103 protein-coding genes, 3 rRNA genes and 3 pseudogenes (2 of these 109 running past the window's edge) are annotated in these 111,657 nt (G+C 65.0%); 61 read left to right on the forward strand and 48 right to left on the reverse strand.

Annotated elements, in window-relative coordinates; all coding sequences use genetic code 11:
* The 3 genes from ACZK13_RS01505 to rrf (ACZK13_RS01515) form a co-directional block, all read left to right on the forward strand.
* Positions 1-2,864: ribosomal RNA gene (locus tag ACZK13_RS01505) — 23S ribosomal RNA — on the forward strand (it extends 16 nt beyond the left edge of the window).
* A 127-nt stretch (positions 2,865-2,991) separates the two neighbouring features.
* Positions 2,992-3,106 (forward strand): 5S ribosomal RNA (gene rrf, locus ACZK13_RS01510).
* Positions 3,107-3,239: 133 nt separating this feature from the next.
* Positions 3,240-3,354: ribosomal RNA gene (gene rrf, locus ACZK13_RS01515) — 5S ribosomal RNA — on the forward strand.
* 501 nt (positions 3,355-3,855) lie between these two features.
* On the opposite strand, the gene ACZK13_RS01520 is transcribed toward rrf (ACZK13_RS01515), so the two are convergent.
* Both ACZK13_RS01520 and ACZK13_RS01525 read right to left on the reverse strand, forming a co-directional pair.
* Positions 3,856-5,571, reverse strand: coding sequence for a M28 family metallopeptidase (locus ACZK13_RS01520; protein ID WP_049421206.1), 1,716 nt, complete (start codon positions 5,569-5,571; stop codon positions 3,856-3,858).
* Positions 5,572-5,657: 86 nt separating this feature from the next.
* A complete protein-coding gene (locus tag ACZK13_RS01525; RefSeq protein WP_478482174.1) occupies positions 5,658-6,212 on the reverse strand; it encodes a DUF4097 family beta strand repeat-containing protein in 555 nt (184 codons plus the stop codon).
* A gap of 95 nt (positions 6,213-6,307) precedes the next feature.
* Here ACZK13_RS01525 and ACZK13_RS01530 point away from each other — a divergent pair, with 95 nt between their 5' ends.
* Together ACZK13_RS01530 and ACZK13_RS01535 are read left to right on the forward strand one after the other, a co-directional pair.
* Positions 6,308-7,606: a murein hydrolase activator EnvC family protein gene (locus ACZK13_RS01530; RefSeq protein ID WP_010484243.1), complete on the forward strand. Its 1,299-nt coding sequence runs from the start codon at positions 6,308-6,310 to the stop codon at positions 7,604-7,606.
* A gap of 108 nt (positions 7,607-7,714) precedes the next feature.
* On the forward strand, positions 7,715-9,175 hold the full coding sequence (locus tag ACZK13_RS01535; RefSeq protein WP_253144983.1) for a S41 family peptidase: 1,461 nt from the start codon (positions 7,715-7,717) through the stop codon (positions 9,173-9,175).
* 83 nt (positions 9,176-9,258) lie between these two features.
* Here the strand turns inward: ACZK13_RS01535 and ACZK13_RS01540 are convergent, their stop codons facing one another.
* Positions 9,259-9,951 (reverse strand): rhomboid family intramembrane serine protease, encoded by a 693-nt coding sequence (locus ACZK13_RS01540; RefSeq protein ID WP_019662230.1) that lies wholly within the window; start codon positions 9,949-9,951, stop codon positions 9,259-9,261.
* Between the two features lie 226 nt (positions 9,952-10,177).
* Between ACZK13_RS01540 and ACZK13_RS01545 the strand changes: the two genes are divergently transcribed.
* Complete coding sequence (locus ACZK13_RS01545; RefSeq protein WP_253144981.1) at positions 10,178-11,527, forward strand: outer membrane protein transport protein; 1,350 nt, start codon at positions 10,178-10,180, stop codon at positions 11,525-11,527.
* Positions 11,528-11,668: 141 nt separating this feature from the next.
* Complete coding sequence (gene pnuC, locus ACZK13_RS01550) at positions 11,669-12,241, forward strand: nicotinamide riboside transporter PnuC (protein ID WP_032129718.1); 573 nt, start codon at positions 11,669-11,671, stop codon at positions 12,239-12,241.
* Positions 12,242-12,359: 118 nt separating this feature from the next.
* On the opposite strand, the gene putA is transcribed toward pnuC, so the two are convergent.
* Entirely contained in the window at positions 12,360-15,578 is a 3,219-nt protein-coding gene (putA, locus tag ACZK13_RS01555; protein ID WP_107432928.1) for a bifunctional proline dehydrogenase/L-glutamate gamma-semialdehyde dehydrogenase PutA, read from the reverse strand.
* Between the two features lie 274 nt (positions 15,579-15,852).
* On the opposite strand from putA, the gene ACZK13_RS01560 reads away from it, so the two are divergent.
* The 6 genes from ACZK13_RS01560 to ACZK13_RS01585 are packed head-to-tail and all read left to right on the forward strand — an operon-like array spanning position 15,853 to position 20,689.
* A complete protein-coding gene (locus ACZK13_RS01560) occupies positions 15,853-16,329 on the forward strand; it encodes a DUF2244 domain-containing protein (protein WP_004153894.1) in 477 nt (158 codons plus the stop codon).
* Positions 16,330-16,340: 11 nt separating this feature from the next.
* On the forward strand, positions 16,341-17,303 hold the full coding sequence (coxB, locus tag ACZK13_RS01565; RefSeq protein WP_125895785.1) for a cytochrome c oxidase subunit II: 963 nt from the start codon (positions 16,341-16,343) through the stop codon (positions 17,301-17,303).
* A gap of 59 nt (positions 17,304-17,362) precedes the next feature.
* Positions 17,363-18,970 (forward strand): cytochrome c oxidase subunit I, encoded by a 1,608-nt coding sequence (ctaD, locus tag ACZK13_RS01570; RefSeq protein WP_004153896.1) that lies wholly within the window; start codon positions 17,363-17,365, stop codon positions 18,968-18,970.
* A gap of 8 nt (positions 18,971-18,978) precedes the next feature.
* A complete protein-coding gene (locus ACZK13_RS01575; protein ID WP_253144979.1) occupies positions 18,979-19,212 on the forward strand; it encodes a hypothetical protein in 234 nt (77 codons plus the stop codon).
* Positions 19,209-19,799: a cytochrome c oxidase assembly protein gene (locus tag ACZK13_RS01580; RefSeq protein WP_107432934.1), complete on the forward strand. Its 591-nt coding sequence runs from the start codon at positions 19,209-19,211 to the stop codon at positions 19,797-19,799. Before ACZK13_RS01575 ends, ACZK13_RS01580 begins: the two co-directional genes overlap by 4 nt.
* A 14-nt stretch (positions 19,800-19,813) precedes the next feature.
* Positions 19,814-20,689, forward strand: a complete 876-nt coding sequence (locus ACZK13_RS01585; protein WP_005412024.1) for a cytochrome c oxidase subunit 3 — start codon at positions 19,814-19,816, stop codon at positions 20,687-20,689.
* Between the two features lie 20 nt (positions 20,690-20,709).
* Here the strand turns inward: ACZK13_RS01585 and ACZK13_RS01590 are convergent, their stop codons facing one another.
* Complete coding sequence (locus ACZK13_RS01590) at positions 20,710-20,928, reverse strand: twin transmembrane helix small protein (protein ID WP_005412025.1); 219 nt, start codon at positions 20,926-20,928, stop codon at positions 20,710-20,712.
* A gap of 57 nt (positions 20,929-20,985) precedes the next feature.
* On the opposite strand from ACZK13_RS01590, the gene ACZK13_RS01595 reads away from it, so the two are divergent.
* The 6 genes from ACZK13_RS01595 (at position 20,986) to ACZK13_RS01620 (ending at position 26,826) form a co-directional block, all read left to right on the forward strand.
* Positions 20,986-21,702 (forward strand): SURF1 family protein, encoded by a 717-nt coding sequence (locus tag ACZK13_RS01595; RefSeq protein WP_253144978.1) that lies wholly within the window; start codon positions 20,986-20,988, stop codon positions 21,700-21,702.
* Between the two features lie 109 nt (positions 21,703-21,811).
* Positions 21,812-22,381 (forward strand): hypothetical protein, encoded by a 570-nt coding sequence (locus tag ACZK13_RS01600; protein ID WP_032129724.1) that lies wholly within the window; start codon positions 21,812-21,814, stop codon positions 22,379-22,381.
* A gap of 10 nt (positions 22,382-22,391) precedes the next feature.
* Entirely contained in the window at positions 22,392-23,555 is a 1,164-nt protein-coding gene (locus ACZK13_RS01605; protein ID WP_049421194.1) for a COX15/CtaA family protein, read from the forward strand.
* Positions 23,556-23,559: 4 nt separating this feature from the next.
* Complete coding sequence (gene cyoE, locus ACZK13_RS01610; RefSeq protein ID WP_010484229.1) at positions 23,560-24,453, forward strand: heme o synthase; 894 nt, start codon at positions 23,560-23,562, stop codon at positions 24,451-24,453.
* 152 nt (positions 24,454-24,605) lie between these two features.
* Positions 24,606-25,412 (forward strand): calcium-binding protein, encoded by an 807-nt coding sequence (locus ACZK13_RS01615; RefSeq protein ID WP_253144977.1) that lies wholly within the window; start codon positions 24,606-24,608, stop codon positions 25,410-25,412.
* A 793-nt stretch (positions 25,413-26,205) separates the two neighbouring features.
* Complete coding sequence (locus ACZK13_RS01620; RefSeq protein WP_180838560.1) at positions 26,206-26,826, forward strand: hypothetical protein; 621 nt, start codon at positions 26,206-26,208, stop codon at positions 26,824-26,826.
* 64 nt (positions 26,827-26,890) lie between these two features.
* Here the strand turns inward: ACZK13_RS01620 and ACZK13_RS01625 are convergent, their stop codons facing one another.
* The 6 genes from ACZK13_RS01625 to rpsU form a co-directional block, all read right to left on the reverse strand.
* Complete coding sequence (locus tag ACZK13_RS01625; RefSeq protein WP_049421191.1) at positions 26,891-27,862, reverse strand: bile acid:sodium symporter family protein; 972 nt, start codon at positions 27,860-27,862, stop codon at positions 26,891-26,893.
* A 31-nt stretch (positions 27,863-27,893) separates the two neighbouring features.
* Positions 27,894-28,394 (reverse strand): protein tyrosine phosphatase family protein, encoded by a 501-nt coding sequence (locus ACZK13_RS01630; protein WP_180838561.1) that lies wholly within the window; start codon positions 28,392-28,394, stop codon positions 27,894-27,896.
* 28 nt (positions 28,395-28,422) lie between these two features.
* Positions 28,423-30,162 carry a DNA primase gene (gene dnaG / locus ACZK13_RS01635; protein ID WP_253144972.1) on the reverse strand — a complete coding sequence of 580 codons (1,740 nt, stop codon included), beginning with the start codon at positions 30,160-30,162 and terminating at the stop codon, positions 28,423-28,425.
* Positions 30,163-30,221: 59 nt separating this feature from the next.
* Positions 30,222-31,166 (reverse strand): YihY/virulence factor BrkB family protein, encoded by a 945-nt coding sequence (locus ACZK13_RS01640; RefSeq protein WP_125895677.1) that lies wholly within the window; start codon positions 31,164-31,166, stop codon positions 30,222-30,224.
* Between the two features lie 103 nt (positions 31,167-31,269).
* The gene (locus ACZK13_RS01645; RefSeq protein WP_004153909.1) at positions 31,270-31,713 is read right to left on the reverse strand and encodes a GatB/YqeY domain-containing protein; all 444 of its coding nucleotides are present in this window, start codon (positions 31,711-31,713) and stop codon (positions 31,270-31,272) included.
* A 133-nt stretch (positions 31,714-31,846) separates the two neighbouring features.
* Positions 31,847-32,062 (reverse strand): 30S ribosomal protein S21, encoded by a 216-nt coding sequence (gene rpsU / locus ACZK13_RS01650; RefSeq protein ID WP_002808376.1) that lies wholly within the window; start codon positions 32,060-32,062, stop codon positions 31,847-31,849.
* 166 nt (positions 32,063-32,228) lie between these two features.
* On the opposite strand from rpsU, the gene tsaD reads away from it, so the two are divergent.
* Entirely contained in the window at positions 32,229-33,254 is a 1,026-nt protein-coding gene (gene tsaD, locus ACZK13_RS01655; protein ID WP_180838564.1) for a tRNA (adenosine(37)-N6)-threonylcarbamoyltransferase complex transferase subunit TsaD, read from the forward strand.
* A 41-nt stretch (positions 33,255-33,295) separates the two neighbouring features.
* Here the strand turns inward: tsaD and ACZK13_RS01660 are convergent, their stop codons facing one another.
* Positions 33,296-33,949 (reverse strand): hypothetical protein, encoded by a 654-nt coding sequence (locus tag ACZK13_RS01660; protein WP_032130383.1) that lies wholly within the window; start codon positions 33,947-33,949, stop codon positions 33,296-33,298.
* Positions 33,950-34,464: 515 nt separating this feature from the next.
* Between ACZK13_RS01660 and folB the strand changes: the two genes are divergently transcribed.
* The 4 genes from folB (at position 34,465) to ACZK13_RS01680 (ending at position 39,119) form a co-directional block, all read left to right on the forward strand.
* Entirely contained in the window at positions 34,465-34,818 is a 354-nt protein-coding gene (folB, locus tag ACZK13_RS01665) for a dihydroneopterin aldolase (protein ID WP_046983887.1), read from the forward strand.
* 58 nt (positions 34,819-34,876) lie between these two features.
* Positions 34,877-36,148: a mechanosensitive ion channel family protein gene (locus ACZK13_RS01670; RefSeq protein ID WP_253144969.1), complete on the forward strand. Its 1,272-nt coding sequence runs from the start codon at positions 34,877-34,879 to the stop codon at positions 36,146-36,148.
* Positions 36,149-36,276: 128 nt separating this feature from the next.
* Positions 36,277-38,451, forward strand: coding sequence for a glycoside hydrolase family 3 N-terminal domain-containing protein (locus tag ACZK13_RS01675; RefSeq protein ID WP_253144966.1), 2,175 nt, complete (start codon positions 36,277-36,279; stop codon positions 38,449-38,451).
* 131 nt (positions 38,452-38,582) lie between these two features.
* On the forward strand, positions 38,583-39,119 hold the full coding sequence (locus ACZK13_RS01680) for a hypothetical protein (RefSeq protein WP_253144963.1): 537 nt from the start codon (positions 38,583-38,585) through the stop codon (positions 39,117-39,119).
* Between the two features lie 70 nt (positions 39,120-39,189).
* Here the strand turns inward: ACZK13_RS01680 and ACZK13_RS01685 are convergent, their stop codons facing one another.
* Positions 39,190-40,356: a PQQ-dependent sugar dehydrogenase gene (locus tag ACZK13_RS01685; RefSeq protein ID WP_253144962.1), complete on the reverse strand. Its 1,167-nt coding sequence runs from the start codon at positions 40,354-40,356 to the stop codon at positions 39,190-39,192.
* A 170-nt stretch (positions 40,357-40,526) separates the two neighbouring features.
* On the opposite strand from ACZK13_RS01685, the gene yiaA reads away from it, so the two are divergent.
* Positions 40,527-40,979 (forward strand): inner membrane protein YiaA, encoded by a 453-nt coding sequence (gene yiaA / locus ACZK13_RS01690; RefSeq protein WP_180838570.1) that lies wholly within the window; start codon positions 40,527-40,529, stop codon positions 40,977-40,979.
* Positions 40,980-41,031: 52 nt separating this feature from the next.
* Here the strand turns inward: yiaA and ACZK13_RS01695 are convergent, their stop codons facing one another.
* From ACZK13_RS01695 to ACZK13_RS01720, 6 genes are all read right to left on the reverse strand, one after another.
* Entirely contained in the window at positions 41,032-41,361 is a 330-nt protein-coding gene (locus ACZK13_RS01695) for a hypothetical protein (RefSeq protein WP_032130379.1), read from the reverse strand.
* Between the two features lie 110 nt (positions 41,362-41,471).
* Entirely contained in the window at positions 41,472-42,773 is a 1,302-nt protein-coding gene (locus tag ACZK13_RS01700) for an APC family permease (RefSeq protein WP_478482177.1), read from the reverse strand.
* Positions 42,770-43,531, reverse strand: coding sequence for a L,D-transpeptidase family protein (locus tag ACZK13_RS01705; protein WP_293796620.1), 762 nt, complete (start codon positions 43,529-43,531; stop codon positions 42,770-42,772). The genes ACZK13_RS01700 and ACZK13_RS01705 overlap by 4 nt, the downstream gene beginning before the upstream one ends.
* Positions 43,532-43,546: 15 nt before the next feature.
* Positions 43,547-44,395, reverse strand: coding sequence for a MurR/RpiR family transcriptional regulator (locus ACZK13_RS01710; protein ID WP_180838749.1), 849 nt, complete (start codon positions 44,393-44,395; stop codon positions 43,547-43,549).
* Positions 44,396-44,579: 184 nt separating this feature from the next.
* Complete coding sequence (locus tag ACZK13_RS01715; protein ID WP_253144942.1) at positions 44,580-45,674, reverse strand: dipeptide epimerase; 1,095 nt, start codon at positions 45,672-45,674, stop codon at positions 44,580-44,582.
* Complete coding sequence (locus tag ACZK13_RS01720) at positions 45,675-47,111, reverse strand: C40 family peptidase (RefSeq protein ID WP_180838751.1); 1,437 nt, start codon at positions 47,109-47,111, stop codon at positions 45,675-45,677. It abuts the gene before it with no gap.
* 132 nt (positions 47,112-47,243) lie between these two features.
* Here ACZK13_RS01720 and ACZK13_RS01725 point away from each other — a divergent pair, with 132 nt between their 5' ends.
* The 9 genes from ACZK13_RS01725 (at position 47,244) to hglS (ending at position 58,191) form a co-directional block, all read left to right on the forward strand.
* Positions 47,244-48,734: a transglutaminase-like domain-containing protein gene (locus tag ACZK13_RS01725; RefSeq protein ID WP_478482178.1), complete on the forward strand. Its 1,491-nt coding sequence runs from the start codon at positions 47,244-47,246 to the stop codon at positions 48,732-48,734.
* A gap of 51 nt (positions 48,735-48,785) precedes the next feature.
* The gene (locus tag ACZK13_RS01730) at positions 48,786-51,809 is read left to right on the forward strand and encodes a TonB-dependent receptor (RefSeq protein WP_478482180.1); all 3,024 of its coding nucleotides are present in this window, start codon (positions 48,786-48,788) and stop codon (positions 51,807-51,809) included.
* Between the two features lie 55 nt (positions 51,810-51,864).
* Positions 51,865-53,421 carry a serine hydrolase domain-containing protein gene (locus ACZK13_RS01735; protein WP_478482181.1) on the forward strand — a complete coding sequence of 519 codons (1,557 nt, stop codon included), beginning with the start codon at positions 51,865-51,867 and terminating at the stop codon, positions 53,419-53,421.
* Positions 53,354-54,067, forward strand: a complete 714-nt coding sequence (locus tag ACZK13_RS01740) for a M15 family metallopeptidase (RefSeq protein ID WP_478482183.1) — start codon at positions 53,354-53,356, stop codon at positions 54,065-54,067. The genes ACZK13_RS01735 and ACZK13_RS01740 overlap by 68 nt, the downstream gene beginning before the upstream one ends.
* Before the next feature lie 211 nt (positions 54,068-54,278).
* On the forward strand, positions 54,279-54,650 hold the full coding sequence (locus ACZK13_RS01745; protein ID WP_032968343.1) for a hypothetical protein: 372 nt from the start codon (positions 54,279-54,281) through the stop codon (positions 54,648-54,650).
* Between the two features lie 232 nt (positions 54,651-54,882).
* Complete coding sequence (locus tag ACZK13_RS01750) at positions 54,883-55,293, forward strand: EF-hand domain-containing protein (protein ID WP_004139214.1); 411 nt, start codon at positions 54,883-54,885, stop codon at positions 55,291-55,293.
* Between the two features lie 95 nt (positions 55,294-55,388).
* Positions 55,389-56,141: an HAD family hydrolase gene (locus ACZK13_RS01755; RefSeq protein ID WP_032130030.1), complete on the forward strand. Its 753-nt coding sequence runs from the start codon at positions 55,389-55,391 to the stop codon at positions 56,139-56,141.
* A 31-nt stretch (positions 56,142-56,172) separates the two neighbouring features.
* Positions 56,173-56,661 carry a hypothetical protein gene (locus ACZK13_RS01760; RefSeq protein WP_049400073.1) on the forward strand — a complete coding sequence of 163 codons (489 nt, stop codon included), beginning with the start codon at positions 56,173-56,175 and terminating at the stop codon, positions 56,659-56,661.
* 165 nt (positions 56,662-56,826) lie between these two features.
* Positions 56,827-58,191 carry a 2-oxoadipate dioxygenase/decarboxylase HglS gene (gene hglS, locus ACZK13_RS01765; protein WP_478482184.1) on the forward strand — a complete coding sequence of 455 codons (1,365 nt, stop codon included), beginning with the start codon at positions 56,827-56,829 and terminating at the stop codon, positions 58,189-58,191.
* Between the two features lie 162 nt (positions 58,192-58,353).
* Here hglS and ACZK13_RS01770 read toward each other — a convergent pair whose 3' ends face one another.
* Positions 58,354-59,868 (reverse strand): acetyl-CoA hydrolase/transferase family protein, encoded by a 1,515-nt coding sequence (locus tag ACZK13_RS01770; RefSeq protein WP_478482186.1) that lies wholly within the window; start codon positions 59,866-59,868, stop codon positions 58,354-58,356.
* A gap of 384 nt (positions 59,869-60,252) precedes the next feature.
* On the opposite strand from ACZK13_RS01770, the pseudogene glnE reads away from it, so the two are divergent.
* Positions 60,253-63,052 (forward strand): annotated as a pseudogene (gene glnE / locus ACZK13_RS01775) (bifunctional [glutamate--ammonia ligase]-adenylyl-L-tyrosine phosphorylase/[glutamate--ammonia-ligase] adenylyltransferase).
* A 351-nt stretch (positions 63,053-63,403) separates the two neighbouring features.
* Here glnE and ACZK13_RS01780 read toward each other — a convergent pair.
* From ACZK13_RS01780 to ACZK13_RS01805, 6 genes and pseudogenes are all read right to left on the reverse strand, one after another.
* On the reverse strand, positions 63,404-63,964 hold the full coding sequence (locus ACZK13_RS01780; protein WP_478482188.1) for a queuosine precursor transporter: 561 nt from the start codon (positions 63,962-63,964) through the stop codon (positions 63,404-63,406).
* Positions 63,965-64,039: 75 nt separating this feature from the next.
* Positions 64,040-64,555 carry a hypothetical protein gene (locus ACZK13_RS01785; RefSeq protein ID WP_004139500.1) on the reverse strand — a complete coding sequence of 172 codons (516 nt, stop codon included), beginning with the start codon at positions 64,553-64,555 and terminating at the stop codon, positions 64,040-64,042.
* A 32-nt stretch (positions 64,556-64,587) separates the two neighbouring features.
* On the reverse strand, positions 64,588-65,091 hold the full coding sequence (locus tag ACZK13_RS01790; protein ID WP_004139502.1) for a hypothetical protein: 504 nt from the start codon (positions 65,089-65,091) through the stop codon (positions 64,588-64,590).
* Positions 65,092-65,110: 19 nt separating this feature from the next.
* Positions 65,111-65,962, reverse strand: a complete 852-nt coding sequence (locus ACZK13_RS01795) for a DUF2145 domain-containing protein (protein WP_049400079.1) — start codon at positions 65,960-65,962, stop codon at positions 65,111-65,113.
* Between the two features lie 48 nt (positions 65,963-66,010).
* Positions 66,011-66,238, reverse strand: a complete 228-nt coding sequence (locus tag ACZK13_RS01800) for a hypothetical protein (RefSeq protein WP_180838266.1) — start codon at positions 66,236-66,238, stop codon at positions 66,011-66,013.
* A 199-nt stretch (positions 66,239-66,437) separates the two neighbouring features.
* A pseudogene (locus ACZK13_RS01805) lies at positions 66,438-67,404 on the reverse strand (mitochondrial fission ELM1 family protein).
* Between the two features lie 120 nt (positions 67,405-67,524).
* Here ACZK13_RS01805 and ACZK13_RS01810 point away from each other — a divergent pair.
* Together ACZK13_RS01810 and ACZK13_RS01815 are read left to right on the forward strand one after the other, a co-directional pair.
* A complete protein-coding gene (locus ACZK13_RS01810) occupies positions 67,525-68,115 on the forward strand; it encodes a malonic semialdehyde reductase (protein WP_004139510.1) in 591 nt (196 codons plus the stop codon).
* A gap of 86 nt (positions 68,116-68,201) precedes the next feature.
* Positions 68,202-68,909, forward strand: coding sequence for a YceI family protein (locus ACZK13_RS01815; RefSeq protein WP_080291836.1), 708 nt, complete (start codon positions 68,202-68,204; stop codon positions 68,907-68,909).
* 875 nt (positions 68,910-69,784) lie between these two features.
* Here ACZK13_RS01815 and ACZK13_RS01820 read toward each other — a convergent pair.
* Positions 69,785-70,186, reverse strand: coding sequence for a hypothetical protein (locus ACZK13_RS01820; RefSeq protein ID WP_478482190.1), 402 nt, complete (start codon positions 70,184-70,186; stop codon positions 69,785-69,787).
* 203 nt (positions 70,187-70,389) lie between these two features.
* Between ACZK13_RS01820 and ACZK13_RS01825 the strand changes: the two genes are divergently transcribed.
* From ACZK13_RS01825 to ACZK13_RS01835, 3 genes are all read left to right on the forward strand, one after another.
* Positions 70,390-71,223 (forward strand): hypothetical protein, encoded by an 834-nt coding sequence (locus ACZK13_RS01825; RefSeq protein ID WP_478482191.1) that lies wholly within the window; start codon positions 70,390-70,392, stop codon positions 71,221-71,223.
* 91 nt (positions 71,224-71,314) lie between these two features.
* On the forward strand, positions 71,315-71,443 hold the full coding sequence (locus tag ACZK13_RS01830) for a hypothetical protein (RefSeq protein WP_478482192.1): 129 nt from the start codon (positions 71,315-71,317) through the stop codon (positions 71,441-71,443).
* A gap of 46 nt (positions 71,444-71,489) precedes the next feature.
* Positions 71,490-71,663, forward strand: a complete 174-nt coding sequence (locus ACZK13_RS01835) for a hypothetical protein (protein ID WP_478482194.1) — start codon at positions 71,490-71,492, stop codon at positions 71,661-71,663.
* 94 nt (positions 71,664-71,757) lie between these two features.
* Here ACZK13_RS01835 and ACZK13_RS01840 read toward each other — a convergent pair whose 3' ends face one another.
* On the reverse strand, positions 71,758-72,555 hold the full coding sequence (locus ACZK13_RS01840) for a siderophore-interacting protein (protein ID WP_004139602.1): 798 nt from the start codon (positions 72,553-72,555) through the stop codon (positions 71,758-71,760).
* A gap of 59 nt (positions 72,556-72,614) precedes the next feature.
* Entirely contained in the window at positions 72,615-73,175 is a 561-nt protein-coding gene (locus ACZK13_RS01845) for a PadR family transcriptional regulator (RefSeq protein ID WP_100438301.1), read from the reverse strand.
* Between the two features lie 568 nt (positions 73,176-73,743).
* Between ACZK13_RS01845 and aceE the strand changes: the two genes are divergently transcribed.
* The 4 genes from aceE (at position 73,744) to ACZK13_RS01865 (ending at position 78,630) form a co-directional block, all read left to right on the forward strand.
* Positions 73,744-76,431 (forward strand): pyruvate dehydrogenase (acetyl-transferring), homodimeric type, encoded by a 2,688-nt coding sequence (gene aceE, locus ACZK13_RS01850; protein WP_014035776.1) that lies wholly within the window; start codon positions 73,744-73,746, stop codon positions 76,429-76,431.
* Between the two features lie 134 nt (positions 76,432-76,565).
* Positions 76,566-77,024, forward strand: coding sequence for a hypothetical protein (locus ACZK13_RS01855; RefSeq protein ID WP_164688840.1), 459 nt, complete (start codon positions 76,566-76,568; stop codon positions 77,022-77,024).
* A gap of 11 nt (positions 77,025-77,035) precedes the next feature.
* A complete protein-coding gene (locus ACZK13_RS01860; protein WP_164688841.1) occupies positions 77,036-77,527 on the forward strand; it encodes an ImmA/IrrE family metallo-endopeptidase in 492 nt (163 codons plus the stop codon).
* Between the two features lie 41 nt (positions 77,528-77,568).
* The gene (locus tag ACZK13_RS01865) at positions 77,569-78,630 is read left to right on the forward strand and encodes a beta family protein (protein WP_478482196.1); all 1,062 of its coding nucleotides are present in this window, start codon (positions 77,569-77,571) and stop codon (positions 78,628-78,630) included.
* Here ACZK13_RS01865 and ACZK13_RS01870 read toward each other — a convergent pair.
* The 5 genes from ACZK13_RS01870 to ACZK13_RS01890 all read right to left on the reverse strand — a co-directional run bounded on the left by ACZK13_RS01870 (position 78,627) and on the right by ACZK13_RS01890 (position 82,756).
* Positions 78,627-79,220 carry a sce7726 family protein gene (locus ACZK13_RS01870; protein WP_478482197.1) on the reverse strand — a complete coding sequence of 198 codons (594 nt, stop codon included), beginning with the start codon at positions 79,218-79,220 and terminating at the stop codon, positions 78,627-78,629. The two genes, ACZK13_RS01865 and ACZK13_RS01870, sit on opposite strands and share 4 nt — an antisense overlap.
* 482 nt (positions 79,221-79,702) lie before the next feature.
* On the reverse strand, positions 79,703-80,584 hold the full coding sequence (locus ACZK13_RS01875; RefSeq protein WP_478482199.1) for an HNH endonuclease: 882 nt from the start codon (positions 80,582-80,584) through the stop codon (positions 79,703-79,705).
* 625 nt (positions 80,585-81,209) lie between these two features.
* Entirely contained in the window at positions 81,210-81,578 is a 369-nt protein-coding gene (locus ACZK13_RS01880) for a hypothetical protein (RefSeq protein WP_478482201.1), read from the reverse strand.
* A 451-nt stretch (positions 81,579-82,029) separates the two neighbouring features.
* Positions 82,030-82,455 carry a TonB family protein gene (locus ACZK13_RS01885; protein ID WP_478482203.1) on the reverse strand — a complete coding sequence of 142 codons (426 nt, stop codon included), beginning with the start codon at positions 82,453-82,455 and terminating at the stop codon, positions 82,030-82,032.
* 91 nt (positions 82,456-82,546) lie between these two features.
* Positions 82,547-82,756: a hypothetical protein gene (locus tag ACZK13_RS01890; protein WP_478482204.1), complete on the reverse strand. Its 210-nt coding sequence runs from the start codon at positions 82,754-82,756 to the stop codon at positions 82,547-82,549.
* A gap of 195 nt (positions 82,757-82,951) precedes the next feature.
* Here ACZK13_RS01890 and ACZK13_RS01895 point away from each other — a divergent pair, with 195 nt between their 5' ends.
* The 9 genes from ACZK13_RS01895 (at position 82,952) to ACZK13_RS01935 (ending at position 93,485) form a co-directional block, all read left to right on the forward strand.
* Positions 82,952-83,593, forward strand: a complete 642-nt coding sequence (locus tag ACZK13_RS01895; protein WP_478482206.1) for a DUF1629 domain-containing protein — start codon at positions 82,952-82,954, stop codon at positions 83,591-83,593.
* 210 nt (positions 83,594-83,803) lie between these two features.
* Entirely contained in the window at positions 83,804-84,445 is a 642-nt protein-coding gene (locus ACZK13_RS01900) for a DUF1629 domain-containing protein (protein ID WP_478482505.1), read from the forward strand.
* A 270-nt stretch (positions 84,446-84,715) separates the two neighbouring features.
* On the forward strand, positions 84,716-85,360 hold the full coding sequence (locus ACZK13_RS01905) for a DUF1629 domain-containing protein (RefSeq protein WP_478482208.1): 645 nt from the start codon (positions 84,716-84,718) through the stop codon (positions 85,358-85,360).
* Between the two features lie 34 nt (positions 85,361-85,394).
* Positions 85,395-88,742: an XVIPCD domain-containing protein gene (locus ACZK13_RS01910; RefSeq protein WP_478482210.1), complete on the forward strand. Its 3,348-nt coding sequence runs from the start codon at positions 85,395-85,397 to the stop codon at positions 88,740-88,742.
* Between the two features lie 217 nt (positions 88,743-88,959).
* A complete protein-coding gene (locus ACZK13_RS01915; RefSeq protein WP_478482212.1) occupies positions 88,960-89,427 on the forward strand; it encodes a hypothetical protein in 468 nt (155 codons plus the stop codon).
* Positions 89,428-89,578: 151 nt separating this feature from the next.
* Complete coding sequence (locus tag ACZK13_RS01920) at positions 89,579-90,505, forward strand: XVIPCD domain-containing protein (RefSeq protein ID WP_180838286.1); 927 nt, start codon at positions 89,579-89,581, stop codon at positions 90,503-90,505.
* Positions 90,502-91,137, forward strand: a complete 636-nt coding sequence (locus tag ACZK13_RS01925) for a hypothetical protein (RefSeq protein ID WP_180838287.1) — start codon at positions 90,502-90,504, stop codon at positions 91,135-91,137. The genes ACZK13_RS01920 and ACZK13_RS01925 overlap by 4 nt, the downstream gene beginning before the upstream one ends.
* Positions 91,138-91,139: 2 nt before the next feature.
* The gene (locus ACZK13_RS01930; protein WP_180838288.1) at positions 91,140-92,153 is read left to right on the forward strand and encodes an XVIPCD domain-containing protein; all 1,014 of its coding nucleotides are present in this window, start codon (positions 91,140-91,142) and stop codon (positions 92,151-92,153) included.
* Between the two features lie 186 nt (positions 92,154-92,339).
* The gene (locus ACZK13_RS01935; protein WP_180838289.1) at positions 92,340-93,485 is read left to right on the forward strand and encodes a YncE family protein; all 1,146 of its coding nucleotides are present in this window, start codon (positions 92,340-92,342) and stop codon (positions 93,483-93,485) included.
* 50 nt (positions 93,486-93,535) lie between these two features.
* Here ACZK13_RS01935 and ACZK13_RS01940 read toward each other — a convergent pair whose 3' ends face one another.
* The 3 genes from ACZK13_RS01940 to ACZK13_RS01950 all read right to left on the reverse strand — a co-directional run bounded on the left by ACZK13_RS01940 (position 93,536) and on the right by ACZK13_RS01950 (position 95,840).
* Complete coding sequence (locus ACZK13_RS01940) at positions 93,536-94,597, reverse strand: MrcB family domain-containing protein (protein WP_180838290.1); 1,062 nt, start codon at positions 94,595-94,597, stop codon at positions 93,536-93,538.
* A 294-nt stretch (positions 94,598-94,891) separates the two neighbouring features.
* Positions 94,892-95,284, reverse strand: a complete 393-nt coding sequence (locus ACZK13_RS01945) for an XVIPCD domain-containing protein (protein ID WP_180838291.1) — start codon at positions 95,282-95,284, stop codon at positions 94,892-94,894.
* A gap of 76 nt (positions 95,285-95,360) precedes the next feature.
* Positions 95,361-95,840 (reverse strand): YybH family protein, encoded by a 480-nt coding sequence (locus ACZK13_RS01950; protein WP_005407862.1) that lies wholly within the window; start codon positions 95,838-95,840, stop codon positions 95,361-95,363.
* A 227-nt stretch (positions 95,841-96,067) separates the two neighbouring features.
* On the opposite strand from ACZK13_RS01950, the gene ACZK13_RS01955 reads away from it, so the two are divergent.
* Both ACZK13_RS01955 and ACZK13_RS01960 read left to right on the forward strand, forming a co-directional pair.
* The gene (locus ACZK13_RS01955) at positions 96,068-96,880 is read left to right on the forward strand and encodes an alpha/beta fold hydrolase (protein ID WP_180838292.1); all 813 of its coding nucleotides are present in this window, start codon (positions 96,068-96,070) and stop codon (positions 96,878-96,880) included.
* A gap of 9 nt (positions 96,881-96,889) precedes the next feature.
* Positions 96,890-97,063 carry a hypothetical protein gene (locus ACZK13_RS01960; RefSeq protein WP_097048477.1) on the forward strand — a complete coding sequence of 58 codons (174 nt, stop codon included), beginning with the start codon at positions 96,890-96,892 and terminating at the stop codon, positions 97,061-97,063.
* A gap of 91 nt (positions 97,064-97,154) precedes the next feature.
* On the opposite strand, the gene ACZK13_RS01965 is transcribed toward ACZK13_RS01960, so the two are convergent.
* The gene (locus ACZK13_RS01965; RefSeq protein WP_180838293.1) at positions 97,155-97,835 is read right to left on the reverse strand and encodes a hypothetical protein; all 681 of its coding nucleotides are present in this window, start codon (positions 97,833-97,835) and stop codon (positions 97,155-97,157) included.
* 133 nt (positions 97,836-97,968) lie between these two features.
* On the opposite strand from ACZK13_RS01965, the gene ACZK13_RS01970 reads away from it, so the two are divergent.
* Both ACZK13_RS01970 and ACZK13_RS01975 read left to right on the forward strand, forming a co-directional pair.
* Positions 97,969-98,628: a hypothetical protein gene (locus ACZK13_RS01970; RefSeq protein ID WP_478445376.1), complete on the forward strand. Its 660-nt coding sequence runs from the start codon at positions 97,969-97,971 to the stop codon at positions 98,626-98,628.
* A 70-nt stretch (positions 98,629-98,698) separates the two neighbouring features.
* Positions 98,699-99,667, forward strand: coding sequence for a polysaccharide deacetylase family protein (locus tag ACZK13_RS01975; RefSeq protein WP_478482216.1), 969 nt, complete (start codon positions 98,699-98,701; stop codon positions 99,665-99,667).
* 3 nt (positions 99,668-99,670) lie between these two features.
* On the opposite strand, the gene ACZK13_RS01980 is transcribed toward ACZK13_RS01975, so the two are convergent.
* The 4 genes from ACZK13_RS01980 to ACZK13_RS01995 all read right to left on the reverse strand — a co-directional run bounded on the left by ACZK13_RS01980 (position 99,671) and on the right by ACZK13_RS01995 (position 102,311).
* Positions 99,671-100,603, reverse strand: a complete 933-nt coding sequence (locus ACZK13_RS01980) for a class I SAM-dependent methyltransferase (RefSeq protein ID WP_478482217.1) — start codon at positions 100,601-100,603, stop codon at positions 99,671-99,673.
* A 41-nt stretch (positions 100,604-100,644) separates the two neighbouring features.
* The gene (locus ACZK13_RS01985) at positions 100,645-100,992 is read right to left on the reverse strand and encodes a hypothetical protein (protein ID WP_253145566.1); all 348 of its coding nucleotides are present in this window, start codon (positions 100,990-100,992) and stop codon (positions 100,645-100,647) included.
* Between the two features lie 88 nt (positions 100,993-101,080).
* A complete protein-coding gene (locus ACZK13_RS01990) occupies positions 101,081-101,749 on the reverse strand; it encodes a hypothetical protein (protein WP_125895019.1) in 669 nt (222 codons plus the stop codon).
* 145 nt (positions 101,750-101,894) lie between these two features.
* A complete protein-coding gene (locus ACZK13_RS01995; protein WP_478482219.1) occupies positions 101,895-102,311 on the reverse strand; it encodes a hypothetical protein in 417 nt (138 codons plus the stop codon).
* 90 nt (positions 102,312-102,401) lie between these two features.
* Between ACZK13_RS01995 and ACZK13_RS02000 the strand changes: the two genes are divergently transcribed.
* Positions 102,402-102,686: a hypothetical protein gene (locus ACZK13_RS02000; RefSeq protein ID WP_478482220.1), complete on the forward strand. Its 285-nt coding sequence runs from the start codon at positions 102,402-102,404 to the stop codon at positions 102,684-102,686.
* 28 nt (positions 102,687-102,714) lie between these two features.
* On the opposite strand, the gene ACZK13_RS02005 is transcribed toward ACZK13_RS02000, so the two are convergent.
* Together ACZK13_RS02005 and dmeF are read right to left on the reverse strand one after the other, a co-directional pair.
* Positions 102,715-103,677: an IS110 family transposase gene (locus tag ACZK13_RS02005; protein WP_478450965.1), complete on the reverse strand. Its 963-nt coding sequence runs from the start codon at positions 103,675-103,677 to the stop codon at positions 102,715-102,717.
* Between the two features lie 332 nt (positions 103,678-104,009).
* Complete coding sequence (gene dmeF / locus ACZK13_RS02010; RefSeq protein ID WP_478482222.1) at positions 104,010-104,981, reverse strand: CDF family Co(II)/Ni(II) efflux transporter DmeF; 972 nt, start codon at positions 104,979-104,981, stop codon at positions 104,010-104,012.
* 48 nt (positions 104,982-105,029) lie between these two features.
* Between dmeF and ACZK13_RS02015 the strand changes: the two genes are divergently transcribed.
* A complete protein-coding gene (locus tag ACZK13_RS02015; RefSeq protein WP_478482224.1) occupies positions 105,030-105,314 on the forward strand; it encodes a metal-sensing transcriptional repressor in 285 nt (94 codons plus the stop codon).
* A 77-nt stretch (positions 105,315-105,391) separates the two neighbouring features.
* Here ACZK13_RS02015 and ACZK13_RS02020 read toward each other — a convergent pair.
* Positions 105,392-105,640, reverse strand: a pseudogene (locus ACZK13_RS02020) (MerC domain-containing protein); the annotation flags it as partial.
* Positions 105,595-106,011, reverse strand: coding sequence for a MerC domain-containing protein (locus ACZK13_RS02025; protein WP_478482225.1), 417 nt, complete (start codon positions 106,009-106,011; stop codon positions 105,595-105,597). The gene ACZK13_RS02025 and the pseudogene ACZK13_RS02020, both read right to left, overlap by 46 nt.
* Before the next feature lie 69 nt (positions 106,012-106,080).
* Between ACZK13_RS02025 and ACZK13_RS02030 the strand changes: the two genes are divergently transcribed.
* The gene (locus tag ACZK13_RS02030) at positions 106,081-107,406 is read left to right on the forward strand and encodes a GTP-binding protein (protein ID WP_478482227.1); all 1,326 of its coding nucleotides are present in this window, start codon (positions 106,081-106,083) and stop codon (positions 107,404-107,406) included.
* Between the two features lie 136 nt (positions 107,407-107,542).
* Here the strand turns inward: ACZK13_RS02030 and ACZK13_RS02035 are convergent, their stop codons facing one another.
* Both ACZK13_RS02035 and ACZK13_RS02040 read right to left on the reverse strand, forming a co-directional pair.
* Positions 107,543-109,150 (reverse strand): ABC-F family ATP-binding cassette domain-containing protein, encoded by a 1,608-nt coding sequence (locus tag ACZK13_RS02035; protein ID WP_478482228.1) that lies wholly within the window; start codon positions 109,148-109,150, stop codon positions 107,543-107,545.
* A 306-nt stretch (positions 109,151-109,456) separates the two neighbouring features.
* Positions 109,457-110,356 (reverse strand): LysR family transcriptional regulator, encoded by a 900-nt coding sequence (locus tag ACZK13_RS02040; RefSeq protein ID WP_478482230.1) that lies wholly within the window; start codon positions 110,354-110,356, stop codon positions 109,457-109,459.
* Positions 110,357-110,584: 228 nt separating this feature from the next.
* On the opposite strand from ACZK13_RS02040, the gene ACZK13_RS02045 reads away from it, so the two are divergent.
* Positions 110,585-111,657 carry the 5' portion of a serine hydrolase domain-containing protein gene (locus tag ACZK13_RS02045; RefSeq protein ID WP_253145598.1) on the forward strand. It continues 106 nt past the right edge of the window, so 1,073 of the gene's 1,179 nt are visible here — the first part of the coding sequence; the start codon lies at positions 110,585-110,587; its stop codon lies off the right edge, out of view.

Genomic DNA, 111,657 nt, shown 5'->3' on the forward strand with positions numbered 1-111,657 from the left:
GCACACGGTGGATGCCTTGGCGGTCAGAGGCGATGAAGGACGTGGCAGCCTGCGAAAAGTATCGGGGAGCTGGCAACAAGCTTTGATCCGGTAATGTCCGAATGGGGAAACCCACCCGCTTGCGGGTATCCTGCAGTGAATACATAGCTGCTGGAAGCGAACCTGGTGAACTGAAATATCTAAGTAACCAGAGGAAAAGAAATCAACCGAGATTCCGTAAGTAGCGACGAGCGAACGCGGACTAGCCCTTAAGCTGATTTGGTTCTAGGAAAACACTCTGGAAAGAGTGGCCATAGAAGGTGATAGCCCTGTATCTGAAAGGGCCATTTCAGTGAAGACGAGTAGGGCGGGGCACGTGAAACCCTGTCTGAACATGGGGGGACCATCCTCCAAGGCTAAATACTACTGACCGACCGATAGTGAACCAGTACCGTGAGGGAAAGGCGAAAAGAACCCCGGAGAGGGGAGTGAAATAGAACCTGAAACCGTGTGCGTACAAGCAGTAGGAGCTCCGCAAGGAGTGACTGCGTACCTTTTGTATAATGGGTCAGCGACTTACTGTTCGTGGCAAGCTTAACCGTATAGGGGAGGCGAAGGGAAACCGAGTCTGATAAGGGCGCATAGTCGCGGGCAGTAGACCCGAAACCGGGTGATCTAGTCATGCCCAGGGTGAAGGTGCGGTAACACGCACTGGAGGCCCGAACCCACTCCCGTTGCAAAGGTAGGGGATGAGGTGTGATTAGGAGTGAAAAGCTAATCGAACCCGGAGATAGCTGGTTCTCCTCGAAAGCTATTTAGGTAGCGCCTCATATGTATCCTCTCGGGGGTAGAGCACTGTTATGGCTAGGGGGTCATCGCGACTTACCAAACCATTGCAAACTCCGAATACCGAGACGGACTGTATGGGAGACACACGGCGGGTGCTAACGTCCGTCGTGAAAAGGGAAACAACCCAGACCCACAGCTAAGGTCCCAAATTCACTGCTAAGTGGAAAACCATGTGGAAAGGCATAGACAGCCAGGAGGTTGGCTTAGAAGCAGCCACCCTTTAAAGAAAGCGTAATAGCTCACTGGTCGAGTCGGTCTGCGGGGAAGATTTAACGGGGCTAAGCAGTGAACCGAAGCTTGGGGTGCATAACTTTGTTATGCGCGGTAGAGGAGCGTTCCGTAAGCCGTTGAAGGTGGATTGAGAAGTCTGCTGGAGGTATCGGAAGTGCGAATGCTGACATGAGTAACGATAATGCGGGTGAAAAACCCGCACGCCGAAAGCCCAAGGTTTCCTTGCGCAACGTTAATCGGCGCAGGGTGAGTCGGCCCCTAAGGCGAGGACGAAAGTCGTAGTCGATGGGAAGCAGGTTAATATTCCTGCACCTCGCGTAAGTGCGATGGAGGGACGGAGAAGGTTAGGTGTACCAGGCGTTGGTTGTCCTGGGGAAAGGCGGTAGGTTTGGATCTTTGGCAAATCCGGGATCCTTCAAGACCGAGCACCGAGACGAGTCTTTAAGACGAAGTCACTGATACCACGCTTCCAGGAAAAGCTCCTAAGCTTCAGCTTACGCAGACCGTACCGTAAACCGACACAGGTGGGTAGGATGAGAATTCTCAGGCGCTTGAGAGAACTCGGGTGAAGGAACTAGGCAACATGGCACCGTAACTTCGGGAGAAGGTGCACCCTTTTTGGTGGCTCGTGCGAGCTATAGCTGAAGAGGGTCGCAGTAACCAGGCCGCTGCGACTGTTTATCAAAAACACAGCACTCTGCAAACACGAAAGTGGACGTATAGGGTGTGACGCCTGCCCGGTGCTGGAAGGTTAATTGATGGGGTCAGCCGCAAGGCGAAGCTCTTGATCGAAGCCCCAGTAAACGGCGGCCGTAACTATAACGGTCCTAAGGTAGCGAAATTCCTTGTCGGGTAAGTTCCGACCTGCACGAATGGCGTAACGACAGCGGCGCTGTCTCCACCCGAGACTCAGTGAAATTGAAATCGCTGTGAAGATGCAGCGTTCCCGTGGCAAGACGGAAAGACCCCGTGAACCTTTACTATAGCTTTACACTGAACGTTGAGTTCGTCTGTGTAGGATAGGTGGGAGGCTATGAAACTGTGGCGCTAGCTGCAGTGGAGCCATCCTTGAAATACCACCCTGTCGTGCTTGACGTTCTAACCTGGGCCCATTATCTGGGTCGGGGACCGTGTATGGTGGGTAGTTTGACTGGGGCGGTCTCCTCCTAAAGAGTAACGGAGGAGCTCGAAGGTACGCTCAGCGCGGTCGGACATCGCGCACTGTGTGCAAAGGCATAAGCGTGCTTGACTGCAAGATCGACGGATCAAGCAGGTAGGAAACTAGGACTTAGTGATCCGGTGGTTCTGTATGGAAGGGCCATCGCTCAACGGATAAAAGGTACTCCGGGGATAACAGGCTGATACCGCCCAAGAGTTCATATCGACGGCGGTGTTTGGCACCTCGATGTCGGCTCATCACATCCTGGGGCTGTAGTCGGTCCCAAGGGTATGGCTGTTCGCCATTTAAAGTGGTACGCGAGCTGGGTTCAGAACGTCGTGAGACAGTTCGGTCCCTATCTGCCATGGGCGTTGGAGATTTGAGAGGGGCTGCTCCTAGTACGAGAGGACCGGAGTGGACGAACCTCTGGTGTTCCGGTTGTCACGCCAGTGGCATTGCCGGGTAGCTATGTTCGGAAGCGATAACCGCTGAAAGCATCTAAGCGGGAAGCGCGCCTCAAGATGAGATCTCCCGGGGCACAAGCCCCCTGAAGGAACCATGTAGACTACGTGGTTGATAGGTCAGGTGTGTAAGTACAGCAATGTATTGAGCTAACTGATACTAATGATCCGAGAGGCTTGACCATATAACCTCAAGTTGCCTTGGCTTTACGACAGCGTCGTAAGAGCATCCAAGTGCACGCTACGTCACAAGAACTACGAGAGGCAGGCGCCTTATCCAGCTGTATCGGATGGCGACGCTCCAACCGCCTCCCTGGTGAAATTAGCGCTGTGGAACCACCCGATCCCATCCCGAACTCGGAAGTGAAACGCAGCTGCGCCGATGGTAGTGTGGCTCAAGCCATGCGAGAGTAGGTCATCGCCAGGGTTTACACCCAAAACCCCGCTGCTTACGCAGCGGGGTTTTTCTTATTAAGTGAAGGCACTGCATTTTCCGGGTACCTTCCGCCCCAAGGGCAAGACCGCGAAGCTGGCGCTGCAAGCGCTGCTGCAACCGTCTCCCTGGTGAAATTAGCGCTGTGGAACCACCCGATCCCATCCCGAACTCGGAAGTGAAACGCAGCTGCGCCGATGGTAGTGTGGCTCAAGCCATGCGAGAGTAGGTCATCGCCAGGGTTTACACCCAAAACCCCGCTGCTCACGCAGCGGGGTTTTTCTTTATGCGCGCGAAATGCGGGTAGTGCCGGCCGCTGGCCGGCAACCCGACGGCGTTGCATCGCCCGGTAGATCCACGCCATGCGTGGATGCCCTCCGTGAGGAACCACGGCGCCAACCAAGGTTGGCGGCTACCAACAGCAGGCCCACACAGCGATCGTTTGCCGGCCAGCGGCCGGCACTACCGGTAGATCCACGCCATGCGTGGATGCCCTCCGTGAGGAACCACGGCGCCAACCAAGGTTGGCAGCTACCAACAGCTGGCCCACACAGCGATCGTTTGCCGGCCAGCGGCCGGCACTACAAGTAGATCCAGGCCATGCGTGGATGCTCTCTGCACGGAACCACGGCGCCAACCAAGGTTGGCATCTAAAACTGCAGGGCGCGATCACACACAAAAAAGCGGCGCCCTTGCGGGCGCCGCCTTGGCTTGCTTCAGTACTCAGTCGAGCAAGCTCGACGCTACTTCGCCGCAGCCGGGGCCTTGTCCTTCATCATCGCGTCGCGGGCTGCCTTGAACGGGTTGCCTTCGTACCAGTTCGGCCAACGATCGCCACCGGCCAGTTCCTTGCCGACGCCGTACATCAGCTGCAGGTCTTCGACGGTGCCGTCCAGCTTCCAGGTGGCCGCATCGAACTCGTCCTTCGGGCCGTGGTAGCGGTTGGCGCCGTAGTCGGCTGCAGCCTTGCGGCCCGCGTCCACGCCACCCTCGCGCAGGTCTTCGCCGCCATCGGCGTACAGGGCCGGCACACCGGCCTTGGCGAAGTTGAAGTGATCGGAACGGAAGTAGAAGCCACTCTGTACCGAGGTCTCGCCGTGCAGGGTACGGTCCTGGGCCGCGGCCAGCGGCTTGAGGATGTCTTCCAGCTCCGAGCTGCCGAAGCCGGTGACGGTCACGTCCTTGGCACGGCCAGCCACCGACATCGCATCGATGTTGATCACGCCGGCGATCTTGTCCAGCGGGAAGGTCGGATGGGCAACGTAGTACTTCGAACCCAGCAGGCCGGATTCTTCCAGGGTCACCGCCAGGAACACCACCGAGCGCTCCGGCTTCGGCTCCTGGTGGGCCATGGCTTCAGCCACCTCGAGGATGCCGGCCACGCCGGTCGCGTTGTCGACCGCGCCGTTGTAGATGTTGTCGCCGGTCTCGCCCTCGTGCTTGCCCAGGTGATCCCAGTGCGCCATGTACAGCACGGCCTCGTCGGCACGCTTGCTGCCCGGCAGTACGCCCACCACGTTGCGCGATTGCTTCTGCGCGATCTGGCTCTTCAGATCGACCGCAGCGGTGGCCTTCAGCGGCACCGGCTTGAAGCCGCGCTTGCTGGCGTCCTTGTAGGCCTGCGCCAGGTCCAGGCCGGCACCGGCGAACAGCGCCTTGGCAGCGTCGGCACTCAGCCAGCCCTGCACCGGAATGCGGGCTTCCGGGTCATCCTTGGCCGGCAGGTCGTACTGCGGGCCTGCCCAGGAGTTCTTCACCACATCCCAGCCGTAGGAAGCGCCGGCGGTGTCGTGCACGATCAGCGCGGCAGCGGCGCCCTTTCGCGCAGCCTCCTCGAACTTGTAGGTCCAGCGCCCGTAATAGGTCATGCGCTTGCCGTCGAACAGCTTCGCGTCATCGACATGGAAGCCCGGGTCGTTGACGAACATGACGACCGTTTTGCCCTTCCAGTCCTGGCCGGCGTAGTCGTTCCACTTCTGCTCCGGCGCGTCGACGCCGTAGCCGACGAACACCAGGTCGCTGGCATCGACCTTCACCTCGGCCTGGCCGGTACGGGTACCCACCACCATGTCGGTGCCGAACTTCAGCTCGGTGGTCTTGCCGCCCTGGGTGATCTTCAGCACGGTCGATTCGTCGGCCGTGGTCTCGGTCATCGGCACATCCTGGAACCAGCTGTCGCCGTTGCCGGGCTGCAGGCCGATGCGCTGCATCTGGTCGCGGATGTAGTTGACCGTCAGTTCCTCGCCCTTGCTGCCCGGGGCGCGGCCTTCGAATTCATCCGAAGCCAGCGTCTTGACCATCTCGGCGAAGTCGCCGGCGTTGATCTCCGGCGAGAACGCATGGGCCGCCGGCTTGGCAGCGGCGGTGTCGGTGGCCGGCGCGGGCGCCGGAGTGTCTTCGCCTTTGCAGGCACTGAGCGCGGCCGCAGCGGCCAGGCACAGGAGGAGTTTGCGGGGCATCGTCGATTCCTGGAAAACAAAGGGCGGCCGCACCACGTGTACGACCGGTAACAGCGAGTATCACCGAACCGATGGGCGCGGTGTGCTCAGTCCGCCGGAGCGGTTTCGGTGTCGAACGGGATCGGCTCGGCGCCGGTGACCGGGCCGATGCGGGCCGTGCGGTGCACGTACAGCACCACCTCGCGTTCGAACTGCAACGGGCCGTCCACCACGGCATTCGGACCGATGATCACGCGTGGCTTGCGGCTGGCGGTCAGCGAGACGCTGAAGTTTGGCTTGCGCACGTGCACACCGCCCTTGACCTGCGAACCGATGCCCACGGTGATGTCACCGTTGACGGTTTCCACGTCGTTGCCGACGCGGCTTTCGACCAGCCCGATGCCACCGTTCACGGTTTCAACGCCGCCTTCGATCTGGCTGCCGCGATCGCTGAAGATGCTGCCGTTGACAGTGTCGTGTATGCTGCCGGTCTCGACGCCTTCGCCGACGCGGATGCCGCCGTTGACGGTGTCCAGCTTGCCGTAGCGCTGGCCGGGTTCGGCGCTGATGCTGCCGTTGACCTTGCTGATGTTTTCCTGCGCTGCCACTGGCCCGGTGACCAGCAGTACGCCCAACAGCAGCGGAATGGAGAGAGCTTTCATGGGGACCTCGATGGATGTGCGGCTGGCAGGCCGCGTGCGGAGATGTCACCATTCCCCGGTACCCCCTGCAACTGCCTGAAGTCACTGGAAAGCCCTTGCGCAACAACGCCTTCCCATCACGCCGACATCACATCGCCGCTGCTCGCGGCGGGCGCTGCCTGCTGTTGGGGCTGGCTTTGGCACTGGCGTTGCCGCTGCCGGGCGCCGCGCAGACCACGCGCGAGACCGAGCGCAAGCTGCAGAAGCTGCGCAGTGAGCTGAAGGGCGTGGCGCAGGAGCGTCGGCAGATCGAGGGCCAGCGCGGCCAGGCCTCACAGCAGCTGCGTGAGGCAGATGAAAAGGTGGCCCGCACCGGCCGTGCGCTTGCGCAGACCGAAACCGCGCTGCGCGAGCAGGGAAGGGCCCTGGCCGAGGCCGAACAGCGCCGCAGCACGTTGCAGGCCAACCTCGCCCAGCAGCACCGCGAGCTGGCCGGCCTGCTGCGCGCGGCCTACCAGCTGGGCAACCATGCACCGTTGAAACTGCTGTTGTCGCAGGACACGGTGGCCGATGCCAACCGTGCCCTGGCCTACCACCGCTACCTGCAGCGTGAGCGGGCCCAGCGCATCACCACGCTGACCGCCGACCTGAAGGAACTGGAAGCGCTGCAGGCGCAGATTGCCGAGCGCAAGCAGAAGCTGCAGGGGGCGCAGCAGGACCAGAAGCAGCAGGCAGCGGCGCTGGAAGCCGACCGCCGCGATCGTGCAAAGACCGTGGCCTCGCTGGACGAGCGCTTCAAGGACCAGCGCGAGAAGGAACAGGCGCTGGGCCAGGACGCCAAGGCGCTGGAAACACTGCTGGCCAATCTGCGTGCGGCCGCCGCCCGTGCCGAGGCCGAGCGTCGCGCGGCTGCGCGCCGTGCGGCAGCGGAGAAGGCCGCTGCCGAACGTGCCGCACGCCAGGCCGCGGCACAGGGACGGCCGCCACCGCCCACCAAGGTTCCGCCGGCGGTGGCTTCCGCACCGGCCCCGAAGGTGGGGGGCCTGGGTTGGCCGTTGTCCGGCAACCTGCTGGCCCGCTACGGCGGCAAGCTGCCTGACGGGCGCACCAGCAGCGGCGTGCTGATCGGCGCACCGGCCGGCAGCACCGTCACCGCTGTGGCCGACGGTACCGTGGTGTTCTCCGACTGGATGACCGGCTACGGCATGATCCTGATCGTCGACCACGGCAATGGCTACATGAGCCTGTACGCCCACAACGACACCCTGCTCAAGGACGCCGGTGCACGGGTCAGCCGTGGCGATGCGGTGGCCAAGGTCGGCAACTCGGGGGGCCAAGGGGTCACCGCGCTGTACTTCGAGCTGCGTCGTGGCGGGCAACCGGTGAATCCGGACAGCTGGCTGCAGCGGCGCTGAATCCCCGCTCGCCAGGTGCGGGCTGGATTCAACGGGAATTTAGCTGTGCTTCGCGCATAATCGGTGCATGTGCCTTGGGCACCATGCCACCGTCGACAGGAGTGATCCATGCGCGCAGCCCGTACCGCCACCCTCTTGCTGGCCCTGTTGCCAGCGCTGTCCTGGGCGCAGCAGACCGCGCCCGCCCCGAGCCAGGAAACCGGCGGGCAGGCAGCGAGCAGCGAGGAGGCGGTGACCTCGAAGGTGCCGCTGGAGGACATCCGCCGCTTCGTGGCCGTCTACAACGCAGTGCGGGCCGCCTACGTCGATCCGGTCGATGACAAGAAGCTGATGCAGGCAGCGGTGCGTGGCCTGCTGCTCGACCTCGACCCGCACAGCACCTACTTCAACAAGGAAGACGCGCAGGCCTTCGACGAACAGGCCAGCGGCGCCTACGAAGGCATCGGCGTTGAGCTGCAGCAGCAGCCAGACAACGCCAGCATGAAGGTGATCTCGCCGATCGACGACACGCCGGCGGCCAAGGCCGGCATCCTCGCCGGTGACCTGATCATCGCCATCGACGGCAAGCCGATCAGCGCGATCGATGCCAGCGAACCGCTGCGCGGCCCGGCCGGCAGCAAGGTGGTGCTGACCATCGTGCGCGAAGGCAAGCCCAAGCCGTTCGATGTCAGCCTCACCCGCCAGACCATCCGCGTGACCAGCGTGCGCAGCCGCCTGCTGGAACCGGGCTATGGCTACATCCGCCTGAGCACCTTCCAGGCCGACACCGGTTCGGACTTCCAGAAGCACGTGCAGCAGCTGCAGAAGCAGTCCGGTGGCCAGCTCAAGGGCCTGGTGCTGGATCTGCGCAGCAACCCGGGTGGCCTGCTGACTGCTGCCGTGCAGGTGGCCGACGACCTGCTCGACAAGGGCAACATCGTCAGTACCCGCGGCCGCATCAGCATCAGTGATGCACGTTTCGATGCAACGCCGGGCGATCTGTTGAAGGGCGCACCGGTGGTGGTGCTGGTCGACGCCGGTTCGGCCAGTGCCTCGGAAGTGCTGGCCGGCGCACTGCGCGACAACAAGCGCGCCCGCGTGGTTGGCAGCCGCACCTTCGGCAAGGGCTCGGTGCAGACCGTGCTGCCGCTGGACAACGGTGACTCGGTGAAGCTGACCACCGCGCGTTATTACACGCCCAGCGGCAAGTCGATCCAGGCCACGGGCATCGTGCCGGAGGTCGAACTGAAGCCGGCCGCTACGCCGGCCGAGGATGCACTGCCGGCCAGCCTGAGCGATTACAGCGAAGCGACCCTGCCGGGCCATCTGCGCGGTGATGACGAGGGCACCGAGGGCTATCACGCCGGTGCGGTACTGCCGGGCGATGGCCCGATCAACGACGCGCTGGCCGAGCTGAAGAACCCGGGTTCGGTGGCTGCACGCTTGAAGGCCGAAGCGGCAAAAGCGGATGCGGCCAAGGCTGCGAAGGCCGCTGCCGCGAAGCCGGAGGCGAAGGGAGAAGCGAAGCCGGAAGCGAAGCCGGAAGCGAAGCCGGAAGCGAAGCCCGCACCCGTCCCGGCCAAGCCCTGATTCTGTAGAGTCGAGCCGTGCTCGACTGATCCAAGAACGAGCGGGTGCGCGTGGAGCCGGCCAGCGGCCGGCACTACCAGGGGTCAGAAGCCGTGGCGCTTGCGCAGGCGGCGGGCGATGGCCGCCCGCACGTAGACCCCGTACACCACGCCGAACACGAAGCCGCCGATGTGCGCCCACCAGGCGACCATGCCGAAGCTTGGGCCGATATGGGCGAACACCACCTGCAGGGCGGCCCAGACGCCGATCAGCAGGTAGGCCGGGGCGCGCACGAACTCCAGGAACAGGCCGAGCGGAATGACCACGCCCAGCCGTGCACCCGGGAACAGCGCCAGATAGGCGCCGATCAGTGCGGACACCGCGCCGCTGGCGCCGATGATGATCTGGTCTGGGCTGCCCATGGTGTAGATCGCCACCAGATTGGAAACGGCACCGCCGACCAGGAACAGCAGCAGCAGCCGCCACGGGCCCAGCACCCGCTCAGCAGGCAGGCCGAAGATCAGCAGGAACACCAGGTTGCCCAGCAGGTGTGACCAGTCCGCGTGCAGGAACAGGGCCGTGAACAGCCGCAGCACGCTGCCGTCCTGCAGGGTCGCCCACCAGTCCAGCGGGTGGGTCAGGCCGGTGGACAGGGCGCCCCAGTCCAGCCAGAGGCTGCCCCGGGCGTCGTCCGGACGCGAGATCGACCACAGGAACGCCAGCCACAGTGCCGCAAACAGCACGGGCGTGGCCCAGCGCAGGGCCGCCTTCTTGCGCGACGGGAGGGAGACGAACATGGGCAATAGCCTAGCGTGCGGGCGCTTACGGCGGGGATTGTCCTGTTCAGCTTCTGGGACGAAAAAAGCGCCTGCGCTGTTATTGTTTCATTAACAGCTCTGGGTAATACTCGCATACGGCGTCGTATGTCGGGAGGGGAATCCGGCGCGCTCCGAAGGGCCCCAAGGCCTGCCGGGCGCAGGCGCACTCAGAGCACCATCACCGCTTACCGGAGAGAGAACTACGATGCAAACCGCTTCCACCATTGCCCGTCTGACCCTGCTGGCCGTCGGCGTTGCCGGTGCGCTGGCCGCCGCCGATGCCAACGCTGCCGCCTTCCAGCTGAAGGAAAACAGCGCCAAGGGCCTCGGCCGCGCGTTCGCCGGTTCCGGCAGCGCCGAAGGCGACGCCTCCATCATCGCCGTCAACCCGGCCGGCATGCGCCAGCTGGAAGGCACCCTGGTCCAGGGCGACCTGAGCGCCATCAGCTTCAAGGCCGAGTTCAAGGGCCAGGGCCGCAATGCGGCAGGCCGCCCGCAGACCGGTGGTGACGGCGGCGACGCCGGCATGATCGCTCCGGTCCCGGCTGCGTACTTCCACATGCCGATCGGCGAGAAGGCCCACTTCGGTGTGTCGCTGACCGCACCGTTCGGCTTCAAGACCGAATACGACAACGGTTGGGTCGGTCGTTACAGCGGCCTGAAGACCGATCTGAAGGCCATCGACCTTGGCTTCGCCGCGTCGTATGACGTCAACCCGTACGTGTCGTTCGGCGCGTCGGTGTTCGTCGAGCACCTGACCATCGAGCTGAGCAACGCCGTCGACTACGGCAGCATCCTGGCCGGCGCCGGCGCTCCGGGCTTCGCCCCGGGCAGCTCGGATGGCACCCTGAAGATCGAGGGTGACAACAACGCCGTGGGCTGGACCGTCGGTGGCCTGTTCTCGATCGACGAGAACACCCACATCGGCCTGAGCTACCGTTCGAAGGTCGAGCACAAGATCACCGGTGGTGATGCGACCTTCAGCGGCGCCGACCGCGCCCGTTCCCTGCTGACCAACTCGCCGCGTACCCGCGGTTGGTTCATGGACACCAGCGGCAAGGCCACGGTGACCATGCCGGCCTCGGCCACCCTGAGCGTGACCCACAAGGTCAACGACCGCTGGACCGTGATGGGCGACGTGACCCGTACCGCCTGGTCGACCGCCTTTGACAGCGTCACCGTCGACTACGCGTCGCCGCAGGCGGACTCGGTCCTGGAGTTCGGCTACCGTGACACCACCTTCGTGTCGCTGGGCGCCGACTACAAGCTGAGCGACACCGTCACCCTGCGCGGTGGTGTTGCACTGGACCAGACCCCGACCACCGACGCACACCGCGACGTGCGCGTGCCGGATACCAGCCGCAAGTGGCTGTCGCTGGGCGTGGGCTGGACCCCGTCGGCAAACACCGAGTACAACTTTGGCTACACCCACCTGTTCACCAGCGATCCGAACGTGAACGTGCGTGCCACCACTGCCAACCAGGGCAACTCGCTGTCGGGCAAGTACAAGGTCCGTGGCGACGTGCTGGCGGCTTCGTTCCAGTACAAGTTCTGATTCGGGCCTCGGCCTGACGCAGCACACGGAAGGCCCCGCGCAAGCGGGGCTTTCTTTTCTGTGGCCACGGGCCATCCACGCGTGGCGTGGATCTACTGAAGAGCGCAGCCATCCACGGCGTGGATCCACGACAATAGCGCCATGAACCTGTCCGATCCGAACTTCCAGCTGGAGCTGGCTGCCAACATCGCCGTCGCCGGCTCGATCCTGCTGGCCGGCCGCAACAACGTGCACACCTGGTGGCTGGGCATCGTCGGCTGTGCGCTGTTTGCCGCGGTGTTCGAGCGCTCACATCTGTACGCGGACATGGTGCTGCAGTTCTTCTTCATTGCCATCAGCGTGCTGGGCTGGTGGCAGTGGCTGCGTGGCGATCACGGTGCGCCGCTGCCGATCACCTCATTGCGACCGCGTGCATGGGCCTGGCTGGCGCCGCTGGCGGTGGTGGCCACGTTCGGCTACGGCTGGATGCTGACCCGCCTGACCAACGCCTACGCGCCCTACATCGATTCGGCGGTGCTGGTGCTGAGCGTGATCGCGCAGATCCTGATGATGCGGCGCAAGCTGGAATCGTGGTGGGTGTGGCTGTTGGTGAACACCGTGGCAGTGCCGCTGTACTACAGCCGTGGCCTGCACCTGACCTCGATCCTGTATGTGGGCTTCTGGATCAACGCGCTGGTGGCGTTGCGTCATTGGCGCGGCCTGATGCGGGTGTAGCGCCGAGCCCACGCTCGGCTGCACCGTGCAAGCCGAGCATGGGCTCGGCACTACAGGAAAAAAGGCACAAAAAACCCCGCTTTCGCGGGGTTTTTCGTTCACCGCATCAACCGGGCGATCAGTCGCCCAGGGTCAGCAGCGAGGCGTTGCCGCCGGCAGCGGTGGTGTTCACCGTTACCGTCTTTTCAGTGGCGAAGCGCAGCAGGTAGTGCGGGCCGCCGGCCTTCGGGCCGGTGCCGGACAGGCCCTGGCCGCCGAACGGCTGCACGCCGACCACCGCACCGATCTGGTTGCGGTTGACGTAGACGTTGCCGACGTGGACGCCGTTGCTGATGCGGTCGACGGTCTCGTCAATGCGCGAATGCACGCCCAGGGTCAGGCCGTAGCCGGTGGCGTTGATCTGGTCGATCACCGCGTCGAGCTGGTCGCCCTTCCAGCGGATCACGTGCAGGACCGGACCGAACACTTCCTTCTGCAGCTGGCCCAGGTCCTTCAGTTCGTACGCACGTGGCGCGAAGAAGGTGCCATTGGCCGCTTCGGCAGACAGCTCGGCGGCAGCAATCAGGCGCGCTTCGCGGTCCATGCGTTCGGCGTGGTCCTGCAGGATCTTCAGCGCGTCGGCGTCGATCACCGGGCCGACGTCGGTGGACAGCAGGCCCGGGTTGCCGACCTTCAGTTCCTTCATCGCACCGGCCAGCATGGTCATCACCTTGTCGGCGATGTCGTCCTGCACGAACAGCACGCGCGCGGCCGAGCAGCGCTGGCCGGCCGAGGTGAAGGCCGAACCGATCGCATCCTTGACCAGCTGTTCCGGCAGTGCCGAGGAGTCGGCGATGAAGGCGTTCTGGCCGCCGGTTTCGGCGATCAGCACGCCGATGGCGGCGTCACGTGCGGCCATCGCGCGGTTGATCGCACGGGCGGTGTCGGTGGAGCCGGTGAAGGCCACGCCGGCCACGCGCGGGTCGGCGGTCAGTGCGGCACCGACGGTGGCACCGTCGCCCGGCAGGAACTGCACCACCTCGGCCGGCACGCCGGCGTCATGCAGCAGCTTCACCGCGTAGTAGCCGATCAGGTTGGTCTGCTCGGCCGGCTTGGCGATGACGCTGTTGCCGGCGGCCAGGGCGGCAGCGACCTGGCCCAGGAAGATCGCCAGCGGGAAGTTCCACGGGCTGATGCAGACGAACACGCCGCGGCCGTGCAGCTGCAGCTCGTTGGATTCACCGGTCGGGCTGGGCAGCTTCTCGGCGTGGCTGAACTGCTCGCGCGCCTGCTTGGCGTAGTAGCGCAGGAAATCCACGGCTTCGCGCACTTCGGCGATGCTGTCGGGCAGGCTCTTGCCGGCTTCCTTCACGCACAGCGCCATGAACTCCGGCATGCGCGCTTCCAGCTGGTCGGCGGCGTGCTCGAGGATGGCGGCGCGGCTGGCGGCCGGGGTGCGGTTCCAGGCCGGCTGCGCGGCCACGGCGTTGGCCAGGGCTTTCTGCACGGTGGCGGCATCGGCGGCCAGCCACTGGCCGACCACTTCGCGGGTGTCGGCCGGATTGGTCACCGGCAGCGCGGCGCCGGCCGGGTTCGCACCCGGCACCAGCGGGGCGGCCTGCCACGGCTTCACTGCAGCGTTGATCTGCTCGGCGAGGGCGCGCAGTTCGTTGTCGTTGGCGAGGTTGGCGCCCATGGAGTTCTTCCTGTCGTGGTTCTGGCTGCGCAGCAGGTCAACCGGCAGCGGGATCTTGGGATGCGGAATCGATTCGAACGAAGCAACCATCTCGACCGGATCGCGGATCAGGTCGGCGATCGGCACGCGCTCGTCGGTGATGCGGTTGACGAAGCTGGAGTTGGCGCCGTTTTCCAGCAGGCGACGCACCAGGTACGGCAGCAGGTCTTCATGCGAACCGACCGGTGCATACACGCGGCAGGGCAGGTTCAAGCGGTCGGCCGGCACCACTTCCGCGTACAGGTCATCGCCCATGCCGTGCAGCTTCTGGTGCTCGTACACGCCACCGTTGGCGATGCTGCGCACGGCCGCGATGGTGTGTGCGTTGTGCGTGGCGAACATCGGGTAGATCGCGTCGGCATGCGTGAACAGGCGCTTGGCGCAGGCCAGGTAGGAGACATCGGTGTTCTGCTTGCGGGTGAACACCGGGTAGCCCGGGTAGCCTTCGATCTGCGCGCGCTTGATCTCGGCGTCCCAGTAGGCGCCCTTGACCAGGCGCACCTGCAGGCGGCGACCGGCGCGGCGGGCCATGTCGGCCAGGTGGTCGATCGTGTACGGCGTGCGCTTCTGGTAGGCCTGCACGACCACGCCGAAGCCGTCCCAGCCGGCCAGCGAGGCGTCGGAGAAGACCTGCTCGATGATGTCCAGCGACAGTTCCAGGCGGTCGGACTCTTCGGCGTCGACGGTGCAGCCGATGCCGTAGCTCTTGGCCAGTTGTGCCAGTTCCAGCACGCCCGGCACCAGGTCCTTCAGCACGCGCTCGCGCTTGGCGTGCTCGTAGCGCGGGTACAGCGCCGACAGTTTGATCGAGATGCCCGGCGCGTTGTTGACGTCACCGTCCGGACGGCCGCCGCGTGCCTTGTGGTCGCCGCCGATGGCGTGGATCGCACGACGGTAGTCTTCCAGGTAGCGCAGCGCGTCCTTCATGGTCAGCGCGCCTTCGCCCAGCATGTCGAACGAGTAGCGGTAATTCGCGTTGTCGCCCTTGTGCGAGCGCGACAGCGCTTCGCTGATGGTGCGGCCCATGACGAACTGGTGGCCCATGATCTTCATCGCCTGGCGCACGGCCAGGCGCACCACCGGCTCACCGACGCGGCCGACCAGGCGCTTGAACGCGCTGGGCGCATCGGCACGGGTGGCGTCGTTCATCTGCACCAGCTTGCCGGTCAGCATCAGGCCCCAGGTGGAGGCGTTGACCAGCACCGAGTCGCTGCCGCCCAGGTGCTTTTCCCAGTCGGCATCGGCCAGCTTGTCGCGGATCAGCTTGTCGGCGGTGTCCTGGTCCGGAATGCGCAGCAGCGCCTCGGCCACGCACATCAGCAGCACGCCTTCCTCGCTGCCCAGGTCGTACTGGCGCATGAAGGCTTCGATCGCGCCCTGGTCCTTGGCACGCACGCGCACGCGGCCGACCAGGTCGGCGGCCAGCGCCTGCACCTTGGCCTGCTCTTCGGCGGGCAGGCGGGCCTGCGCCAGCAGCTCGCGCACGTGGCTGGCCTCGTCCTTCAACCAGCCATCGGTGATGGCCTGGCGGAACGGGTTGGGGGGCGCCGGCAGTTCCGGCGACAGCAGCGCGCCGGGACGCGGAGCGTCGTGGGCGGCAGGGGAGGAGGAAGGTGCGTTCATGCCGGTCCGGCCAGTGGAAAACTTGGCGATTTTAATCATTTTTGCGGGTTGCGGAAGTGCCCATCAGCCACCTTCGTGAGGCGCTGATAGCCCCTAGCTGCGGTGGATTCAGCGTGTTCAGCAAGCTCGGCAGAGTTTGTGCTGAATTCGTCATTCGTGCCGCCGACCTCATGCTGTGTTGCAGCATGGTAAAAAGTGTGAATGCACCCTTGCTACCGGCGAGAGGGCGGGGCTACCATCGAGACGTTTCCCGCGGCAGGAACGCGGTTGCGACATGATCGAGGTGCTTCCAGCTCCGGATGGGTCAGGTACGCAGCTGCGGCTGCGTCCCCCACGGGCGCTCGATGCCCGGCAGTTCGTCCTGTTGTTCACCGTGTTGTCGGGTGCGATGTGGCTGGTGTCCGCCCTCGGGTGGTTGGCCGGCAATGCATTCGCCCCCCTGTTCGCGCTGCTGTACAGCCTGGTGCTGGCGGCGGCACTGCGTGCCTTGTGGCGCAGTGGTGAACGGCAGGAGGAGATCCGGGTAGTGCCGGCGTACGTGGAGGTCATCCCCGTACCCGGTGGATCGCCGGTGTTCCGGGCCCACCCCCACTGGGTGCGCCTGCTCACCGACGACGAGAGGGTCCGGCTGGCATCCAGCGGCCGGCAGGTGGAGGTGGGGAGTTTCCTCGCGCCGGCCGAACGTCAGACGCTCGCAGAGACACTTGAAAGCTTGCTCGCCGCCAGCGATGGCGGCAACCGACGACGCTAAGGGTCTAGGCAATGAAGCAAAGCAGCAGGTGGGGCACGAAGTGCGTTGCAGCGGTCGCCGCCATGGTGGCCGGGGGACTGATGCCGGCGTTGGCCTGGGCCCAGGCGGCCGATCCCAAGCCGTGGCAGCTGAACATGGGCAAGGGGGTGACCCAGACCTCGCGCCTGGCCTGGGAATCGAACAATCTCTCGTTGATCATCTGCACGGTGATCGGCGTCATCGTGTTCGGGGCGATGGCCTACGCCATCTTCAAGTTCCGCAAATCCAAGGGTGCGGTCGCCGCCACCTTCAGCCACAACACCAAGGCCGAGATCATCTGGACGGTGATCCCGGTGATCATCCTGATCGTGATGGCATGGCCGGCCACGGCCAACCTGATCAAGATGTACGACACCCGCGATGCCGAGATGACGGTGAAGGTCACCGGCTACCAGTGGATGTGGAAGTACGAATATCTCGGCGAGAACGTCACCTTCACCAGCCGCCTGGACCGCGAGTCCGACCGCGTGCGGCAAAGTGGCATCGTGCCGACCCGCGAGACTCACCCGCATTACCTGCTGGATGTCGACAACCGCCTGGTGCTGCCGGTCGATACCAAGGTGCGCTTCGTCATCACCTCCGACGACGTGATCCACGCCTGGTGGGTGCCGGCGCTGGGCTGGAAGCAGGACGCCATCCCCGGTTTCATCAATGAGGCCTGGACCAGCATCGAGCAGCCCGGCGTCTACCGCGGCCAGTGCGCCGAGCTGTGCGGCAAGGACCATGGCTTCATGCCGATCGTGGTCGAGGCGGTGTCCAAGGAAGAGTTCAAGCAGTGGCTGGCGCAGCGCAAGCCGGCGCCGCCCGCCGAGCCGGCAACGCCGGCGGCACCTGCCGAACCGGCTGCACCGACTGCACCGGCGAGCGAGGCACCGGCTGCGCCTGCTGCTGCAGAAGCGGGCAGCGCGCCTGCCACCGCGGCCAACGGAGCGTGATGTAAAGCCCGCGGCCGTTCGCGGCCGTGGTGACAACCGATTCTGAGAGGTGTTTTGCAATGGCGCACTCGGCAGTTGGGCACGACGATCACCATCACCAGCAGAGTTTCTTCGAGCGTTGGTTCTTCTCGACCAACCACAAGGACATCGGCACGCTGTACCTGGGTTTCAGCTTCATCATGTTCATCATCGGTGCGGCGATGAGCGTGGTGATCCGCGCTGAGCTGGCGCAGCCGGGCCTGCAGTTCGTCAAGCCCGAGTTCTTCAACCAGATGACCACCGTGCATGCGCTGGTGATGATCTTCGGCGGCGTGATGCCGGCCTTCGTCGGCCTCGCCAACTGGATGATCCCGCTGCAGATCGGCGCGCCGGACATGGCGCTGCCGCGCATGAACAACTGGTCGTTCTGGCTGTTGCCGGTGGCCTTCAGCCTGCTGCTGCTGACCCTGTTCCTGCCCGGTGGTGCGCCGGCCGGCGGCTGGACGCTGTACCCGCCGCTGTCGCTGCAGGGCGGCTACAACGTCGCCTTCAGCGTGTTCGCCATCCACGTGGCCGGCATCAGCTCGATCATGGGCGCGATCAACATCATCGCCACCGTGCTGAACATGCGTGCGCCGGGCATCGACCTGCTGAAGATGCCGATCTTCTGCTGGGCCTGGCTGATCACTGCCTTCCTGCTGATCGCGGTGATGCCGGTGTTGGCCGGTGCGGTGACCATGCTGCTGACCGACAAGTTCTTCGGTACCAGCTTCTTCAACGCCGCCGGTGGCGGTGACCCGGTGATGTACCAGCACATCTTCTGGTTCTTCGGGCACCCCGAGGTCTACATCATGATCCTGCCCGCCTTCGGCGTGGTCAGCGAGATCATCCCGACCTTCAGCCGCAAGCCGCTGTTCGGCTACCAGGCGATGGTGTACGCCACCGCCGCCATCGCGTTCCTGTCGTTCATCGTCTGGGCCCACCACATGTTCACCGTGGGCATGCCGCTGGGTGGCGAGATCTACTTCATGTTCGCCACCATGCTGATCTCGATCCCGACCGGGGTGAAGGTGTTCAACTGGGTCAGCACCATGTGGCGTGGCTCGCTGACGTTCGAGGCACCGATGCTGTGGTCGGTGGCGTTCGTCATCCTGTTCACCATCGGTGGCTTCTCCGGCCTGATGCTGGCGATCGTGGCGGCTGACTTCCAGTACCACGACACCTACTTCGTGGTCGCGCACTTCCACTACGTGCTGGTGACCGGCGCGGTGTTCGCGCTGATCGCGGCGGTGTACTACTGGTGGCCGAAGTGGACCGGGCGGATGTACAGCGAGAAGTGGGCCAAGGTGCACTTCTGGTGGTCGATCGTATTCGTCAACCTGCTGTTCTTCCCGCAGCACTTCCTCGGCCTGGCCGGCATGCCGCGCCGCATTCCCGATTACAGCGTGGCCTTCGCCGACTGGAACCTGATCAGCTCGATCGGCGCGTTCGGCATGTTTGTCACCCCGTTCATGATGGCCGCGATCCTGCTGTCCTCGCTGCGCAATGGCGAGAAGGCCGAGGCCCGTTCCTGGGAAGGTGCGCGTGGCCTGGAGTGGACGCTGCCGTCGCCGGCACCGGCGCATACGTTCACCACGCCGCCGACCATCCGCCCGGGGGATCTGGCGCATGACGACATCACGCATTGAGGTGGGGCATGCATAACGAAAGCCCGCTCCCGATCGGTAGAGTCGAGCCATGCTCGGCTGATGCCTTGGGTAGAGTCGAGCCATGCTCGACTGACGAAAAGCAGCCGACCAGCGGTCGGCTCTACCAGGGTGGAAGCATCGAGCAGCAACGCCAGCGCGCCAGGCGCACGGCGATGTGGGTCGGCGCCATCGCCGTGCTGGTCTACGTCGGCTTCATCCTCAGTGGGGTGATCGGCCGATGAGCGACGCACCGGCCAGCACACCGTCACGCAGTGCGGGACTGCCGCGCCTGATCGGTGTGGCGGTGGCGGTGTTCCTGCTCACGTTCTCGCTGGTGCCGCTGTACCGCATCGCCTGCGAAAAGGTGTTCGGCGTGCGCCTGGAGCGCGGTCCCGGCAGCGAGGCCAGTACCGGCGCCGTGACCGGCAAGCGCACCGTGCGCGTGGAATTCGATGGCGGGGTCAACTCACGGCTGCCATGGTCGTTCCATCCCGAGCAGCTGACCATGGACGTGGTGCCCGGCGAACTCAACGAAGCGCTGTACTTCGCCCGCAATGACAGCCAGCAGGCAGTGGTCGGCAGCGCGGTGCCTTCGGTGGCGCCGGCGCGTGCGTCGGGCTTCTTCAGCAAGACCGAGTGCTTCTGTTTCACCGCGCAGACGCTGCAGGCCGGCGAGAAGCGCGACATGCCGGTGCGCTTCATCGTCGATCCGGACCTGCCACCGGAGATCAAGACGATCACGCTGTCCTACACCTTCTACCGCAACGACGCGCTGTCCGATCGGCTGGCTCCGGCCGCCACCTCGGAAGGCGCGCACGCCGCACCCTGACCCCGGATACCGACATGGCCCAGACACCGACCGACGCCAACGTGTACTTCGTCCCGGCCCAGAGCAAATGGCCGTTCGTGGGTTCCATCGCGATGATGGTGACCATGGTCGGTGTGGCCAGCTGGCTCAACGATGCCAGCTGGGGACGCTGGACGTTCTACATCGGCATCGCGATGCTGGTGCTGACCCTGTTCTGGTGGTTCAGCGACGTGGTGCGCGAATCGCAGGCCGGCAACTACAACCATCAGGTCGATGGCTCGTTCCGGATGGGGATGATCTGGTTCATCTTCTCCGAAGTGATGTTCTTCGGTGCGTTCTTCGGCGCGCTGTTCTACACCCGCAACCTGGGCCTGTCGTGGCTCAGCGGCGAAGGCCGCGGGGTGATGACCAACGAGCTGCTCTGGCAGGGCTATTCCGCCGGATGGCCGACCAATGGCCCGGCGGCGATCGGTGGCGCGTTCCAGACCATTCCGGCCTGGGGCCTGCCGCTGATCAATACGCTGATCCTGCTGACCTCCGGCGTGACCCTGACCATCGCCCACCACGCACTGAAGGCGGGCAACCGCCGCCAGCTGCTGATCTGGCTGGGCCTGACCGTGGTGCTCGGCCTCGGCTTCCTGACCCTGCAGGCGGAGGAGTACATCCACGCCTACAAGGAACTGAACCTGACGCTCGGTTCGGGCATCTACGGTTCAACGTTCTTCATGCTGACCGGCTTCCACGGTGCGCACGTGCTGCTGGGCACGATCATGCTGATCGTGATGTGGCTGCGTTCGGCCAAGGGGCACTTCACCCGCGACAACCATTTCGGTTTCGAAGCCGCCGCGTGGTACTGGCACTTCGTCGACGTGGTGTGGCTGATGCTCTTCATGTTCGTCTACGTGCTTTGACCGCGCACGTATCGGTGGCCTCAGCCGCCGATGCCGTGCGGTTTTATCCAGCCCATGTAGATGCTCACGATCACCAGCAGGATCAACGCCACCGACACCGCGATGCGGCGTGTCAGTGCGTTGACCGTGCGCTTGGTCTGGCCGCGGTCGACCAGCAGGTAATACAGGCCGGCGCCCAGATTCCAGACGATGACGATCAGAAACGCGATTACCAGCAGGGTCTTCAGCGAATCACTCATGCGCGGCTCGAGGGCAGGGTGGATGGGCCTATCTGACCGCGTTTGCGCGGACTTGTCATGATGCGCCAGCACACGCGCGTGATCGGCTGGCTGTTGGCGGTGCTGGCGATGGCCGGTTTCAGCGCATTGGGGCTGTGGCAGCTGCAGCGCATGCATGCCAAACAGGCAATGTTGGATGCACAAGGTCCAGCCGTGGCACAGGCGCTGCCACTGGCGCAGGCTCTGGCGGCGCCCGGCGCGTTGCATGGCGTGGCCGACCACGGCCGCTTCCTGCCCGGCGTGGTGCTGCTGGACAACCAGACCCGGCATGGTCGCGCCGGGGTGAAGATCTATCGTCCGTTCCGCAGTGACGGAGGCAGCGTGCTGCTGGTCGACCTCGGCTGGCGCGCGCTGCCGCCGGATCGCACGCTGCCGGATGTGCCGGCGCCGCCTTCGCCGGTGGCGGTGCGTGGGTTATTGGCGCCGCCGCCGTCGGCGGGACTGGCACTGGGCCCGGCGTTCTCCGCTACCGATGAGGCCGGGCGTTGGCTGGCCAGCCGTTTGCCCGCCGAAGGCCTGGCGGCGGCGCTTGGCCTACCGGTATTGCCCGACCGCGTCCTGCGCCTGGACCCGGCACTGCCATTCGGCGACGAACGCGATCTGGACCTGCTGCCGAACACGCTGCCGCCGCAGCGTCACCTGGGCTACGCCGTGCAGTGGTTCGGCCTAGCCCTGACCGTGCTGGTGGTCGCGCTGGTGCTGGAGTGGCGCAGGAGACGTGCCGTGGCCCGGTAGTGCCGGCCGCTGGCCGGCATCCCCTCGGATTCCTGGATGCCGGCCAGCGGCCGGCACTACCGGGGCACCACACCCGCATCCCTTACCCAACCATGAGAAAATGCCCCGCATGAACACTGCTACGTCCCCGCAGGCGCGCGGCTCCGGCCGCCGGACCCTGGTGCTGCTGTTTGCCGTGTTCTTCGGTGCGATGGCACTGGCCGCCGTGCTGCGCTTCTCCGGCTGGCAACCGACCGGGCACCGCAATGCCGGCCAGCTGCTGAAGCCGCCGGTGGACCTGCGCCAGCAGGCGCCGACCCTGGCCAGCGGCCAGCCCTACGCCTGGAACCCCGAGGCCCGTACCTGGCGTCTGCTGGTGGCGCCGGCCGGTGCCTGCGACGCGCAGTGCGTCACTTTGTCGCAGGGACTGGGCAAGGTGTGGCAGCTGTTCGGCCATAACGCCGATAATGTCGAAATCCTGTGGCTGGGAACGCCACCGGCGTCGATCGCCTCGCTGCCCGCGCTGCGGCCGCTGGCTCCGTCGCCAGCACTGCGCGCGGCCCTGCCCGGCGTCGACGATCCGGCTGGCCTGCCGGTCTACGTGATCGATCCGAACGGCTTCGTGATCATGCGTCATGCCCCGGGCACCGACCTGGGTGGCCTGCGCAAGGACATGGCCACGTTGCTGAAACTGAAGTGAGTCCCGTTTGATGAGCCTTTCCGCGCGTCCGGCGCTGCACCGCAATTTCCACCGCCTGGCGTGGTTCGCCATGATCATGACCGCGAGCACGATCATGTTCGGCGCGTTCGTGCGCCTGTCCGATGCCGGCCTGAGCTGCCCGGACTGGCCGACCTGCTATGGCCAGGCCACCTGGCCGCAGCACGTGGAAGAGACCATCGGCCACCCGGCGGCGGAGATCCGCCCGCTGGAGACCCACAAGGCCTGGCGTGAGCAGGTGCACCGCTTCCTGGCTGGCGCGCTGGGCATCGAGATCCTGACCCTGGCCCTGTTGGCCACGCGCAAGCGGCGATTCGGAAGCACGGCGGTGGTGACCGCCTGCGTGCTAGTGGCCGCCGGCATACCGCTGTACATGATGGGCTGGCATGGCACGGCCAGCGTGCTGGCGTTGATCGGTGAGGCGATCCTGCTGATCGCCGCGCTGCGCTGGAGCAACATCGACCTGGCGCGCGCTGCATTGCTGACCCTGGCGGTGGTGATCTTCCAGGCCTTGCTGGGCATGTGGACGGTGACCCTGCTGCTCAAACCCATCGTAGTGATGGGCCATCTGCTCGGTGGCATGCTGATGTTCGGCCTGCTGGTGTGGATGGCCTGGCGCGCGACGCACATGCCGATCACCCTGGCCGAGGCGCCGAAGCTGAAGTGGCTGCTGCGCATCGGCGTAGCGGTGCTGGTCACCCAGATCGCGCTGGGGGGCTGGGTCAGCGCCAATTACGCGGCGCTGGCCTGCGGCGGTGGCAGCGCCTCGCTGGACAACTTCCCGCGCTGCGCCAACCAGTGGTGGCCGCAGCATAACTTCGTCGAAGGCTTCACCCTGTGGCGTGGCATCGGCGTGGATTACGAAGGCGGCGTGCTGGATGGCGCCTCGCGCATCGCCATCCAGATGGCACACCGCCTGTTCGCGGTGGTGGTGGCCCTCTACCTGCTGTGGCTGGGCGTGCGCCTGTTCCGGTTGCCGAGCATGCGTGGCTGGGCCAGCGCGCTGATCGCGCTGCTGGTGCTGCAGGTCACCCTCGGCATCCTCAATGTGAAGCTGGCGCTGCCGCTGGAAGTGGCGGTGGCCCACAACGGCGTGGCCGTTGCCCTGTTGTTCGTGCTGGTCAGCCTGCTGGCCCGCCTGCGTGCCCCGGACTGATTCCATGTTTTCCAATTACCGCCAGTACTGGGACCTGACCAAGCCCAAGGTCGTTGCCCTCATTGTCTTCACTGCCCTGGTCGGCATGGTCCTGGCCATCCCCGGCGTGCCCAGCTGGGAGCAGGTGCGCGCCGGCGTGCTCGGCTTCCTGGGCATCTGGCTGGCCGCTTCGGCGGCCGCGGCGATCAACCAGCTGCTGGATGCGCACATCGATGCGCAGATGGCCCGCACCTCGTGGCGGCCGCTGGTGGTGGGCAAGGTCAAGCCGTGGCAGGTGCTGGTGTTCGCCGGCGTGCTGATCGTGCTGTCGATGGTCATCCTGGTGCTGTGGGTGAACCTGATCACCGCCGTGCTGACCTTTGCCTCGCTGATCGGCTACGCGGTGATCTACACCGTGTACCTGAAGCGTGCGACCTCGCAGAACATCGTCATCGGTGGCCTGGCCGGCGCGATGCCGCCGATGCTGGGCTGGGCTGCGGTGACCGGCATGCAGGGTTCGTCGGACTGGGCGTACTCGTCGCTGCTGGTGCTGATCATCTTCATCTGGACGCCGCCGCACTTCTGGGCGCTAGCGATCTTCCGCCGCGAGGACTACGCCAAAGCGGAGATCCCGATGCTGCCGGTGACCCACGGCGTGGTGCACACCCGCAAGCAGATCATGGTGTATTCGGTGGTGCTGGCGCTGGTCTGCCTGCTGCCGTACCTGGTGGGCATGAGCGGTGCGTTCTACCTGGGCGGCGCGATCGTGCTCAATGCGGTGTTCCTCTGGTACGCCTGGCGCATGCTCAATCCGCCGGACGAACTGTTCTCGATGAAGATGTTCTATTACTCCATCGTCTACCTGATGGCGCTGTTCGCCTTCCTGCTGGTGGACCATTGGATCCTGCCCTGGCTGTAGAGTCGAGCCATGCTCGACTCGGGGGCGGATCCCCGTCGGGGCTCTGACCCGGTCTGATGGTGGGCGCATCCACGCATGGCGTGGATCTACTTGAACCGCGGTTGCTGTGTCGCCATTGCTGTTCCTGACCCCAAGGAAAGGAAGGCGCAGGGATGCATTCGATCTTCCGCTGGACTGCGGCGCTGCTGCTGACGCTGGGCATGGCCCTTAGTGCGCATGCCGACGACACCGCCGTGCAGATCCGCCAGCACGCCGATGAGCATCGCCTGCTGGTGCTGGGTGAATTTCACGGTACCCGCGAGACACCGCTGCTGGTACGCCAGCTGGTGGACGACTACAGCCGTAACGGCCCTGTCCTGCTGGCCCTGGAACTGCCGCGTGCAGAGAACCCTGCGCTGCACGACTATCTGGAATCCGATGGCGGGGCCGCGGCGCGCCAGCACCTGCATGGCCGCGCGTTCTGGACCGTGCGCGATGACCAGCATGACGGCCGTCGCAGCCGCGACATGCTGGCGATGATCGAAGACCTGCGTGCGCTGAAGGCACAGGGTCGTGCCATCGATGTGGTCGGCTATGACGTCGACAACAGCGATGGCGGCAACCAGGCACGCGATGACCGCATGGCGGCCGAGCTGCGGCGGCTGTACCGGCGACTGCCGGCTGGCGCACGCATGCTGGTGCTGACCGGCAACGTGCACGCCATGCTGCAGCGCCCGCAAGGTATGCCGCCGGAAATGCAGATGTACCCGATGGCGTCGCAGCTGCGGGACCTGGATATCTACAGCGTACGGTTGGGCGCGCAGCGTGGTCAGGCGTGGGGATGCGCGGGCCGCTGCGTGGCGCGGTCACTTCCAGAGCAGGTGGCCACGGCGCCGCGGGTCGATGCCGATGCGAAACGGCCGTACGACCTGTGGGTGTGGATGCCGGAGTTGAGCGTCGGCACGCTGGTGGGCCCGTAACGGCAGGCAACCCATCCACGCATGGCGTGGATCTACTGGTGGTTCACGCCATCGGTGGGAGTAGAGCCACGCCATGCGTGGATGGGCTCTCACGGAACCCGGCGCAGCCAGTGTCGGGTTTCGCCCGGGAGGGCTGCAACTGCGCCCACCGACCAAGCCGTCGCGCTGTAGGGTTTTGCCGCGCTGTCAGCTTCCTGCACGCAAGGCGTCACAGATACCGACTGTTCCACCAGACCGGATCATCAACAGTAGATACACAGGTATTGCGGGATGACTCGCAATTCTGTGGAGCAATCAATGAGATGTCATGTTTCTCTGCCCATCGTTCTGTGTGCCGCGCTTACCTGCCTGGCTGGCAATGCGGCAGCAGAAGTAAAAGCACTGAGTCGGGCCAACTGCATTGGATTCATCAACGAATCCCCTATGAACGGCCCCAGTTTCGCAATTTTCAGGGGTCGGCCGTAACCAGGCACGTTCCCCTCGGGAACATTGAGCCGAAGCATGCTTTCGGTGCTAACAATGGACTGTACTCCTGGCGATTTTACGCAGGCGATGGCAGTGATCCAGAACGAATGGTTGTTCACGGATATCACACATGGGTGCTGGGCGGACGCGTATTTACGCAATCCACGAGTGCGGTCGATTGCCAACTTTCGGAGTGGTGAGCATCATGAAGAGTCTTTGCTTTATCGCATTCTCGCTGGCCACGTCGATGTCAGCTCAAGCATCCCAGAATGAACCTGCTCCCGATGCGGTAGGGAGCTGGCTACACCAACGCGCCATGCAGGCTGCAATGCAGGAGGCCTCGGCAATGGGAAGATCGTCCGCCAGCGTGGGCAGCTACCAGATGGTGAAACTGGCAGACCTTGATGCCCCCCGAGAAGTGAAGCGGCAGCTTCGCGATGACATCGAACGATCCAACGGTGTCGTGCGGGTTGCAGCAGGGAGTATCCCAACGCAGGCCGAAATGCTGGCTGCCGTGCCGCGGACTCACCGCTCAACTCCAGAACTGCGCCAGCGCCTGCCGCAGCCACCCAGCAGGCTGGAAAGCAGCCTGCTGGGCGCAGCCGAGATGATTGGCATGGAGCCCAGTGGCGCTTTGGAGGGTGGAAAGTCCTCGGGCTTGAGCCGTTTCTACCGGCTGGAGGGTGTCGGCATCGTGGAGTTCAGCGAGAACAACTTCCTCGCTGCGGGCATGCAGATCGAGGTCATCGCGGAGGCGCAGAACACCGTGGTGGACGGCAAGCCCGCTCATCTCGGGAAGGTTGTGGATAGTGTCGGCCGTACTCGGGTTGAGCTTGCCTGGACGGGAGACAGCAAGACCTACAGTCTGACCGCCACGGGCGAGCCGGGCAGCGACGTGGAGCGCAACGCCCGAGTGCTGCACGACATCGCCGCGGCCATCGTGGATTAGCGGCGGCGTATGCGTCATCCACGCCGCGCGTGGATGGGCTCTCTACAAAAACCCGCGCGCCCAATCAGGGCGCGCGCTTCGCATACCGCTGCGCGATCACACCGCAGACGATCAGCTGGATCTGGTGGTAGATCATCACCGGCAGCACGATCGCGCCGAGGCTTCCACCGGCGAACAGCACCTTGGCGATCGGCACGCCGGTGGCCAGGCTCTTCTTCGAGCCGCAGAAGACGATGGCGATCTCGTCCTCGCGGTTGAAGCGCAGGCGACGCGCGATGAAGGTGATCAGCGGCATGGCGATGCCCAGCAGCACGGCGGCGACCACCGCCACGGCCAGCAGCGACAGCAGCGGTGTCTTGCTCCACAACCCTTCGGTTACCGCTTCGCCGAACGCCGAATACACCACCAGCAGGATCGTGCCCTGGTCGGTGTAGCGCAGCAGCGCGCGCTGCTTCTCCACCCAGCCGGCAATCCACGGCCGCAGCAGGTGGCCGGCCACGAACGGCACCAGCAGCTGCAGCATGATGCCGCCGATCGCGTGCAGTGGGTCATGCACGCCGCCGGAGGTGCCGGCCAGCGCGGTCAGCAGCAGTGGGGTCAGGAACACGCCGAGGATGCTCGACAGCGAGGCGCTGCACACCGCTGCCGGCACGTTGCCGCGGGCCATGGAGGTGAACGCGATGGACGACTGCACGGTGGACGGCAGGGTGCACAGGAACAGCACGCCCAGGTACAGCTCCGGAGTCAGCAGCCAACCCGACAGTGGCTTGAACATCAGCCCCAGCAGCGGGAACAGGATGAAGGTGCAGGCCAGGATGGTCAGGTGCAGCCGCCAGTGCAGCATGCCGCCGATGATCGACTCGCGCGGCAGGCGCGCGCCATGCAGGAAGAACAGCGCGGCGATGGCGACGGTGGTGACATCGTCGAGCACGATGGCGGCGGCGCCCTTCATCGGCAGCAGCGAGGCCAGGCCGACGGTGCACAGCAGGGCGAGGGTGAAGTTGTCCGGTCGCAGGCGCGACCACCAGCGGGTCATGGTGGGCAGAGTCCTTGGTGCGGAGGGTGGTTCAGGGCGAGGTGACCGGTGTGGCCAGGCGCTGGCGGGTGGCGGCTTCCAGCGACTTCAGGCCGGCGCGCTGGCCGAGCTGAAGCGCCTGCTCCGGGCTGGCATGTTCATAGCGGGCATTGACCAGGCCGAGCACGGCACCGGCGCGGTTGCCGGAGGCGCAGTGCAGCAGCACCGGCCCCTGGCTCTGCTGCAGGGCCTGGTGCACGGCGCGCACATTGGCCGCATCCAGGCCCTCGGCGCCGGCCACCGGAATGCGCACATAGCGCAGGCCCAGCGATTCGGCCGCGTGGATTTCATCGAAGCCGCGGTCTTCGTCGGACTGGCGCAGGTCGATCACGGTGCGCACGCCCTGCGCGGCCAAGGCCTGCAGCTGCGCGGCACTGGGCTGGCCGCCGACATACAGGCCGGGGCGGACTTCGTTCAGGGGCGCGTCTTCGGCCAGGGCCGTCAGCGGCAGGCGGAGCGACAACAACAGCAGGCAGGTCAGGCGCAGCAGCATGGTCCTCTCCGTGAAAACGTTCTGCCCGCTACAGGCGCAGTCCGGCGCGCGCCTTCAGCAGCTCGCGCAGTTCGTATTTGTCAGTATCGTCCAGGCCCTGCTGGCGCTGCTTTGCCAACAACTCCTCCAGACGTTGCACCAGCAGCTGTTTCTCCAGCTGGGCCACTGCGTCGTGCAGTTCCTGGGTCCAGCTGGCTTCGGTGCCGGGCAGCGTCTGTGCGGCCAATGTATGCAGCGAGGCCTGTTCCTCGCGGCCGTCGAAGTGTTCCAGCAGGGCGCCGGTGCTGATGTCCGGGCGCTGTTCGACCAGCCCCAGCAGCTCCAGCAGCAGTTCCACACCAGGCAGGCGAAGGCCCTGGAAGTGATGCTTGCCGCCCAGGGTCAGCGCCAGCGACGGCTGCTGCAGCAGCACGGCGATCGCGCCGCGCACCAGGCTGCGCCTGGCCACTGGCTGGATCGTGCGCGAAGGCTGGCGTTGCGGCATCGACGTGCGTGCAGCCTGGGCGTTGCCGCCGAGCCCGGTCAGCTGCGCCAGCTGCTGCTTCATCAGGTCGCCGAAGGCACCGTCGGGAATCTGCGCCAGCATCGGCTTTGCGCGTTCGGCCAGGCGCGCCTTGCCGTCCAGCGTGCCCAGGTTGATCTCGCGGGTCAGTTCATCGAAGAAGAACTGCGACAGCGGCGTGGCCTGCTTCAGGCGCTCGTTGAAGGCCTCGGCGCCTTCCTTGCGCACGATGGTGTCCGGGTCTTCGCCATCGGGCAGGAACAGGAAGAAGGCCTGGCGGCCGTCCTTCATGCGCGGCAGCACCGACTCCAGCGCCTTCCAGCCGGCGCGGCGGCCGGCGGCGTCGCCGTCGAAGCAGAAGAACACGTCCGGCGCGTTGCGGAACAGCAGCTCGGCATGGTCCGGCGTGGTTGCGGTACCCAGTGTTGCCACCGCCTGGGTGACACCGAACTGGAACAGCGAGACCACGTCCATGTAGCCCTCGACCACGATCAGCCGCTCGATCTTCTGGTTGGCCTGACGCACCTGCCACAGGCCGTACAGTTCGCGGCCCTTGTGGAACAGCGCGGTTTCGGGCGAGTTGAGGTACTTGGGGCCGTCGTCCTTCTCGAACACGCGGCCACCGAAGGCGATCACCCGGCCACGGCGGTCGAAGATCGGGAACATCACCCGGTCGCGGAACTTGTCGTAGACGTGGCCGCGGTCATTCTTCGAGAACAGGCCGGCGCGGTCGAGCAGCTTCATGCGCCGCTCGTCCTTGCCCAGTGCATCGCGCAGCCCGCTGTACCCATCCGGGGCGTAGCCGATCTGGAAGCGCGCGCGGTTCTCTTCGTCCACGCCACGCCCATCAAGGTAACTGCGTGCCTTGTCGCTGCCTTCCAGGTTCTTCTGGAAGAACCGGGCAGCGGCATCCAGTGCCGAATACAGCTCGCGGCTGTCGTCCTGCTGCTGGGGGCTGCGCGGGTTCTCGTTGCGCGGTACTTCCATGCCCGCGCGCTTGGCCAGCTCATCCACCGCGTCGAGGAACTCGAGGCGGTCGTAGTTCATCAGGAAGCTGATCGCGGTGCCGTGCGCGCCGCAGCCGAAGCAGTGATAGAACTGCTTGGTGGGCGAGACCGTGAACGACGCCGAGCGCTCGTCATGGAACGGGCAGCGCGCGGCGTACTCCTTGCCCTGTCGCTTCAACGGCACGCGGCTGCCCACCACCTCGACGATGTCGGAGCGGGCGAGCAGATCGTCGATGAAAGCGTCGGGGATACGGGCCATGGGCAACAGAACGGGGCGCGGCCGCAGGGCGCGCAGCAGGGGCGGCAGGTTCCCCTAGTTTACTCGCTGGCGGTGCCGGGGCTGGCCTGTTCCGCATCGGCCCCGGCCCTGGCCAGTTGCGCCCGTGCATGCTGCCGTTCGTCGATCACCGCGGTCATCAACGCACCGACGAAGAACACGGCGGTGGCGTAGTAGATCCAGACCAGCGAGATCACCAGCGCGCCCATCGAACCGTAGGCGCTACCCGGGGCCACCGTGGCGATGTAGACGCCGATGCCATAGCGGCCGAGGGTGAACAGCACCGAGGTGATGGCACCGCCGATGAAGGCCTGGCGCCAGGCCACGCGGCGGTCCGGCAGGTAGTGGTAGAGGAAGGCGAAGGCCAGCGTGTACAGCAGCAGCGAGGTCAGGTAGCCGATTGCCGGCAGTACCGAGGGCAGTTGCGCGAACACCACCTGCAGTGCGGTGGTGGCGGTCATCGACAGGATCAGCAGGAAGCCCAGTGCCAACACCACGCCGAATGAGAACACGCGCTTGCGCAGCCAGGCCTTGATGCCTTCCAGACGCTGGCCGCTGGTGTGGAAGATCCGGTTCAGCGCGTTCTGCAGCTGGGCGAACACCGCCGTGGCGCCGATGAACAGCAGCAGCGTGCTCCACAGCCCGGCCAATGAACCGACGCTGGGCTGGCTGTTGGCGTTGTGCAGCACGGTGTCGGCGACGCTGGCCACGCTGCTGCCGGCCACCGAACCGATCTGGCTGATCAACGTCTGTTGTGCCGGTGGGTACAGCGAGGCGGTCAGCCACAGCAGCAGCACCAGCAGCGGTGCCATCGACAGCAGGGCGTAGAAGGAGACCGAGGCGGCCTGGGTCAGCACGTCGATTTCGACGAAGCGCTTGGTGACGGCCATCGGGAAGCTGTCCTGCAGGCGGTCAGCGTAGTGGCGAAGCCGTGCGGGAATGCCGTGGGGACGCGTGTCGGCGGGGGAGTGCGATTGCTCGACCATGGGGATGTTGTAGCAGCCGGGGGTCGAAGGTGCGGTGAAGCGGGTGCATCAATGGGGTCAGAGCCCTTCCGCGATGCGAAAGGGATCCGACCCCGGCAATGGCTTACGCCAGCTGCTGCTTGACCAGCTTGGAGACCAGACCCATGTCGGCCTGGCCAGCGAGCTTGGGCTTCAATGCGCCCATCAGCTTGCCCATGTCGGCCGGACCGGAAGCGCCGGTCTCGGCGATGGCGGCCTGGATCGCGGCGACGATCTCGGCTTCGCCCATCTTGGCCGGCAGGTAGGCTTCGATGACCACGATCTCGGCGCGCTCGATCTCCGCCAGGTCCTCGCGGTTGGCGGCTTCGAACTGGCTGACCGAGTCCTTGCGCTGCTTGACCATCTTGTCGAGCACGGCGATCACGGCGGTGTCATCCAGCTCGATGCGCTCGTCCACTTCGCGCTGCTTGATGGCGGCGTTGATCAGGCGGATCACGCCCAGCTTGTGCTTCTCGCCCGCCTTCATGGCGGCCTTCATGTCTTCGGTGAGCTGCTGCTTCATGCTCATGAGGAACCTCGTGGTGGTAGGTGGGGCGGGGCGGATGCCCGAACCCGGAAACGCAAAAAGCCGGCGACGCTCGCGCGTGCCGGCTTCGGCTCCATCGCGACAGGCAAGCCCATCGCAATGAAGATGCGTCCGATCAGTACAGGCGCTGACGCTTGGTAACGTCGCGCGACGAGCGGCGCAGCTGACGCTTCACAGCAGCGGCGGCCTTGCGCTTGCGCTCCTGGGTCGGCTTTTCGTAGAACTCGCGCTTGCGGGTTTCGGCCAGCACACCGGCCTTTTCGCAAGTGCGCTTGAAGCGGCGAAGAGCAAACTCGAAGGGCTCGTTCTCGCGGACTTTGACGCTGGGCATGGAATCTCCGGGACACAGTAGAACCGGGTCACGCCCGGCGAGCCGCACATTATAGCGGCGAATAGACAAACTGCAAGCGGCCAACCCTGAATACGGGCCAGAGGTTCGAAAGCAGTGAGACCTGCACGTCCCCCGAGGGGGCGGCAGGGGCGTCATAATAGCAGGCATGCGAGTCCTTGGCATCGAATCTTCCTGTGATGAGACCGGCGTGGCGGTGTATGACACCGACCTGGCCGGCAGCGCGGCCCTGCGCGCCCATGCGGTCTACAGCCAGATCGCCCTGCACGCCGAATACGGTGGTGTGGTGCCCGAGCTGGCCAGCCGCGACCACGTCCGCAAGTTGCTGCCGCTGGTGCGCCAGACCCTGGCCGAAGCCGGCCTGGGTGTAGGTGATATCGACGGCGTGGCTTACACGGCGGGTCCCGGCCTGGTCGGCGCGCTGCTGGTCGGCGCGGGCGTGGCGCGGTCGCTGGCCTGGGCGCTGGAGGTGCCGGCGGTGGGCGTACACCATATGGAAGGCCACCTGCTGGCCCCGCTGATGGAGGACGACCCGCCGGAAGCGCCGTTCGTGGCGCTGCTGGTGTCCGGTGGCCATACCCAGCTGGTGGCGGTGGACGCGATCGGCCAGTACCGCCTGCTGGGCGAAACTCTGGACGACGCGGCCGGCGAGGCCTTCGACAAGACCGCCAAGATGATGGGCCTGCCCTATCCGGGCGGCCCGCAGCTGGCCAGGCTGGCCGAGCAGGGCACGCCGGGTGTCTACCGCTTCGCGCGGCCGATGACCGACCGACCGGGGCTGGATTTCAGCTTCTCCGGCCTGAAGACCCAGGTCCTGATGGCCTGGCGCGACAGCGACCAGAGCGAGCAGACCCGCGCCGACATCGCCCGTGGCTTTGAAGATGCAGTGGTCGAGACCCTGTCGATCAAGTGCGAGCGCGCGCTGGAAGCGGCCGGCACCAATGTGATCGTGGTGGCTGGCGGCGTCGGCGCCAACAAGCGCCTGCGCGCACGCCTGCAGCAGATGGCCGAGCGCCTTGGCGGCCGTGCCTGCTTCCCGCGGCCGGCGTTGTGCACCGACAACGGCGCGATGATCGCCTTCGCCGGCGCGCTGCGGCTGCAGGCCGGCCAGCACAGCCCGCCGAAGGTCGAGGTCACCCCGCGCTGGGACATGGCGACCCTGCCTGCGGTGTAAGCCCCGGAACCGGTAGCGCCGGGCCATACCCGGCGGACGCATTACGGACGCCCTGCCAACGGCGACGCCGCCAATACCGTCGTTGCCCGCTCATGGCGTTGCAACCAGCCCAGCGTATGCGGGCAGCGCGCATGGATCAGCCGCCCGATCGCAGCCAGGTCGGCACCGATGTCGCGTTCCAGGATGGGTTCGTGGTGGGCGATCCGATTGCGCAGGAGGCGGATGCGTCCGATGTCTGCGTGGATGCTCGTGCGGACGACGCTGAGAGCATTCTGTGGCGCGTTCGGCAACGCAATCTTCAAGCCCCGCGTCCAGATGGCTCCCTCGAAGCGCCGCGTGAAAAGCTGCTGCCAGAACGCGAAGCGAAGGCTGGCGATGATCTCCTGAGTGTCCATCCGACGACCAGCCTGTCTATGGAGATCCTGCAAGGCCGACAACGCGCCATCTGCTGGCATCCGCTGCAGCAGTGCAGGATGCCAGGGCCAGCGCGGCCCAAAGGCATGCGCCAGCGCCGCGGCCACCGCGTTGCGGATTACGATTTCACAGACGTGCAGGGGGGATAGCAGCGCGCCGCACATCTGCATGTTCCATACGTAAAGCGAGGCGGCATCCAAAGAGTGCCGGTCCGCGATACGTTTGTACGTCGCCCACCGTGGGCGTGACAGCGCTGCCTGCAGGATTCGTTGCTCTCTCATCAAATGCGGGACCACATGGCGGATCATCAGCCTGCGCTGGTTGCCGCTGGCGTGATATCGGGCAATGCCGCCGCGTCAGGCAGCAGAATTCCTGTATTGCCCTTGGCTTCCTCCAGCATGTCGCGATTGACTCTGGACCGTCGAGGGAATGAACGTCATGATCTGCATCGTGTGCTTCGGGACTCGCGGCTGGATTCCAGCTCCCCCCGAGGACGTTGAGAGGTACCAAAGGGCCCCGCTAGCAGGGCCCTTTTTTTTTTGGAAATGCGGGTATAGTCGGAATCGCCTCTTGATCCGCAGACCTCACCCGCTTCAATTTCGACGCCTGCGCCACCGGGACTCGCGGCTGTTCAACAGCTCCCCCCGGGGACAAGCGGTAGTACCAGAGGGCCCTGCTAGCGGGGCTCTTTGTTTTTCCCAGTGCCGCATTCCTGCCGGCCACCCACCGCCCGTTCCGGGCAGGCTCACCGTCGTGCCGTTACCATGGCCCCCTGTATTCGGGCTGGTTAAGCGCAATGGACAAGGTTTTCATCGAGGGGCTGACGATCGACGCCCTGATCGGTATCTACGATTGGGAACGACGGATCCGCCAGGACCTGGTGTTCGACCTGGAAATGGGCTTTGACAACCGTCGTCCCGCGGCCTCCGACGACATCGCCCATACCCTGAACTACAAGGCGGTGAGCAAGCGCCTGGAGCAGTTCGTGCGCGAGTCGGAATTCGGCCTGGTCGAAACCCTGGCCGAGCGCTGCGCGCAGATCGTGCTGGACGAATTCGACGTGAAGTGGCTGCGCCTGAAGCTGAGCAAGCCGGGCGCGGTGCGCGGCGCGCGCGCGGTGGGCGTGATCATCGAACGCACGCGGGACTGACCCGGACGTGCCGGCCGCTGGCCGGCAACCTCAACGGCAATGACGAAGGAGACAACTGATGGTGGACGCGGTGGTGGCGGTACAGTGGCTGGAACGGCTGCAGAACACACTGGAACCCTATCCTGGCGCCTACCTGGTGCTGATGATCACGGCGCTGCTGGTCGCAGCCGGCCTGGCCAACTGGGTGACCAAGCGCATCCTGGTGCGTGGCCTGCGGCGCCTGCTGCAGCGCCTGCCCGGTGCCGAGTCCGGGCGCGGCAGCCATCTGATGCGGGTCATCTCGCGCCTGTCCAACGTGGTGCCCAGCCAGGTGATCGCCTCGGGCATCACCCTCATTCCCGACCTGCCACCCGGCCTGGTCAACGTCATCATCAAGCTGTGCATCGTATGGGCCGTGCTGACGGTGTCGATGGCGTTCTCGCATGCGCTGGACGCGGCCAACAGCCTGTACGAGCGCAAGCCCGATGCGCGCAACAAGCCGATCAAGGGCTACCTGCAGGTGGTCAAGATCGTGGTGTTCGTGGCCGCCGGCTTGTCCATCATTGCGACCCTGCTGGGGGTGAAGCTGGGCCCGCTGGTGACCGGCCTGGGCGCGGCCACCGCAGTGCTGATGCTGATTTTCCAGGACACCATCCTGTCGCTGGTGGCCAGTGTGCAGATCAGTGGCGATGGCCGTGTGCGCATCGGCGACTGGATCGAAATGCCCAGCCAGAATGCCGACGGTGACGTCATCGATATCGCGCTGCACACCGTCACCGTGCAGAACTTCGACAAGACCATCACCACCATCCCGACCAAGAAACTGGTGACCGAGTCGTTCAAGAACTGGCGCGGCATGCAGGAGGCCGGCGGCCGCCGCATCAAGCGTGCGCTGTATCTGGACCAGCACAGTGTCGGCTTCCTGGACGAGGGCGACCTGGCCTTCCTTGGCCAGTTCGCGCTGCTGCGTGATTACCTGCAGGAGAAGGAGCAGGAGCTTGGCCAGTGGAACGGGCGCCTGCGCGAACAGGGCGTGGCCGAGGTCAACAGCCGCCGGGTGACCAACCTGGGTACCTTCCGGGCCTATGTGGAGCGCTACCTGCGCAACCACCCGGGCATCCATACCGACATGACCCTGCTGGTACGGCAGCTGCAGCCGACCACCGAGGGCCTGCCGCTGGAGCTGTACTGCTTCACCCGCAGCACCGCCTGGGGCGAGTACGAGGCGGTGCAGTCGGACATCTTCGACCACCTGCTGGCGATCCTGCCGGCCTTCGGCCTGCGCGTGTTCCAGGCCTCCAGTGACGCCATGTTGATGGCCGGGCAGCGCCAGTTGGCTGGGTCGGAGTAAGCTGCGATGCCTCCGGCGGGGCCATACGGACCCCGCTGGTGGCTGAAACTGAATGAAAAAACCTCTCGCCAAATCGCCCGGGATCGCTAGAATGCCGGGCTTGTAAACGTTTTCATCAAGGACTGCCGGTGGCCTCCGATCGCATCGAATCCCTCATTGCCCAGATGACCGTCGAGGAAAAGGTCGGCCAGCTGGGTGTCTTCGCGGACATGGTCCGCCCGTTCGCCCCGGACGTGAACCCGGAAGCCAACGTGCGCAATGCCGACCAGGTGCTGCAGCAGGTGCGCGAGGGCAAGGTCGGTTCCCTGTTCAACGGCGTGGGCGCCGAGCTGGGCCGCCGCATCCAGCAGGTCGCCACCGAAGAGAGCCGCCTGGGCATTCCGGTGATCCTGGCCGCCGACGTCATCCACGGCATGCGTACCGTGTTCCCGATCCCGCTGGGCGAGGCCGCCAGTTTCGAGCCGGAGCTGGCCGAGCGCACCGCACGCGCCACCGCCATCGAAGCCACCGCTGCTGGCCTGCACTGGACCTATGCGCCGGCCGTGGACATCGCCCGCGACCAGCGCTGGGGCCGTGGCGCCGAAGGTGCCGGTGAGGACGTGGTGCTGGGGTGTGCGTTCGCCGCCGCCCGCGTGCGCGGCTTCCAGGGCAGCGACCTGCGCGCTGCCGATTCGCTGCTGGCCACGCCGAAGCACTTCGCCGCCTATGGCGCGGTGATGGCGGGCATGGAATACAACATGGTGGACATCTCGCCGCAGACCCTGCGCGACGTGCACCTGCCGCCGTTCAAGGCTGCGTTCGACGCCGGCGCGATCACCGTGATGTCCTCGTTCAACGACATCAACGGCGTGCCGGCCAGCGCCAACGCCGAACTGCTGACCGACATCCTGCGCGGTGAGTGGAAGTTCCCGGGCGTGGTGATCTCCGATTACACCGCCGACATGGAACTGGTCGCGCACGGTTATGCCGCCGACGACCGCGATGCCACCGCCAAGGCGTTCACCGCCGGCCTCGACCTGAGCATGCAGAGCGGCTTCTACGCCGAGCACCTGCCGGGCCTGGTCGAGAGCGGCGAGGTGCCGATGGCGGTGCTGGATGAAGGCGTGCGCCGCATCCTGTGGCTGAAGGAAACCATCGGCCTGTTCGACGACCCGTACCGTTCGCTGGACCCGGCGCGCGAAGCCGATACCTCGCACATTGCCGCACATGACGCGCTGTCGCGCGATGCGGCGCGTCGTTCGATCGTGCTGCTGAACAACCGTGACAGCGTGCTGCCGCTGCAGAAGACCGGGCAGAAGATCGCGCTGATCGGTCCGTTCGTGCAGGACCGCGAGAACATTGAAGGCTGCTGGACGCTGTTCGGCGACAAGCAGCGCTACGTGGATCTGGAAACCGGCGTGCGCGCCGCCATCGGCGATGAAGCGCTGCTGGAAATCGTGCCGGGTTGCGATCTGGAAGCCGCGATTCCGGGCGGTACCGAAGCGGCCGTGGCCGCCGCGCTGCGCGCCGATGTGGTGGTGCTGGCGCTGGGCGAACCGCAGCGTTACAGCGGTGAAGCGCAGTCGCGCGTGGAGATCACCCTGCCGCCGGCACAGCAGGCGCTGGCCGAGGCAGTGGCGATGACCGGCAAGCCGCTGGTGGTGCTGCTGCGCAATGGCCGCGCGCTGGCGCTGCAGGGCGCGGTGCGCAATGCACAGGCCGTGGCGGTGACCTGGTACCTGGGCACCCAGACCGGCCATGCCGTGGCCGATGTGCTGTTCGGCGACTACAGCCCGTCCGGCCGACTGCCGGTCAGCTTCCCGCAGGTGTCCGGCCAGCAGCCGTACTTCTACAATCACCCGCGCACCGGCCGCCCGGAACTGCCGACGATGTCGGAGTTCAAGGCCCGCTGGCGCGAGATTCCGAACGAGCCGCTGTACCCGTTCGGGCATGGCATCGGCTACACCACCTTCGCCTACGGTGCGCCGCAGCTGAGTGCGGCGCAGCTTGGCTGGGACGACAGCCTGACCATCACCACCACGCTGACCAACAGCGGCGACGTGGCCGGCGAGGAAGTGGTGCAGCTGTACATCCACGACCGCGTGGCCAGCCGCGTGCGTCCGGTGCGCGAACTGAAGGACTTCCGCAAGGTGGCGCTGCAGCCGGGCGAGTCGACCGAAGTGGTGTTCACCCTGACCCGCGAGCAGTTGGCGTTCACCGGCCGCGACGGCGTGCTGCGTGCTGAGCCGGGCCAGTTCGATGTGTGGGTGTGCGCGTCTTCGGCCGCCGGTGAGGCGGTGCAGTTCGAGCTGCTGAAGGCCTGATCGAGAAAAAGGGGACGGAGGGGATTAAGTCGTTTGTGCCATAAACGACTTAATCCCCTCCGTCCCCTTTTTTGTTGTCCTCACTGCGGCGGCGCTACCATCGGTGTTCTTGAATCGATGGATGCCTGCGCATGCGCATGATCGCTGTGTTGATTCCCGCCCTGTTTCTGGCGGCCTGTTCGCAGCCGCCGGCCGAGCCTGCGGCGGATGCACCGCCGCCGATGGAGGCCAGTGTTGCGGCGACGCCTGCGGCTGAACCGGCGAAGGCTGCTGCCGAGCCGGCCGGCGCCGCACCGACGGATGCGCCCGCGGAAGACGCGCGTGCACGCATTGAGACGCTGCTCGGCGACGCCGCGCAGTACGAGAAGGTGTTCAATGCGTTCAAGACCGCGGTGGTCGGCGGTGATCGCGCTGCGGTGGTGGAGGAAGTGCGCTTCCCGCTGAATATCGCTAACGGAAGGAAGATCACCGGCCCCGGTGAGTTCCAGCGCAACTACGAGAAGATCATCACCCCGGCGGTGGTCAAGGCGGTGTCCGAACAGGACTTCGGCAAGGTCTTCGTCAACCACCAGGGCGTGATGATCGGTGATGGCCAGGTGTGGTTGAACGGGCAGTGCCTGGACCAGGCTTGCACGAAGACCGAGGTGAAGGTCATCACCATTCAATGAACGCAGACGGCCCCGCGTGCGGGGCCGTTGCGGGAAAACGTGCCGGCCAGCGGCCGGCACTACCATCCTGTCAGGTTTTCGGGGTGAGCTTCAGCAGGCGCGCCTTGTTGCCGTCTTCCAGCAGCCACAGTGCGCCATCCGGGCCCTGTTCCACTTCGCGGATGCGCTCGCCCATGTTGAAGCGTTCGGCTTCGCGCGCGCTGTCACCATCGAATGCCACGCGCACCAGCGAGGTGGAGGACAGGCCACCGATGAAGCCGCTGCCCTTCCACTGCGGGAACAGGTTCCCGCTGTAGATCACGAAGCCGGCCGGCGAGATGACTGGCGTCCAGGTCACCTTCGGGGCGGCGAACTCCGGGCGGGTATCGTGGTCGGGAATCGGGCGGCCGTCGTAGTGGTTGCCGTTGGAGACGATCGGGTAGCCGTAGTTGGCGCCGCGCACGATCAGGTTCAGCTCGTCGCCGCCGGCCGGGCCCATCTCGTGCGCCCACAGCTTGCCGTTGGCATCGAAGGCCATGCCGAGGATGTTGCGGTGGCCCAGCGACCACACCTGCGCGGCCACGCCGCCCTGCGAGGCGAACGGGTTGTCGGCCGGTAGACTGCCATCGTCGTTGAGGCGGATGATCTTGCCGAGGTTGCTGCCCATGTCCTGCGCCGGATCGAACTTCTGGCGCTCGCTGGAACTGATCCACAGCTTGCCGTCCGGGCCGAAGACGAGGCGGTGGCCGTAGTGGCCCTCGCCACTGACCTTGGGCGTCTGTCGCCAGATCACCTTCAGGTCCTTCAGCTCACCGCCACCCTTGGCATCCAGCGCCAGCGTGGCGCGTGCGACGGCAGCGCCACGGGTGTCCAGCGTGCCTTCCTCGGCATAGCTGAGATAGATCACGTGGTTGCTTGCGAACTGCGGGTGCAGGATCACATCGCCGAAACCACCCTGGCCACCGTAGGCGACCTTCGGAACGCCGGTGATCTCGTGTTTTTGGCCGCTGGCCAGGTCCAGATGCTGCAGCTTGCCGCGCTTTTCGGTGACCAGCAGGCTGCCATCGGGCAGGAAGGTCATCGCCCAGGGCTGATCGAAGCGGCTGACTTCGGTGGCGGTGAACGGGCGTTGATCGGCGGCGGTGGATGCCGTGGCCGTGGCTTGGGTGCCGCTGGCGGCCGGGTCGGCGGCGTTGCAGGCGGAGGTGGCGAGGATCGGCACCAGGCCGAGGGCGAGCAGCAGGGGTATGCGGGTCATGGGTATCTCCAGGGCGGGGATGCGGATGGCCAGGCCCTCCCTTGTATACCACTTGCACGGTCATCGTCGTGGCCCGAAGGTCCCGCGCCCCCTGTGCGGCGGCAGCGGGATCGTCTAGGGTGGGCACGCCCGGGCAAAGCGTGCCCGCCTCTGCCTGCCAAGGATCTGCAATGAGCACAGCCATGCCCCACAAGCCGTCCACTGCCTTCATCGCCGCCTCCTGGGTGGCCCTGCTGCTGGGTGCGGCGGCCTACCTGATCGGCCTGTTCAACGCCACGATGGCGCTCAACGAGAAGGGCTACTACCTGACCCTGCTGCTGTTCGGCCTGTTCGCGGCGGTGTCGCTGCAGAAGAGCGTGCGTGACCGCGTCGAGGGCATTCCGGTCAGTGGCCTGTACTACGCGCTGTGCTGGTTCGCGCTGCTGTCGGCGCTGATGCTGCTGCTGGTCGGCCTATGGAATGCCACCCTGGCGCCGAGCGAGAAGGGCTTCTACGGCATGGCCTTCGCGCTGTCGCTGTTCGGTGCGGTGGCGGTGCAGAAGAACACCCGCGACCTGATCGCCGCCGGTGGCGGTGAAAGCAAGCGCAGCACGGCCGTGCCGCCGCTGCCGGAACAGGAGTGATGCAGCAACGGTAGCGCCGGGCCATGCCCGGCGTTGCCGCATATCGGGTCCGTCAGGGGCCGCGTGCCAGGCGCGGTTCCACCTGCTGCGCTTCCTCCCAGCCACGGCGCACGGCACTGCGTGCCTGCGCCCAGTCCAGGCGGCTGCGGCCGCGTTCGCTGGCCCAGCGTGATTCCAGCTCGCGTTCCACTTCCTCGTAGGCGCGGATCATGTCCTGCGCACGTGCGGCGTGGCCGATGCGGTAGGCCGGCTCATAGTCCTCGAAGAACAGCTGGTCGTCGTAGTACGGCTCGGCCGTGTAGCGTTCGCGCCAGTAGTTACTGACCGCATCGCGCGGTGTGCTGTCGTCCGGTACGCGGCCGGGAATCTGGTACTCGGTCATGGAAGGGCTCCGTTGTGGACGAAACCTGATCGTGCCTGCGAGGCGGTTAACGGCCCGGTCCGGCAGCGTGATCGCCAGATCAATCCGCCGGGCATGGCCCGGCGCTCCGCTCACCCGGCGTCGGCATCCTTGCGCGGCAGCTTGTAGATCACCGCGCCGATGGCAAACGCGACCAGTGCAGCGGCAATGTTCTGCCAGCTCGCACTGGCGAACAGCGCAACGCACAGCAGCAGCGCCAGCACTGGAATAAGCGGGCCACCGGGCAGCTTCAATGCACCGGGGCGGTCGGCGTAGCGCTTGGCCAGTACCAGCACTGCCGCGGCGGTACCGATGTAGGCGAACAGGCGCGTGGTCATCGACAGCAGCGCCAGCTGCACGAACGAACCCGACAGCGCCAGGCCGAGTGCGATCAGGCCCTGGCACAGAATCGATGCGGCCGGCGTATGGAAGCGCGGATGCACCTGCGCCAGGATCTTCGGCCCGTAGCCATCGCGCGCCAGCGCGAACAGGAAGCGCGGGCCCATCATCATCGTGTTGCTGTTGGTGCCGAGGATGGAAATGGTCGCGCCCACGGTCAGGATCAGCGCCAGTGCCTCACCACCGAAGCCTGCAGCGGCGTCGGCCAGCGGCGTGGCCGAGTTGGACAGCCCGGCCAGCGTGCCCTGCGCCACCACCTGCACCGCTCCATAGATGACGGTGACGGTGATGATCATGGTGATCAGTGCGAACGGAATATCGCGGCGTGGGTTGCGGTACTCGCCGGCCGCAGCCGGGATGTTCTCGAAGCCCGCGTAGGCGTACAGCAGCAGCAAGGCGGCTTCACCCATGCGCTGCAGGTCGTGCGGGTCCGGGCGCTGGCCGGAGAACACCAGCTGCGGATCGATGTAGAACGCGCCGATGGCCACGAACAGCAGCAGCGGCAGCATCTTGCCGATCACCAGCACCACGCCGGTACGCGCAGCCGAGCGCACGCCGATGATGTTGACGCCGGTGAGGAAGCCCAGCGACACCACGATCACTGCGATGCGGCCCATGCCGGCGCCGGCCCACGGCCAGAAGCGCGCGACCGCATCGGCCAGTGCATTGCTCAATGCGGCCGCCGAGCTGATGCGGGTCAACCAGATCATCCAGCCGATCTCGAACCCGGCAAATCGCCCGAACGCCTCACGGGCATACAGGTAGCTGCCACCGGGTTCATCGAAGTAGCTGGCGGCCTGCGCGTAGCACAGCACCAGCAGGGCAACGACGATGCCGGCGGCGACCACGCCCCACAGGCTGAAGGGGCCGAGCAGGGCGACGGTGGCGGCCGGCAGCAGGTAGATGCCGCTGCCGATCACATCGTTGATCGACAGGCCGACGATCTGCCAGCGGCTGACCGCGCGCTGCAGCTGCGGTTCGTCCTGCGCGCTCAACGGGCGTCTCCGCTCAGTGCGGGCAGCTGCCACTGGGCCTGCAGGCGCTTGTACTCGGCGCGCGGCAGCAGCACGAAGCGCGGCGTATCCTGCGGGCGCAACCAGTCCAGCAGGGCCTGCATGCGCGCCTGCGGCATGGCGGTGCAGCCGGCCGTGGCCTCGCCGGGCTGGCGCCACAGGTGGGCGAAGATGCAGCTGCCCTTGCCGGGCTGGTTGTCCGGGTTGTGGGCGATGACGAAGCCTTCCCGGTAGCGCACGTCGCCCTTGTTGTGCAGGTCCAGCCGCATCGGCTCGGTGGAGCCCTTGACCGCTGCACTGCCGACCTTCTTTTCATCCACGATGCGGTTGTAGAACGGAGAGCCGGGCACATCCATGCAGTAGCTGCTGTCCAGCATCGGCTGGTAGGGCATGGCGGTGCCGGGGCGTGTAACGGCATAGCCGAACGCGCTGCCCAGCGCGAACACGCCGGCCGGGCTGCGGCCATCGCCTTCCTGTTTCTGCGGGCCGTCGGCCTGCGCCGGATGCAGGCCCAGCCCCCAGGCGCTGCCGGTACGGCCGAGCGCCACCGGGAACGCCTGCCCATGCGCATGCCAGCCGTTGCCATCGCGCACATAGGCCTGCAGTTGCCCCTCGGTGCTGTCCCAGCTTTCGCTGGTGACCACGATCAGCTGGCGCGCGCCATCCAGCGGCGCGGCGTGGGTGGACATCGCTGCAGCAAGCAGCACGGCAGTGGTGGCAAGGCGGACCAGCGATTTCATCAACGTGCGCTCCGGTCAGGAATCCAGCAGGTGGTCGATCCGCTCCAGGTTCACCGCCAGTTGCTGCTTGCGGTCCGGATTGGCGTGGCAGAGCAGCACGAACAGGAAATCGAGCAGCGCGTGCATGGCGCTACGGTACAGCAGCTGCGCGACCTGCGGCGTGCGGTCGTGCGCACACACCACCAGCGTTGCATCGGCATGCGCGCGCAGCGGGTTGGCGGTGTGGCGGGTGATGGAAATCACCTTGCCACCCATGTCCTGGAACTGCCGCGACAGCTGCGAGAGCTGGGGCAGGTTGCCGAACTCGGAGAACATCAACAGCGCGTCACCGGGGCGCGCGGCCGACAGGTTGGCCAGCATCAGGATCGGGTCGGTATGCGGCACCACCAGCAGGCCGAGCAGCGACAATCGCATGGCGAACTCACGCGCGTACAGGCCGTCGTCACCCAGGCCGTACACGAACAGCTTCGGCGCGCCGTCGAGCAGCTGCACGATGCGCTCGATTTCCCCGCGCGGGTTGGCCTGGCGGGTTTCCTCTTCGGCTTGTGCCTTGCTGCGGCGCAGGGCCTCGCCCAGGCGCAGGTAGTCATCGCCGCTGTCGGGTTCGCTGGGCGCCTGCTGCGGGTCGGCACCGGCGCGAGCCACATCCTGGCCGATCGAGTACTTCAGGTCCGGGTAGCCCTTGAAGCCGAGCTTCTGGCTGAACTTCACCACGCTGGACTGGCTGATGCCCAGAGCGCTGGCCAGCTGCTGGGACGAGTAGTCGCGCAGCAGGTGGGCGTTGTCGAGAATGAAGTCGGCGATGCGACGCTCGATGGCCGACATCTGCCCGCGCTCGGAGCGGATCTTCAGCAGGGGCGGCATGCGGGGAGTCCGGGCATGTGTAGGCGCATTGCGGTTGGTCGCGTAGAGCGTGTCATGGAGTGGGCCGGGCGGGTGCCAGACGCGAGGGGGGTACGGGGTAGAGCAGAAGCAGGAGCATCCACGCATGGCGTGGATCTACCGGGGCGCGGCCCTTGTAGAGTCGAGCCATGCTCGACTGCGCGGTTCAACCCAGCATCTCCAGCCCGCGCACTTCGGTGATGCCCAGCCCCGGCACGTCGCTGATGCTGATCTCCGATTCATTGAAATGCACGCCCCCGCTGACCGGGTCGAACTGGCCCAGCGACGGGCCGTCCAGATCGACCTTGGTGATCACATCGCTCTTGGCCACCGCCAGGTGCACGGCCGCGGCCACGCTGATGCTGGATTCGATCATGCAGCCGATCATGCAGGGCACGCCGTAGATACCGGCGATGTCGGCGATGCGGATCGCGTTGGACAGGCCGCCGGTCTTCATCAGCTTGATGTTGATGATGTCGGCCGCGCGCTGCTGGATCAGGTCCATCACCTGGCTCGGGCTGAACACGCTTTCGTCGGCCATCACCGGCGTGTTGACGCGGTCGGTCACGTACTTCAGGCCACTGATGTCGGCGGCCTTTACCGGCTGCTCCAGCAGTTCCAGCACCACGCCGGCTTCTTCCAGCGTGCGCATTGCGTGCACGGCCTGCTTGGCGGTCCAGCCCTGGTTGGCGTCCAGCCGAAGAAGGGCGCGGCCTTCCACGGCGGCGTGGATCGCCTTGACCCGTTCGATGTCCAGACCGATGTCCTTGCCGACCTTGATCTTCAGCGACTCGAAGCCGCGTTCGATCGCCGACAGCGAATCGGCCACCATCTTGTCGATGTAGTCCACGCTGATGGTGATGTCGGTGGTGATCACCGGGTCGCCGCCGCCCAGCATCTGGTACAGCGGCGCGCCATGCAGCTGTGCCCACAGGTCGTACAGCGCGATCTCCACCGCCGCCTTTGCGCTGGTGTTGCGCTCCATCGCGGTCTGCACCAGACCGCACAGGCGATTGAGGTTGGCCACGTCCTGGCCGATCAGGCGCGGCGCGATGAAGTGACGGATCGCTTCGATGATCGAGCCGTGGGTATCACCGGTGATCACCGCGGTGGCCGGCGCTTCGCCGTAGCCGGTGTGGCCGGTGTCGGTGCGGACCAGCACCACCACATCTTCCACGGTTTCCACCGTGCGCAGGGCGGTCTTGAACGGTGTTTTCAGCGGCACGCGCAGCATGCCCAGTTCGATGGCAGTGATCTTCATTCAGGGGGTCTTGGCACGCAGGCGTTGGATGTTGGTGATGCGGTCGATGTAGCGGACGCTGTCGCTGGCCATCATCGGCTCCAGCGGGGTGACCGAAACACCATTGAGATGGGCCTGCACGCGCTTGCCGTCGGCACCGAACCAGCTGCCGCCCGCCGTATCGTGGATCACCCAGGTGCGGCCGTCGACGTGGCCGATGGCCATCATCACGTGGCCGGGGATGTAGACCAGATCGCCCACCTGCAGATCGGTGACGGCGCGGTCGCGCACGTCCTTGCCGTCCTTGCCGGTGAACGGTACGCGGTCCAGCGCCGGGCTGACCGCCTGCGCGCTGGTATTGCGCGGTAGAAGCACGCCGAAGCTGCGGTAGATCTCGGAAACGAAACCGCTGCAGTCGCGGGTGTCGTAGTCGTGGCCCCAACCGTAGCGCTCGCCGAGGAACTTGAACGCCTGCTGCAGCAGCAGGCGTGGGGTCAGCGGCAGGTAGTCGGCGGCGGTGTCCTGCGAGCGCGGCAGCAGCGCCGGTACCAGTTTCAACCGGCCATCGGCCTCGCGTACTGGCAGCTGAACCACCCACGCGGCGTGCGCCTGCTGGCCGTTCACCGGCTCTGACGCCGGCCAGTCGGCCAGCACCGGCAGGCGCACGCCCATGTCCAGCTGCAGGCGCGAGACGCGCGGTTCTTCCGGGGTGTAGGCAGTCTGCGCGGTGGCGCCGGTGATGATCCGGTACGGTCCCTTCGCGCCGTAGCCGAGCACCGTGGCCTTGTCGCCGCTGGCGATGGCATCGGCCTCGATCCACGCGCTGTAGCGCTCGCTGTGCACGAACAACCAGCGGCCGTCGGCACTGCGATGGACCACCGCGACCTTGTCGCCGGGGAACAGCGCCGATTCCTGGAAGCGATCGATGTCGGTGTCACCGACGCTGCTGAAGACGCGCTCGCGGGTGGGGAAAGTACGCAGTGCAGCGCGCTTCACCACCAGCCCGTATTGCGGTGTCGTCTGCGCGGGAATGGACTGCAGGCCCAGATTGGCTTCGGTCGCGCTGCGCAGTGCCGGCGCAACGGCCTGGCCCTTGTCGTTGTACAGAGTGCGGGTGGGCCAGCTCGACAGCGAGGTGATGCTGGCGCGCACCGCCGCCGCATCAAGCTGCGCGGGTAGTGCGGCGATGTCCTGGATGTGGCTGTCCTGTGACCGCATCCGTGCGTTCTGTGCCTCGATCTGGCTGCGGTCCAGGATCGGCACATCGGCGTTGTCCAGGCGCGCGGCCCAGTACTGGGGGGTGAGGTAGGCCTCGTGCAGGCCGATCACATAGGGCAGCGGCGCGCCGGGATCAGGCCTCGGGGAAGCGAGTGCGAAGGCCGGTGCGGCCAGCAGGCACAGGGCCAGGGTCAACCGGCGCGGCCAATGCCGATGCCGTTCGCGGGAAGCCAGGATCATGCGCTGCACACCCTCCTCGAATGCCTGTTGGAATATTTATTCCTTTCGGCGTCGAAAGCAAGAATAAATTATTGACCGGTCTCCCGGCCCGTGTTACACAGCCGTTACCACCCGCGCTGGGGAAGTGTCGCTGTGGATCCTGCCGTTCGCAAACCACGTCTGCCTGCCACTGCCGGCCTGTGTGCCGCGCTGCTGCTGTGCGCGTGGTCGGCGGGAGCGGAGCCGCCACCCTCGGCCATCCAGTTTGCGCGGGTCGTGCAGATGATCGACGCGGGACGGTTCTCCGAAGCCGGCAGCGAACTGAACACCTGGTCGGCTTCGGACGCGGCGGAGCCTGGCGTCAGTTTCGACGACATCGCGTTCCAGGAAGAGCGCATGCGCCGCATCCGCCTGGATTTTTCCCTCGACGAAGCCGCCACCAAGTCTGCCGTGCGCCGCTGGATTCCCGACCTGACCGACGAGGAATTCGCGCGGTGGGATCAGCTCGGCCTGATTGAGCATCTCGACATCGATGGCACGCGTTGGTATTTCAAGCGCGCACCGTCGAACCTGTTCCTGCTCAGCGATGAGGCACGCGCACGCCGCCGCGCGGATGCACCGATGTCGCCTCCGGGCCCGAACGAAGTGCTCAACGCGCACCACGCACGCGTGCTTGCCGCAGCCGAACAGAGTGGCCAGGCGTCGGTACTGCCGCAGCGCATTGAATTCACCCAGTCGCTCACAGTGAAAGCCGATGCCGTCCCGGCCGGCGAAACCGTGCGCGCCTGGATTCCCTACCCGCGCGAAATTCCTGGCCAACAGGAGCGCGTGCAGTGGATGGGCAGCACCCCCGGCAGGGCGCGCGTGGCGCCAGCCAGCACCCTGCAGCGCACGGCCTATCTGGAAGCCAAAGCGGTGGCTGGGCAGGCGACCCGCTTCGAGGTCCGCTATGCGGTCACGATCCTGGCCCGGCATACCGCGATCGATCCGGCCAAGGTGCAGCCGACACCGGCCGATCCGGCGCTGAAACCCTACCTGGCCGAGCAGCTGCCGCATGTGCGCTTCACGCCGGCGCTGAAGCTGTTTTCCGACCAGGTGCTGCAGGGGGAAACCCGCCCGTATGAAGTAGTGCGCAGGCTGTACGCCGCGGTCGACCGCATCCCGTGGGCGGGCGCCCGCGAATACTCCACTCTCAGCAACCTCAGCGATCATGCCCTGCGTGCCGGACATGCCGACTGTGGGCAGCAGACCCTGCTGCTGATCGCGCTGCTGCGTATGAACGGCATTCCCGCACGCTGGCAGTCGGGCATGGTGTTCTCCGGCGATGGCAGTGGTTACAACAACCTGCATGACTGGGGGCAGGTCTACCTGGCGCCGTATGGATGGCTGCCGATGGACGTGACCACCGGCGCACTGGCCAGCGACGTGCCGGCCCTGCGCGATTTCTACCTGGGTGGCCTCGACGGCTACCGCATCGCCTTCAACGACGATTTCGGCCAGGCCCTGGTGCCGGCCAAGCAGCACTTCCGCTCGGAAACGGTCGACTCGCAGCGCGGCGAGGCCGAGTGGGCTGGCGGCAACCTGTACTTCGACCAATGGAACTACGACTTCCAGTGGCGGGTACTGCCAGCCGGGCAACGCTAGCGCGACACATCGCACTCCACACCATTCAATTCTTGCAGGAGAGAGCAGGGGATGAAGGCTTACAGCATCAAGCGGGCGGCGTTGTGCGTCGCCCTTGGGGCGTGTCTGGGCGTAGTGCTGCCCGGCATCGCGATGGCACAGAACGTGAGCGGTGCAGTCGCCGGCCGTGCAACCGCCGGTGACCAGGTGACCGTGGTCAGCAGCAGCACCGGCCTGACCCGTACCGTCACCGTAGGCGCCGATGGCAGCTACCGCCTCGGCCAGCTGCCGGTGGGCGACTACCAGCTGCAGCTCAGTCGCGATGGCCAGAAGCTGGGCGATCAGGTATCGGTGAGCGTTGCCGTTGGCGGTACCACCACGGTCAACCTGGGCAGCGGCGGCGGTGTCACCAACCTGGATGCACTGCAGGTGGTTGGCACCCGCGTGGTCAACCGCGTGGATGTGTACTCCACCGAAACCTCGTTCAACATCAACCGCCAGGAGATCTCGCGGCTGCCGGTGGCGCAGGATCTGTCCGCGGTCGCGCTGATGGCGCCGGGCGTGGTCGGCGGCAACTCGTCATTCGGAGGCCTGTCGTTCGCCGGCTCATCGGTGGCCGAGAATGCGGTCTTCATCAACGGCCTGAATGTCACCGACATGTATACCCGTCGTGGCTTCAGTACCGCGCCGTTCGCCTTCTTCAAGGAATTCCAGGTCAAGACCGGTGGCTACTCGGTCGAGTTCGGCCGCTCCACCGGTGGCGTGATCAATGCGGTGACCCGTTCGGGCAGCAACGAGTTCGAAGGCGGCGTTGAAGTCACCGCCGAGCCCAGTGCGTGGCGCGCCAGTGGCGGCGATCATTTCCACCGCGACGGCACCCCGCATTCCTACGGAAGCCGCGATAACAACTCTTTCCTGAAGACCAACGTCTGGGGCTCGGGGCCGATCGTCAAGGACAAGCTGTTCCTGTTCGCGATGTATGAGGACCGCAGCGACAAGGGCCACAACACCTCGTCCGATGGCAGTACCTGGTTCAAGAACGATTCCGGCAATGGCTTCTGGGGCACCAAGCTGGACTGGAACATCAACGACAACCACAGCCTGGCGCTGCTGGCGTTCTCCGACGAAGGTGACGTCACCAACGCCTCGTATGGCTACAACTGGAACGCAGACCAGCTCGGTGCATGGGGCGGTGATTCGGTCACCGAGACGGGTGGTCGCAACTGGTCGGCCACCTATACCGGCCACTTCGGCCAGAACTTCACCGCCCGCGCCATGGTCGGCCAGAACAACCAGCGTGCGTTCACCAATTCGTCGCTGGATCAGGCGTGCAGCCCGGTGTTCACCGACAGCACCTACGGTCCGCGCCTGGGCAAGCTGCAGGGCCTGCGCGCCGGCTGCCATCCCACCGGTACAGCGGTGGCCGAGCGCGATGACACCCGCGACGTGGCCCGCCTGGACTTCGAGTGGCAGCTGGGCGACCACCTGCTGCGCTTCGGCGTGGACCGCGAGCTGATGACCACCGACCAGTCCACCCGCTACCCGGGACCGACCGCGCTGAGCTATACCGCCTACGTCGCGCGGCCCGGAGATGAAGTGTGGGACGGCGCCAACGCCTATGTTCCGGCCGGCGTCACCGAGATGCTGCGCGCACGCAACCGCCAGTCCGGCGGCAAGTTCGAGACCGAGGCCAACGCGTTCTACCTGGAAGATATCTGGAACATCACCCCGAACCTGATGCTCAACCTCGGTGTGCGCTGGGACCGTTTCGAGAACCGCACCGCCGCCGGCAAGGCGTTCATCAAGATGGACGACCTGATCGCACCGCGCGTCGGCTTCTCGTGGGACATGCGCGGTGATGGCAGCACCAAGCTGTTCGGCAATGCAGGCCGCTACTACCTGCCGGTGACCAACAACATCAACGTGAACTTCGCCGGTGGCCTGACCGACGAGTACAGCTACTACGTGCTCAACGGCTGGGAGCAGAAGACCTCGCCGACGGGCTCGCCGTACATGGCACCGATCGTCGGCCAGCAGATCGGGCCGACCGACACCCGCATGAACACCGGTGGTGCCGATCTGCGCCAGAGCGTGGACCGCGACCTGAAGGCGGTCTACCAGGATGAGTACATCCTCGGCTTCCAGAACATGATCAACCAGGCCTGGTCGTGGGGCGTCAATGCTACCTATCGGCGCATGACCCGCGCGCTGGATGACATCCGCATCAACTACACCCCCTGTGGCCCGACCCCGAGCACGCTGTGGCCGATCGCCAACCCGGGCGAGAGCCTGACGATCTGGGGCGACAAGAGCATCGGCTGCGCCAATGAAGGCTGGATCACCATCGATACCGCCAACAGCGGCTACCGCAAGGGCGGCAGTGGCGAGGTGATCGGTTATTCCAAGCCCAAGCGCACCTACAAGGCGCTGGAGTTCCAGATCGACCGTGCATGGGACGAGAAGTGGATGCTCAACGCGTCCTACCTGTGGTCGAAGAGTGAAGGCAACTTCGAAGGACCAGTGAACTCCGATACCAACTACGGTGATACTGGCATGGTCCAGTTCTGGGACCACCCCGCCACCAACGAGCGCTACGGCGTACTGTTCAACGACTTCCGCCACCAGTTCAAGCTGCGAGCTGCGTACGCACTGAACAAGCAATGGTCCTTCGGCACCACGTTGCAGGTGCAGTCCGGTGGCCCGATCACTGCGTATGGCGTGATGTGGCCAAACGACTCCATCGCCGGTGGCAGTACCTCCAGTGAAGGTAGTGGCGGTGGCACCGGTTGGCTGTGCGTGGCCAACTGCTCCGGCCCATACAACCAGCGACAGTTCGAGTACAGTCCGCGCGGCGCGTTCGGTCGCCTGCCATGGACGTGGACCATGGGCGCCAATGTGACGTGGCGTTTGCCGGTGGAAGGCATCGACCTCAGCGCACGGCTGTCGGTCTACAACCTGTTCAACAATCAGAAGACCATCAACGTGCACCAGCGCTATGAAGCGCAGCCCGGCCAGTACCGCGAGGCGACGTTCGCCACCGGGACGCGCTGGCAGGCTCCGCGCTATACACAGTTGGTGGTGACCTGGAATTTCTGAGGCTGCATCCCGTGCCGTCCGTGTGGGCGGCGCGGGCATTGGAAGGGAAGCGTGCATGCATCATCTGCTGATCCTCGCAGCGGCACTGGCCGCACCCTCCGCTTCGGCGGTCGATACCGCATCCATCGATGCCGATGTCGCCGCCGTGGTCCAGCATGAGCACCTGCCCGGGCTGGCCATGGCGGTGGTCGAGAATGGGCACGTGGTCTATCGCCATGCCGAGGGCGCGCGCGGTGATGGCGGCCGCATCGACGAGGACACGCTGTTCAAGATCGCCTCCAACAGCAAGGCGATGACCGGCGCGTTGCTGGCGCGGCTGGTGCAGCAGGGCAAGCTGCGCTGGGACGATCCAGTGCAGCGGCACCTGCCCGGTTTCCGCATGCATGACGCATGGGTGGGCCGGCAGATGCAGGTGCGCGATCTGCTGATCCACAACAGCGGTCTCGGCCTGGGCGCTGGCGACCTGATGCTGTGGCCGGAACCGAACACGTTCACCCGCGCCGACATCATTGCCGGACTGGCGCACTTGAAGCCGGTCAGCAGCTTCCGCAGCCACTATGCCTACGACAACCTGATGTACGTGGTGGCCGGCGAAGTGGCCGCTGCGGCGGGTGGCAAATCGTACGACCAGTTGATGCGCGAGCAGGTGTTTGAACCACTCGGTATGACGCGCTGCCAGGTGGGGGCCTGGTCGGTGAAGCGCGTAGGCAACGTCGCGCAGCCACATGCCTGGCGTGGTGATCGCAATGAGGTGGTGAACGCCGACGGTGCCATCAGCCCGGACCTGCCGTCGATGGCGGCCGGAGGCATCCGCTGTTCGCTGCGTGACATGACGCGCTGGATGCAGGTACTGCTGGATCCTGCCGTGGTGCCGGACTGGTTGGACAGTGAACAGCGCAGCACGTTGTGGACATTGCACATGCCGATGCCGCTGGGTGAGCGCCAGCGGCGCTGGGACAACGCGCATTTCTACGGCTACGGCTATGGCTGGCGCGTTTCTGACATGGATGGGCAGTGGAAGGTGGCACACACCGGCACGCTGTCAGGGATGTACTCGTCGCTGGCGCTGCTGCCCGACCGCAAGGTGGGTGTGGTGATGCTGATCAATGGCGAAGGCGAGGATGCGCGTACCGCGTTGATGCAGGCCGCGCTGAAGCGCTTCACCGCAGCGGACGATGCGCGGCCTGCGATGGAGTACCTGGCCGAATTGAAGGCAGACCAGGCAACGCGGGCGGCGACCGGCCATTCGCGGCCGTCCACCGTTGCGGCGCAGGAGACGAGCCGCACGGATCTGCCGCACTGGCAGGGCCGTTACCGCGATCCGTGGCTGGGCCCGGCCTCACTGTGCCCGGGCGCGGACGGCGGCCTGCACTTCAGCGTGGACAAGTCGCCCCGACTGCAGGCCACGGTGCTGCAGTTGCAGGGGCGTTGGCTGCTGCGCTGGGATACGCTGGGCGAAGACGCACAGGCTTGGCTGCAGCCCGGTGACGGTGCACCGCCCACACTGGACCTGCGTGCCATCGATCCGGACATCGACTTCAGCTATGACTTCCAGGACCTGCATTTCACTCGTACTGGCGACTGCCCTGGCAGCGAGCGCCAGCGCCGCTGAGCCGCCGCGTGTTTCGCCGGCCACTGATGCCGCCAGCGCCGGATTCGTGGAGATCCGCACGTTATCGCCAGGCATCGAGATGGACATCCGCTACGCCGGCGCCAACAACTTCACCGGCGCGCGCGTGCCGGGTTACGAGGCGCCGTCCTGTTACCTGCTGGCGCCGGTGGCGAAGGCACTGGCACAGGTGGAACAGGACCTGCGTGCGGATGGCTTTGGCCTGCGCCTCTACGACTGCTACCGGCCGGTGCGTTCGGTGCAGGCCTTCATGGCCTGGGTGAACGATCCGCGCGAGCGCTCGCGCAAGGCTCTGCAGTACCCGGATCTGGACAAGCCACGGCTGCTGGCCGACGGCTACATCGCCGAGCGCTCCGGCCACAGTCGCGGTGCCACGGTGGATCTGGGGCTGCTGGATTGCGGCAGTGGTGCATGTAGGCCGATGGACATGGGTACCGACTTCGATTTCTTCGGGCCACGCGCGCATACGCAGACGAGCGGGCTGAGCGCTGCGCAGCAGGCGAACCGCAAGCAGCTGGTGCAGGCGATGGCACGCCGTGGTTTCGTCAACTATCCGCAGGAGTGGTGGCACTACACCCTGCAGCCCGAACCGGACCCGGGCACCGAATACGACGTCCCCGTGCGGTAGGGACATCGGCAGAGGGGCGCCGCTGTTGGTAGGTGTCGACCTTGGTCGACACGGTAGATCCACGCCATGCGTGGACGCCTTTCGTTCAATCATCGGAGTACTCGATTTCGATGGAGATTTCATCCACGCATGGCGTGGATCTACCGTGGCCACCAGATCGGGTCCGGGGCAGATCCCTTACACTGGCCGCCATCCCACCGTTGCCCACCCGATGAACCTTCCCCTGCACTTCGGCCTGCTCGGCACCCTCGAAGCGGGCGCCATCGCCCTGCTGGTCGGGCTGCTGGTGTACTTCCTGTGGTCGCAGCTGTGCCGCCTCCTGCACTGGACGGTCGGCCACGCGATCGGCTGGTCCTGCGTCATCGCCGTGATCATCTCCGCCGGCATCGATGCCTGGAAGCTGTTCTACATGGGCATCGTGCGTCTGGAGTCGCCGCTGTATGCGCGTCTTTTCCTCGCCACCATCCACGATCCGAACGAACTCGGCAGCCGCGTGGTGCTGGAAATCGCCGGTGCGCTCGCCGGTGTTGCCCTCGGCTGGGTGGTGTTCAGTTCGCGGTCATCGGCTCAGAACGTCGACTGACGCAGGTTTTTCGTTGATTGCCGGTTAAATCCAGCAGCGCTGAATGCGCATCTTATGAGCTGCTCACTCGCTGCTAACCACCGCGCTAAAGCATGCGCGTAGGCGAGTGGTTAATCGTGCGTGTTGACGCCGGTCGCGAGGCAAAATCGATTCAGAAAGGCGGTGGCAGGGTAGGTGCCGTGCGGAGACAACACGCCGCGCAACACCACCCAATTGGTAGGAGACACCCCTGATGACTATTCGCAACCGCAAGCCCCTGATCGCCCTGATCGTCGCCGCCGGCAGCGTGCTGGCCATTCCGGCGATGGCCCAGTCGGCCAAGCAGCAGGCCGCGCAGGCACAGAACGAGGCCGCACAGGCACAGCAGTCTGCAGCGCAGGCAGGGCAGGCCGCTGACCAAGCGACCAACGCGGCCGCGGCGGCATCGGCGCAGGCCAATGGCGGTGGCCAGACCTGGGCCAGCATCGATACCGATGGCAACGGCACCATCAGCAAGACCGAGGCGCAGGTGAACGCAGGCCTGGCCCAAGTGTTCGACCAGGCCGATACCAACAAGGACGGCGAACTGAGCGCCGACGAGTACAAGGCCTACGTGGCCGCCCAGCAGGCCGGTGCAGGTGCCGGCGCGGCGCAGGGCCGCTGATCCACGCCTGATTCGGGAAGACCGGTGCATGGGGACCCGGGCGGCTGCGGCCGCCCGGGTTTTTATCGTCACCAGCACCCCTGTATCCTTGTGCGATGAACACCCCCACGCCTGCGCCGTCGCGCGCCATCGGCCTGGTCGGTTTTGACGGTGACGATACGCTGTGGAAGAGCGAGGACTACTACCGCAAGGCCGAGCAGGATTATCTTGACCTGCTGTCGCGCTACGTCGACGTGCATGACACGCAGACCGCGCGCCACCTGCTGGAAGTGCAGCAGCGCCACCTAGGCACCTTCGGTTACGGCGTGAAGAGCATGACGCTGTCGATGATCGAAGCGGCCATCGACATCACCGGCCAGCGCATCGAGGCCAAGGACATCCAGCGCATCCTGGACATCGGCCACGACACCCTGCGCCACCCGGTCGAACTGATCGACGGTGTGCGCGAAGCGGTGGCGGCCATCGCCGAGCACTACCCGGTGGTGCTGATCACCAAGGGCGACCTGTTCCACCAGGAAGCCAAGATCAAGGTCGCCAACCTGGCCGAGCTGTTCCCGCGCATCGAGATCGTCTCGGAGAAGGACCCGGAAACCTACGCCCGCGTGCTGGCCGAATTCGACCTGCCGATGCAGCGCTTCGTGATGGTCGGCAACTCGCTGCGCTCGGACATCGAGCCGGTGGTGACCCTGGGCGGCTGGGGCGTGCATACGCCGTACGCAGTGACCTGGGCCCACGAGACCCAGCACGGGGTGGCCGACGATGAACCGCGCATGGTCACCGCCGATACCGCCCACGACTGGCCGGCCGCACTGGCGGCGATCGAGGCCAAGGCCTCGGCGGCGGCCTGACAGGACCCGGCGGCTGCGGCAGAATCGGGGCATGAACGTCCGACTGCGCGCGCTGTTGTTGTCCTTGCTGCTGGTGCCGGCCACCGTGCTGGCCCAGCAGACCGCCGAGCGTTCGGCGGCCTACACGGTGGAAACCGGTGACCGCTGGGTCGATGCCCAGCTGCAGGACATCAACCACTACGCCGAACGCTACCCCGACGCCTTCCTCGACGAAGTGTCGCGCTATGCCGAGGTGCCGCGCGGTTACATCAGCGCGCTGTTCACCACCCATGGCTGGCAGGCCGGGGATATCTACTTCGCCTGCTTCTGGGCCAAGGCCAGCGGCCAGACCTGCCGCGACAGCGTGCGCGCCTTCAGCCAGGACCCGGAGGGCGGCTGGGAGGCGGTGGTGAAGCGCATGCCGGCCAAGCCGGACAACCTGCATTACCGCGCCGTGCGCCATGCCATCGTGGCCAGCTACCAGCACTGGGACCGGCCGATCACCCTGGATGCCACCCTGAGGCGCCAGCTCAAGCGGTAGTGCCGCCCGCTGGCCGGCAGCTGCATCATTCCAGGCATCCCGAGGTTGCCGGCCAGCGGCCGGCACTACCGATTTCCTTCATGTTGCTCTGCATATCGCCGCGGCCCCGCGCTCCGGCGACAATACGGGTTCGAGCTGTTCCCCGTTCCCGTAATCGAGTGACTGATGAGCGCCTCTTTCGTTTCGCCTGATGTGATCCGCCGCCTGTTCGCGCAGGCCATGTCCCGCATGTACCGCACCGAAGTGCCGCTGTACGGCACGCTGGTGGAACTGGTGGAGCGGATCAACGCGCAGGTGCTTGACCAGGACCCTGCGCTGGCCGCGCAGCTGCAGCGCAACGACGAGCGCGCGCGCCTGGATGAAGAGCGCCACGGCGCGATCCGGGTCGGCACCGTGCAGGAACTGGCCACGCTGCGCCGCCTGTTCGCGGTGATGGGCATGTACCCGGTGGGCTACTACGACCTGTCCGTGGCTGGCGTGCCGGTGCACTCCACCGCGTTCCGCCCGCTCACCGGCGCCGCGCTGGCGCAGAACCCGTTCCGCGTGTTCACCTCGCTGCTGCGCCTGGAGCTGATCGAAGACGAAGCGCTGCGTGCCGAATCGGCAAAGATCCTTGCACGTCGCCGCATCTTCACCGAGGGCGCGCTGGCGCTGATCGAGCAGGCCGAGCGTGACGGCGGGCTGTCGCAGGCCGATGCCGAGCGCTTCGTCGATGAAGCACTGGAAACCTTCCGCTGGCACGGCGATGCCACCGTCGATCTGCCGACCTACCACGCGCTGCACAACGCGCATCGCCTGGTGGCCGACGTGGTCAGTTTCCGTGGCCCGCACATCAACCATCTGACGCCGCGTACGCTGGATATCGACGCTGCGCAGGCCGCGATGATCGAACACGGCATGGCCGCCAAGGCGGTGATCGAAGGCCCACCGCGCCGTGCCTGCCCGATCCTGCTGCGCCAGACCAGTTTCAAGGCGCTGGAAGAAGCCGTGCATTTCCCGGACAACGAAGGTGGCGATGCCGGTACGCATACCGCGCGCTTCGGCGAGATCGAACAGCGTGGCCTTGCGCTGACCCCGAAGGGCCGCGCGCTGTACGACCAGCTGCTGTCGCAGGCCCGTGATGCCGGTGGCGAAGGCAGTACCGGCGGCGACTACGGCCAGCGCCTGCAGGCGGTGTTCGCCAGCTTCCCGGATGACCATGACACGCTGCGCCAGGAAGGCCTGGGCTATTACCGCTACCAGCTGACCGATGCCGGCCGCGCCGCGCCGGAGCGCGTGGCCGATCTGCCCGCCGAAGTGCTGGTGGCCGCCGGCCTGGCCACCGCCGACCCGATCGTCTACGAGGATTTCCTGCCGGTCAGTGCCGCGGGCATCTTCCAGTCGAACCTGGGCGGTGAAGAACAGCGTGCCTATGCCGCACATGCCAACCGCGAAGCCTTCGAGCAGGCGCTGGGCGTGGCGGTGAATGACGAGTTCGAGATCTACGAGCGGCTGCAGGCCGAATCGCTGGCGAGCCTGCGCACCGCGTGAAGGTAGAGCCGGCCGCTGGCCGGCTGTTCTGGGGAGCCGGCCAGCGGCCGGCTCTACCCGATGTCCGTGCCTGGGGTCATGGCGCTGCCCTCTGTAGAGCCGAGCCATGCTCGGCTGCCCAGGAAAGCAGTCGAGCATGGCTCGACTCTACAAAAGCGGGTCTCAGCCCTTCATCGTGCCGGTATCCAGCCAGCGCTGGTGCCACGACAACGCTTCCGGCAGCAGGTGCGGGGTGTGCTTGCCGTAGCTCTCGCGGCTGGCACGGTCGAAGTAGTCCTGCAGCTGCGGGCGGAAATCCGGGTGCGCGCAGTTGTCGATCAGCACCTGCGCACGCTTGCGCGGGGTCAGGCCACGCAGGTCGGCCAGGCCCTGTTCGGTGACGATCACCGACACGTCGTGTTCGGTGTGGTCCACGTGGCTGGCCATCGGCACGATCGCCGAGATGGTGCCGTTCTTCGCGGTGGACGGGCTCAGGAACGCCGACAGGAAACCGTTGCGGGCAAAGTCACCGGAACCGCCGATGCCGTTCATGATCCGCGTGCCCATCACGTGCGTCGAATTGACGTTGCCGTAGATGTCCACCTCGATCATGCCGTTCATGCCGATGCAGCCGAGGCGGCGCACCAGTTCCGGATGGTTGGAGATCTCCTGCGTGCGCATGATGATGCGCTCGCGGTAGAAATCGATGTTCTCCTTGAACGTCTCGTTGGCCTGCGGGCTCAGCGCGAAGCCGGTGCACGAGGCATAGCTCAGCACGCCGTCGCGCAGCAGGTCGAGCATGCCGTCCTGGATCACTTCGGTGAACGCGGCCAGGTCGCGGAAGCCGCTCTTGGCCAGGCCGGCCAGCACCGCGTTCGGAATATTGCCCACGCCCGACTGCAGCGGCAGCAGGTTCGGCGGCAGACGGCCCTTCTTCACTTCATGCTTGAGGAACTCGATCAGGTGCGAAGCGATCTGCTCGCTGGTCGCATCGATCGGGCTGAACGGGCTGTTGCGGTCCGGGCCGTTGGTGCGCACCACGGCCACGATCTTGTCCGGGTCGCAGCGCAGCGCGGTGTCGCCGATGCGGTCGTTGGCGTTCACCAGCGGAATCGGCTTGCGGTGCGGCGGCAGCGCGGTGCCGTAGTAGATGTCATGCATGCCGTCGACGCCGGCCGGCTGCCATTCGTTGACCTCGACGATCACCTTCTTGGCCAGGTCCAGCCAGGTCTTGTTGTTGCCGACCGAGGTGGAGGGCACCAGCGAACCGTCTTCGCGGATGGCCGAGACTTCGATCACGGCGGTATCGATCTCGCCATAGAAACCGAACCACACGTGCTGGGCCACGTGGCTGAGGTGGATGTCGATGTAATCCAGCTTGCCCTCGTTGATGCGGTTGCGCGCATCCGGGTCGCTCTGGAACGGCATGCGCATGGCGATGCCATCGGCCTTGGCCAGCGCGCCATCGAGTTCCGGCGCGGTGGAGGCGCCAGTCATCAGGCTGATCTGGAAGGTCTGGCCCTGGGCATGCACCGCTTCGATGCGGCGGGCCAGTTCGACGGGAACGGCCTTGGGATACCCGGAGCCGGTAAAGCCGCTCATGGCCACGGTTTCACCGGGCTGGATCAGCGCGGCTGCGGCCTCTGCGGAGACCACGCGGTCACGAAGACGCGCGTTGGCGATGCGATCAACAGACATGACGACACGTGTTGCTGGGGGGAATTCCGATTATCGGCCATCCTCATCCGTACGGGGGGTTCTACCTTCGTGGAATGGCTTTTCCCGCAGGGGTCACCCAAACCCGCCGGTTTTGTTTTGCAGTGCAGCGTGCAAAGTGCTTTCGCAGCCCGCACGATGGACCTGCATCCCGACGTGGGGGAGGGAGCAGAGCCCGCTGGCAGTTCGCTGCAAGCGGGCTTTTTTATTGCCTGTCGTCCAGTATGAATACGCGGTCTCCATTATCGGTAGTGCCGGCCGCTGGCCGGCAACCCCAGTAACCTTCGGCAGGATCATCGGATCTGCCGGCCAGCGGCCGGCACTACCGGGTCCGTTGCGTCCCGGCCGGGTCGATACAATCAGCCCATGACCCTCGCCCCCGCTGACGTGCCCGCCTCCCTGCAGCCTCTTGTCGACCGCGCTCTGGCGCGCCTGGCCCAGGTCCTGCCCGAGCCCATCCCGGCCAACCTGCTGCCGTTGCTGACCCGGCTGGCGGTGGCCAGCGACTTCGCGCTGGACACCCTGGTGCGGCAACCGGCCTTGCTGGCACAGCTGGCCGCGCCCGGCTGCCCGCCGATCCCGGCGCCGGTGCTCGATCCTCTGCAGCCCAGCGACTGGCCGGCGCAGATCCGGCGCTGGCGCACGGCAATGTCCACACGGCTGATCTGGCGTGACCTGGCCGGCCTCGACGACGTGCCGCAAACCCTCGCCGGTGCCACCACCTTGGCCGAGGACTGCCTGCGGCTGGCACTGGACGCCCTGCAGCAGGAATTCGCCCAGCGTCACGGCGTCATCGCCGATGAACACGGCATCCCGCAGCAGCTGGTGGTGTTCGGCCTTGGCAAGCTGGGCGGTGGCGAGCTCAACTTCAGTTCCGATGTGGATCTGGTCTACGCCTATCCGCAGGGCGGCGAATCGGACGGCCCGCGCCCGCTGGCCGCCGAGGAATACTTCGCCCGTCTCGGCCAGCGCCTGGCCAAGCTGCTGGACGAAACCACCGTCGATGGCTTCAGCCACCGCGTCGACCTGCGCCTGCGCCCGTTCGGCAGCGCCGGTCGGGTCGCGCTGTCGTTCGCGGCGATGGACCAGTATTTCCAGCGCGAGGGCCGCGACTGGGAACGCTATGCGTGGCTGAAGGCGCGCGCGGTGGCCGGCGATATCGAGGCCGGTGAGGCGTGGCTGCAGACCCTGCGCCCGTTCGTGTACCGCCGCTACCTGGATTTCACCGCGCTAGACGGCCTGCGCGAAATGAAGGCGGCCATCACCGCTGAAGTCGCACGCCGCGAACTGCACGACGACATCAAGCGCGGTGCCGGTGGCATCCGCGAGATCGAATTCCTGTGCCAGGCGCTGCAGCTGATCCGCGGTGGTCGCGAACCGGCATTGCGCGAGCGTCGGCTGCTGGTGGCGCTGGACGCACTGGTGGCCGCCGGGCAGATCGCGCCCGAGGACGGCAGTGCGCTGCGCGAGGCCTACCTGTTCCTGCGCCGGCTGGAAAACCGCCTGCAGATGCTGCGTGACGCGCAGACCCATGTGTTGCCCAGTGATGCGCTCGACCGCGAACGCATCGCCGTGGGTCTGGGCTATCCGGATTGGGAGGTGCTGCGCGCGGCGCTGGCCGAACAGCAGCAGCGCGTCAGTACTGAATTCGCCGCGCTGCTGGCACCGCGCAAGGGCCAGGCCGCGCCCGATGCGCTGGCCAACTACTGGCGCAGCCTGCCCGAAGGCAGCAACGCACCGCTGCTGGCCGAAGCCGGTTTCCTCGATGCCAACGGCGCTGACCAGTCGCTGCGCGACTTCGCCCAGGGCACCGGCGTGAAGTCGTTGTCCGATGCCGCGCGTGCGCGGCTGGATCGCGCGCGTGCTGCCCGCGCTGCTGCATGCGGCCACGCGTTCGCCGCAGCCGGATGCCGCGCTCAAGCGCGTGCTCGGCCTGCTGCAGGCGGTGCTGCGCCGGACGAGCTATCTCGCCTTGCTGGACGAACAGCCCAGCGCACTGGCGCGGTTGGTGGACGTGCTGGCGCGCAGCGCGCTGCTGGCCGAACGGTTGGCGGCGTATCCGCTGCTGCTGGACGAACTGCTGGACGTGCGCGTGTCCGGGCCGATGCCCGATGCCGCCGGCATGCTGGCGGAGTGCCAACAGGTACTGGCAGTGGAGGATCCCGAATCCGCACTGCGCTGGCTCAATGAAACGCGGCTGGCACTCAGCTTCCGCATGGCGATGGCCACGCTGGATGGCCGCCAGGGTGCGGTGGACAGCACGCGGCAACTGGCCGAGCTGGCGCAGGCCGTGGTGGTCACCGTGTTGGCGATGGCCGAAGCGGACATGCATGCCGCACACGGCGAGATTCCCGGCGGGCGTTTCGCGATCATCGGCTATGGCAGCCTCGGTGGGCTTGAACTGGGCTTCGGTTCCGACCTGGACCTGGTGTTCCTGCACGACAACCCGGCCGGCGTGGATGCCAGCAATGGCGCGCGTCCGCTGGAGCCGGGGCGCTGGTATGCGCGCCTCGCGCAGAAGGTGATGGCGCTGCTTGGTGCGGTGACCGCCGCCGGGCGCCTGTACGACATCGACGTGCGCCTGCGCCCGGATGGCGGCAAGGGTTCACTGGTGTCTTCGCTGGCCAGCTACACCGAATACCAGCGCGAACGCGCGTGGACCTGGGAACACCAGGCGCTGGTGCGCGCGCGTGGCGTGGCCGGCGATGCCAGCCTGCTGGCCGACTTCGAGCAGGTGCGTGCGCAGACGCTTGGGCGTGAGCGCGACACGGGTGTGCTGTACGCGGACGTGCTGAAGATGCGCGGCCGCATGCGCACCGAACTGGACCGCAGCGATGCCGCGCGGCTGGACCTGAAGCAGGGTGCCGGTGGCGTGGTGGACCTGGAGTTCCTGCTGCAGACCGGTGTGCTGGCGCGCAGTGCGCAGCATGCGGCGCTGCTGCAGCCGCGCGATACGCCGTCGTTGATCGATGCGTTGGCGGTTGCGGAATTCCTGCCGGAAGACACCGCGCAGGCGCTGCACGGAGCACATGCCACGCTGCTGGATGTTGGGCTGGCCTGCACGCTGGATCGACGTCCACGACTGGCACCGACCACGCCCGCGATTGAAGAGGCATGTGCCGCGATTACCGCCGCGTGCATCGCCGCGGAGCTGCCGTTCGCCTGAGTGGGTGCAAATGCTGCAACAACTTTGGGTGGCTGCCGACCGTTGGTCGGCACCATCTGTCGGCAGCGATGAGTTCTGCAGGGCGTGCCGACCAACGGTCGGCACCCACCGGATCATTGGCCGGCGATGGCCTGCTGTTGGTAGATGCCAACCTTGGTTGGCATGAATGCAAAGCGCCAACCAAGGTTGGCGACTACCGGATCAATGGCCCTGCGATGGCCCGCCGGATCAATGATCTGAGCATTGGCCTGCTGTTGGTAGGTGCCAACCTTGGTTGGCGCAATCCGTCAGCGTTCATGACCCCGGCAACAGCGTGCCAACCAAGGTTGGCACCTACCAGAGCAACGGCGGTCAGCTGATGGCGCGCAGCGGCGCCATCTTCCACAACAGCGCGCGGAACGGGGCCAGCAGGCAGACGCCAATCGCCAGCTTCACCGCCAGGTCGCCGGCAGCCCAGCTCACCCACGGCAGGGTCGAACCGGCAAACGCGATCGACCAGAAAATGGTGGTATCCACCGTGGCGCTGCAGGTGGTGGCCACCATCGGTGCGCGCCACCAGCTGCCACGGCGCAGGCGGTCGAACACGGTGATGTCCAGCAGCTGGGCCACGATGAAGGCCGAGCACGAGGCAATGGCGATGCGCGGGGTGGCCACCCAGATCGAAAGCAGCACCGCCACCGCGAAACCGATCCACGCCACGCGGCGGGCGGGGCCCGGGCCGAAGCGGCGGTTGATCAGGTTGCTGACCAGGAACGCGACCGGGTAACTGAAAGCACCCCACGTCAGCCAATCGTTGATCGGGTACTGCACCAGTACGTTGGACAGCAGCACCACCGCGCCCATGGCCAGCACCGCCAGCACCAGGGCGCGGGCGGTCAACGGGGCAAACACAGGGGCAGGACGCACGGACATGGCGAGCCAGGGGGACAAAGGTAATCCCCCATTATCCGCCCGGCTCGCGGCAATGCCAAAACCGGCCGTTCAGCTTTACAGCGTTTCGCTCATCACATCGCCGGCGGCATAGGCGGTCGGCACATAGGCCAGCGCCTGGCCCTGCGCGCTCTTCACGGTCCAGCCGGCACCCGCGTCGGTCGGGTCGAAGCGCACCTGCTGGCCGACGACGAAACCGGCAATCGGATCATCGCCTGCAGCCGCCGGCCATTGCAGCGTTGCGGTCTGGTCGGCCTTGCCGGGCACCTGCAGGTGCACCTGGCGATCACCGGCTGGCGTGGTGGCGACCTGCTTCACTTCCATCGGTGGCAGCGGCACCGCCGGCGTGCGTGCGGCGACCTTGCCGTTGCGCTCGCTGGCCTTGAACGGGGCCTTGGACAGTTCGGCCAGTCCCATCGACGTGGCCAACGGAATCGACAGCACGATCAGCGACGTGACCAGCACGCTGGTCTGGCCGCTGTTCAACTGCGGCGCGGCGCCGGCATGGACGGTGGGCACCACCAGCGCCGAAAGCAGCAGGGCAGTGGCGGGAACGCGCAGGCAACGGAACATGGAGACCTCCTGGTCAGGGTGGGGACGGCGGCTCAGCGCCGGGTATCGAAGATGTCGCGCGGGCCGGTGGCCTCGGGTAGATATTCCAGTGGACGGCCCTGGTTGTCCTTCAGCTGCCAGCCCTGGTCGGCGCCGGTCGGTTCGAAGTTCACGGTCTGGCCCACGGTGAACTGCACGGCGGGATCGCCGATGCCGCGCGGGTACTGCATCGATGCGGTGTTCTGCGGGTCGTTGGCATCGCGCAGCAGCACTTCGCGGCGGCCATCCACGGTGGTGGCGATCGCACTCACCTGCATCTGCGGCAGCTTGATCTGCTGCGGGCGGGCCAGCGGCTGGCCAGCGTCGGCGGCATCCTGGGCTTCCTTCGCCGCCGCCGCGCGGGCCGACGTCACCATCTGTGTGGACATCTCCAGGCTCGGTCCCTGCGGGCCCGGGTCGTGGATGATCACGATGCGGCGCTCTGCATGAGCGGCCGTGGACCAGGCCAGGCTTGCGACGATCAGCATCGGCATCAGGACGGCGGGCAGGGTACGCATGTCGTTCTCCTTGCTGGATTCAGGGCGTGGCGGCGGCAGCACCAGCTACCGGCACGTGAGGGATCACCAGTTCCTGCTGCAGCTGGCTGCGCTGGTGCAGGAAATCGAACACCGATTCCACCGTCACCACCGAATAGTTGCCGGAGATGCGTTCGCCGGCCGGATGGTCAGTGGTGGTGGCGTTGGCCACGAACAGGCGCGCACCCACGCGCTTGCCCAAGCCGATATGCAGCACGCTGGGCTGGTACTTCTGCTGGCGCAGCCACTGCTGCGCCTGTTCGCGCTTGACGATGGCCGGCGCGCCTTCGGTCTGCGCCATCGCCGCGGCCAGCACTTCCAGCACCCACTGGTTGGAGTTCTGGTAGTCGGTGGCAAACGGGTAGGCAACCACGTTGTATTTGGTTTCGTGCAGTGCCTTCGGCTGGATCGACGGCGACACCAGCATCGCCTTCAATGCAGCACGCAGCGGCGCCGACGGCACGCCGATGCGCAGGTCGGTATGGCCGCCGCTCTCACCGACGAAGTTGCCCAGCCCTTCGTGGTACAGCTGCGAGCTGTCGGTCTTGCAGCGGTTGAGCAGGTGCATCGCGCGCCAGCGGCCATTGTCCTCACGCACCAGGAAGGCCAGGTGGCTGTGGCGCAGGCCGTAGCGGCTCAGGTCCTGGCCACCGCGCGCGGCCACCACCACGTCCACATCGGGCAGCGCGTCCAGGCGCTCAGCGGTGGTCCAGGCCACGTCCAGCATCGCTGCCTGCGCGGCCACGCTCGGGTAGCGCTCGCGGCATTCGGTGCTGTTGGCCCAGGCCGGTGCGGTCGCCAGCAGGCTGGCGATCAGCAGCGCGGCGCGCGGCAGGCGGGAGAAACGATCCATGTCGATACCTTCAACGGCGGGCAGGCCCGCGCGCCGATCATACGCTGCTCAGCGCAGCGGGCGGTCCAGGCCCTTGCGCTGGAGTTCCTTGTCACAGGCGTCGCTGATCGGGGCCACCGGCAGCGGCGGGCGCTGGCCCTTCGGATCGCGCAGCGCCGGTTGTTCGCGGTACGCGTCCAGCTGCTGCTGGCATTGATACGAGATCGGATCCAGCTCGGTGGGCGTGGTGGAGCAGGCAACGAGCAGGGCCAAGGGTAACAGGAGCAAGGTACGCATGAAGACGTTCAGAGTGATGGGGGACGCTGGACTCTAACCGCGTAGCCGGATCGAAATGTTCAGAAATCGCTGCGCGGTCGGGTAGTGCCGGCCGCTGGCCGGCAACGACAGGGTGTTCGGTAATGGGTACAGCGTTGCCGGCCAGCGGCCGGCACTACCGTGATGCCAGGCGCCGAGGGTTGCCGGCCAGCGGCCGGCACTACCCCAATGCCAGGCGCTGCTTCACCTCTGCCGCCACCCGCGCGGTCTCGCGCAGCGGCTCGATACGGTCGTACTGCCAGTCCAGCCAGTGCGCCTGCAACCGCCCACGCTCGCGCAGCTGCTGCTGGAAACGCGCCAGCCGGCCCTGCACGGTATCGGCCAGCGCCACCATCACCGGCATGCGCGTGGCGCAGGCTTCAGAACAGCAGGTTCACCGAATCGGGCGAGACCACCACGCGGTTGGCCCAGCCGAGCAGGCCGCCATAAGGATTCGTACCGTCGCCGCCGTCGCCCCAGATCACGTGCGGCAGGTCGGCGAACGTCGCGCGCAGGATCTCGGCCAAGGCCGGTGGCGTGCGCCGCGAGGTGGTGGCCAGTAGGCTGCCGCCCTCGCTGCGGATCTGCTCGGCCAACGCCTGGAACACGCCCACCATCGCGGTCTCGTCCCAGGGCGCCAGCGGCGTCGGCCCGCCCACCAGCAGCGCGGTGCGCGGGCCGGGCAGGGTACTGAAGCCGGCGAACGCGGCGCGGCCCCAGGCCAGCCAGTCATCGTCCACCGGGTTGAGGCTGCCGAGCAGGGTCAGTACGTTGCTGCCACGCAGGGCATCGTGTTCGGGCACCACCACCATGTCCCAGTGGCGGGCATTGATGCGCGGGTCGAGGATCTGCACCACCTGGCTGCCACGTGCGCGCAGCACGCGCAGTGCGCCGGCGGCCTGGCGGCCACAGCCGATCGCCAGCGGCGGTGCATCCGCGGCCAGCGTCGCGAATGCCTCGCCGTAGCCGTTCACATCACCAGGCAGCCGCCGCGGCGACAGCCAGCGCCAGGGTGCGCGGGGCTGCAGGACCAGCGGGCGATGGGTGCCCTGGCGCAGCGCAGAGGCCAGCGCGACCGCCTGGCGGACATTGCCGGCACGGCCGTCCGTGACCGTCCAGGGCGCACTCGATCGTTTCACCTGTGGCATTAATTCGTTTCAGCCCTGCTGGGTGTTGCAACAGTCGCGACACTCTACACTGCGGCTCGTCGTTTCGCCCCGCGCCGCCCGCGGGCACTGACTTCCCTTAGCCGCCCTGGAGATCCACCGATGTCCCACGCGCTCGACGCTGCTGCCCTCGACCAGCTGTTCCGTACTGCCCGCACCCAGAACGCTTTCCTCGACAAGCCGGTCCCGGCCAGCCTGCTGCAGGAACTGTACGACCTGGTGAAGTGGGGCCCGACCGCCGCCAACACCACGCCGGCCCGCTTCGTCTTCGTCACCTCGAAGGAAGCGAAGGCCAAGCTGGCCCCGGCCCTGTCCGAAGGCAACCACGACAAGACCATGGCCGCCCCGGTCACCGTCATCATCGGCTTCGACCTGGACTTCCACGAGAAGCTGCCGTACCTGTTCCCGCACACCGATGCCAAGGCCTGGTTCGACGGCCCGCAGGAAGGCCGCCACGAAGCCGCCATCCGCAACGGCAGCCTGCAGGGCGCCTACCTGATCCTGGCCGCACGCGCGCTGGGCCTGGATGCCGGCCCGATGTCGGGCTTCGATGCGGCCAAGGTGGATGAAGCCTTCTTCGCCGGCACTTCCATCAAGTCGAATTTCCTGGTCAACCTGGGTTACGGTGACTCGGCGGGCCTGTTCCCGCGTCTGCCGCGCCTGTCGTTCGACGAAGCGGCGCGCATCGCGTAAGTCGCTGTATCGGTTTCGGGCCTGCCGTCCCGTGGCAGGCTCTTGCTGCACCGTGTACCCACCCTACGATCCGGAGAGTTCCTCAGATGAGCGCCACCCGTAAACTGCTGCTGCCGCTGGCCCTGACCCTGGCCATCGCCGCCTGCTCCAAGCCGGCCGATACCGCTGCCCCGGCTGCTGACGCCGCCGCCCCGGCCACCACCGAACAGGCCGCCACCCCGGCTGCCGATGCCGCTGCCGCCGCGCCGGCCGCCGAAGCGATCCAGATCGCCTCGGGCACCTACAAGCTGGACCCGACCCACACCGACGTGCTGGCCCAGTGGAGCCACTTCGGCTTCTCCAACCCCAGCGCGCACTTCGGCAACGTTGAAGGCACCCTGGTGTACAACGCCGAAGACGTGACCAAGTCCACCGTGGAAGTGAAGCTGCCGCTGAGCGGCCTGAACAGCTTCACCGCCAAGTTCGACGAGCACCTGAAGAGCGCCGACTTCTTCGACGCCTCCAAGTTCGCCGATGCCACCTTCAAGAGCACCAAGGTGGAAGCCGCTGGCACCAACAAGCTGACCGTCACCGGTGACCTGACCATCAAGGGCATCACCAAGCCGGTCACCCTGGACGTGACCGTCAACGGCGGCGGCGAGCATCCGATGGCCAAGGTTCCGGCCGCCGGCTTCGATGCCACCACCACCCTGAAGCGCAGCGATTTCGGCGTCGGCGCCTATGCTCCGAACGTCAGCGATGAAGTGAAGATCCGCATCACCACCGAAGCCACCGGCGAAAAGCCGGCGGCTTGATGCACCCCACTCACTCGTCGTGAGAAGGCAGAAGGCCCGCTGAAAAGCGGGCCTTCTTTTTGGGGCGTGGGGGACGCCTTGGTAGATGCCAACCTTGGTTGGCACACGAGCACTCCGCAGGCCAACCGAGGTTGGCCACTACCGGTTCATGCAGGGCGGGAGAGTGCTTTGGTAGGTGCCAACCTTGGTTGGCGCACGAGCACTCCGCGGGCCAACCAAGGTTGGCCACTACCGGTTCATGCAGGGCCGGAGAGTGCTTTGGTAGATGCCAACCTTGGTTGGCGCACGAGCACTTCGCGGGCCAACCAAGGTTGGCCACTACCGGTTCATGCAGGGCCGGAGAGTGCTTTGGAAGGTGCCAACCTTGGTTGGCACACGAGCATTTCGCAGGCAAACCGAGGTTGGCCACTACCGGTTCATGCAGGGCGGAAGAGTGCTTTGGTAGATGCCAACCTTGGTTGGCGCACGAGCACTTCGCGGGCCAACCAAGGTTGGCCACTACCGGTTCATGCAGGGCCGGAGAGTGCTTTGGTAGATGCCAACCTTGGTTGGCGCACGAGCACTTCGCGGGCCAACCAAGGTTGGCCACTACCGGTTCATGCAGGGCCGGAGAGTGCTTTGGTAGATGCCAACCTTGGTTGGCGCACGAGCATTTCGCAGGCCAACCAAGGTTGGCCACTACCGGTTCATGCAGGGCCGGAGAGTGCTTTGGTAGGTGCCAACCTTGGTTGGCACACGAGCATTTCGCGGGCCAACCAAGGTTGGCCACTACCGGTTCGTGCAGGGCCGGAGAGTGCTTTGGAAGGTGCCAACCTTGGTTGGCACACGAGCATTTCGCAGGCCAACCAAGGTTGGCCACTACCGGGTACGCGTGTTCAGCGCAACGCGCCCAACCATGCCACGCACGCCTCGCTCGGGCTCTGCTTGGCCTTCACCGCCAGCCCGCTCACCCGCACGAAGGTCTGCGCGGCCTGCGCGACCACCTGGCGTGCGATCAGCGCCGCCTGCTTGGTCGCGGCCTGCTGCTTGCGCAGCTGCACGATGTTGATCGAAGGCCGACCGACCGGCGCGTACTTCTGGTCGCGGCGCAGCACGTCGGCCACCTGCGCCACTTCGAATTCGGCCTGCAGGTAGCGGTGTTGTGCTTCCACCAGCTCACGCAGCGGTACGCGCAGGGCGGCCGGGGCGGCGAAGGCGGCCAGGGCCGCATCGCAGGCGGTGTCATCGGCAAAGCGGGTACGCAGCGCATCCACGCTGGCCAGGGTCAGTTTGGCCATGTGGGCCTCGTTGCTGCAGGAAAGGAGCGCGATTGTCGCATTGCTTGGCGTGCTCCGGGCCGGCAGGCTTTCGCTTTGGTAGAGTCGACTGTCAGTCGACTGCTCTTGGCGCGATGCCGGAAACCCCCGCGCTGCGCGCGACTAACAGTCGACTCTACCTGGCTGGCATTTCAGGCGCAGCCGCATCCACGGAAGGAAGACCCATGCAGGACACGCAGTACTGGTTGAACGAATTCTGGACGGGCCTGAGCGTGCTCGATCTGCTGGGCGGCAGCGTGCTCGGTACGCTGCTTGGCCTGGTGCTAGGCATCTTTGCCTGGCGCTGGCTGCACCGCCGGGGTTGGTTGCAGCGGCGCAAGCGCTGGCATCACTGGCTGCTGGCCAGCTACGTGGTGCTGCTGCCGCTGGCCACCGCCTTCTTCGGCCTGCAGCTGGGCTTCACCGCCGGTGCGCATCGCGCGCTGTTCAAGCAGCTCGATCATTTCCAGCCGCACCTGCAGACCCTGGTGGAAGGCTGGAGCGAAGGCTTTACCGAGTCGCTGGACGACCCGCGCATGCGCGAGGCATTGCGCAGCCAGGGTACGGTGGGCGATGTGGCCGACACCATCGCTTCGGCCTACCTCAGCGAACATCCGCTGCCTGGCCTTGATCGTCTTGGCAACGGCCCGTTGGCACGCGGCACCGGCTGGGTGATCGGCAAGGTGCGCGAGGGCCTGCTGCGCGGCATGGTGGAAGACACGCTGGTGGACAAGGCCGGCACGATCGGCCTGGAGCCGAAGGTTGTGCGCGAGGCGCTGACCATGCACGTCGATGAGCTGCTGCACACCCGTGGCGTGCTGCGGCTGGTGAAAGCGCAGATCAACGGCATGATGCCCGGTGTGTACTTCGGGCTGCTGTTGCCGTTGCTGATCATCGCGCTGCTGGTGGCGCTGGAGATCTGGGCCGCGCAGCGGTTCGGGTGGACGCGGCAGGTGGCATCCAGCGCGGTAGTGCCGGCCGCTGGCCGGCAGCTGCAGGTTCCTGCCGAAGGTTCATGAGGTTGCCGGCCAGCGGCCGGCACTACCCAGCCAGGCAAGAAGGTGCATGAGCGGCGGCGGAGCCCCTGTAGAGTCGAGCCATGCTCGACTCATGGCGCGCAGCGCGATACGTGCGGGTTTCGGGCTGCTGTCGCTGCTGATCTTCGCGCTGCAGGTGGCATCCAACGCGGTAGTGCCGGCCGCTGGCCGGCAACTGCAGGTTCATGCCGAAGGTTCATGAGGTTGCCGGCCAGCGGCCGGCACTACCCAGCCAGGCAAGAAGGTGCATGAGCGGCGGCGGAGCCCCTGTAGAGTCGAGCCATGCTCGACTCATCGCGCGCAGCGCGATACGTGCGGGTTTCGGGCTGCTGTCGCTGCTGATCTTCGCGCTGCAGGTGGCATCCAACGCGGTAGTGCCGGCCGCTGGCCGGCAGCTGCAGGTTCCTGCCGAAGGTTCATGAGGTTGCCGGCCAGCGGCCGGCACTACCCATCGGAGGGCGTGCGGACCAACGGTCCGCACCCACCAAGCAGGGGCCGCACCCACCGGCTGCCCGATCAATCGCCGTCGGTTTCGTCCGGGTGCGCCTTCCAGTAGCCGGTCGAGCGGATCCAGTCGCGCGGCACGCCCAGGTGGCCTTCGATGAATTTGCGCATCATCCGTGCGCGGCGCGATTCGGTGGCGATCCAGTAGAAGACATCGCCGTCCGGGGCTTCGAAGTCGGTCAGCATGTCTTCCAGCAGCGTGCTGCTCGCTGCCGGAAAGCCATTGCGCTCCAGCCAGTGGATACGCACGTTCTCGTACTGCGGCAGGTCCTGGCGTTCGGCTTCATCGCTCACTTCGATGAAGGCCTGCACCTCGGCATCCTCCGGCAGCACGTCCAGCCAGCGGGCGATGGCCGGCAGCGCGGTTTCATCGCCAATCAGCACATAGGCGTCGTAGCTGTCGGCCACCACGAACGAGCCGCGCGGGCCGCCGATCACCAGCGTGTCGCCAGCCTTGGCCTGCTCGGCCCACGGCCCGGCAATGCCCTGGTCGTGCAGCACGAAGTCGATGGCCAGCTCGCCGGTTTCGTGGTCCCACCAGCGCGGCGTGTAGTCGCGGGCCGGTGAGGGCTCCTTGCCGGCCGGATAGCTGCGGCCTTCGGCAGTGACCACCGGCAGCACCATCTCGCCGCTGGCATTGGGGAAGAACAGCTTGATGTGGTCGTCGGCGCCGGGCGAATCGAAACCGGCCAGCTCGGCGCCGCCCAGCACGATGCGGCGCATGTGCGGGGTGACCTCTTCGGTGCGCAGCACGGTCAGTTCACGGAAGCGCACATCCAGGCGCAGGCGCGTGTTGTTGTGTTCGGTCATGGGGTTACCTGTAAAGGTGTCGCGCAGTGCTGCGCGGCGTAGGAGAGACCTGGCTGGATTCAGTCTGGCTGGGTCGTTGAAATGGGTGGGCTCTCGCTACCGGCCGTACCGTTGAGCAGCGCGGATGCCCGCGTCAGCAGCGCCGCAACTTCTTCCGCCTCGCCCTCGGCCCAGCGGCCGTGGTGATGCACCAGCGCCCGCTTGAACTCGCGCAGGGCACCGGCCAGCGGCGGCGGCAGCGAGGCCTTGGTGATCTCGCGGGCGCGGTCGAAGGCACGCCGCTGCGCCAGGCGCACCTGGGTGCGCTGCACCTTCAGCTCGAACTCGCCGGCGGTGGTGATGCGGAAGATCCGCTTGCCGTCCACTTCCTCGGCCTCGATCCAACCGGCCTGCTCGAAGCTGGCCAGCAGCGGGTACATGGTGCCGGCGCTGGGCGTGTAGGCCTGCATGAACTGGTTGCTGATCAGCTGCATCAGCTCGTAGCCGTGGCGCGGCTGCTCGCCGATCAGGGCCAGCACCAGCAGGCGCAGGTCGCCGCGGCTGAGCACCCGCGGCTGGCCGTTGCGGCGTGGCACTTCCGGATTGGTGGAACGGGCTCTGGGAGAAGCGGTACGGCTCATTTCGATATATCGGTAAACGAGTGCGCAAACGATATATCGATATATCGAAGACGACAATCATCGATCCGGCCACAAGCAGGTCAGTTTTGGGCCACGGCCAGCCCCGCGCACAGCAAAAGGGGCGCCCCTTGCGAGGCGCCCCGGGCAACACTGTGGAAGGGAGTGAGGCAGGGCCAGACGGCGGACCGAAGCGGGCGAGGCCAACACTCGAGGCCTACCCTGAGGGCAGGGCGGGGGGCGATCCAGAGGCAGGTGCGACACGTTGTCGCCCGTTCAGCGCCAGCACGCCGAGCCGATACAGGTGGGCATGGCGCTGCCCTACAACCGTCACCGGCAGCAGTAACACTGCGTCCTGCACATGGGCGCAGCGGCCCGCAAGCGACAGCCCGCGCAGCCGCCAAGGCCCGCCGCAGGGCCGTCAGCGGGCCCGGCAAGCCCCTTGCGGACACTGGCCGGTTGCATCCATACGCCTGCGTAGCCAAGTGACGAAAGCCCTTGGTGCGCTACACTTTGCGGTCTAGAAATCTATACAACAGTCGCGCGCGTGCGTGCGGTTATGGGAGCGCTAATGAACTGGTTGAACGAGGTGCTGAACAACGACCCGAATCCTGTGGAAACCCAGGAGTGGATCGAGTCGTTGAAGGCCGTTATTGATGTCGAGGGCTCCGAGCGCGCGCATCAGCTGCTGGAAGGCATGGTGGAACTGACCCGTCGTTCGGGCGCCTACCTGCCGTTCTCTCCCACCACCGAGTACGTCAACACCATCGAGCCGCAGCTCGAGGCCAAGAGCCCGGGCAATGCCGAGCTGGAATGGCGCATCCGTTCGATCATCCGCTGGAACGCGATGGCCACCGTGGTCCGCGCCAACCGCAAGCCGGGTGACCTGGGCGGTCACATCGCCTCGTTCGCCTCCGGTGCCACCCTGTACGACGTGGGCTTCAACCACTTCTGGCGCGCCCCGAGCGAAAACCACCCGGGCGACCTGCTGTTCATCCAGGGCCACAGCGCCCCGGGCATCTACGCGCGTTCCTTCCTGGAAGGCCGCATCAGCGAAGAGCAGCTGGACAAGTTCCGCATGGAAGTGGACGGCGGTGGCCTGTCCTCGTACCCGCACCCGTGGCTGATGCCGGACTACTGGCAGACCCCGACCGTGTCGATGGGCCTGGGCCCGCTGGCTGCCATCTACCAGGCGCAGTTCATGCGCTACCTGGAAAACCGTGGCCTGATCGAGAAGTCCGACCGCAAGGTGTGGTGCTTCATCGGCGACGGCGAGAGCGACGAGCCGGAAACCCTGGGCGCCATCGCCCTGGCCGGCCGTGAAGGCCTGGACAACCTGATCTTCGTGGTGAACTGCAACCTGCAGCGCCTGGACGGCCCGGTGCGCGGCAACGGCAAGATCATCCAGGAACTGGAAGGCGTGTTCCGTGGCGGCGGCTGGAACGTGATCAAGCTGCTGTGGGGCGGTTACTGGGATGCCCTGCTGGCCAAGGACACAAACGGCGTCCTGAAGAAGCTGATGATGGAAACCGTCGACGGCGAATACCAGAACTGCAAGGCCTTCGGCGGCGCGTATACCCGCGAGCATTTCTTCGGCAAGTACCCGGAAACCGCTGCGATGGTGGCCGGTCTGAGCGACGACGACATCTGGCGCCTGAACCGTGGTGGCCACGACCCGCACAAGGTGTACGCCGCCTACCACCAGGCCGTGAACACCAAGGGCATGCCGACCGTCATCCTGGCCAAGACCGTGAAGGGTTACGGCATGGGCAGCGCCGGTGAAGCGCTGAACCCGACCCACCAGACCAAGAAGCTGGACGACGAAGCGGTGCGCCACTTCCGCGACCGCTTCAACATTCCGGTGACCGACGCGCAGCTGGCCGATGGCCAGGTGCCGTTCTACCACCCGGGCCCGGATTCGCCGGAAGTGCAGTACCTGCAGGAACGCCGTGCCGCGCTGGGCGGTTACCTGCCGCAGCGCCGCCGCAAGGCCGACAAGACCTTCGTTGCCCCGAAGCTGGAAGCCTACGAGCGCCTGCTGAAGAGCAGCGGCGAGCGCAGCTACTCCACCACCATGGCGTTCGTGCAGAGCCTGAACATCACCCTGCGCGACAAGGAACTGGGCCCGCACATCGTGCCGATCGTGGCCGACGAAGCGCGTACCTTCGGTATGGAAGGCCTGTTCCGCCAGATCGGCATCTACGCGCCGTTCGGCCAGAAGTACAAGCCGGTGGACGCGGACCAGCTGATGTTCTACCGCGAAGACCAGAGCGGCCAGGTGCTGCAGCAGGGCATCAGCGAGCCGGGTGCGATCAGCTCGTGGATGGCCGCCGGTACCAGCTACTCGGTCAGCAACGTGCCGATGCTGCCGTTCTACATCTACTACTCGATGTTCGGCTTCCAGCGCGTGGGCGACATCGCCTGGCAGGCCGCCGACATGCGTACCCGCGGCTTCCTGCTGGGTGGCACCGCCGGCCGCACCACGCTGAACGGTGAAGGCCTGCAGCACGAAGATGGCTTCAGCCATCTGGTGGCCGGTGGCATCCCGAACGTGCGCAGCTACGACCCGACCTTCGGCTTCGAAGTGACCGTGGTTCTGCAGCACGGCACCAAGCGCATGATGGAAGACCAGGTGGACGAGTATTACTACGTCACCCTGATGAACGAGAACTACACCCACCCGGAAATGCCGGAAGGTGCGGCCGAAGGCATCGTCAAGGGCATGTACCTGCTGACCGACGCCGGCAAGCCGAAGAAGGGCGAGCTGCGCGTGCAGCTGCTGGGTTCGGGCACCATCCTGCGCGAAGCCATTGCCGCGGCCGAGCTGCTGGACAAGGACTTCGGCGTGACCGCCGATATCTGGAGCTGCCCGAGCTTCAACGAACTGCGTCGCGATGGTTTCGACGTGGAACGAGCCAACCGCCTGCATCCGGAAGGTGAGCAGCGCAAGGCCTACGTGACCGAGCTGCTGGAAGGCCGCCAGGGCCCGGCGATTGCCGCCACCGACTATGTGCGTGCGTATGCGGACCAGATCCGCGCGTTCGTGCCGATGTCGTACACCGTGCTGGGTACGGATGGTTTCGGCCGTTCGGATACGCGTGCGAACCTGCGTCGGTTCTTTGAGGTCGACCGCTACTACATCGCGCATGCTGCGATTGCGGCGCTGGCGAAGGAAGGGAAGATGACCGCGAAGGATGTGGCCCGGGCGATCAAGCAGTACAAGATTGATCCGGAGAAGGCTAATCCTGTTGGGGTTTGATGCTGAAGCTCCGGAGTGTTAACAGAAGGCGGCCGTAAGGCCGCCTTCTCATATGTGCATCCAAAAGGGACAAGTCGCCCGTCGCAGCTTTTGATACGGTGCTTCGTACAATGTCCATTCACAGGAGGGATCCGATGATGAAGAACGCATCGAATGCGGTACGCGGACGGGCAAGCGTCCTCTGGTGTCTACTGGGAGGGGTCTTGGGCGGAGTGAGTGTGTGGATATTCCAGGGGCATTCATTATCGATTGCCCCTGCAGAAATGACTTACCCGGATCTGGCGGCAACCCTCCTCATGGCGGCCACCTTAATCGTTGCTATATTCGGAACTATTTTTGGTTTGGCGGCGATTCTCGGCTACACGCAATTTCGGCGGGGTGTTGAGGATAAGACTAGGGCTGTAGTTGAGGGCGTAATTAGGGAACACCTAATAGAAGAGCTCCGTGAGGGACCAAGCCGTGGTGTGCTAGAAGAACTCGTTGCCAGGTTCTTGCAGGAATCGCGGGAAAAGCCAGGGGTCGTTGAGGCCTGGACTAATCTACTAGATCAAAATCGCGATGATATGAGACATGTTGACGAAGATGTTGGATAGGGAGCAAGACTATGCTAACTGCTGAGTTTCTACGAATCTCCCCGGAGGAGCGTGCTGTTGTAGAAATGCATCTTGCGAATGCTCCCGTGAAGATATCTGAGATTGCGAAGGGTCTCGGAATAAAATTGGTGGCTTCCACTCTCCCGGCTGGAATCTCTGGTGAGATTAGGCCGCGCGAAGATGGGTTCGTAATCTCTGTAAATAGGCATGACAATCCGCGTCGCCAGAGATTTACGGTGGCTCATGAGGTTGCACATTACTTAATTCATCGAGATCAGATTGGTGACGGAATATCTGATGATGTGCTATATCGATCATCGCTCTCCGATGCCCGTGAAGCGGAGGCCAATAGGCTTGCTGCAGATATTCTCATGCCGAGGCGCCTGGTCGAACTCGCTTATGCTCGCCATAAAGGGGTTGCTACTGATGAGGTTGTGGCTAAGATGGCAGAGGAGTTTGGCGTATCTGAAGTGGCAATGAGGATACGTTTAGGTCTTAGCTAAGGACAGGGGGTCCAGTGAGCGCGCGATTGAAGATAGCTTCTATGAAGTATTTGCCTATCCTAGAAGTCCGGCCGGCTGAGATGATGGCGTTGCAGGAGCTTCCTGAGAAGGACAAGGATTTGATGCTGCCGCTGTTTCGGATCCGTCCGTGGGTGGCAGCGGAGAAGCTGAGTAGCGCAATTGACCGACTCAAGGCTGCATTTGGTGATCGACCAAGCTTCGTCGAGGTAGCAGATGCTGATGTTCTTAAGCCTGGAAAGGAGAGAGAAGTCCATTCGGAGCTAAGAGCTCTCCGTGACCCGGCCGAAGGTTTTCTGAATTGGCAGAAGTTCTTCTCTGAAAAGGGGAATGAAAAGTTCATACCGGCATTGCAGCTCAGAGATCCCCGCGAGTATCTTTCACAGGCTCGGTATTTCCACCGGCTTGGTAGGGGTATGCTGGTCCGTATTGATGTTGGGTTGGATTCTCTAGCAGAGGGTATTGCGAGACTGACCTCATCTGAAACAAATGATGGGGAAGGTGTGATATTTGTTCTTGATTACGGAAAGCAGGGGGCTAAGTTCGCGGAAGCGCTGTCTTCCATCTCTGCCCTTGCTCTTGCTGTTCTTAATGCGGCTCCAAAATCAAGAGTTGCGGTTTCGGCTTCGAGCTTTCCGGATGCATTTACCGGTATAAAAAGACAGGCCATCTTTGAGCGTAACGTTTACCAGTCGCTGATAAATAGGGTTCCAGATCTCATTTTCAGCGATAGAGGGAGCGCGCGAGTCGAACGTCAGTTGGGTGGCGGAGGAGCTCCTGCGCCGCGAATCGATTTCGCAAGATCAGATGAGTGGTTCTTCTATAGGGACGATGGTGGCTCCGGGAGTCGGCTCTCTGCCTATCAGCGCCAGGCGATAGCATTGATGGATTCCGCCTATTGGGACGGGAAACTGAAACTGTGGGGGTGCCAGATGATTGAAAAAACGGCCCTCGCCGATGAGTCTGGGATAACTTCGCCTAGTCGTTCAACGTCTGCAAGAATAAATATTCATATTCATCAGCAGCTTCATTACGGGGACCCTTCGGCCCTTTATGATACTGATGAGGAGTGGGTAGATATCTAGCTTGCTCCCGATTCTCTCTCTTTGCTCCATGATGTCCAAATTTCAATGAGTTCTCTTTTTTTCTTCTCTTTCTCCTCCCTTAATTCGTGATACCTGCTCAGTAGAGGGATGTCGCTGGCCTCTATTTTTCGTCCGGATACTTTTTCCCAGAATATAGCGCTCGTTTCCGCGAACCGGGCATTGAATAGTTCGAGCATCTCTCTGCGCTCCACAGAAGGCTTTCTGTGTGGCATTGTTATTCTTGGTGAGTTCAATTTTGCTACAGAGCTTCCCTCTATCGCCCAGACATGAATGTGATTGTGCGTGGCTAGGTCGATCGACCCTACATGCTTTTCGCCGATTAGAAGAATTGTTTCATCGAAAGTCTTGGTATAGGCCGCGAGTTGTCTGTCGAGTCTCCTCAGAGAGTCGAAATTGCTTTTTATTTCAATTCCGATAATCCGCTTTCCCATAGCGATCGCAAGATCAGCCCTAATTCCCCGCTCTGGAAGTGGTAATTCGGAAGAAATAACGGATCGCTTTGTGATTCTTCGGTCGGCTCGTAGAGTGTTGAGGGCCTTGGCTTTCAATTCAAGTTCGTTGGCTTTCATTCGCTACTTCTATAGGCAGTGAAACCTTAATATCCCCCGCGGCATCTTCGCCTGCCGCATGGTCCTGGTGCCCTGTACGCGCGTCCATTGTAGTTCCGAAACCCGAAATCTGGGCCATGATGCCCATGATAACGTCATGTGAGTTCGCATCAGCCAAGTGGCCAGCTTTGATCGTCCTGTTCTCCCGGCAGTCAGTTCACGTGAAATCAAGGAATAGTGCGGCCTGAGTGAGATTTCACCTGCCGCATTCTCGATTGTTCGATCTGGCTATGGCTCGAGCAGTTGGGCAGAGATTTTGCAAATTCCCGCACGATCTTTTTGGAGATTGGTCTACTGCAGCAGCTTTCGGCGAGGATCGATGGGGGGCGAACTCTACGTCCGATGCGCAGGGCTAATTGGCACGCATTTGAATTTTATTTTTCATGCAGATACTGATGCATGGAGAATAAATTCTTAACAATGCTGGCATAAAAACTATCCATTCATCTTTTCTTATCAAAAATAACGTCGCGATGGAATTCCATGAAATGGAGTTGCCTATTAGTGAATTCACTACATCGAAGACAATCGTGCAGCTTTAAGCCGAAGCGATCTTGTACATCAGGAGGCAAGGCTGTCGAAACGAGTATTCGACCGCTCGACGAAAAGCTAATCCACCCCCGATCAAACAGCAGATCCGCGTGCGGAGCCAGCAGAAGCCCGTTCTCGCCATCGACGCGCTCGCTATGAGTGCTATCAGCCCATGGCTTGATATGGCTCGCGCGTAGGAATCTAAGGTCCTCAATGCCGGTCAGTCGGCAACCCTTCTCAACGCCAATCAGACGCTCACGGAATAGGCGTTGCTTCGTCCGCACTTCGGTTTCGCGTCTCGCGCTGGATGCGCCGGCATCATCGATAGCACCTATCTCAGCTTGGTCGGTCTCACTTGCCGCGAGGCCCAGTGAGGTTTCCAATGATCTCAAGCGGAACACGATCGCAGACCTTGGCTGCCCTTCTCGATCTAGCGTGCCAGGTTGAACGTAGGAAGACTGGCACATGAACCTACCAAGGTATCGGTAGGGCCGCCCCTTGCCCATCATCTGAAACACTATGAGCGTCTTGCCATCTTCGACGTGCTCGCCGATCGCTCGGTTGCCCGCCACGTACTTCATGTCTCCGACTTGACCCTCGCCGAAGTAGTGAAAGACTTCGTCGTCGTCCCAGAAATCATGGTAGCCATGAGATACGCCGGCCTCGCCAGTGAACGCGATGACTAGCGGATGCTCCTTGGGTGTCGAAATGCCGCCTTGCTGTTGCCCGCCAAATACACCGTGGATCTGCTTTTGACGGTTGTAGAGCGCGCCCACCTCGAATGGGAGTTCCATCCTAGATCCCTGTCCCAGAAGCTAAGTGCCCAGGATTCTAGCCAGAACCACGTTCCTTGTGTCATCGATTGACGCGTTTGGCTGCTAGGGCAGGGTGCAGATGGGGGCTAATGGGAGGCAGGCCTAGGGCAGCTTTTCTCAGGCGCGCTCAAGTTCGTTCTGCGTCTCTCTGGTGAGCCCCATCCATCTTTCCAGCGCTGTAGCCCTATTGCATCGCCTGCGACCGTAGACATGGTGGCTATCAGAAGACTTGGTCCAGAGTTGTCCACGAACAGAATGGCATCGCCACGTAGGCTCATATCAAAGAAGTGTCTACTGGGATCATGCTTTCCGATGGTGATGCCTTGGCAAGCCAACTCCTCGGCAAAGCTCTCGGCGTCGGCCCGAAACAGGGCAAACTCCGAGTCGGTGAGTCTTGGGTAGTTCTCAAGACACATTGTGGTGGCTGGCGCGTACGCCCCGCCAATGATCAATCCCAGGAGTGCTGCCGCCGTCAGGGCAAGCGAAGTCCGGCTCGGCATAATGAGGCCAGTGTTGGAGGCTAAAGGGATCAGACAGCGGCGAATGCTTCGGACCGTGCATACGATCCGGTGCGTTGCATTCGATGTGCATAGCGAAGCACGCTCTATTCCCGAACCTGCAACCGCTCAATAGCCTGCGCGGTCAACGCCACACACGCCATCTTCAACCCTTCCATAACCCGATCCCCCAGGTACTCTTCGGGCGCACCGTTCTGCCGAGTCCGCTCCGCAGCCAACATCAGTTCCGCCACTACACGCAGCCCGGCCAGCGCGCAATCCGCATCCGCCAGTTGAAGACATCGCCCAGGCAATTGATGACGCTCCGGCCAAGGCTGGCCGTCCGCAGCCGCACCAGTGCCGATGCGGTGCAGCGTGGCGACGAAGGCGTTGGGATCGACGGACGGTTCGCGCTCGGCTTCAGCGTTGTCCGGATCGTACTGCGCGTGCAGGGAACGGAAGTCCGATGTGTTCATGGCAATGCTCCGTACAGGACAGATAGCAGCGCCACCAATAAAGGTGGCGGACGGTGCGGGCTCGAAAACCGGTATGTACCAGACCGGCGGATCCGAAGATCCCCACGCACCGCCCGCCATGGAACGCGAACGGATTGCCAGCCGGCGCCACAGAAAAGTGACGCCGGCTGGCAAGCGCATACATCTGGTACAGAGACGGGTTTTCGAGTCCCGCGCCACCCTTTTCCGGTGGCACACCAAGAGATACCCGTGCAGCAACCAAATGCCAAGAAACCACAGGACTGATGATCGCCAGTCCTGACGCTTTCGGCATTGTCGCACACGGTGTTAAGCCAGCAAGCGATTGCGCTGCAACGGTCTTGAAGGGCTTGGCGCTATTGACCCCAAGCGCAGGAATGCTCGCAGCCAGGGCTATGGCGTAGGGTCAATCGCGACAGATTGGAGCGGCGGTTCAGCCGGGCGGCGCCTCGGCCGAGGGCACGAAGGTCAGACGGACCCGTACCCGCGCATGCCGCGCGACACCCTCAACCACGACCGGATCAAAGCGCCATTGGTCCACTTCGGTAAGGGCCGCACGATCAAGCTCCCGCAGTCCGCTGGACCGCGCCACCATCACGTTGGAAACGTGGCCCAGCTTATCCAGTTGAGCAACCAGCAGCACCGCCATGGGAGCCTGCAGGAAGGTATCGAGCGGCGTGGCGAGGGCCGTTGAATACACAATGGCGGGCGCCTGCTGCAGCTTGAAGGAGGGGTTGTCACCGGCCTCTACGAACACTTCAGTGGAAACCTGCGGGTCTGCCGCCATGGCCATGGCAGGTGTGGCGCCCAGCAGCATCAGAACGAGGTTCAGTGCCTGGGCGGTGTTCAAACGGGGCATACGTGGTTTCCATTCCGGTGCGCTACAAGCATAGCGGCCATCCCCTGGAATCGCCTGCCTTGAATGCCTGCGTGCGGGATTTCTGCGCGGATCACATAGGCGCGCCCGGCCGTGGCCACAGCGCATCGTCACGCTCCAGGTCGTAGTCACTGCCGAAGGCCAGTGCAGCCTCGCGTGGAGGGAGGTCTGCGTAGCAGCCCAGCAGGTGCTCATCCATGCCGGCATCGCGGTGATCGATGGCGAACAGGTGGTGGAGCTCCTTGTCGAAGGCTTCGAGCCATGCGGGGTCGATCCTGGTCATGGGCATCCTCCAGTGGGGGGAGGATGGTCTGCCGCCATCTCAGAGGATGCGATTACGGGCAGTAGCTGCTTCTCAGTCATTACAGGGGCTCATCAGCGGAAGCCGCGAACCCATTGCATCTGTCTCGAAACGACCAAGCCAAGAAGGGTAAGCTCCATCAGCGACATCATTGAAGGGAATCCAGGGACGCAGGCGATGAAGCGAAGCCCCACCCAAGGCCCTCAAGCGGGCCAGTTCTACTTGTTCTCACCAGATCTGGAAAGCAGCCGTCCTTTCCGGGGCGCCGAGGTTGAGAACCTGTCGGTGTTGCTCGATCCACCGCGCATCATTCTGCGCCCGGACAATGGGGGTTTCCCGGCGCTTCGCGAGAAGCCACGCATCGTCTTCGACGCTTCCAAGGGCCCTGAGCCACGTGACCTGGAGGGCGGCTTCAGCGGGTACTGGCTCGTCTCGGAACGGCTGTGGCAGGTGATGAAATCCGTGGATCCGCATGCGTTCGACTTTGTTGAGTGTGATGTCCGCCTGGCCGATGGCACACCTATGCCACGGCGTTTCCTGTGCGACGTGGTGCGTGAACTGGACGCGATAGACGAGGAGTGTTCAAGGCTTGATATCGAGATCGATGAGGACTTCGTCAACGGAAAGTTCTATTCGATTGCAGGCGGGGCGAGTCTGGCCATTCGCTCTGAGGTGGTGCGAGATGCGCATGTCTTCCTGACTCCATTCAGCACCTTCGTGATCGCGAGCCGCGAGTTTGTTGATGCAGTTCGCGCGGCGGGGCTCCCCACGAATCCTCGGGATAGCGGCATCTCCTTCGTGGACGCTGCGGCGATCTGACCTTAGGGAGCAGACAACTGATGGCAAGCCAGTTGCGACGTGTTGAACAGCTGCACGGTTCAGTCAGGCACGCCCGGCTGTAGCCGCTGCCCATCGTCCGGCTCCACGTCGTAGTTGCTGCCGAACACCAGGACTGCCTCGTGCGGTGGAAGGTCCGCGTAGCAGCTTATGAGCGCCTTCGATTCACATCAACAACGTGGGATGAAAAGCATGCGATCGGACTCCACCCATCAGCCGCGCAAGGGCGAGTTCTTCAAGCTTCGACCGGATGCTACCCGAGGAGGGAAGGGCCACGGAGTGGTCTTTGATAACGAGCAAGCGTTGCTTGCGACTCCCCGGCTGATCCTGTTGCCCGAAGCCCGTGGCTTCCCTCCACTGCGTGAAACCCCGCGCTTGGTCTATCGGGAGCGGCAGGGTGTCCCTCCACAGGACCTGGAAGGCGGGTTGAGCGGCTACTGGCTGGTCTCCGAGCGTTTGCGCCAGGTCATGGAAGAGATTGACCCTGACGCGTTCGTTTTCGCTGATACCGACTACCGCTTGGAAGACGGTTCAAAGGGGCCAACCTACTTCCTTTGCGACGTAGTCCGCACGCTGGATGCCTTGGATGAGGAAGCCTCTCAGCTCAACATCGTGATCAGCGATGAGTACACGGCAGGGAAATACTGCCGCCTGACCGGTGATGTCCGGTTGGCGTTCAAACGCGAAGTGCTGGGTTCGGCTCACGTGTTCAGATTGCCGTTCCATGGCGGGGTATTCTGCGACCGAACGTTCAAAGATGCGGTGGAAGCTGCCGGCATCGTCAAGGCCAAGAGATCCAACGGGCTCTGGTTTGAAGATGTGGTGAACTGCTGAGTCGGTCCCGGCGCCGACAGAAGGGCACGACTGCGCTCCAAATATGCGGAGCATGGTGCGCGCTGAGAAATCGTAGATTTCCTAATTGCCTCAGAAACCATTGATGGTCAAAATTGCCGTTATCGTCTGCCTTCTCGCAAGCGACGGGCTATGATCTCCGGGAGGGCTCACGGTCTACACTGGAGGTCTTCACATAGCTGGCGGCGAACGCCTTCCCGGGGCGCCGCTCTGTCTCCAGGCTGGAACACGAAATTTGGGAGGAACAAGCGCATGGATTCGTCAAAGCCTAATCAGCCTGTGCCCGGCGAGTTCTATCTGCTCATGCCTGACACGACCCGAAGGGGAAGAGGGCATGGCGTTGAGATCGAGAATGAGGACGCACTGCTGACGCCTCCCAGGCTGATCATCCGCCCCGAAGAAGGCGGTTTCCCTCATCTGGCGCAGAGACCGCGCCTGGTTCTCGATCCAAAGCTGGGGGATCCACCGCAGGACCTCGAAGGAGGAATGAGTGGCTACTGGTTGGTGTCAGAGCGCCTCAAGAAGGCATTCACCGAAATAGATCCCGTTGCCTTTGAGTTCGTGGAGTGTGACTACGTGCTTCCGGACGGCACAGAGGGCCCAACGTACTACCTGTGCGAGGTTGCTCGCGAACTGGATGCCGTCGACGAGGAAGCGTCGAAGTTCCGGGTCATCGTTGATGAGGGCTATCCGGGCGGAAAGTTCTACGACCTTCGTGGCGGAGCAAGCCTGGCATTCAAGAGGGATGTAATCGCGGATAGTCACGTCTTCCGCACTCCATATTCTGGTGACCTTGTCTACTGTGACCGCATATTCCGAGATGCCATACGGGCTGCGGGAATCGGAAGTGACGGTGAAACACGCGGCCTTAGGTTCAAGGACGCATTCGATATCTGAAGCAGATATGTGATTTCATGGATGAGGTGTTGATATGCCGGCTGATCGTCCGATCCTGCAGGATCACCATGTAATCGAGCAGCAGACCTTCAGGAATGATCCGCTGCTCAGGGTGCTCGCCAAGGCAAAGCTCATTGAGAAAGATGCCTTTGAGAATCGCCTTTACATGCCAGCTGATCGGGAGCTTGCGCAGGCAATGCGTATCTCGCCGCATAGTGGCGGTCCGATAGCTGACTATCAGGACGGCATCGGTTTTGAGCTGAGGCAGTTGCAGTTTTCCCGAGACGGACAGGAAGCGCTGCGTGGTGATCCAGCGGCACTCCAGCGCGTAGCAGCGCAGGTCAAAGACCTCCGCGACACCATGACGGTCGGCCTCGTCAATGGAGACCTTTATACGAACGCGCCGCTTGGCATGCGCGCTGATGACATTCGGCCCGTGACGCAGTCGTTCTTCCTCGAGAACCGGAGTTACGCTCAGCTCCACGCATCGAAGATTGGTTCGCTTGCCAGCTTCGGACCGGTAGACCGCAGCTATCTGCTGGTGACGGAATCCGAGTCGCGAATCGTTGCTTTGCTTGAACATGCCGACCTGACGGGAAGCAAATTGACGAAAGGCAGAAATCTTGAGCTTCAACGAAGCGGATTGTCTCTCGCAATTTCCAATGCCCATCATGAAGGGCGGACTCTTCTTTCTGAGTCGAGCATTCTGACCGTTGAGCGCGTACTGGGCGAAGAGGCCGCCTCACGCCTTCGTGCTCCGGTCGGGCAACGCGGCGGAGTTACCCTGGACCTCCTCCTCGGCGAAGCCTCCACCAGCCAACTGATCCGCTCCGGCGGCCTGCTCGCCTCCGGCGCCGACGCTGTAGTTACCGCCCGTCGCACCTCGCAGCTGCTGGAAGAGGGCAACGGCACCGCCGCCCAGTCCGAGCTCACCCATGCCTTGGCGCGCAACGGAGGTGGCTGGGTCGGTGGCATGGCCACCGCGTCGGTGATCGGCACGTCCAGCTTCGTCCCTGCGGCCATCGTCGCGGGCGATGCGCTGCTGATGAGCAAGGCGTTCGACAGGGGCGCAGATCTGCTCGACAACCGCGCCGTCTACCGGCAGACCGACAAGGCCGATGTCACATGGCAGTTCAATGGCCTGAACTGGCAGCGCCAGGCGGTTATGGACAGCACAGGCGACGGCCTGGGCAATCCGGCTGAGCGCAGTGTGGGTGCCAGTTACGAGAAGGCCCGCGAGCTGGGCGCATATGCCCATGTAAAAGCGGTAGAGCTGGCGCTGGGCAAGGCGCCGCCGCCGCGGGATCCTTTCAGCATCCCGGCGCGGGACGGCGAGGGCCGTCTGGACAATCCCAACTGGCACCGCGATGCGCAGACCGAGCAGTGGACGCGACAGGTCAAGATTGGCGTGTCCGGTACCAACGACCGGGGTGTGTATGAGACGCAGACCGCCAGCCCCGAGCGCACCAACGAGTTGAATCGCGAGGCGGTGCAACGCATCGAGAACAACATCGGCAACGGCAAGGCCGCGATTGCCGCCAGCTACCTGGAGACCTACGCCGCAACCCGCGCCAGCGACTTCGTGCCGCTGGTGCCGGAAGCGGTGGAGCAGGCGCGTGCCAGGCCCGACGCCATCCGGGGCTCGGACAACCAGCTCTACCAGCGCGATGAAGCAGGACAATGGAGCCATGCTGGCCAGATCGCGCCGGGGAACATGGCGCTGGAGTTGGAGCTGACCCGAGCCATCCAGCAGCCGTCGCTCGATCAGTTCAACCAGACCATCGCCGCATTGGACGCGCGGCCATTGCCGTCTGCGGCGGAAGTGAACCAGAACGAGCTGCGCCACAGCTACTACGCTGCGGGCGTTGCGCTGACCCCGGCGTGGGAGCAGGCGGTTGCGCTGGCCACGGCGCGCACGCGCGAGCAGCACGGCATTACGGGGCCCACATTGCAGGAGCTGGGACCTGTAGCCGAGGGCAACGCGGGCGCCTCCCGGCCCATCAACCATTACCAGGTGGGTCAGGATGGTGTGGCGCGCGCCGTCGCGACCACCAGCACGCTGGAGCTGCAGGCCGCATGGAAAGAGGTGCGGACGCGTGCCAATGAGCAGGCGCCGGTACCGGACTCGCCCGAGCTGCGCATAGCGGCGCTGTCGGCGGGTGAGCAGGAGGCGTACCGGCAGGCACTGCAGGAGGCAAATCGGCTGGGTGCTGCGCAGGTGGATGCAGGACAGGCTGCACGAGCGGCCGCGCAGGTTGCACATGGCGATAAGTCATCTGAGCAGGATGGGAGCGTGGAAGTGCGGCCGGAAGAGCCGGCCACTGCGCAGCCCATCGCGCCTGCGGCGGTTGTGGCGGCGCCGCCAGCGGTAACGGTCACGTCACCGCCTACGCCCGCCCCACAGGACAAGCCCGAGTCTCAGCGGCACGCCGAGCAGCGCGATCCGCCGCGGCGTGAGGCGGAGCCCGAACCTCAGCCCCATCCAAACTACGAGGCGCCCACCGAAAGCCTTACCGCCTCACAGACGCCGGAGCCCACCGGGCCTATGCAGGCGCACCCGGCCGTGCTTGAGCGCGCGACGCCACACGCTACCGCGCCTCTGGCAGCGGCAACGCAGGCGGTGCCCACGCAGCGCACAGAGCAGGTAACGGAGCCAGAGCAGATGGCTGCACCTGCGGTTGCTGCCACTCCAAAGCAGGACATGGCAGTGCAGGAGGTCGAGCCGGTGCCCTTCAAGGAGCCGCTGCCTGCTGAACCCGCGCGTGATCCGTGGCCTTTGGAGCAGGAAGTGGCACAACACGTGCCGGAGCCCGAACCGGCTCCGTTGGGTGACCACGAGCCAGTCACTGCGGCTGTCACTGTTTCTGACGAGCCCACGATAGCGCCAAGCCCTGAGCCGGCCGCGCCCACACCCGCACCGGATGAGGCATCGGCCCCGAACCGGGCGCTGCAGGACCCCACGCAGCCTGGCCACCCCGATCACGCGCTGTATCAGCAGATCCGCGAGGGCGTGGAAGCGCTGGACGCCAAGCACGGCCGCAGCTTCGATGAAGTCAGCGAGCGAATGACCGCCAGCCTTCTGGTACTGGCCAAGGACAACGACCTGGATCGGGTGGACCATGTGCTGGTGAGCAACGCTACGCGCGAACACCCAGCTGGGCACATGCTGTTCGTGGTGCAGGGTGAGCCAAGCAATCCGGCCCATCAGCGCGCTGCGATGCCGACCGAGATGGCGGCGCAGACATCAGTGGAAGAGTCGCTGCAGCAGTTCGACTCTGTCAGCCGTGAAGCGCATCAGCGTGCGCTTGCCAATCAGATGGACCAGCAGCTGGAAGATCAGCGGGTGCAGCACGACATCCAGATTCGTGCGGCGAGCATGTGATGAGCAAGGCACGCGCTGCACTGGCGACCTGCACGGAGGACTGAAGATGACGCCACATGGAAAGCGCCGGATATGCATGCTCGCGGGACTACTCGTTCTTCTGGCTACCGCGTGCCGGCCCGATGCGGCTCGCGACGCAGGCTCGATAGCAGAGGCCCATCGTCCGGATCTGGTGCCGCTTGTGCGGGCCATGCCGACTACCTCAATGGATGCACCATTGACGGTCGAGTTCGATGTGGCTGCTCCCAGAAAAAATTCCTCTCCAACGCTCATGATCGGCATTCGCGTTGACCGCACGGATAACACCACGGCGTTTGGGGCACTGGCCGATGCTCGGGCGTCCGGGTTCCAGGCGGAGGTTTCCATGCAGCGCCTGGAATCGAGTGGATGGAAGGACGTGCCGTTGCTCCGGCTGGAATCGATCATTGGGGAACCTGCCAGGACGATTCCCATCCCCGCCGATGGTCGAGTAACAAGCGCGTGGCTGGACGATGCTGACGTACTGGCGCTGCAGAATGCTGGGCTGGAACGACCCGGCGACACCTATGCACAGCTGGCCTTCGCATGGGCGCGCAATCCGTCGCCGGGCCGTTACCGGGTTGAAGTGCAACTGCATTCGCCTCTGACGCAGCTTGATCCGTATCACCCCGAACTGCTGATTGCCTACCTGCGCAGGCCCAAGTAGCGAAGGAGTCAGCTTCTTCCCCTTGGGATTGCTGGCTGGTTCACACATTCAGCAAGCCAGCCGTGGCCTTAGCTTTGTCCTCCACCTGCCCCCCATCCCACCTATGCCATCATCCAGCCAGGACCGCAGCACCCATCAAGGCTGAACAGGCATGGAGCAGGCAACACGCTACACGGCAACTCTTTATCTGGCCGCGCCCGGCACCCCATTGAAAAGTGGGGGAATCTCGCCGCGCGGCCACATGTACCTGCAGGTGGCGGCAGGCGACGAGGCCCACAGCTACGGCTTCGCACCGCCGCGCCAGGCGCCGGGCGAAACCCGCACCGGCGTGCAGTACGCGCAGGTGCGCCTCGACGATGCCGACGAGCATCTGGACCCGTACTACAGCCGCACCCTGGAAATCACCGAGGAGCATTACGGTTGCCTGCGTGACTTCGCCGAGGAACCGGCCGAGTTCGAATTCGATGTTGATCGCCCGGCCACCATCAACCGCTGCAGCGATTTCGTCTGGGCGGCGCTGCACTACGCCGGGCTGCATCCGCTGCCGGCGCCGCTGGATGGCGGCAGCAACCTGGGCGAGTTCGCAGTGCTGTTCAACCTGCCGGAAATCCAGTGCATTGCTGCGCCGTTCCCGGGCAGCGATCTGAATGCCGAAACCCACCATGCGATGCCCGAGCGCGAGGCCGAACATCATCGCCAGGGCGACCGTGCCAGCGATGCGCCGCCGCCGACGCCGATTGAAGTGGCCGGCACGCTGCTGGACCCTTCTCATCCCGACCATCGCCTGTTCTCGCAGCTGATCCAGAAAGTGGCCGAACTGGATGCCGCGCATGGCCGCCCGTTCGATGCGGCCAGCCAGCGCATCAGCGCCAGCCTGCTGGTGCTGGCCAAGCAGAACAATCTCTCGCGCGTGGACCACGTGCTGCTCAGCCAGCCGACCAAGAGCAGCCATGCGGCAGAGAGCATCTTCATCGTGCAGGGCGACCGCAACGACCCCGGGCACCGCCGCGCCAGCATCGCCACTGAAGTGGCGGCCAAGACGGATGTGGCCGATTCGCTGCGGTTGAAGGAGCAATGACGCGGCCACAGCGGCGGGGGGCGGTGGTACTGGCGGTGCTGGGCGCGCTGGCGGCATGCCGTGCGTCACCAGCGCCTGAGGTTGCGCCGCCCCTGCTGACGCGCGCACAGGCCGAGTCCCGCACGGTTGTGCCGATCACGCGGGCCGTGCAGTTGCAGAAGGCCGGTCGGATTGCCGAGGTCACGTTTGATTTGCCGGCACCCCAGAAGCCGGCCATTCCGATTCTGAACATCGGGTTGCGGCTGCAGGATACCGACGCGCGGCGGCTGCTGGATGCTTCGGAGAAGATCACTCTCGGACGTTTGCCAGCGCGGCTGCGCCTGGAGCGGATTGATGGCAGCTCGGCTCGTCATGTACAGCTCTGGCAGCGTACCCGCGATGGACGCGACTCGCAGAAGATCGCCGATGATGGCGTGGTCACAGACCTGACGACGGGGAGTGTGGACATCAACAGCTTGGCCGAGGCCGGGTTGTACTCTGAAGACGTGCTCTATCGCACGCTGCAGCTGGCGCAGGTCGGAGGCATTGCACCCGGGCGCTACGTTCTGCTGGTCGACCTTGTGGAGGATCGACCCCCGCTGGATGGCCTGAAAGCAGAATTGATCATTGGCTACCAATCACTAGGAAAGTAGACATGCACAAGGACGAAGCCGAACGCTACAGCGTAACCATCCATCTGGCGGCCCCCGGCACGCCGCGCTACGGCCGTGATGCCGAGGGAAACAGGTTCCTGCTGGAGCCTTCGTTCGCGGGGCACATGTTCCTGTCGCTGCGCCGTTCGGGTGAACCCTTGCCGGAGAGCATTGGTTTCACCCACGCAGGCACCAAGGACGAGCCGAACAGGGGCAAAGTCGATGACATGGACGTGTCGGTCTACGACAAGCCCCGCTTCGAGCGCACGATCGAGATCAGCAAGGAGCAGTACGACCGCATCCTCGAGTTCTCGGCGGACCCGAAGAAGCACGGCTTCGACATGAACTACGACTTCTTCGCCAACGCCTGCACCGATTTCGCATGGGGTGCCCTGAACCACGCAGGCCTGCGACCGGTCGGGCTGGCCGGGGAGATCACCAACTACGAGGGCGCCACCAAGGTCCTGGACAACATCCGCGCGGTCAACGCCATCCCGCAGCAGGTGAAGGGCAGCGAGCTGGACAGGGTGCAGTGGAACCCGATGCCGAAGCAGACGTTCCGCGAGTGGATGTTCACCGAGAACGGCGAGCAGTGGCGCGGCAACAGTGCACTCGCGGCAAGCGGCACGCCCGCAGACCCGGCGCACGACGATCATGCCCGCCTCAACCAGATCCACCAGCAGGTGGCCGACCTCGGCGCTTTCGGTGCACGCAACGGCAATGTCAGTGCCAGCCTGCTCGCGCTGTCGAAGGAGCAGCAGTTCTCGCGCGTGGACGAAGTGGTGCTGGGCGAGCAGCGCGGTGATACCGCACCGAAGCTGTTCATCGTGCAGGGGGACCGCAGTGACCCGGCACACCAGCGCGCCAGCATGCCCGCGGAGGTTGCAGCGCAGGCACCGGTGGAGGCCTCGTTCGAACGGGTCGCTCAGTTGCAGCAGAACCCGCCGCAGCGCGATGTGCAGCGCCTGCAGGAAGAGCAGCAACTGCAACAGAGCCACGGCCCACGGATGGCATAGCCGGCGGACGCGGTTCCAAGGTCGAACGTCTGCCACGCTCAGGCAGACGCACGCCACGCCCCCCACCTGCTACCATTCCCCCGCAACCCCAGCCAGCCCACCCTGCGCAGACAGATGCGGGGCGGGCCGTCGCAGTACGGCCCAGCGAGCCAGGACACCCTCCCGTGCCCATTCAAGGACGCTCGCATGTTCCGTAATCCTCTCTTCCGCTCGGCCGCCCTGGCCGTTGCCGTTTCGCTCAGCCTCGGCGCGCCCTCGGCCTTCGCCGACAACGCTCCCGCCGCCAGTGCCACCGCCGCCGTGCAGCGCCAGGCCGTGGCCAAGGGCCTGTACGAGCTGGCCTACAGCCCGAAGCAGAACGCCGTGTTCGTGGCCTCGTCCGGCGGCTTCGGCGATGACGCCGGCCCGGCACAGGTGCTGCGCCTGAACCCGGCCACGTTGGCCGTGGAAACCCGCATCCCGCTGGAGCGCAAGGCGTTCGGCGTGGTGCTGGATGACGCCCACAACCGCCTGTACGTGGGCAACACCGTGGACCTGTCGGTGACCGTGGTCGACACAGCACAGAACAAGGCCGTCGGCACCATCCAGCTGATGGAGAAGAAGACCGGCAAGGACGGCAAGGCTGCTTACACCCACGACCTGCGCGAGCTGGTGGTCGACAGCGCCGCCAACCGCCTGTACGTGACCGGCCACAGCAGCCAGCCGGATGTGAGCAGCGTGCTGTTCGTGATCGATACGAACACGCTGAAGGTGATCAACACCATCGACGGTTTGGGCAATGCCAAGGCGCCGGGTCTGGCGCTGGATGCGGCCAACAAGCGCGTCTACACCAGCAACCTGCTGGCCGATCTGGTGGTGGTGGGTACCGATTCGAACAAGGTGGTGGCGCAGCACAGGATCGCCGCCGAGCAGCCGATGAACATCGCGCTGGACCCGGCCGGCAAGCGCCTGTTCGTGACCGACCAGGGCTCGGAATTCCTGCGTGGCTACCAGGCCAAGAGCAGCGGCCTGGTCAGCAAGCATCCGGGCCAGCGCGTGCTGGTGCTTGACCGCAGCAACGGCAAGGAACTGGCCAGCATCCCGACCGATGCCGGCCCGCTGGGCATCCTGCTGGATGCACCGCGCAAGCGCCTGTACGTGACCAACCGCGAAGCCGGTACGGTGACCGCGTACAACAGTGACAGCTACCAGAAGGTGGCGACCTACAAGGTGCCGACCCACCCGAACAGCCTGGCGCTGGATGCGAAGAACAACGTGTTGTTCGTGAGCATCAAGAACGGCGAGAAGGATGACAAGGGCGCCGACGAGAGCGTGGCGCGGATTCAGCTGTAACGAGCAAAAGTCGGCCGCGCTTGAGAGAAGCGCGGCCGATTCATTGGGTTCTACGCAATACGATATCGATAGGCGAGAGCTTGCAGGTTCGCATCCGAGATTTGCCACGGCTGCTGAATGTGTGCGGTTCCTCCGGCGCAAATGGGTACTCCGTCGTGCGACTGCAGTTGGATACCATGCACGACGAACAGGCCGTTGTTCGGATGATGCTTTAGGTGGTGCTGCACTTCGTTCTTGGTGAGCACGATGTCCCCCAAACCGCCGGTGGTTCCCTTCACCTCGATGTAGTGAACCTGGCCTTCCTTTCTGATCTCCAGATCGTAAGGGGCCGTAGCACTCGTATCCTTGATTTCATATCCCGCGCTGCCGAAGTGCTCCTTGGCAAGTGCCATCGCTTGCAGCTCCACTGCTCGGCGCTGAGGCTGCGTGAGCCCAAAGCCCTGTCCAGACTTCTTGCGACCCGAGGCGGTCTCTTCGATCGCCTCGACCACTGCAATAACATCCGGTGAAGTTTGGCCGCTACGCTTCTGGGCCGGCTCACCTCGATAGATGCTCTTCAGTAGACGCGCCATCGTGAGCATGTCGGCGCGCAATTGATCATCGGATGGAACGTGATCCTTGGCGTAGAAATACGAAACAGCTGTGGTGCTTTCGTAAGCCTTTGCCAGAGAGCCGCCGCCCAAAGTCATGGATTTGAGTAGTCGTGGATCCGCGGTGATGTCATTCTCAAGTATCTCCAAGGCCCATCTGGTTAGGCGCTGAGTCTCGCCCGGGGAACGCTTGATAAAATCGCCATCAATCTTCTCGGTAGAGGCATGGGAGACCGCTAGATAGACGCCGGAGCCATCCTCGCGGAACAGCCAAACCACATACCAGCCCTCGGTTGCGGTGGGCGAGCGTGCTTCGGATGCAAAACGAACCCACGGAACTTGGGACTTTCTGCCGATCCCATCACGCCCAACGAGTAAAAAATCCCCCGGCTCGATGTCTGATGCAAGGCGAAGTTGCTCGGCGTTCTCGCTAAGCAGCTTGGGTAGCTGATGCTTGATGATCTGGCCGCGAGCCTGCATGGCAGCTGTCGGCAATGAACTGTATTGAGGCTGCAGTTCCATCACCTTCTGCAATTCGTCCCTGATACCCACGACGCCCCCTGCGCAATTTTCGATAGACGCAATTAATGCATACAGGGATATCGATCCGCAATGCATATCAAGTCGGTGTCATTGGCGTCAAGGCATGTCGTTTGTGGGTGGTTTGGCGCAGATATGACCAGCAGCCCCTGCAGTTCGCGGTAGGCGGGGCTCCGGTCGGGATAGCTTCCGATTGGACTGAATCTCAAGTAGGGCGCTGCAGGTCAGCGGACGCCCTGGTCACGTGATGGCCGGCTCTGAGCGGCGCCGGCGTGCTTACCCCATCCGGTGCGCAGGATTCTGCATTTCCTGCGCCTGCACCTCGACCTGCGGCTGCCCACCCAGCCCCAGCTTCTGCATCGACTGCTCCACCGGCGTCTGCGCCGCCACAGCCGTCGGCATCATCGCGCGCAGGTGCGCCGGATTGGCCGGGTCGCCCTGCACGACGAAGACGTTGTGCCCGGCCGGATGATTGGCCGTGGCGTTGCTGACCAGCACGTGGTCGACCTGCTGCAGGCCCTGCTCGCGGGCGAGCACGGTCAGGCTGGCGGTCAGACGCTCGCTGGTCTGGTCGAACGGACGGCCATGCTGCGCGTCCAGGGCGGCCACGCCCTGGCGGATCTGCTGGTTGAGGCCGTACTCGGGGTGGTTGGGGGTGATCTCTGCCATGGGGCGATCTGCAGCGGTAGGTCGTGATGGACCTGGGCAGTATAGAACCGGTCCGTGAACCACCGCATCGCGGCGATCAGTCCGCCGGCCGATGGTCATAGCTGATCACCCGCTCGGCCAACCAGCGCCCGTCCACGCGACGCCAGACCTGGATGAAGCGGGCCTGGCCCACCCAGCGCTCCACGCCGTCCTTGCCGCGTTCATGGAAGCGGTGGTCGCCGATTTCCAGCGCCCGCTCGTCGTGTAGCGGGAACACCTGCAGCGAAGGCTCCACCCGCTCGCGGCGCAGGCTCCAGCCGCCCTTGCGCGCATTGCTGCACATGTTGGCCACGCTGCGGCGGAAGTCTTCGCGGCTGCTGGCCGACTTGCCATCCTTGTCATGGAAGAACTCCATGTCCTGGGTGGTCATCGCGGCGGCCTTGTCGGCATCGCAGGCCTCGAAGGCGGCGGCGAACAGCTGGGTGTCGGCTTGGCGGATCTGCTCGCGCAGGTCATCGGAGGGCGCGGGTGCGGCGGCGAGGCCGGCGGCCAGCAGGGGCAGGGTGAGCAGCAGCATGACGAGTCTCCAGGGAGGGTTCGCGCAGGCTCGCATGGCGTTTGGTGCGCTGCAGCCGGCGTCTGACGAAACGGCCGTTCCATGGAGTGAATGCCCGCATTGGCGGCTCGGCTCCAACGTCGGGGCCGTGGTCTGTGCAGGGGATGTCATGGCGACCGGCGATTCCATCACGGTCGCGATAGGGGCCGGCCCATAGTCTGAAATCCTCCCCTTCCACAGGAGGTTCCATGCCTGCTTCCCCCGTCCGCCTGCACGTTGAAGACACTGGTGGCGACGGCCGCCCGGTCATTCTGATTCACGGTTGGCCGCTGTCCGCCGACGCATGGAAGACGCAGGTGTCGATCCTCCGCGACGCCCAACACCGGGTGATCAGCTACGACCGGCGCGGCTTCGGCCGTTCCGATAAGCCGGCCGAGGGCTATGACTACGACACGCTGGCAGCGGACCTGGCCGGGGTGATCGAGGAGCGTGACCTGCACGGCGTCACCCTGGTCGGCTTCTCGATGGGCGGCGGTGAGGTGGCGCGCTATGTGGCCAACCACGGGCAGGAGCGCCTGCACAGCGTGGTGTTTGCTGCTGCGGTGCCGCCGTATCTGCTGCGCAGTGATGACAACCCGGATGGCCCGCTCACCCAGGAAAAGGCCGATGAAATGCGCAGCGGTCTGGAGAAGGATCGTGAGGCGTTCTTCGATGGCTTCACCCGCGATTTCTTCAGCGCCCATGGCCAGTTGATGGTGACCGAAGAGACGCGTCAGGCGGCGATCGCGTTGTGCCATCAATCCGACCAGAACGCAGCGCTGGGGTGCATGAAGGCGTTTGCTACCACCGACTTCCGCGAAGACCTGAAGAAGATCACGGTGCCGACCTTGATCCTGCACGGTGACAGCGATGCCATCGTGCCGTTTGAAGGTTCTGGCCAGCGCACGCACCGAGCCATTTCGGGCAGCGAAGTGGTGATCCTTGAAGGCGCGCCGCATGGCTGCAACACCAGTCATGCTGATCACTTCAATCTGGCGCTGTTGAACTTCCTGAAGCAGTAAGCTGCGGCCATGCGTGAACCGAAGACGCCCCCGTGGAAGAAGCCCAATCCCAAGGGCCAGACGTCGCAGCCGTTGTCGCCTGCGCAGAAGGAGGCAGCCCGGCAGCGTGCGGAAGAGAACGGGCGGCGTTATCCCAATCTGGTGGACAACATGTGGGCCGCGAAGCTGCCGCGCGGATCCTGATCTGTAGAGTCGAGCCGTGTTCGACCCCGCACGGTGCCCATCCACGCATGGCGTGGATCTACTGCAACAGCAGCCTGGCTTGGCCCGGCATCTACATGCCGTCCAGCGGCGTCCAGCCGGGTTCCAGCCAGGGTGAGATCTCGCTCTGGTGGACGGTGATTGCCTCCGTCGGCAGCCCCGCCAAGTGCGCAAGCTCTGCACGCAGCAGCTCGGAATCCACCGGCGCGGCCGTAGCCACCTGCAGCCGATCACCCTGATGCCTCACTTGAACCGGCAGCGTGGCGTGCGCATCATGCTCGCCGCCGGTGCGTCCGATCGGGTAGCGCATCGTTACCGGCCGCGACAGTTGCGCCAGTGCTGGCTGCCAGGCCTGCAGTACGAGGGGCTGCCCGGCAGCGGGAACATGTACTTCAGCAATCGTAGCCGGGTAGCCGGTGATGCTCTCGACCATGACCTGGAAGCGCGCGCCATCCGGCACGACCAGCACGGTGGCGATCAACGCGAAGAGCGAAACGAACAGCGCTGCGAGGTTCCAGCTGCGCGGCGCGGAGGCCGGGCGAGTTGCGGTACGCAGACCTGGCTTTCGCCGCAGCTTTCGCGCGTAGATGCGCCGGTCCTTCCTGCGTGGGCTGCTGCTGTGCTCGGGCAGGTTCAAGGGAACCCGTGGAAGGCGCGCCACGCGGGCCTTGATCAGGCGCGACAGCAGCATCCAGGCGATCACGAACGCCAGCAGCGGAAGCAGCGTTCGCACCCACAGATACAGCGTGACCATCCACAACACCTCTACATACGACCATCCATGCTCATCCACATCCTACCGGGACCGCGCGCCGGTTGTCGTATCCGCCAGCCGACAAGCACAGGGCGCTTGGTTAGGATGGTCCTTTGTTGTCATGGATGAACCGATGGTCTCTGCTGCTACCCGCTTCTGTCGTATCTGTGGTCCTGGCCCGATCCTGCTGGCACTGCAGGTGGTGGCGCTGCTGGCGGTAGCCCTTGCAGTCGGCTTCTTCCACTACCGTGTGGGACTGCTGCTGGAGCCGGTGGATGACGCATGCGGCGGGCCCGACCCTGTCGCGCGCATGCAGGTGGCCGAACAACTGCTGGCGCGGTCCACTGCGCTTGCACCGTGGCAACCCTTGCAGTGGATTCCGATGGCGGGCGTGGTACTGGCGCTGCTGGGCGCGATGTCGATCAGCGTCTACCGGCTGGGCCGCCTGTCGGAACGCCTGCGACGTGCCAACTGGGGGCTGATGGCGCTGCACGCCGCGATCCTGGCGCTGGCCCTCAGGGCATTGCACCTGTACGACCTGGCATGGACTGGCGTGGCCAAGTTGTCCCCAGCGGCGTGCCTGGTGGAGCTGGGCGAGCAGGGCCGGTTGCCGCTGGCACAGGCGCAGCAGGTGGTGTTCGAGATCCTCACCCATGAGCATGCACCGCTGCTGCGCAATCCCGATGATCTTGCCCTGGTGCTGGTCGCGTTGATGCTGATGGCGATGGCTGCAGGATTCATGCTGTGGCGGGCGATCGTGCGCGAACGTCAGGAGCAGTCGTCCGGCCCATAGCGGGTGTGGGGCCGGCCGCGCGCCCGCAATCGCGCTAGAGTCAGCACTTCGCCCCTGCAAGGATGTGCTGATGCGTTGGTTGCTTCGTGCTGTGCCATTGCTGCTGTGTTCGTTGGCGGTACACGCCGCCGAGGTGGATCGCCGGATCGCGATGACCATCGACGACCTGCCGTGGGCGCGGGTGGACGAGATCGTTCCGCCGGACCTGCAGTCGCGGCACGAAGCGCTGATGGCCCAGCTTCGCCAGGCGGGTGTGCCGGTGGTCGGCTTCGTCAACGAGAACAAGCTTGAGATCAACGGACACGTGCAGCCCGCGCGGGTGCAGATGCTGCGCGACTGGCTGGACGCCGGGTATGTGCTGGGCAACCACACCTATTCGCACATGGATCTGAACGCCAGGGGGGTGCCTGCGTTCCAGCAGGATTTTCTGCGTGGTGAAACGGTGCTGCGGCCGCTGCTGGCCGAGCGCGGACTGAAACCGCAGTGGATGCGCCATCCCTATCTGCGTGCCGGACGCACACCGGAAGAACGCGCGGAGATGGACGTGTTCTTCAAGCAGCATGGCTACCGCGTGGCGCCGGTGACGGTCGACAACGGTGAGTGGGTGTGGGCCTTCGCCTATGTCAACGTGATGAACGAGCAGCCTGATTCCCCGGCGCGCGAGGCGATGCTGGCGCAGCTGCGCAAGGGCTATGTGCCCTACATGCTGAACAAGCTGGACTACTACGAGAAGCAGTCGCAGGCGCTGCTGGGCTATGCGCTGCCGCAGGTGTGGTTGATGCACGCGAACGAGCTCAATGCAGCCACGTTCGCAGAACTGGTGGCGGCGACGAAGCGCCGCGGCTATCGCTTCATTTCACTGGATGAGGCGATGCGCGATCCTGCTTACGCGCGTGGCGCCGAGGGCTACAGCGGTCGCTATGGCCCGAGCTGGCTGCACCGCTGGGCGATGGCCGAGAAGAAGCCGAAAGACTTCTATGCCGGTGAACCGGAAGTGCCGAAGTGGGTGATGAAGCTGGCGAAGGTGGATTCGGAGTGAGGCTCAGCGCTTGACGGCCAGCACACCGTCCAGCGCCAGTTCGGCCTTGAAGCCGGCCTTTTCCAGGCGCCTGGCCACTTCGCGCGGCACGTCGCGGCCGCTGGTCAGCTTGTTCGGCGCGCCGGTGTAGTGGAACAGGCGCCCTCCCTTGCGGATGACGCGGGCGAGGTGGTCGTAGAACACCTGCGAGTACAGTTCGCCGGCGATGCCGAAGCGTGGCGGGTCGTGCAGGATCGCGTCGACACTGTTGCTGGCCACCTGTTCGATCTGCTGTGAGACGTCACCGTGGCTGAACTGCAGGCGGCCACCGGCGGCGGCCGAGTCCGGATCCGGCGACCACGGGTTGAGCGTGCGCAGCCACATCACATCGGCGTTCTTCTCGAACGAGCGGATCTGGCCGACACCGGCCTCCAGCGCGCAGGCGGCGAAGTAGCCCAGGCCGCCGCAGGTATCGAGGATGACCTTGCCGGCCGGGGCGACCAGCTCGACCTTGCGTCGCGCATCCTCGAACGGTGACAGCTTGGAGGTCGGCAGCATCTTGATGCCGTCGATCTCGAAGGTCGGTGCGCCCCATTCGGTCGGCACCAGCTTGATCAGCGAGCTGCTGTAGCGCGAGATAGGTGCGAAGTCCTCGCCATCCCAGTAGTACAGCGTGCGGTCCTTCAGCTTGCCCGGCCACGGGTAGCGCTGGCCACGGAAGTGGAAGCCGTCGGCATCCAGCACCACGCTGTCCTCGCTGCGGCCAAGGTCGAGCGAGCCCTGCCAGTCGGCAGCGCCCTTGTCATAGGCACGGCGCAGGGTGTCAGCGCTGTCGCGGGTCAGCAGGGGGCCGGTGTAATGGGGCACGGCGGGTACCGGGGCGGTTCGGGGGAGGGCATGGTACCGCAGCTGTTGCCGGGGCCACGCGTGGCTGCTGTTGCGGTAGATCCAAGCCACGCGTGGGTGCCGGCATGGCGGCACCGGGCGTGGGCTCGGCTCTACAGCTGGCTGGTGCAGCTGTAGCCGTGTGTGGTTCCTTCCCCTGAAATCATGCCGACGCCACGCGAGGGCCGCATGCCCTGCCGCGCGCATGAGCGACGATGAGCGTCCTGGGTTTCCGGTGGCTGCCGATCAAAGTCGTAGCGCAGGCTGCCGTCTTCCTGCAGCAGCCAATGCACGGTAACGCGCTCGTGGCGACCATCGCCGAGATCCCAGTCCAGGGTGCGCAATATCAGTGTCTGGCCGTCGGGCAGTTCCCGGACTTCGTCATAGGCACCCTGAGACTGTATTGCACCGGCCATCAGCAGGAGGGGCAGCATGTTCCAATGTCCAAGACTGAATGTCATTTCGTCAGTCCTTTGGCAACGAGTATATGGCGTTTATGCATGGATGAGAGATGCCCTGCCTTTGGGCATGGGCATCTCCCTCTAGGAGCTATTGAGCGAAGATCGTCCCTCTATTGGTGGCACATTGTTTGGGGATGCAGGTCTCCATCATGGTGTTTGCAAACTTGGACTGCGAAAAATAGCAATTGACGCCAAATTGGGTTCTGCCTCTGAATGGCCCTGCGTAGTGGTCGGTTTCCTGTGCAATACAGCGTCCATTGTCTACGCTGAGGGTTGAGCGCCTCATGCCGCCAATAGAGCTCTCCCAGCTCCCGCTCCCAATGGGAAAGATATTCTGACCAACGGGTACCTGCCCACTCGGTGCAGTCGCCGTTGCCCAATCAATACTGTTCAAAGGGTCGGCAGGGGGCGCGGGATCATCGCTGTAGCATGACCAGCCGGTGGAGGGGCCCGACAACGTCATGGTACCGCTTGAGGGTGCCATTTCCACCGACTCGCAATAGGCTTGGTGATAGAGCTGCGTGGCTCTACTCTGATCTTCATAGCGATAGCTGAGTCTCCCAAAATCATCTTGTTTCAGGCGCTGCGTTACGTCCACGATGCCGCCATTGAAGTCTGGCCAGCTGCTTGTCCTATCTACGCTGACACTTCCGTCTGGATTCGCTACTACGACATCTATGCTTAGACGCTCGCTAGCGCAAATGGCGGTCGCGGGCAGAAAGGCTGTTATCAAAAAGGCGAACTGCTTCAATTTCATGTCTCAGCTCCTCTTTTGGGATGGAGAGCTGATGCTGAACTGAGTTCTGGTCGCCCGACGAGACACCTATCCAGTTATCGTTGTTTTGAAATTTTTCCTATGCTTCGGGCTGTTAACTACGAAAGAAGCTGTCGCAAACAACTGCTCAAATACACTTCACCGCATACACCGGCCCGGCTCCGATCAGCATCAACGCCATGTAGTCACTGTCGCTGGCCTTGCCCTTCAGCGTCGCGCCCTTGTTGAAGTGGAAGATGCCGAAGCCACCGGCCATGCGGATCAGGGCGCTGTCGATCTGATCGGCGTCGTCGCGGAAGTAGCGGCTGATCTCGCTGCGGGTGGCCTTGTGCAGGGCATTCGGCTCGCGCTGCCACTGTTCGCCACGGCTGAAGGAGACGAAGTACTGGCCGCCTTCCTTGTCGATGCGGAAGTCGGCCGGTTTGCGCGCGCCGGTGGCGAAGCAGCCCTGCAACGGGTCGGCGCTGAAAGGAAGCCCGGCATCACCACTGCAGGCGGTGAGCAGCAGGAGGGCACCTGGCAGCAGCAGGTGGAGCGTGCGCATGGGATGTCCCGACGGGGCAGGTGCGGCTAGTGTAGGCAGCACACGGGCGTGGTCCGTACAGAAATTCGGCAAGGACACAGGGGTTTTCGGATGGCGAAGGGCAAGGCACCGTGGTGCGGCGTGGCGAGTTGGCTGGGGATCGTGGTGGGCTGGGGCGCGGGCAGCCTCGCTGTGCAGGCGGCGGTGGCCGCAGGCGGCAATGGCATGGCTGCGGGATTGGGCGTGGGGGTGCTGGGCGCGGCGCTGGTGGGCTGCGGTCTGGCGGTGGCTTCGCGCGTGCGCGGCGAGCGCTGGCCGTGGATCGGCATCGGTGGTGCAGTGCTGAGCGCGCTGCCGCTGCTGATGTACCTGTTGCGGATGATGTTGAAGCTGTAGTTGTAGAGTCGAGATCCTATGTTCGTGGTCAAGCCTGCTGGAAGCAGGCTTGACCCACCTTCAGCATGGCCGGATCGAAGTCCCGGCCGCTTTTGAAGACACCCCAGGCGATCCTGGCCAGCTTTCTGGCCAGGATGTTGAAGACGGCGGTGCTGGGGTGACCGCGTTTTGACAGCTCGTCGTAGAGCGGTTGCCCCCGACGACACCGCTTGAGCCCCATGGCGGCCATGTAGAGCATCTGGCGCAGCACTGGCGCGCCCTGTTTGGACAGCCTACGCCGTCCCGTTCTGCCGCCAGACTCGTTAGGCCGGGGATCCAGGCCGGTGCAGGCGATCCACGCGTTGGCGTTGGCCAACGGCCAGCGCGTCATGTAGTAGATCAGGTGAGCGGCGACGGCAGGGCCGACACCAGGGATGGTCAACAGGCGCTTGTAGAGCGTGCCATGCTCTCCATCGCGACCCAAGCGCTGCAGTTCGCTTTCCAGCTCGGACAGCGTCCCAGCCAGAGCGCAGAACAGATCTGACAGCTCCCCGGGGGCACTTTTGCTTACCCCGAAGGATTGCTCCAGGCGCGCGCGTGTCTTTACCAGCGTCTGCCGCTTGCGCAGCAAATCGTGCATCTGCTGCTGCTCGTCGGTACGCGGTACGTATTCACGCAGGCGATCGTTCTCCTTCTTCACGTACCGGGCGATCGCTTCGGCGTCCATGGCGTCCGTCTTGCCACGCGAGCCCGTCGCCCGGCCGTAGTGCTTGATCAGACGTGGATTGATCACATAGACAACGTGGCCTGCCTGGCCAGCCATCCGAGCCAACAACTCGTAGTACCGCCCCGTCGCCTCCATGCCAATCCGGCATCGCTGGGGCAAGGTGTTGAGCCACTGGGCTATGCCGGCCCGGGTGTTGGCGATCCTGTCGCCGGCCTTGCGGTCGGCCACTGCCGGTACCAACTCCTTGGAGTCCACGTCCACGCCAATATCGAGAGAATCAGACATTTGTACGGCTCCCAGCTATCTTTAAGGGGCTGGGGTGGTACCGCACCGACGTTAGCTTGCCTACATCGACGATCCCCTTTGGGGGCCGTACGATCCTTTATCGACGTTCGTGTGCGGGATGGGGATCGCTCGACTCGTCTGTCGGCTAGTATCCGCAGATGCATGCTTGACGGTCCCTCCACCCTGGCTCCTACATACCTCGTAGGAGCCGGGAGGAACATACAAGCCTTGCTCGACTTGTGGGCAACGCAGCCAGGCATGGCCTGGCTCTACTGGCCAGCGGCGGCCGGAGCATGCCATGCCGGCCAGCGGCCGGCACTACCCGGCGTGGATCATGCGCTGCGGTGAATCTCAACCGTCACGTGCACCAGCTCCTCATGAATCGCCAGCGCGTTGCGCACGGTATCGGCATCCAGACTGACGTCGCTGGTGACCACGCTGGCGCTGACCGCGTACTTGCCGCGACCCACCTGCCAGACGTGCAGGTCGGCCAGGCGTGCCGGCCACGGGCCCTGTTCGATCACTTCGCGTACTTCGGCCACCACAGGTGCGTCCATCTGCGCGTCGAGCAGGATGCGGCCGCTGTCGCGCAGCAGGCCGATCGCCCAGACCGTCACCAGCACGGCGCCGACCAGGCCCATCACCGGGTCCAGCCAGGTCAGGCCCAGCAGCTTGCCGCCAAGCAGGGCGACGATGGCCAGCACCGAGGTGGCGGCGTCGGCCAGCACGTGCACGTAGGCCGAGCGCAGGTTGAGGTCGTGACCGTGCGCATGGCCGTGATCGTGGTCGTGCCCGTGATGATGGTCATGCCCATGCCCATGCCCATGATGGTGATGCGCGTGGCCCGGGCTGTCGTGCAGCCACCAGGCGCAGAGCAGATTCACGCCCAGGCCCACCGCTGCAATGGCGATGGCTTCGTCGTAATGGATCGGTGCCGGCACCCACAGCCGTTCCAGCGATTGCACGGCCATCAGCGCGGCGACGCCGAGCAGGGCGATGGCGCTGGTATAGCCGGCCAGGATCTCGATCTTCCACGTACCGAAGGCGAAGCGCGGATCGTGCGCGTAGCGCCGCGCGCAGCGGTAGGCGAACACCGAGAGGCCCAGCGCCAGCGCATGCGAACTCATGTGCCAGCCGTCGGCGAGCACGGCCATGGAGTTGAACCACCAGCCGCCGACGATCTCCACCAACATCATGCTGACGGTGAGCCACAGGGCGCGGCGGGTGTTGCGTTCGGCCAGCGGGTTGCCGTCGTCGAAGCGGTGTTCGTGGCGACGGGCGGCGGCGAGGGCGTCCAAGTGCATGGCGGCGGGAGCTGGAGTAGATACCCCCATAGGGTATATGATCCCGCCATGGCGCATGTACACAAGAATCGAAAGCAGCTGCTGACCCGGGTGCGCCGCATCGCGGGCCAGGTGGCGGCGTTGGAGCAGGCGCTGGACCAGCCCGAGGGTAAAGCCGGCGACTGTGCGGACGTGCTGGTGCAGGTCGCCGCCGTGCGCGGTGCCGCCCACAGCCTGCTGATGGAGCTGCTGCACGAGCACCTGCAGGAACACGTGGTGGGTGCCGACGATCCGCAGCACCGGGCGGACGAGGCCGCGGTGCTGGTGGAGCTGCTGCGCCGCTACGGCAAATAGCAGGGGTAGTGCCGGCCGCTGGCCGGCAACTGCAGGTTGCGTCCGAAGCTCATGCGGTTGCCGGCCAGCGGCCGGCACTACCCCGCGTGCCGGTGCCGCGCGTTCCAGATATGCGTGGCGGCCAGCAGCAGGCTGCCGGTGACCGTCATCGGTGTCTCCCAGTCGTGCGAGGGCAGCGCCAGCGCGCCGGCCAGCAGCAGGCCGAGCCCGGCGCCGGCGGTGGCCCAGGCCAGCACGGGCAGTGGGTGACGGCGCTCGGCCCGCCACAGCGCGTAGCCGGTCAGTGGCAGGGCAATGGCCACGAACAGCAGATGCACCCATTCCGCCCCGCGTGCCGGTGCCGCGCGTTCCAGATATGCGTGGCGGCCAGCAGCAGGCTGCCGGTGACCGTCATCGGTGTCTCCCAGTCGTGCGAGGGCAGCGCCAGCGCGCCGGCCAGCAGCAGGCCGAGCCCGGCGCCGGCGGTGGCCCAGGCCAGCACGGGCAGTGGGTGACGGCGCTCGGCCCGCCACAGCGCGTAGCCGGTCAGTGGCAGGGCAATGGCCACGAACAGCAGATGCACCCATTCCGCTTCGGCCCACGCGCCGAACAGGGGGAGCGCGGCGGCCAGCAGGGGCAGCGCCAGGCAGTGCAGCAGGCACAGGCTGGACAGGGCGACCGCGCCGGCATCAAGCAGGGCGGCAGAAGGCGACTTCATCGGCGGAGGTTCCTTGCGCGACAAATGTTATACAGTAACATTCCCGTCCCGCAGCCAACCCGCTCCGACATGAACACTGTTTCCCGCGCCGACCGTCGCCTTCCGGTCACCGTGCTGTCCGGCTTCCTTGGGGCCGGCAAGACCACCCTGCTCAACCAGATCCTGCGCAACCGCGAGGGCTTGCGCGTGGCAGTCATCGTCAACGACATGAGTGAGGTCAACATCGATGCGCAGCTGGTGCGCGAAGGTGGCGCCGAGCTGCGCCGCACCGAAGAGACGCTGGTGGAGTTCAGCAACGGCTGCATCTGCTGCACGCTGCGCGATGACCTGCTGCAGGAAGTGCGGCGCCTGGCCGACGCGGGTCGTTATGACTACCTGCTGATCGAGTCGACGGGCATCGGTGAGCCGATGCCGGTGGCGGCCACGTTCGCGGTGCGCGACGAGCACGGCTTCAGCCTGAGTGACATCGCGCGGCTGGACACGATGGTGACGGTGGTCGACGGCAGCGCGTTCCTTGCCGACTTCGGTTCGACCCTGCGCCTGGCCGAGCGCGGCCAGCAGGCCGGGCCGGACGATGATCGCGGTGTGGTCGACCTGCTGTGCGAGCAGGTGGAGTTCGCCGACGTGATCGTGGTCAGCAAGATCGACCAAGTGGATGACGAAGTGTTGCAGGACACGCTGGCGGTACTGCGTGGCTTGAACCGGGATGCGAAGCTGCTGCTGTCCAGCTTCGGTGATGTGCCGTTGGCCGAGCTGCTGGATACCGGCCGCTTCGACATGGAGCGTGCGCAACGCGCGCCGGGTTGGGTGAAGGAGCTGCGTGGCGAGCACACACCGGAAACCGAAGAGTACGGCATCGGCAGCTTCGTCTACCGTTCGCGGCGTCCGTTCCACCCTGCGCGATTCGCCCGCGCGCTGCAGTCGGGCATGCCGGGCGTGATCCGCAGCAAGGGCTGGTTCTGGCTGGCCAACCGCATGGATTGGGTAGGCGAGTTGAACACCGTGGGCGCCGCGACGCGGACGCAGGCGGCGGGTTTCTGGTATGCCGCGCGCGACCGCGTGCGTGCCGGCCTGGAAGACACCGCACCGTTGTTGCCGCCGACACCGCTGCCCTACAGCGACCTTGGCTGGGCACGGCAGCAGGCCGACTGCTGGAGCGCGCCGCTGCCGGGGCTGGAGGAATTCCCGGACAGGGCCGCGCATTCGGCGATGCAGCGGCTGTGGCACCCGCTATGGGGGGATCGGCGCCAGGAGCTGGTGGTGATCGGCGTGCACATGGACGAGCGCGCGGTGCGCGCGGAACTGGATGCGTGCCTGCTCAACGACCAGGAGCTGCGGGCGGGGCCATTGTTGTGGCACCAGTTGCCACAGGCGTTCCCGGTGTGGAAGCGTTGACGGTGCGTTGAGGTTCTTTGGGCTGCCGGCCAGCGGCCGGCACTACCCCGGGTCGATACGCCATGCGTGGATGGCCGACATGGCGGAGTCGAGCATGGCTCGACTCTACAGAATCGAATCCACGTATGGCGTGGATCTACAACGCGTCGCGCCACTGCCAACCTTCGTTGCTCACCTGCAGCACCTGGGTCGGCCGCAACGCCTGCAGCAGATGCCGGTCGTGGCTGACCATCACCAGCGCGCCTGACCACGCCGCAAGCAGTTCTTCCAGCGCCTGCAATGCACTGAGGTCCAGTGCATTGCCAGGCTCATCCAGCAGCAACAGCTGCGGCGCGGGATCGGCATAGAGCAATCTTGCCAGCACCCCCTTCACCCGTTCGCCATCGCTGAGACTGCGGGCGGGGCGCTGGATGCGCTGCGCATCCAGTCCCAGCAGCGCGAGCCGGGTGCGCAGTTCGCCCGGGTCCGCACCCGGATTGGCCGCCTGCACGCTATCGAGGATGCTGCGCTCGCCGGACAATCCCAGCAGCTGCTGGTCGAGCAGAGCCAGTGGCGCATGCCGTTGCACGATGCCGCTGCGCGCTGGCAGCTGGCCCGCCAAGACGCGCAGCAGGGTGGATTTGCCACTGCCGTTGTCACCGACCACGGCGATGCGCTGCCCACGGCGGACTTCCAGCTGCAACGGGGCGCTGCAGCCATGTGGGAGGATCAGATCCTGCGCCTGCAGCAGGCGCGTGCTGCCACGTTCCCCCGCACCGGCAAACAGCGCCAGTTCCGGCGCGGTGTGAACCGCCGAGGCCGCTGCGCGCAGTTGCTCTGCGCTGGCCTGCAGGCGTTCGGACTGCACCTGCTGCGCGCGACCATGGCTGGCTTCGGCGCGCTGCTTCTGGCGGCCGAGCAGGATCGGGGCCTGGTTGGCCTGCTTCGCATCGCGGTTGCCACGTGCCTGGCGTTGCTGCTGGCGTTCGTGTTGCTCGCGCGCGCTGCGTTGCTGCTGCCGATGCTGCGCACGTGCATGGTCAAGCTGGGCGGCGGCGGCTTCACGTTCGGCGGTGCGCACTTCGGCATAGTGCTGCCACGGCCCACCATAGCGATGCAGCCCGCGCCCATCGAGCTCGACGATCTGCTGCATGTGCGCCAGCAGTTCGCGATCATGGCTGATCGCCAACAGGCCGCCGCGCCATTGCTGCAACTGCTCGTACAGTTGCTGGCGATGACGCGCATCAAGGTGGTTGCTGGGTTCGTCCAGGATCAGCCAGTCGGCGCCGCTGGCCCACGCGCCGGACAGTGCCACCTGCATCGCCTGGCCGCCGCTGAGGCGCGCAGCAGGCTGGGCGTGATCGAGATCATCGGGCAAGCCCAGCGCCTGCCATTGTTGCTGCAGGCGTTCGCGCAGGTCCCAACGGTCGCCAACGCAGGCGAAGTCGGCCTCGTTGACGCTGCCGGCTTCGATGCGTGCCAGCGCGGACAGCGCTTCACCCACACCGGCCAGTTCACCGACCGTGCCGGCGGGTGGATAACCGGGCGTGGGCAACAGGAACACGCGGCCACTGCCACGCACCTGGCCACTGTCGGGCGACAGCCGCCCGGCCAGCAGGCGTGCGAGCACGCTTTTGCCGGTGCCATTGGCACCGACAAGGCCGGTGGCGACCGGTTCGAAGGAAAACGTCAGATCGGAAAACAGCACACGGCCGTCGGCCAATCGATACGACACGCGATCGAGCGTGAGGGAATGCGGGGTCATGCGACCTCCATGGATGCCGGGTTCTCCCCTGCGCGCAGGGGCGGGAAGAGTCAGGCCGTCTGTTGCGAAGACGGCGGCATCAATGGCGCATTGGTCGCGAGCCTCTGGGAGGAATGAGCGGCCAGTATAGCGGGGTTGGCTGAATGGTCGGGTGCGGCGGCCGCTGGTATGGCCCGGCGCTACCGGTGTTCGGGTGGTTCCGTTGTAGAGCCGAGCCCATGCTCGGCTGCGCTTCGCCTGGCATCCGCTGAGTCGAGCATGGCTCGACTCTACAAGGGCATCCACGCATGGCGCGGATCTACCGGCCTACGGCACGGTTTCCAGGCGTGCGCTGACAAAGTCGATGAACACCCGAAGCTTCGGAAGCACGTGGCGGCCGGACGGCCACAGCAGGTGGAAGATACCGCAGGAGTGCACATGCTCGTCGAGCACGGTCATCAGCCGGCCATCGGCCAGCGCATCGCGTACCGAGTGCACCGGCACGAAAGCCAGGCCGATATCGCGCAATGCAAGCGCCACGCGCGCTTCGATGGTATTGGCCACCATGTGTACCGGCAGTTCCTGCGGTGTTTCATGGTCGGGCCAGTGGATCGGCCACAGTTCCAGCTTGCCGGTACTGGGGAAGCGATAATGCAGCAGCGTGTGCTGCATCAGATCGGCCGGTGTGTGCGGCGTGCCGCGCCGCTGCAGGTAGGCGGGTGAGGCGACGATGCGGCGTGGAAATACGCCCAGGCGTCGTGCGTTCATGCGTGAGTCGCTGGGCTCGCCGACGCGCAGCACGGCATCGAATCCTTCCTCGATGACGTCGACCAGCCGATCGCTGAAATCGAGGTCGAGGCGGATATCGGGATAGGCCGCCATGAACTCGGCCATCAGCGGCAGGGTCAGGTCGCCCACCAGTGGCAGGCCGATGCGCAGCGTGCCGCGAGGCGTGGCGTGCGGTTGTGCCAGCTCGGTGCGTGCGGCATCGCGCTCGTCGAGGATGCGCCGGCAGCGCGCCAGGAACAGCTGGCCCTCGGCGGTGAGGGTGATGCTGCGCGTGCTGCGGTGGAACAGGCGCACGCCCAATGCTTGTTCCAGCCGCGCAACGCATTTGCCCGCGGCCGAGGCCGAGATGCCCTGCAGGCGCCCGGTCTCGACGAAGCTGCGGGTATCGGCTGCGTGCACGAAGGTCTGCAGGTTGGCGAGGTTGTCCAGGACTGACATGGGCGTGTGGGCAATGAAAGCGGCAGGGTAGGTCGGCGCGGCCGTAGTGGACGGCTCCGCCATCGCAACACTGTGGTGCGGGGTGGCGCTGGGACCGTTGCGGCCTTGCAGCTCCGGCCATCATGCCGATTGCGGACTGCACGGTCCATGATGCCCGGAGCGGCAACCGGCTTTTTGCGCTGCGCCGTGCTGCCTAACGTGGCGGGCCACTCCCCACGGATCACCGCGATGAACGCTGTTCCTTCCCTTGCACCTGCGCCGACGCTGCCGTCGGTGCAGCGGCTGCTGCAGCAGGTCCACCCACAGCGCTTGGTCGGTACGGTGGTGCTGGTGCGCGAGCACGGTGTGCTGCGCCACGCCAGCGCGACCGGGCTGGCCGATCGCGAGTCGGCCACGCCGATGCAGCGCGATCAGTTGTTCCGGCTGGCATCGGTCAGCAAGCCGCTGTTGACCACGGTGATCCTGCGCCTGGTAGCCGAAGGCGTGCTGGACCTGGATGCGCCGGTACAGCGCTGGTTGCCGGACTTCCGCCCGGCGCTGGCCGATGGCAGCACGCCGCCGATCAGCCTGCGCCAACTGCTCAGCCACAGCAGCGGGCTGGGCTACCGCTTCCTCGAAGCCGATGTGGATGGCCCGTACGCGCAGGCCGGCGTCAGCGATGGCATGGATGCCAATCCGCTGACGCTGACCGACAACGTGCATCGCATCGCGCAGGCGCCGCTGCTGTTCGCGCCGGGCAGCCAATGGCTGTACTCGTTGGGCGTGGACATCGCGGGCGCCGTGGCTGAAGCCGCGACCGGTGAAACGCTGCAGGCACTGTTCGAGCGCTTGCTGGCCGCACGCTTGGGCCTGCGCGACACCGCATTCGCCACCGACGACGCTGCACGGCTGGCCACGCCGTATGTGAGTGACACGCCGCAGCCGCATCGCCTGCAGGAAGGCGAGGTGGTCGCTCCATTCGAGGGCACCGTCGGCATCGAGTACAGCCTCGCCCGTGCTACCGATGCCAGCCGTTTCCCTTCGGCCGGTGCTGGACTGATTGGCAGCGCCGACGAGGTGATGGCGGTGTTGGAGGCCTTGCGCGATGTGCAAGCTTCGAATCTGTTGCCGCCCGCGCTGGTGGCGGAGATGGCCAGCCCGCAGGTGGGCGAGCAGGGGCCGCCGGAACCGGCCGGCTGGGGCTTCGGGCTGGGCTTTGCGGTGCTGCGCGATGCCGCCGCCAGTGGCACGCCACAGAGCGAAGGCACCTGGCGCTGGGGCGGTGCCTACGGCCATAGCTGGTTTGTCGATCCTGCGCGTGG

The organism is Stenotrophomonas sp. 99219_Sma (genome assembly GCF_056480785.1).

Excerpts from the sequence above, each read along its gene's own strand:
- ACZK13_RS01580 (WP_107432934.1), top strand. The coding sequence starts at position 19,209 with ATGAGCGACGCACCGGCCAGCACACCGTCACGCAGTGCGGGACTGCCG.
- ACZK13_RS02030 (WP_478482227.1), top strand. The coding sequence starts at position 106,081 with ATGAACACTGTTTCCCGCGCCGACCGTCGCCTTCCGGTCACCGTGCTG.
- ACZK13_RS01885 (WP_478482203.1), bottom strand. The coding sequence starts at position 82,455 with ATGCCCCGTTTGAACACCGCCCAGGCACTGAACCTCGTTCTGATGCTG.
- ACZK13_RS01845 (WP_100438301.1), bottom strand. The coding sequence starts at position 73,175 with ATGAGCCGTACCGCTTCTCCCAGAGCCCGTTCCACCAATCCGGAAGTG.
- ACZK13_RS01540 (WP_019662230.1), bottom strand. The coding sequence starts at position 9,951 with ATGTTCGTCTCCCTCCCGTCGCGCAAGAAGGCGGCCCTGCGCTGGGCC.
- ACZK13_RS01825 (WP_478482191.1), top strand. The coding sequence starts at position 70,390 with ATGCAGGACACGCAGTACTGGTTGAACGAATTCTGGACGGGCCTGAGC.
- aceE (WP_014035776.1), top strand. The coding sequence starts at position 73,744 with ATGAACTGGTTGAACGAGGTGCTGAACAACGACCCGAATCCTGTGGAA.
- ACZK13_RS01835 (WP_478482194.1), top strand. The coding sequence starts at position 71,490 with ATGAGCGGCGGCGGAGCCCCTGTAGAGTCGAGCCATGCTCGACTCATC.
- ACZK13_RS02015 (WP_478482224.1), top strand. The coding sequence starts at position 105,030 with ATGGCGCATGTACACAAGAATCGAAAGCAGCTGCTGACCCGGGTGCGC.
- coxB (WP_125895785.1), top strand. The coding sequence starts at position 16,341 with ATGAAGCAAAGCAGCAGGTGGGGCACGAAGTGCGTTGCAGCGGTCGCC.
- ACZK13_RS01525 (WP_478482174.1), bottom strand. The coding sequence starts at position 6,212 with ATGAAAGCTCTCTCCATTCCGCTGCTGTTGGGCGTACTGCTGGTCACC.
- ACZK13_RS01625 (WP_049421191.1), bottom strand. The coding sequence starts at position 27,862 with ATGACCCGCTGGTGGTCGCGCCTGCGACCGGACAACTTCACCCTCGCC.
- ACZK13_RS01740 (WP_478482183.1), top strand. The coding sequence starts at position 53,354 with ATGACTTCCAGGACCTGCATTTCACTCGTACTGGCGACTGCCCTGGCA.
- dnaG (WP_253144972.1), bottom strand. The coding sequence starts at position 30,162 with ATGGCCCGTATCCCCGACGCTTTCATCGACGATCTGCTCGCCCGCTCC.
- ACZK13_RS01750 (WP_004139214.1), top strand. The coding sequence starts at position 54,883 with ATGACTATTCGCAACCGCAAGCCCCTGATCGCCCTGATCGTCGCCGCC.
- ACZK13_RS01940 (WP_180838290.1), bottom strand. The coding sequence starts at position 94,597 with ATGGAACTGCAGCCTCAATACAGTTCATTGCCGACAGCTGCCATGCAG.
- ACZK13_RS01880 (WP_478482201.1), bottom strand. The coding sequence starts at position 81,578 with ATGAACACATCGGACTTCCGTTCCCTGCACGCGCAGTACGATCCGGAC.
- ACZK13_RS02000 (WP_478482220.1), top strand. The coding sequence starts at position 102,402 with ATGGCGAAGGGCAAGGCACCGTGGTGCGGCGTGGCGAGTTGGCTGGGG.
- ACZK13_RS02035 (WP_478482228.1), bottom strand. The coding sequence starts at position 109,150 with ATGACCCCGCATTCCCTCACGCTCGATCGCGTGTCGTATCGATTGGCC.
- tsaD (WP_180838564.1), top strand. The coding sequence starts at position 32,229 with ATGCGAGTCCTTGGCATCGAATCTTCCTGTGATGAGACCGGCGTGGCG.
- ACZK13_RS01865 (WP_478482196.1), top strand. The coding sequence starts at position 77,569 with ATGAAGTATTTGCCTATCCTAGAAGTCCGGCCGGCTGAGATGATGGCG.
- ACZK13_RS01585 (WP_005412024.1), top strand. The coding sequence starts at position 19,814 with ATGGCCCAGACACCGACCGACGCCAACGTGTACTTCGTCCCGGCCCAG.
- folB (WP_046983887.1), top strand. The coding sequence starts at position 34,465 with ATGGACAAGGTTTTCATCGAGGGGCTGACGATCGACGCCCTGATCGGT.
- ACZK13_RS01965 (WP_180838293.1), bottom strand. The coding sequence starts at position 97,835 with ATGGTCACGCTGTATCTGTGGGTGCGAACGCTGCTTCCGCTGCTGGCG.
- ACZK13_RS01840 (WP_004139602.1), bottom strand. The coding sequence starts at position 72,555 with ATGACCGAACACAACAACACGCGCCTGCGCCTGGATGTGCGCTTCCGT.
- pnuC (WP_032129718.1), top strand. The coding sequence starts at position 11,669 with ATGAACCTGTCCGATCCGAACTTCCAGCTGGAGCTGGCTGCCAACATC.
- ACZK13_RS01615 (WP_253144977.1), top strand. The coding sequence starts at position 24,606 with ATGCATTCGATCTTCCGCTGGACTGCGGCGCTGCTGCTGACGCTGGGC.
- ACZK13_RS01730 (WP_478482180.1), top strand. The coding sequence starts at position 48,786 with ATGAAGGCTTACAGCATCAAGCGGGCGGCGTTGTGCGTCGCCCTTGGG.
- ACZK13_RS01990 (WP_125895019.1), bottom strand. The coding sequence starts at position 101,749 with ATGAAATTGAAGCAGTTCGCCTTTTTGATAACAGCCTTTCTGCCCGCG.
- dmeF (WP_478482222.1), bottom strand. The coding sequence starts at position 104,981 with ATGCACTTGGACGCCCTCGCCGCCGCCCGTCGCCACGAACACCGCTTC.
- ACZK13_RS01770 (WP_478482186.1), bottom strand. The coding sequence starts at position 59,868 with ATGTCTGTTGATCGCATCGCCAACGCGCGTCTTCGTGACCGCGTGGTC.
- ACZK13_RS01860 (WP_164688841.1), top strand. The coding sequence starts at position 77,036 with ATGCTAACTGCTGAGTTTCTACGAATCTCCCCGGAGGAGCGTGCTGTT.
- cyoE (WP_010484229.1), top strand. The coding sequence starts at position 23,560 with ATGTTTTCCAATTACCGCCAGTACTGGGACCTGACCAAGCCCAAGGTC.
- ACZK13_RS01945 (WP_180838291.1), bottom strand. The coding sequence starts at position 95,284 with ATGGCAGAGATCACCCCCAACCACCCCGAGTACGGCCTCAACCAGCAG.
- ACZK13_RS01955 (WP_180838292.1), top strand. The coding sequence starts at position 96,068 with ATGCCTGCTTCCCCCGTCCGCCTGCACGTTGAAGACACTGGTGGCGAC.
- ACZK13_RS01790 (WP_004139502.1), bottom strand. The coding sequence starts at position 65,091 with ATGCGTACCCTGCCCGCCGTCCTGATGCCGATGCTGATCGTCGCAAGC.
- ACZK13_RS01620 (WP_180838560.1), top strand. The coding sequence starts at position 26,206 with ATGCAGGAGGCCTCGGCAATGGGAAGATCGTCCGCCAGCGTGGGCAGC.
- ACZK13_RS01660 (WP_032130383.1), bottom strand. The coding sequence starts at position 33,949 with ATGAGAGAGCAACGAATCCTGCAGGCAGCGCTGTCACGCCCACGGTGG.
- ACZK13_RS01800 (WP_180838266.1), bottom strand. The coding sequence starts at position 66,238 with ATGCGTACCTTGCTCCTGTTACCCTTGGCCCTGCTCGTTGCCTGCTCC.
- ACZK13_RS01720 (WP_180838751.1), bottom strand. The coding sequence starts at position 47,111 with ATGATCCTGGCTTCCCGCGAACGGCATCGGCATTGGCCGCGCCGGTTG.
- ACZK13_RS01645 (WP_004153909.1), bottom strand. The coding sequence starts at position 31,713 with ATGAGCATGAAGCAGCAGCTCACCGAAGACATGAAGGCCGCCATGAAG.
- ACZK13_RS01640 (WP_125895677.1), bottom strand. The coding sequence starts at position 31,166 with ATGGTCGAGCAATCGCACTCCCCCGCCGACACGCGTCCCCACGGCATT.
- ACZK13_RS01930 (WP_180838288.1), top strand. The coding sequence starts at position 91,140 with ATGCACAAGGACGAAGCCGAACGCTACAGCGTAACCATCCATCTGGCG.
- ACZK13_RS01630 (WP_180838561.1), bottom strand. The coding sequence starts at position 28,394 with ATGCTGCTGCGCCTGACCTGCCTGCTGTTGTTGTCGCTCCGCCTGCCG.
- ACZK13_RS01890 (WP_478482204.1), bottom strand. The coding sequence starts at position 82,756 with ATGACCAGGATCGACCCCGCATGGCTCGAAGCCTTCGACAAGGAGCTC.
- ACZK13_RS01545 (WP_253144981.1), top strand. The coding sequence starts at position 10,178 with ATGCAAACCGCTTCCACCATTGCCCGTCTGACCCTGCTGGCCGTCGGC.
- ACZK13_RS02040 (WP_478482230.1), bottom strand. The coding sequence starts at position 110,356 with ATGTCAGTCCTGGACAACCTCGCCAACCTGCAGACCTTCGTGCACGCA.
- rpsU (WP_002808376.1), bottom strand. The coding sequence starts at position 32,062 with ATGCCCAGCGTCAAAGTCCGCGAGAACGAGCCCTTCGAGTTTGCTCTT.
- ACZK13_RS01600 (WP_032129724.1), top strand. The coding sequence starts at position 21,812 with ATGAACACTGCTACGTCCCCGCAGGCGCGCGGCTCCGGCCGCCGGACC.
- ACZK13_RS01735 (WP_478482181.1), top strand. The coding sequence starts at position 51,865 with ATGCATCATCTGCTGATCCTCGCAGCGGCACTGGCCGCACCCTCCGCT.
- ACZK13_RS01975 (WP_478482216.1), top strand. The coding sequence starts at position 98,699 with ATGCGTTGGTTGCTTCGTGCTGTGCCATTGCTGCTGTGTTCGTTGGCG.
- ACZK13_RS01870 (WP_478482197.1), bottom strand. The coding sequence starts at position 79,220 with ATGAAAGCCAACGAACTTGAATTGAAAGCCAAGGCCCTCAACACTCTA.
- ACZK13_RS01605 (WP_049421194.1), top strand. The coding sequence starts at position 22,392 with ATGAGCCTTTCCGCGCGTCCGGCGCTGCACCGCAATTTCCACCGCCTG.
- ACZK13_RS01830 (WP_478482192.1), top strand. The coding sequence starts at position 71,315 with ATGGCGCGCAGCGCGATACGTGCGGGTTTCGGGCTGCTGTCGCTGCTG.
- ACZK13_RS01535 (WP_253144983.1), top strand. The coding sequence starts at position 7,715 with ATGCGCGCAGCCCGTACCGCCACCCTCTTGCTGGCCCTGTTGCCAGCG.
- ACZK13_RS01815 (WP_080291836.1), top strand. The coding sequence starts at position 68,202 with ATGAGCGCCACCCGTAAACTGCTGCTGCCGCTGGCCCTGACCCTGGCC.
- ACZK13_RS01960 (WP_097048477.1), top strand. The coding sequence starts at position 96,890 with ATGCGTGAACCGAAGACGCCCCCGTGGAAGAAGCCCAATCCCAAGGGC.
- ACZK13_RS01950 (WP_005407862.1), bottom strand. The coding sequence starts at position 95,840 with ATGCTGCTGCTCACCCTGCCCCTGCTGGCCGCCGGCCTCGCCGCCGCA.
- ACZK13_RS01680 (WP_253144963.1), top strand. The coding sequence starts at position 38,583 with ATGCGCATGATCGCTGTGTTGATTCCCGCCCTGTTTCTGGCGGCCTGT.
- ACZK13_RS01820 (WP_478482190.1), bottom strand. The coding sequence starts at position 70,186 with ATGGCCAAACTGACCCTGGCCAGCGTGGATGCGCTGCGTACCCGCTTT.
- ACZK13_RS01920 (WP_180838286.1), top strand. The coding sequence starts at position 89,579 with ATGGAGCAGGCAACACGCTACACGGCAACTCTTTATCTGGCCGCGCCC.
- yiaA (WP_180838570.1), top strand. The coding sequence starts at position 40,527 with ATGAGCACAGCCATGCCCCACAAGCCGTCCACTGCCTTCATCGCCGCC.
- ACZK13_RS01715 (WP_253144942.1), bottom strand. The coding sequence starts at position 45,674 with ATGAAGATCACTGCCATCGAACTGGGCATGCTGCGCGTGCCGCTGAAA.
- ACZK13_RS01795 (WP_049400079.1), bottom strand. The coding sequence starts at position 65,962 with ATGGATCGTTTCTCCCGCCTGCCGCGCGCCGCGCTGCTGATCGCCAGC.
- ACZK13_RS01785 (WP_004139500.1), bottom strand. The coding sequence starts at position 64,555 with ATGTTCCGTTGCCTGCGCGTTCCCGCCACTGCCCTGCTGCTTTCGGCG.
- ACZK13_RS01875 (WP_478482199.1), bottom strand. The coding sequence starts at position 80,584 with ATGGAACTCCCATTCGAGGTGGGCGCGCTCTACAACCGTCAAAAGCAG.
- ACZK13_RS01780 (WP_478482188.1), bottom strand. The coding sequence starts at position 63,964 with ATGTCCGTGCGTCCTGCCCCTGTGTTTGCCCCGTTGACCGCCCGCGCC.
- ACZK13_RS01995 (WP_478482219.1), bottom strand. The coding sequence starts at position 102,311 with ATGCGCACGCTCCACCTGCTGCTGCCAGGTGCCCTCCTGCTGCTCACC.
- ACZK13_RS01590 (WP_005412025.1), bottom strand. The coding sequence starts at position 20,928 with ATGAGTGATTCGCTGAAGACCCTGCTGGTAATCGCGTTTCTGATCGTC.
- ACZK13_RS01755 (WP_032130030.1), top strand. The coding sequence starts at position 55,389 with ATGAACACCCCCACGCCTGCGCCGTCGCGCGCCATCGGCCTGGTCGGT.
- ACZK13_RS02025 (WP_478482225.1), bottom strand. The coding sequence starts at position 106,011 with ATGAAGTCGCCTTCTGCCGCCCTGCTTGATGCCGGCGCGGTCGCCCTG.
- ACZK13_RS01970 (WP_478445376.1), top strand. The coding sequence starts at position 97,969 with ATGGTCTCTGCTGCTACCCGCTTCTGTCGTATCTGTGGTCCTGGCCCG.
- ACZK13_RS01895 (WP_478482206.1), top strand. The coding sequence starts at position 82,952 with ATGAAGCGAAGCCCCACCCAAGGCCCTCAAGCGGGCCAGTTCTACTTG.
- ACZK13_RS01900 (WP_478482505.1), top strand. The coding sequence starts at position 83,804 with ATGCGATCGGACTCCACCCATCAGCCGCGCAAGGGCGAGTTCTTCAAG.
- ACZK13_RS01705 (WP_293796620.1), bottom strand. The coding sequence starts at position 43,531 with ATGAAATCGCTGGTCCGCCTTGCCACCACTGCCGTGCTGCTTGCTGCA.
- putA (WP_107432928.1), bottom strand. The coding sequence starts at position 15,578 with ATGAACGCACCTTCCTCCTCCCCTGCCGCCCACGACGCTCCGCGTCCC.
- ACZK13_RS01985 (WP_253145566.1), bottom strand. The coding sequence starts at position 100,992 with ATGACATTCAGTCTTGGACATTGGAACATGCTGCCCCTCCTGCTGATG.
- ACZK13_RS01595 (WP_253144978.1), top strand. The coding sequence starts at position 20,986 with ATGATGCGCCAGCACACGCGCGTGATCGGCTGGCTGTTGGCGGTGCTG.
- ACZK13_RS01670 (WP_253144969.1), top strand. The coding sequence starts at position 34,877 with ATGGTGGACGCGGTGGTGGCGGTACAGTGGCTGGAACGGCTGCAGAAC.
- ACZK13_RS01855 (WP_164688840.1), top strand. The coding sequence starts at position 76,566 with ATGATGAAGAACGCATCGAATGCGGTACGCGGACGGGCAAGCGTCCTC.
- ACZK13_RS01810 (WP_004139510.1), top strand. The coding sequence starts at position 67,525 with ATGTCCCACGCGCTCGACGCTGCTGCCCTCGACCAGCTGTTCCGTACT.
- ACZK13_RS01685 (WP_253144962.1), bottom strand. The coding sequence starts at position 40,356 with ATGACCCGCATACCCCTGCTGCTCGCCCTCGGCCTGGTGCCGATCCTC.
- ACZK13_RS01910 (WP_478482210.1), top strand. The coding sequence starts at position 85,395 with ATGCCGGCTGATCGTCCGATCCTGCAGGATCACCATGTAATCGAGCAG.
- ACZK13_RS02005 (WP_478450965.1), bottom strand. The coding sequence starts at position 103,677 with ATGTCTGATTCTCTCGATATTGGCGTGGACGTGGACTCCAAGGAGTTG.
- ACZK13_RS01695 (WP_032130379.1), bottom strand. The coding sequence starts at position 41,361 with ATGACCGAGTACCAGATTCCCGGCCGCGTACCGGACGACAGCACACCG.
- ACZK13_RS01710 (WP_180838749.1), bottom strand. The coding sequence starts at position 44,395 with ATGCCGCCCCTGCTGAAGATCCGCTCCGAGCGCGGGCAGATGTCGGCC.
- ACZK13_RS01925 (WP_180838287.1), top strand. The coding sequence starts at position 90,502 with ATGACGCGGCCACAGCGGCGGGGGGCGGTGGTACTGGCGGTGCTGGGC.
- ACZK13_RS01575 (WP_253144979.1), top strand. The coding sequence starts at position 18,979 with ATGCATAACGAAAGCCCGCTCCCGATCGGTAGAGTCGAGCCATGCTCG.
- ACZK13_RS01560 (WP_004153894.1), top strand. The coding sequence starts at position 15,853 with ATGATCGAGGTGCTTCCAGCTCCGGATGGGTCAGGTACGCAGCTGCGG.
- ACZK13_RS01760 (WP_049400073.1), top strand. The coding sequence starts at position 56,173 with ATGAACGTCCGACTGCGCGCGCTGTTGTTGTCCTTGCTGCTGGTGCCG.
- ctaD (WP_004153896.1), top strand. The coding sequence starts at position 17,363 with ATGGCGCACTCGGCAGTTGGGCACGACGATCACCATCACCAGCAGAGT.
- ACZK13_RS01520 (WP_049421206.1), bottom strand. The coding sequence starts at position 5,571 with ATGCCCCGCAAACTCCTCCTGTGCCTGGCCGCTGCGGCCGCGCTCAGT.
- ACZK13_RS01935 (WP_180838289.1), top strand. The coding sequence starts at position 92,340 with ATGTTCCGTAATCCTCTCTTCCGCTCGGCCGCCCTGGCCGTTGCCGTT.
- ACZK13_RS01905 (WP_478482208.1), top strand. The coding sequence starts at position 84,716 with ATGGATTCGTCAAAGCCTAATCAGCCTGTGCCCGGCGAGTTCTATCTG.
- hglS (WP_478482184.1), top strand. The coding sequence starts at position 56,827 with ATGAGCGCCTCTTTCGTTTCGCCTGATGTGATCCGCCGCCTGTTCGCG.
- ACZK13_RS01745 (WP_032968343.1), top strand. The coding sequence starts at position 54,279 with ATGAACCTTCCCCTGCACTTCGGCCTGCTCGGCACCCTCGAAGCGGGC.